The organism is Mycobacterium sp. M23085, assembly GCF_045343915.1.
Lineage (GTDB): Bacteria > Actinomycetota > Actinomycetes > Mycobacteriales > Mycobacteriaceae > Mycobacterium.
Genome location: NZ_CP174280.1, coordinates 3986434 through 4096736, shown reverse-complemented (window position 1 = coordinate 4096736; position 110303 = coordinate 3986434). Strand labels below are relative to the sequence as shown.

The 110303-nt window shown below is 66.1% G+C and carries 119 protein-coding genes and 1 riboswitch (2 of these 120 only partly in view); of the genes, 53 read left to right on the top strand and 66 right to left on the bottom strand.

Annotated features, from left to right (window positions below):
* A protein-coding gene (locus tag ACIUM1_RS19355; RefSeq protein WP_406814213.1) for a DUF2771 domain-containing protein crosses the window boundary here: on the top strand, positions 1-428 show its 3' portion. 73 nt of this gene lie to the left of the window's left edge; the window shows 428 of its 501 coding nt (coding positions 74-501); its start codon lies beyond the left edge, outside the window; its stop codon occupies positions 426-428.
* Between the two features lie 81 nt (positions 429-509).
* On the opposite strand, the gene ACIUM1_RS19350 is transcribed toward ACIUM1_RS19355, so the two are convergent.
* From ACIUM1_RS19350 to ACIUM1_RS19340, 3 genes are all read right to left on the bottom strand, one after another.
* The gene (locus tag ACIUM1_RS19350) at positions 510-1514 is read right to left on the bottom strand and encodes a glutathione S-transferase family protein (RefSeq protein ID WP_406814212.1); all 1005 of its coding nucleotides are present in this window, start codon (positions 1512-1514) and stop codon (positions 510-512) included.
* Between the two features lie 86 nt (positions 1515-1600).
* Positions 1601-3529 (bottom strand): acyl-CoA dehydrogenase family protein, encoded by a 1929-nt coding sequence (locus ACIUM1_RS19345; RefSeq protein ID WP_406814211.1) that lies wholly within the window; start codon positions 3527-3529, stop codon positions 1601-1603.
* A 137-nt stretch (positions 3530-3666) separates the two neighbouring features.
* The gene (locus tag ACIUM1_RS19340; protein ID WP_406814210.1) at positions 3667-4074 is read right to left on the bottom strand and encodes a cold-shock protein; all 408 of its coding nucleotides are present in this window, start codon (positions 4072-4074) and stop codon (positions 3667-3669) included.
* A gap of 165 nt (positions 4075-4239) precedes the next feature.
* Here ACIUM1_RS19340 and ACIUM1_RS19335 point away from each other — a divergent pair, with 165 nt between their 5' ends.
* From ACIUM1_RS19335 to ACIUM1_RS19320, 4 genes are all read left to right on the top strand, one after another.
* A complete protein-coding gene (locus ACIUM1_RS19335; protein ID WP_406814209.1) occupies positions 4240-4647 on the top strand; it encodes a YccF domain-containing protein in 408 nt (135 codons plus the stop codon).
* Positions 4644-5726: a GTP 3',8-cyclase MoaA gene (gene moaA, locus ACIUM1_RS19330; RefSeq protein WP_406814208.1), complete on the top strand. Its 1083-nt coding sequence runs from the start codon at positions 4644-4646 to the stop codon at positions 5724-5726. Before ACIUM1_RS19335 ends, moaA begins: the two co-directional genes overlap by 4 nt.
* Positions 5719-6009: a MoaD/ThiS family protein gene (locus ACIUM1_RS19325; RefSeq protein ID WP_406814207.1), complete on the top strand. Its 291-nt coding sequence runs from the start codon at positions 5719-5721 to the stop codon at positions 6007-6009. Before moaA ends, ACIUM1_RS19325 begins: the two co-directional genes overlap by 8 nt.
* Positions 6010-6216: 207 nt before the next feature.
* Positions 6217-6427: riboswitch (cyclic di-AMP (ydaO/yuaA leader) on the top strand.
* 13 nt (positions 6428-6440) lie between these two features.
* Complete coding sequence (locus ACIUM1_RS19320) at positions 6441-7295, top strand: transglycosylase family protein (protein WP_406814206.1); 855 nt, start codon at positions 6441-6443, stop codon at positions 7293-7295.
* A 93-nt stretch (positions 7296-7388) separates the two neighbouring features.
* Here the strand turns inward: ACIUM1_RS19320 and ACIUM1_RS19315 are convergent, their stop codons facing one another.
* Genes ACIUM1_RS19315 through ACIUM1_RS19300 form a run of 4 tightly spaced genes read right to left on the bottom strand, consistent with a single transcriptional unit; the run spans position 7389 to position 9033 of the window.
* Positions 7389-7814 carry a molybdenum cofactor biosynthesis protein MoaE gene (locus ACIUM1_RS19315; RefSeq protein ID WP_406814205.1) on the bottom strand — a complete coding sequence of 142 codons (426 nt, stop codon included), beginning with the start codon at positions 7812-7814 and terminating at the stop codon, positions 7389-7391.
* Positions 7811-8293: a molybdenum cofactor biosynthesis protein B gene (locus ACIUM1_RS19310; RefSeq protein ID WP_406814204.1), complete on the bottom strand. Its 483-nt coding sequence runs from the start codon at positions 8291-8293 to the stop codon at positions 7811-7813. Before ACIUM1_RS19310 ends, ACIUM1_RS19315 begins: the two co-directional genes overlap by 4 nt.
* Complete coding sequence (gene moaC / locus ACIUM1_RS19305) at positions 8290-8820, bottom strand: cyclic pyranopterin monophosphate synthase MoaC (RefSeq protein ID WP_406814203.1); 531 nt, start codon at positions 8818-8820, stop codon at positions 8290-8292. The genes ACIUM1_RS19310 and moaC overlap by 4 nt, the downstream gene beginning before the upstream one ends.
* A 12-nt stretch (positions 8821-8832) precedes the next feature.
* On the bottom strand, positions 8833-9033 hold the full coding sequence (locus ACIUM1_RS19300; RefSeq protein WP_197520447.1) for a hypothetical protein: 201 nt from the start codon (positions 9031-9033) through the stop codon (positions 8833-8835).
* A gap of 152 nt (positions 9034-9185) precedes the next feature.
* On the opposite strand from ACIUM1_RS19300, the gene ACIUM1_RS19295 reads away from it, so the two are divergent.
* Together ACIUM1_RS19295 and ACIUM1_RS19290 are read left to right on the top strand one after the other, a co-directional pair.
* Positions 9186-11444 carry a helicase-associated domain-containing protein gene (locus tag ACIUM1_RS19295; RefSeq protein ID WP_406814202.1) on the top strand — a complete coding sequence of 753 codons (2259 nt, stop codon included), beginning with the start codon at positions 9186-9188 and terminating at the stop codon, positions 11442-11444.
* A 52-nt stretch (positions 11445-11496) separates the two neighbouring features.
* Positions 11497-13146, top strand: a complete 1650-nt coding sequence (locus tag ACIUM1_RS19290) for a DNA repair helicase XPB (protein WP_406814201.1) — start codon at positions 11497-11499, stop codon at positions 13144-13146.
* A 16-nt stretch (positions 13147-13162) separates the two neighbouring features.
* On the opposite strand, the gene ACIUM1_RS19285 is transcribed toward ACIUM1_RS19290, so the two are convergent.
* Entirely contained in the window at positions 13163-14308 is a 1146-nt protein-coding gene (locus ACIUM1_RS19285) for a thiolase family protein (RefSeq protein ID WP_406814200.1), read from the bottom strand.
* 74 nt (positions 14309-14382) lie between these two features.
* Positions 14383-14796, bottom strand: coding sequence for a Zn-ribbon domain-containing OB-fold protein (locus tag ACIUM1_RS19280; RefSeq protein WP_406814199.1), 414 nt, complete (start codon positions 14794-14796; stop codon positions 14383-14385).
* A gap of 141 nt (positions 14797-14937) precedes the next feature.
* Between ACIUM1_RS19280 and ACIUM1_RS19275 the strand changes: the two genes are divergently transcribed.
* The gene (locus tag ACIUM1_RS19275) at positions 14938-15231 is read left to right on the top strand and encodes a putative quinol monooxygenase (RefSeq protein ID WP_406814198.1); all 294 of its coding nucleotides are present in this window, start codon (positions 14938-14940) and stop codon (positions 15229-15231) included.
* A gap of 73 nt (positions 15232-15304) precedes the next feature.
* On the opposite strand, the gene ACIUM1_RS19270 is transcribed toward ACIUM1_RS19275, so the two are convergent.
* Entirely contained in the window at positions 15305-16294 is a 990-nt protein-coding gene (locus ACIUM1_RS19270; protein ID WP_406814197.1) for an LLM class F420-dependent oxidoreductase, read from the bottom strand.
* Between the two features lie 182 nt (positions 16295-16476).
* Between ACIUM1_RS19270 and ACIUM1_RS19265 the strand changes: the two genes are divergently transcribed.
* From ACIUM1_RS19265 to ACIUM1_RS19255, 3 genes are read left to right on the top strand one after another with little or no spacing between them, the layout of a single operon-like run.
* A complete protein-coding gene (locus ACIUM1_RS19265; RefSeq protein ID WP_406814196.1) occupies positions 16477-17685 on the top strand; it encodes an FAD-dependent monooxygenase in 1209 nt (402 codons plus the stop codon).
* 58 nt (positions 17686-17743) lie between these two features.
* Complete coding sequence (locus ACIUM1_RS19260) at positions 17744-18610, top strand: LLM class F420-dependent oxidoreductase (RefSeq protein ID WP_406814195.1); 867 nt, start codon at positions 17744-17746, stop codon at positions 18608-18610.
* A 31-nt stretch (positions 18611-18641) separates the two neighbouring features.
* Positions 18642-19247, top strand: coding sequence for a class I SAM-dependent methyltransferase (locus ACIUM1_RS19255; protein ID WP_406814194.1), 606 nt, complete (start codon positions 18642-18644; stop codon positions 19245-19247).
* 73 nt (positions 19248-19320) lie between these two features.
* Here ACIUM1_RS19255 and ACIUM1_RS19250 read toward each other — a convergent pair whose 3' ends face one another.
* Both ACIUM1_RS19250 and ACIUM1_RS19245 read right to left on the bottom strand, forming a co-directional pair.
* A complete protein-coding gene (locus ACIUM1_RS19250) occupies positions 19321-21465 on the bottom strand; it encodes a 3-hydroxyacyl-CoA dehydrogenase NAD-binding domain-containing protein (protein ID WP_406814193.1) in 2145 nt (714 codons plus the stop codon).
* A 4-nt stretch (positions 21466-21469) separates the two neighbouring features.
* Positions 21470-22681 carry an acetyl-CoA C-acetyltransferase gene (locus tag ACIUM1_RS19245; RefSeq protein ID WP_406814192.1) on the bottom strand — a complete coding sequence of 404 codons (1212 nt, stop codon included), beginning with the start codon at positions 22679-22681 and terminating at the stop codon, positions 21470-21472.
* Between the two features lie 300 nt (positions 22682-22981).
* On the opposite strand from ACIUM1_RS19245, the gene ACIUM1_RS19240 reads away from it, so the two are divergent.
* Positions 22982-24178 (top strand): pyridoxal phosphate-dependent aminotransferase, encoded by a 1197-nt coding sequence (locus ACIUM1_RS19240; protein WP_406814191.1) that lies wholly within the window; start codon positions 22982-22984, stop codon positions 24176-24178.
* On the opposite strand, the gene ACIUM1_RS19235 is transcribed toward ACIUM1_RS19240, so the two are convergent.
* The 4 genes from ACIUM1_RS19235 to ACIUM1_RS19220 are packed head-to-tail and all read right to left on the bottom strand — an operon-like array spanning position 24175 to position 26714.
* Positions 24175-24615: an SRPBCC family protein gene (locus ACIUM1_RS19235; RefSeq protein ID WP_406814190.1), complete on the bottom strand. Its 441-nt coding sequence runs from the start codon at positions 24613-24615 to the stop codon at positions 24175-24177. The two genes, ACIUM1_RS19240 and ACIUM1_RS19235, sit on opposite strands and share 4 nt — an antisense overlap.
* 50 nt (positions 24616-24665) lie before the next feature.
* Positions 24666-25121, bottom strand: a complete 456-nt coding sequence (locus ACIUM1_RS19230) for an SRPBCC family protein (RefSeq protein WP_406814189.1) — start codon at positions 25119-25121, stop codon at positions 24666-24668.
* A gap of 58 nt (positions 25122-25179) precedes the next feature.
* Positions 25180-26265 (bottom strand): CaiB/BaiF CoA transferase family protein, encoded by a 1086-nt coding sequence (locus ACIUM1_RS19225; RefSeq protein ID WP_406814188.1) that lies wholly within the window; start codon positions 26263-26265, stop codon positions 25180-25182.
* A 5-nt stretch (positions 26266-26270) separates the two neighbouring features.
* Entirely contained in the window at positions 26271-26714 is a 444-nt protein-coding gene (locus ACIUM1_RS19220; RefSeq protein WP_406814187.1) for an SRPBCC family protein, read from the bottom strand.
* A gap of 65 nt (positions 26715-26779) precedes the next feature.
* Between ACIUM1_RS19220 and ACIUM1_RS19215 the strand changes: the two genes are divergently transcribed.
* Positions 26780-28465, top strand: coding sequence for an alpha-keto acid decarboxylase family protein (locus ACIUM1_RS19215; protein WP_406817755.1), 1686 nt, complete (start codon positions 26780-26782; stop codon positions 28463-28465).
* Positions 28466-28469: 4 nt separating this feature from the next.
* On the opposite strand, the gene ACIUM1_RS19210 is transcribed toward ACIUM1_RS19215, so the two are convergent.
* From ACIUM1_RS19210 to ACIUM1_RS19190, 5 genes are all read right to left on the bottom strand, one after another.
* A complete protein-coding gene (locus ACIUM1_RS19210; RefSeq protein WP_406814186.1) occupies positions 28470-28655 on the bottom strand; it encodes a bacterioferritin-associated ferredoxin in 186 nt (61 codons plus the stop codon).
* Between the two features lie 10 nt (positions 28656-28665).
* Positions 28666-29292 carry a fatty-acid--CoA ligase gene (locus ACIUM1_RS19205; RefSeq protein ID WP_406814185.1) on the bottom strand — a complete coding sequence of 209 codons (627 nt, stop codon included), beginning with the start codon at positions 29290-29292 and terminating at the stop codon, positions 28666-28668.
* Positions 29289-30692 carry a FadD3 family acyl-CoA ligase gene (locus tag ACIUM1_RS19200; RefSeq protein ID WP_406817754.1) on the bottom strand — a complete coding sequence of 468 codons (1404 nt, stop codon included), beginning with the start codon at positions 30690-30692 and terminating at the stop codon, positions 29289-29291. The genes ACIUM1_RS19205 and ACIUM1_RS19200 overlap by 4 nt, the downstream gene beginning before the upstream one ends.
* 38 nt (positions 30693-30730) lie before the next feature.
* Positions 30731-31921: an amidohydrolase family protein gene (locus ACIUM1_RS19195; protein ID WP_406814184.1), complete on the bottom strand. Its 1191-nt coding sequence runs from the start codon at positions 31919-31921 to the stop codon at positions 30731-30733.
* 88 nt (positions 31922-32009) lie between these two features.
* Complete coding sequence (locus ACIUM1_RS19190) at positions 32010-32429, bottom strand: lipoprotein LpqH (RefSeq protein ID WP_406817753.1); 420 nt, start codon at positions 32427-32429, stop codon at positions 32010-32012.
* Between the two features lie 108 nt (positions 32430-32537).
* Here ACIUM1_RS19190 and ACIUM1_RS19185 point away from each other — a divergent pair, with 108 nt between their 5' ends.
* On the top strand, positions 32538-33293 hold the full coding sequence (locus tag ACIUM1_RS19185; protein WP_406814183.1) for an enoyl-CoA hydratase/isomerase family protein: 756 nt from the start codon (positions 32538-32540) through the stop codon (positions 33291-33293).
* A 68-nt stretch (positions 33294-33361) separates the two neighbouring features.
* Positions 33362-33724, top strand: coding sequence for a hypothetical protein (locus tag ACIUM1_RS19180; protein ID WP_406817752.1), 363 nt, complete (start codon positions 33362-33364; stop codon positions 33722-33724).
* Here ACIUM1_RS19180 and ACIUM1_RS19175 read toward each other — a convergent pair.
* Positions 33640-34359, bottom strand: a complete 720-nt coding sequence (locus tag ACIUM1_RS19175; protein ID WP_406817751.1) for a TetR/AcrR family transcriptional regulator — start codon at positions 34357-34359, stop codon at positions 33640-33642. The genes ACIUM1_RS19180 and ACIUM1_RS19175 overlap by 85 nt on opposite strands.
* Before the next feature lie 193 nt (positions 34360-34552).
* Between ACIUM1_RS19175 and ACIUM1_RS19170 the strand changes: the two genes are divergently transcribed.
* Positions 34553-35848 carry a cytochrome P450 gene (locus tag ACIUM1_RS19170; RefSeq protein WP_406814182.1) on the top strand — a complete coding sequence of 432 codons (1296 nt, stop codon included), beginning with the start codon at positions 34553-34555 and terminating at the stop codon, positions 35846-35848.
* Between the two features lie 19 nt (positions 35849-35867).
* Here ACIUM1_RS19170 and ACIUM1_RS19165 read toward each other — a convergent pair whose 3' ends face one another.
* Genes ACIUM1_RS19165 through ACIUM1_RS19150 form a run of 4 tightly spaced genes read right to left on the bottom strand, consistent with a single transcriptional unit; the run spans position 35868 to position 38327 of the window.
* Positions 35868-36155, bottom strand: coding sequence for a cytochrome C oxidase subunit IV family protein (locus tag ACIUM1_RS19165; protein WP_406817750.1), 288 nt, complete (start codon positions 36153-36155; stop codon positions 35868-35870).
* Complete coding sequence (locus ACIUM1_RS19160) at positions 36155-36733, bottom strand: cytochrome c oxidase subunit 3 family protein (RefSeq protein ID WP_406814181.1); 579 nt, start codon at positions 36731-36733, stop codon at positions 36155-36157. Before ACIUM1_RS19160 ends, ACIUM1_RS19165 begins: the two co-directional genes overlap by 1 nt.
* On the bottom strand, positions 36730-37545 hold the full coding sequence (locus ACIUM1_RS19155) for a hypothetical protein (RefSeq protein ID WP_406814180.1): 816 nt from the start codon (positions 37543-37545) through the stop codon (positions 36730-36732). Before ACIUM1_RS19155 ends, ACIUM1_RS19160 begins: the two co-directional genes overlap by 4 nt.
* Positions 37542-38327 carry a hypothetical protein gene (locus ACIUM1_RS19150; RefSeq protein WP_406814179.1) on the bottom strand — a complete coding sequence of 262 codons (786 nt, stop codon included), beginning with the start codon at positions 38325-38327 and terminating at the stop codon, positions 37542-37544. The genes ACIUM1_RS19155 and ACIUM1_RS19150 overlap by 4 nt, the downstream gene beginning before the upstream one ends.
* A gap of 101 nt (positions 38328-38428) precedes the next feature.
* Between ACIUM1_RS19150 and ACIUM1_RS19145 the strand changes: the two genes are divergently transcribed.
* Positions 38429-39031, top strand: coding sequence for a TetR/AcrR family transcriptional regulator (locus ACIUM1_RS19145; protein ID WP_406814178.1), 603 nt, complete (start codon positions 38429-38431; stop codon positions 39029-39031).
* 11 nt (positions 39032-39042) lie between these two features.
* On the opposite strand, the gene ACIUM1_RS19140 is transcribed toward ACIUM1_RS19145, so the two are convergent.
* A complete protein-coding gene (locus tag ACIUM1_RS19140; RefSeq protein ID WP_406814177.1) occupies positions 39043-39462 on the bottom strand; it encodes a hypothetical protein in 420 nt (139 codons plus the stop codon).
* Between the two features lie 180 nt (positions 39463-39642).
* On the opposite strand from ACIUM1_RS19140, the gene ACIUM1_RS19135 reads away from it, so the two are divergent.
* The 3 genes from ACIUM1_RS19135 to ACIUM1_RS19125 all read left to right on the top strand — a co-directional run bounded on the left by ACIUM1_RS19135 (position 39643) and on the right by ACIUM1_RS19125 (position 41716).
* Entirely contained in the window at positions 39643-40425 is a 783-nt protein-coding gene (locus ACIUM1_RS19135) for a hypothetical protein (protein ID WP_406814176.1), read from the top strand.
* Positions 40422-41063 carry a hypothetical protein gene (locus ACIUM1_RS19130; protein WP_406814175.1) on the top strand — a complete coding sequence of 214 codons (642 nt, stop codon included), beginning with the start codon at positions 40422-40424 and terminating at the stop codon, positions 41061-41063. Before ACIUM1_RS19135 ends, ACIUM1_RS19130 begins: the two co-directional genes overlap by 4 nt.
* Positions 41064-41194: 131 nt before the next feature.
* Entirely contained in the window at positions 41195-41716 is a 522-nt protein-coding gene (locus ACIUM1_RS19125; protein WP_406814174.1) for a hypothetical protein, read from the top strand.
* A gap of 57 nt (positions 41717-41773) precedes the next feature.
* Here ACIUM1_RS19125 and ACIUM1_RS19120 read toward each other — a convergent pair whose 3' ends face one another.
* The 10 genes from ACIUM1_RS19120 to ACIUM1_RS19075 form a co-directional block, all read right to left on the bottom strand.
* Positions 41774-43546, bottom strand: a complete 1773-nt coding sequence (locus ACIUM1_RS19120; protein WP_406814173.1) for an MCE family protein — start codon at positions 43544-43546, stop codon at positions 41774-41776.
* Positions 43547-44935: an MCE family protein gene (locus ACIUM1_RS19115; RefSeq protein ID WP_406814172.1), complete on the bottom strand. Its 1389-nt coding sequence runs from the start codon at positions 44933-44935 to the stop codon at positions 43547-43549.
* Positions 44932-46338 (bottom strand): MCE family protein, encoded by a 1407-nt coding sequence (locus tag ACIUM1_RS19110; RefSeq protein WP_406817749.1) that lies wholly within the window; start codon positions 46336-46338, stop codon positions 44932-44934. Before ACIUM1_RS19110 ends, ACIUM1_RS19115 begins: the two co-directional genes overlap by 4 nt.
* 17 nt (positions 46339-46355) lie before the next feature.
* The gene (locus tag ACIUM1_RS19105) at positions 46356-47474 is read right to left on the bottom strand and encodes an MCE family protein (RefSeq protein ID WP_406814171.1); all 1119 of its coding nucleotides are present in this window, start codon (positions 47472-47474) and stop codon (positions 46356-46358) included.
* Positions 47474-48496, bottom strand: coding sequence for an MCE family protein (locus tag ACIUM1_RS19100; protein ID WP_406814170.1), 1023 nt, complete (start codon positions 48494-48496; stop codon positions 47474-47476). Before ACIUM1_RS19100 ends, ACIUM1_RS19105 begins: the two co-directional genes overlap by 1 nt.
* Entirely contained in the window at positions 48493-49755 is a 1263-nt protein-coding gene (locus ACIUM1_RS19095) for an MCE family protein (protein ID WP_406814169.1), read from the bottom strand. The genes ACIUM1_RS19100 and ACIUM1_RS19095 overlap by 4 nt, the downstream gene beginning before the upstream one ends.
* Positions 49756-49774: 19 nt before the next feature.
* Complete coding sequence (locus ACIUM1_RS19090) at positions 49775-50620, bottom strand: ABC transporter permease (protein ID WP_406814168.1); 846 nt, start codon at positions 50618-50620, stop codon at positions 49775-49777.
* A 7-nt stretch (positions 50621-50627) separates the two neighbouring features.
* Positions 50628-51446, bottom strand: a complete 819-nt coding sequence (locus ACIUM1_RS19085) for an MlaE family ABC transporter permease (protein ID WP_406814167.1) — start codon at positions 51444-51446, stop codon at positions 50628-50630.
* Between the two features lie 374 nt (positions 51447-51820).
* Positions 51821-53026 carry a CaiB/BaiF CoA transferase family protein gene (locus tag ACIUM1_RS19080; RefSeq protein WP_406814166.1) on the bottom strand — a complete coding sequence of 402 codons (1206 nt, stop codon included), beginning with the start codon at positions 53024-53026 and terminating at the stop codon, positions 51821-51823.
* Entirely contained in the window at positions 53023-54558 is a 1536-nt protein-coding gene (locus ACIUM1_RS19075) for an aldehyde dehydrogenase family protein (protein ID WP_406814165.1), read from the bottom strand. Before ACIUM1_RS19075 ends, ACIUM1_RS19080 begins: the two co-directional genes overlap by 4 nt.
* Before the next feature lie 281 nt (positions 54559-54839).
* On the opposite strand from ACIUM1_RS19075, the gene ACIUM1_RS19070 reads away from it, so the two are divergent.
* From ACIUM1_RS19070 to ACIUM1_RS19045, 6 genes are all read left to right on the top strand, one after another.
* Positions 54840-55541, top strand: coding sequence for an SDR family NAD(P)-dependent oxidoreductase (locus ACIUM1_RS19070; RefSeq protein WP_406814164.1), 702 nt, complete (start codon positions 54840-54842; stop codon positions 55539-55541).
* Between the two features lie 53 nt (positions 55542-55594).
* Entirely contained in the window at positions 55595-55795 is a 201-nt protein-coding gene (locus ACIUM1_RS19065) for a ferredoxin (RefSeq protein WP_008253744.1), read from the top strand.
* Between the two features lie 35 nt (positions 55796-55830).
* Positions 55831-57195, top strand: coding sequence for a cytochrome P450 (locus ACIUM1_RS19060; RefSeq protein ID WP_406814163.1), 1365 nt, complete (start codon positions 55831-55833; stop codon positions 57193-57195).
* 143 nt (positions 57196-57338) lie between these two features.
* On the top strand, positions 57339-57734 hold the full coding sequence (locus ACIUM1_RS19055; RefSeq protein WP_406817748.1) for a hypothetical protein: 396 nt from the start codon (positions 57339-57341) through the stop codon (positions 57732-57734).
* 32 nt (positions 57735-57766) lie between these two features.
* The gene (locus ACIUM1_RS19050; protein ID WP_406814162.1) at positions 57767-58651 is read left to right on the top strand and encodes a hypothetical protein; all 885 of its coding nucleotides are present in this window, start codon (positions 57767-57769) and stop codon (positions 58649-58651) included.
* Complete coding sequence (locus ACIUM1_RS19045; protein ID WP_406814161.1) at positions 58648-59220, top strand: hypothetical protein; 573 nt, start codon at positions 58648-58650, stop codon at positions 59218-59220. Before ACIUM1_RS19050 ends, ACIUM1_RS19045 begins: the two co-directional genes overlap by 4 nt.
* A gap of 79 nt (positions 59221-59299) precedes the next feature.
* Here ACIUM1_RS19045 and ACIUM1_RS19040 read toward each other — a convergent pair whose 3' ends face one another.
* The gene (locus ACIUM1_RS19040) at positions 59300-60628 is read right to left on the bottom strand and encodes an IS30 family transposase (RefSeq protein ID WP_406817747.1); all 1329 of its coding nucleotides are present in this window, start codon (positions 60626-60628) and stop codon (positions 59300-59302) included.
* Between the two features lie 115 nt (positions 60629-60743).
* On the opposite strand from ACIUM1_RS19040, the gene ACIUM1_RS19035 reads away from it, so the two are divergent.
* Positions 60744-62138 carry an alpha/beta hydrolase gene (locus ACIUM1_RS19035; protein WP_406814160.1) on the top strand — a complete coding sequence of 465 codons (1395 nt, stop codon included), beginning with the start codon at positions 60744-60746 and terminating at the stop codon, positions 62136-62138.
* Positions 62139-62143: 5 nt separating this feature from the next.
* Here the strand turns inward: ACIUM1_RS19035 and ACIUM1_RS19030 are convergent, their stop codons facing one another.
* The 3 genes from ACIUM1_RS19030 to ACIUM1_RS19020 all read right to left on the bottom strand — a co-directional run bounded on the left by ACIUM1_RS19030 (position 62144) and on the right by ACIUM1_RS19020 (position 65074).
* Entirely contained in the window at positions 62144-63319 is a 1176-nt protein-coding gene (locus tag ACIUM1_RS19030; RefSeq protein ID WP_406814159.1) for an acyl-CoA dehydrogenase family protein, read from the bottom strand.
* Positions 63303-64301, bottom strand: coding sequence for an acyl-CoA dehydrogenase family protein (locus ACIUM1_RS19025; protein WP_406814158.1), 999 nt, complete (start codon positions 64299-64301; stop codon positions 63303-63305). The genes ACIUM1_RS19030 and ACIUM1_RS19025 overlap by 17 nt, the downstream gene beginning before the upstream one ends.
* 143 nt (positions 64302-64444) lie before the next feature.
* Positions 64445-65074 (bottom strand): nitroreductase family protein, encoded by a 630-nt coding sequence (locus tag ACIUM1_RS19020; RefSeq protein WP_406817746.1) that lies wholly within the window; start codon positions 65072-65074, stop codon positions 64445-64447.
* 279 nt (positions 65075-65353) lie between these two features.
* On the opposite strand from ACIUM1_RS19020, the gene ACIUM1_RS19015 reads away from it, so the two are divergent.
* The 6 genes from ACIUM1_RS19015 (at position 65354) to ACIUM1_RS18990 (ending at position 69618) form a co-directional block, all read left to right on the top strand.
* The gene (locus tag ACIUM1_RS19015) at positions 65354-65734 is read left to right on the top strand and encodes a carboxymuconolactone decarboxylase family protein (RefSeq protein WP_406814157.1); all 381 of its coding nucleotides are present in this window, start codon (positions 65354-65356) and stop codon (positions 65732-65734) included.
* 8 nt (positions 65735-65742) lie between these two features.
* Positions 65743-65847 (top strand): NAD(P)-binding domain-containing protein, encoded by a 105-nt coding sequence (locus tag ACIUM1_RS19010; RefSeq protein ID WP_406814156.1) that lies wholly within the window; start codon positions 65743-65745, stop codon positions 65845-65847.
* 223 nt (positions 65848-66070) lie between these two features.
* A complete protein-coding gene (locus ACIUM1_RS19005) occupies positions 66071-67162 on the top strand; it encodes an amidohydrolase family protein (protein WP_406814155.1) in 1092 nt (363 codons plus the stop codon).
* A 29-nt stretch (positions 67163-67191) separates the two neighbouring features.
* Positions 67192-68337, top strand: a complete 1146-nt coding sequence (locus ACIUM1_RS19000) for an amidohydrolase family protein (protein WP_406814154.1) — start codon at positions 67192-67194, stop codon at positions 68335-68337.
* Position 68338: 1 nt separating this feature from the next.
* Positions 68339-68737, top strand: a complete 399-nt coding sequence (locus tag ACIUM1_RS18995) for a Rieske (2Fe-2S) protein (protein ID WP_064882584.1) — start codon at positions 68339-68341, stop codon at positions 68735-68737.
* 14 nt (positions 68738-68751) lie between these two features.
* Complete coding sequence (locus ACIUM1_RS18990) at positions 68752-69618, top strand: alpha/beta fold hydrolase (protein ID WP_406814153.1); 867 nt, start codon at positions 68752-68754, stop codon at positions 69616-69618.
* A gap of 22 nt (positions 69619-69640) precedes the next feature.
* On the opposite strand, the gene ACIUM1_RS18985 is transcribed toward ACIUM1_RS18990, so the two are convergent.
* Entirely contained in the window at positions 69641-70114 is a 474-nt protein-coding gene (locus ACIUM1_RS18985; protein WP_406814152.1) for a hypothetical protein, read from the bottom strand.
* 36 nt (positions 70115-70150) lie between these two features.
* Between ACIUM1_RS18985 and ACIUM1_RS18980 the strand changes: the two genes are divergently transcribed.
* From ACIUM1_RS18980 to ACIUM1_RS18970, 3 genes are read left to right on the top strand one after another with little or no spacing between them, the layout of a single operon-like run.
* Complete coding sequence (locus ACIUM1_RS18980; RefSeq protein ID WP_406814151.1) at positions 70151-71455, top strand: NADH-ubiquinone oxidoreductase-F iron-sulfur binding region domain-containing protein; 1305 nt, start codon at positions 70151-70153, stop codon at positions 71453-71455.
* Positions 71452-71748, top strand: coding sequence for a ferredoxin (locus ACIUM1_RS18975; protein WP_406814150.1), 297 nt, complete (start codon positions 71452-71454; stop codon positions 71746-71748). The genes ACIUM1_RS18980 and ACIUM1_RS18975 overlap by 4 nt, the downstream gene beginning before the upstream one ends.
* A gap of 27 nt (positions 71749-71775) precedes the next feature.
* The gene (locus ACIUM1_RS18970) at positions 71776-72951 is read left to right on the top strand and encodes an acyl-CoA dehydrogenase family protein (RefSeq protein ID WP_406814149.1); all 1176 of its coding nucleotides are present in this window, start codon (positions 71776-71778) and stop codon (positions 72949-72951) included.
* A 15-nt stretch (positions 72952-72966) separates the two neighbouring features.
* Here ACIUM1_RS18970 and ACIUM1_RS18965 read toward each other — a convergent pair whose 3' ends face one another.
* The 3 genes from ACIUM1_RS18965 to ACIUM1_RS18955 are packed head-to-tail and all read right to left on the bottom strand — an operon-like array spanning position 72967 to position 75617.
* Entirely contained in the window at positions 72967-73923 is a 957-nt protein-coding gene (locus ACIUM1_RS18965; protein ID WP_406814148.1) for an LLM class F420-dependent oxidoreductase, read from the bottom strand.
* Positions 73924-73935: 12 nt separating this feature from the next.
* Entirely contained in the window at positions 73936-74682 is a 747-nt protein-coding gene (locus ACIUM1_RS18960) for a hypothetical protein (RefSeq protein WP_406814147.1), read from the bottom strand.
* 11 nt (positions 74683-74693) lie between these two features.
* Positions 74694-75617 carry an NAD-dependent epimerase/dehydratase family protein gene (locus tag ACIUM1_RS18955; RefSeq protein WP_406817745.1) on the bottom strand — a complete coding sequence of 308 codons (924 nt, stop codon included), beginning with the start codon at positions 75615-75617 and terminating at the stop codon, positions 74694-74696.
* A 182-nt stretch (positions 75618-75799) separates the two neighbouring features.
* On the opposite strand from ACIUM1_RS18955, the gene ACIUM1_RS18950 reads away from it, so the two are divergent.
* From ACIUM1_RS18950 to ACIUM1_RS18925, 6 genes are all read left to right on the top strand, one after another.
* On the top strand, positions 75800-76123 hold the full coding sequence (locus ACIUM1_RS18950) for a hypothetical protein (RefSeq protein WP_406814146.1): 324 nt from the start codon (positions 75800-75802) through the stop codon (positions 76121-76123).
* A 136-nt stretch (positions 76124-76259) separates the two neighbouring features.
* Entirely contained in the window at positions 76260-77915 is a 1656-nt protein-coding gene (locus ACIUM1_RS18945; RefSeq protein ID WP_406814145.1) for a thiolase C-terminal domain-containing protein, read from the top strand.
* On the top strand, positions 77912-78862 hold the full coding sequence (locus tag ACIUM1_RS18940) for an alpha/beta hydrolase (protein ID WP_406814144.1): 951 nt from the start codon (positions 77912-77914) through the stop codon (positions 78860-78862). The genes ACIUM1_RS18945 and ACIUM1_RS18940 overlap by 4 nt, the downstream gene beginning before the upstream one ends.
* On the top strand, positions 78862-79677 hold the full coding sequence (locus tag ACIUM1_RS18935) for an NAD(P)-dependent oxidoreductase (RefSeq protein ID WP_406814143.1): 816 nt from the start codon (positions 78862-78864) through the stop codon (positions 79675-79677). Before ACIUM1_RS18940 ends, ACIUM1_RS18935 begins: the two co-directional genes overlap by 1 nt.
* Positions 79678-79927: 250 nt before the next feature.
* Positions 79928-81133 carry a cytochrome P450 gene (locus tag ACIUM1_RS18930; protein WP_406814142.1) on the top strand — a complete coding sequence of 402 codons (1206 nt, stop codon included), beginning with the start codon at positions 79928-79930 and terminating at the stop codon, positions 81131-81133.
* 10 nt (positions 81134-81143) lie between these two features.
* Positions 81144-81344 carry a ferredoxin gene (locus ACIUM1_RS18925; RefSeq protein ID WP_406814141.1) on the top strand — a complete coding sequence of 67 codons (201 nt, stop codon included), beginning with the start codon at positions 81144-81146 and terminating at the stop codon, positions 81342-81344.
* A gap of 3 nt (positions 81345-81347) precedes the next feature.
* Here the strand turns inward: ACIUM1_RS18925 and ACIUM1_RS18920 are convergent, their stop codons facing one another.
* From ACIUM1_RS18920 to ACIUM1_RS18880, 9 genes are all read right to left on the bottom strand, one after another.
* Positions 81348-81632 carry a DUF1330 domain-containing protein gene (locus ACIUM1_RS18920; protein WP_067358497.1) on the bottom strand — a complete coding sequence of 95 codons (285 nt, stop codon included), beginning with the start codon at positions 81630-81632 and terminating at the stop codon, positions 81348-81350.
* 31 nt (positions 81633-81663) lie between these two features.
* Positions 81664-81852, bottom strand: coding sequence for a ferredoxin (locus ACIUM1_RS18915; RefSeq protein ID WP_406814140.1), 189 nt, complete (start codon positions 81850-81852; stop codon positions 81664-81666).
* Positions 81849-83123, bottom strand: coding sequence for a cytochrome P450 (locus tag ACIUM1_RS18910; RefSeq protein WP_406814139.1), 1275 nt, complete (start codon positions 83121-83123; stop codon positions 81849-81851). The genes ACIUM1_RS18915 and ACIUM1_RS18910 overlap by 4 nt, the downstream gene beginning before the upstream one ends.
* 160 nt (positions 83124-83283) lie before the next feature.
* On the bottom strand, positions 83284-83790 hold the full coding sequence (locus ACIUM1_RS18905) for a hypothetical protein (RefSeq protein WP_406814138.1): 507 nt from the start codon (positions 83788-83790) through the stop codon (positions 83284-83286).
* Complete coding sequence (locus ACIUM1_RS18900; RefSeq protein ID WP_406814137.1) at positions 83787-84401, bottom strand: TetR/AcrR family transcriptional regulator; 615 nt, start codon at positions 84399-84401, stop codon at positions 83787-83789. Before ACIUM1_RS18900 ends, ACIUM1_RS18905 begins: the two co-directional genes overlap by 4 nt.
* A gap of 141 nt (positions 84402-84542) precedes the next feature.
* The gene (locus ACIUM1_RS18895) at positions 84543-85697 is read right to left on the bottom strand and encodes a thiolase family protein (RefSeq protein ID WP_406814136.1); all 1155 of its coding nucleotides are present in this window, start codon (positions 85695-85697) and stop codon (positions 84543-84545) included.
* 4 nt (positions 85698-85701) lie between these two features.
* Positions 85702-86529: an enoyl-CoA hydratase/isomerase family protein gene (locus ACIUM1_RS18890; protein WP_406814135.1), complete on the bottom strand. Its 828-nt coding sequence runs from the start codon at positions 86527-86529 to the stop codon at positions 85702-85704.
* A 52-nt stretch (positions 86530-86581) separates the two neighbouring features.
* On the bottom strand, positions 86582-87748 hold the full coding sequence (locus ACIUM1_RS18885) for an acyl-CoA dehydrogenase family protein (RefSeq protein WP_406817744.1): 1167 nt from the start codon (positions 87746-87748) through the stop codon (positions 86582-86584).
* Positions 87749-87819: 71 nt separating this feature from the next.
* Positions 87820-89118 (bottom strand): amidohydrolase family protein, encoded by a 1299-nt coding sequence (locus ACIUM1_RS18880; RefSeq protein WP_406814134.1) that lies wholly within the window; start codon positions 89116-89118, stop codon positions 87820-87822.
* Positions 89119-89492: 374 nt separating this feature from the next.
* Here ACIUM1_RS18880 and ACIUM1_RS18875 point away from each other — a divergent pair, with 374 nt between their 5' ends.
* The 8 genes from ACIUM1_RS18875 (at position 89493) to ACIUM1_RS18840 (ending at position 95641) form a co-directional block, all read left to right on the top strand.
* Positions 89493-90011 (top strand): carboxymuconolactone decarboxylase family protein, encoded by a 519-nt coding sequence (locus tag ACIUM1_RS18875; protein WP_406814133.1) that lies wholly within the window; start codon positions 89493-89495, stop codon positions 90009-90011.
* A gap of 16 nt (positions 90012-90027) precedes the next feature.
* A complete protein-coding gene (locus tag ACIUM1_RS18870; protein ID WP_406814132.1) occupies positions 90028-91314 on the top strand; it encodes an aromatic ring-hydroxylating dioxygenase subunit alpha in 1287 nt (428 codons plus the stop codon).
* Entirely contained in the window at positions 91298-91621 is a 324-nt protein-coding gene (locus ACIUM1_RS18865; protein ID WP_406814131.1) for a hypothetical protein, read from the top strand. Before ACIUM1_RS18870 ends, ACIUM1_RS18865 begins: the two co-directional genes overlap by 17 nt.
* A 3-nt stretch (positions 91622-91624) precedes the next feature.
* On the top strand, positions 91625-92839 hold the full coding sequence (locus tag ACIUM1_RS18860; protein WP_406814130.1) for an amidohydrolase family protein: 1215 nt from the start codon (positions 91625-91627) through the stop codon (positions 92837-92839).
* On the top strand, positions 92823-93266 hold the full coding sequence (locus tag ACIUM1_RS18855) for a nuclear transport factor 2 family protein (protein WP_406814129.1): 444 nt from the start codon (positions 92823-92825) through the stop codon (positions 93264-93266). Before ACIUM1_RS18860 ends, ACIUM1_RS18855 begins: the two co-directional genes overlap by 17 nt.
* A 17-nt stretch (positions 93267-93283) precedes the next feature.
* Positions 93284-94381: an acyl-CoA dehydrogenase family protein gene (locus ACIUM1_RS18850; protein ID WP_406814128.1), complete on the top strand. Its 1098-nt coding sequence runs from the start codon at positions 93284-93286 to the stop codon at positions 94379-94381.
* A 3-nt stretch (positions 94382-94384) separates the two neighbouring features.
* The gene (locus tag ACIUM1_RS18845; protein ID WP_406814127.1) at positions 94385-95215 is read left to right on the top strand and encodes an acyl-CoA dehydrogenase family protein; all 831 of its coding nucleotides are present in this window, start codon (positions 94385-94387) and stop codon (positions 95213-95215) included.
* A gap of 156 nt (positions 95216-95371) precedes the next feature.
* Entirely contained in the window at positions 95372-95641 is a 270-nt protein-coding gene (locus ACIUM1_RS18840) for a DUF4190 domain-containing protein (protein ID WP_406814126.1), read from the top strand.
* A gap of 8 nt (positions 95642-95649) precedes the next feature.
* Here ACIUM1_RS18840 and ACIUM1_RS18835 read toward each other — a convergent pair whose 3' ends face one another.
* Complete coding sequence (locus ACIUM1_RS18835) at positions 95650-96825, bottom strand: acyl-CoA dehydrogenase family protein (RefSeq protein WP_406814125.1); 1176 nt, start codon at positions 96823-96825, stop codon at positions 95650-95652.
* Between the two features lie 242 nt (positions 96826-97067).
* Here ACIUM1_RS18835 and ACIUM1_RS18830 point away from each other — a divergent pair, with 242 nt between their 5' ends.
* Both ACIUM1_RS18830 and ACIUM1_RS18825 read left to right on the top strand, forming a co-directional pair.
* A complete protein-coding gene (locus ACIUM1_RS18830) occupies positions 97068-97718 on the top strand; it encodes a TetR/AcrR family transcriptional regulator (RefSeq protein WP_406814124.1) in 651 nt (216 codons plus the stop codon).
* A gap of 234 nt (positions 97719-97952) precedes the next feature.
* Positions 97953-98801: a mycofactocin-coupled SDR family oxidoreductase gene (locus ACIUM1_RS18825; RefSeq protein WP_406814123.1), complete on the top strand. Its 849-nt coding sequence runs from the start codon at positions 97953-97955 to the stop codon at positions 98799-98801.
* A 3-nt stretch (positions 98802-98804) separates the two neighbouring features.
* On the opposite strand, the gene ACIUM1_RS18820 is transcribed toward ACIUM1_RS18825, so the two are convergent.
* Together ACIUM1_RS18820 and ACIUM1_RS18815 are read right to left on the bottom strand one after the other, a co-directional pair.
* Positions 98805-99221, bottom strand: a complete 417-nt coding sequence (locus ACIUM1_RS18820; protein ID WP_406814122.1) for a DUF5313 domain-containing protein — start codon at positions 99219-99221, stop codon at positions 98805-98807.
* Positions 99222-99241: 20 nt separating this feature from the next.
* The gene (locus ACIUM1_RS18815; protein WP_406814121.1) at positions 99242-99733 is read right to left on the bottom strand and encodes a MarR family winged helix-turn-helix transcriptional regulator; all 492 of its coding nucleotides are present in this window, start codon (positions 99731-99733) and stop codon (positions 99242-99244) included.
* 86 nt (positions 99734-99819) lie between these two features.
* Between ACIUM1_RS18815 and ACIUM1_RS18810 the strand changes: the two genes are divergently transcribed.
* Complete coding sequence (locus tag ACIUM1_RS18810; protein ID WP_406814120.1) at positions 99820-100659, top strand: SDR family NAD(P)-dependent oxidoreductase; 840 nt, start codon at positions 99820-99822, stop codon at positions 100657-100659.
* On the opposite strand, the gene ACIUM1_RS18805 is transcribed toward ACIUM1_RS18810, so the two are convergent.
* From ACIUM1_RS18805 to ACIUM1_RS18765, 9 genes are all read right to left on the bottom strand, one after another.
* Positions 100656-101465: an SDR family NAD(P)-dependent oxidoreductase gene (locus ACIUM1_RS18805; RefSeq protein ID WP_406814119.1), complete on the bottom strand. Its 810-nt coding sequence runs from the start codon at positions 101463-101465 to the stop codon at positions 100656-100658. The genes ACIUM1_RS18810 and ACIUM1_RS18805 overlap by 4 nt on opposite strands.
* A 6-nt stretch (positions 101466-101471) precedes the next feature.
* A complete protein-coding gene (locus ACIUM1_RS18800) occupies positions 101472-103901 on the bottom strand; it encodes a CaiB/BaiF CoA transferase family protein (RefSeq protein WP_406814118.1) in 2430 nt (809 codons plus the stop codon).
* Positions 103898-104896, bottom strand: a complete 999-nt coding sequence (locus tag ACIUM1_RS18795) for an enoyl-CoA hydratase/isomerase family protein (RefSeq protein WP_406814117.1) — start codon at positions 104894-104896, stop codon at positions 103898-103900. The genes ACIUM1_RS18800 and ACIUM1_RS18795 overlap by 4 nt, the downstream gene beginning before the upstream one ends.
* A 2-nt stretch (positions 104897-104898) precedes the next feature.
* Positions 104899-106026, bottom strand: a complete 1128-nt coding sequence (locus tag ACIUM1_RS18790; protein ID WP_406814116.1) for a M24 family metallopeptidase — start codon at positions 106024-106026, stop codon at positions 104899-104901.
* Positions 106016-107269 (bottom strand): M24 family metallopeptidase, encoded by a 1254-nt coding sequence (locus tag ACIUM1_RS18785; RefSeq protein ID WP_406814115.1) that lies wholly within the window; start codon positions 107267-107269, stop codon positions 106016-106018. The genes ACIUM1_RS18790 and ACIUM1_RS18785 overlap by 11 nt, the downstream gene beginning before the upstream one ends.
* Positions 107266-108330 carry an amidohydrolase family protein gene (locus ACIUM1_RS18780; protein WP_406817743.1) on the bottom strand — a complete coding sequence of 355 codons (1065 nt, stop codon included), beginning with the start codon at positions 108328-108330 and terminating at the stop codon, positions 107266-107268. Before ACIUM1_RS18780 ends, ACIUM1_RS18785 begins: the two co-directional genes overlap by 4 nt.
* 153 nt (positions 108331-108483) lie before the next feature.
* Positions 108484-109728, bottom strand: coding sequence for a cytochrome P450 (locus ACIUM1_RS18775; RefSeq protein ID WP_406814114.1), 1245 nt, complete (start codon positions 109726-109728; stop codon positions 108484-108486).
* 4 nt (positions 109729-109732) lie between these two features.
* A complete protein-coding gene (locus ACIUM1_RS18770; protein ID WP_406814113.1) occupies positions 109733-109927 on the bottom strand; it encodes a ferredoxin in 195 nt (64 codons plus the stop codon).
* Positions 109928-109938: 11 nt separating this feature from the next.
* Positions 109939-110303, bottom strand: partial view of a TetR/AcrR family transcriptional regulator gene (locus ACIUM1_RS18765; protein ID WP_406814112.1) — the 3' portion only. It continues 301 nt past the right edge of the window; only the last 365 of its 666 coding nucleotides appear in the window; the start codon falls outside the window, past its right edge; the stop codon is at positions 109939-109941.

The following is a 110303-nucleotide window of genomic DNA, read 5'->3' as shown; positions in this document are numbered from 1 at the left end:
GCGTCGGCACCTGGCTGCTGGTGGGCCGCTCCGGACCGCAGCACCCCGAAATCAGCGCGTATTCGCACGGCCACCTCACCCGGGTGGGGCCCTACCTGTACTGCAATGTGCTCAACCTCGAGGACTGCGAGACGCCGCACAACCAGGGCGAGCTGAAGGTCAGTGAGCGTTATCCGATTCAGCTCTCGGTGCCCGATGCCATTTACCGGGCACCCTGGCGGCTGTTGCAGGTTTACGACGACCCCACCAACACCACCGGCACTATCTTCCGGCCGGGCACCCGGTTCGCCGTGACGATCCCCTCGGTCGACCCGCACCGCGGGCGCTTGGCCGGAATCGTCGTGCAGCTGCTGACGTTGGCGGTGGATCCTGCGGGCGAACTCCGCGACGTGCCGCACGCGGAATGGTCGGTGCGGCTGGTGTACTAGCCCCCGCGCTGCGCCCAGCGTCGACTTGTTGCGTCCAAACGTCCAGAATTCGCGCAATAACTCGACGTTCGCCGCCAAAAACTAGGCTCCGTGGCCGGCGGGCACGCGTTCGCCTTCGACCGGCGGACCGGGAGGTGTCCCCGTCCCGAAGGGCTTGCCCCCCAGGCTTTCTCGTCCGTGCGGGGATAGCCAATTGGCCAGGTCCGGCCCCTTGGGCACGATCCGGGTGGGGTTGATGTCGGCGTGCACGATGTAGTAGTGCTGCTTGATCTGGACGAAGTCGACGGTGTCACCGAACCCCGGTGTTTGGAACAGATCGCGCGCGTAGGCCCACAGCACCGGCATTTCGCTCAATTTGCTGCGATTGCATTTGAAATGCCCGTGGTACACCGGGTCGAAGCGGGCCAGGGTGGTGAACAACCGCACGTCGGCCTCGGTGATGGTGTCACCCACCAGAAATCGCTGCGCGCTCAGCCGTTCACTCACCCAATCCAGCGCGGTGAACAACCGGTCGTAGGCCGCTTCATAGGCTTGCTGCGAACCGGCGAACCCGCAGCGGTACACGCCGTTGTTGATCTCGGTGTAGACCCTCTCGCTCACCTCGTCGATCTCCGCGCGCAGCTGCTCGGGATACAGCTCGGGTGCCCCCTCGCGGTGATATGCCGACCACTCCGTCGACAGATCCAGCGTCATCTGCGCGAAGTCGTTGGTGACCACCGCTCCGGTTCCGACGTCGACGATCGCCGGGACCGTGATGCCTTTGGGGTAGTCGGGGAATCGCTTGAAGTAGGCGTCTTGTAGCCGCGGAATTTTCAGCACCGGGTCGACGCCACCCGGATCGAGATCGAACGTCCAACTGCGCTCGTCGTGGGTGGGGCCGCAAAAGCCAATGGAGAGAACGCTTTCCAGACCCAGCAAGCGGCGCACGATGATCGCGCGGTTCGCCCAGGGGCACGCGCGGGCGACGATCAGCCGATACCGCCCGGGCTCGACCGGATAGCCGTCACGCCCGTCGGCAGTGATCCGGGTGGTGATGTAGTCGGTGTCGCGGGTGAACTCGCCCGCCGGAGCAACATAGGAAGCCATATCCTCCATAGTTGCTCAACGACCGACTCGCTGCCGAGCGATCGTCGGGATCCGCCGTGAACGAGTCGGAGTTTTCGACCGCCGGCTCAGGTCGAGAGAAACCGTCGGGCCAAATTGGCCTCCGTCGAGGCGCCCTCTTCCCAATGAGCGATCCACGGCCCAGTGCCCTCGGACTGGTCGATGATGCCGTCCTCCAGCCACAGGTATCGCCCCTGCAGCAAGTTGCGGGTGAGCTGAACGTCGCTGCCGTCGGTGTTTTCCCACAAGGCGTGGAAGAGCGCCTGCACCCGCAACGCCGCCTGCCGGCAGAACGTTTCGGCCAACTGGTAAGCCTGCTGGCCGACCGCCGGATCGGCGGAACGTTGAGCCTCCGCCCGCACGCAGGCCGCCGACATCGCGAACAACTCGGCGCCGAGGTCGACGACGCGCCCGAGGAAACCCTGCCGTTGCTCCAACTTGGCCTGCCAACGCGCCATCCCGTAGAAGGTGTTGCGGGCCAGCTTGCGGCTAGAGCGCTCGATGAACCGTAGGTGCGACGCCAACGTACCGAACTCGTGGTAAGCGCGCGGCCGCTGACCTTGCCCGAAAGCTAACTGCGGCAACCACTTAGCGTAGAACCCGCTTGCACCGACCGCCGCGGCGGCCTTCTGCCGCAAACCGGCGTCAGGCTTGGCAAGGTCGCCGGCCGCGGCGAGGTGCGCATCGACCGCCTCCCGAGCGATGAGCAGCCTCATGATCTCGCTGGAACCTTCGAAGATGCGGTTGATCCGTAGGTCACGCAGCGTCTGCTCCACGGGTACGGCGCGTTCGCCGCGAGCGGCCAGCGACTCGGCCGTCTCATAGCCCCGCCCGCCCCGAATCTGCATGACTTCATCGGCGATGAGGCAGGCCATCTCGCTGGACCACAGCTTGGCCAGCGCCGCTTCGATCCGGATGTCGTTGCGGCCTTCGTCGGCCATCTGGGCGGACAGCTCGAGCACCGCGTCGAGCGCGTACACGGTCGCGGCGATGAACGACAGCTTGCCGGCCACCGCTTCGTGCTCGGCCAGCGGTTTGCCCCACTGCACCCGCTCGCCGGACCATTCGCGCGCAATCTTCAACGCCCACTTGGACGATCCGGTGGCGCTGGCAGGTATGGACAGCCGCCCGGCATTGAGCGTTGTGAGCGCGATCTTCAGCCCGTCGCCTTCGGAGCCGATCAGGTTTTCGCGCGGGACACGAACCTTGTGCAGCCGGGTCACGCCGTTCTCGATGCCGCGCAGTCCCATGAATTTGTTGCGCCGCTCCACGGTAATTCCGGGTGAATCGGCCTCAACGACGAAGGCGCTGATTCCGCCGCGGTGCCCTTGGCTTTTCGGCACCCGGGCCATGACCACCAGCAGTTCGGCGACCACGCCGTTGGTGGTCCACAACTTCACGCCGTCGAGTTCGTAAGCCTGTCCGTCGTCGACCGGGGTGGCCGTCGAGGCCAGCCGGGCGGGATCGGATCCCACATCGGGTTCGGTGAGCAAGAACGCCGATATGGCCCCGGCAGCGCAGCGGGGCAAGAACTTCTGCTTCTGCTCCGGGGTCCCGGCGAGTTTGAGCGGCTCGGGGACCCCGATCGACTGGTGGGCCGACAGCAGTGCACCGAGGCTGGGATGAACGCTCGAAACCATCATCAGCGCGCGGTTGTACGCAACTTGCGACATGCCCAGGCCGCCGTATTCGGACGGGATCTTCATCCCGAAGCAGCCCAGGTCGGCAAGGCCTTTCACGTATTCGTCGGGAATTTGCGCGTCGCGTTCGATGACGCTGCCATCGATGGTGTCCAGAAACTGCCGCAGCCGGTCGAGGAACGTCCGGGTGCGGGCCTCGTCGGCGTCAGAGGGTGTGGGGAACGGGTGGATCAACTCCAGCGGGAACCGGCCGAGAAATAGCTCTTTCGCGAAGGACGGCTTGTCCCAACCGCTTTCGCGTGACTCCTCGGCGAGAGCTCTCGCCTGCTCTTCGGTGACCTGGGCTTGCTGCGCCATTGCAGCCTCCTTGCTAGACGGCCGTAATGGGGTGTGAGTACCCGCCATCCACGGCTCGCCACCACCGAATCGCCCAACGGAAGTGAGCCCGGGCAGGCACGACCGACGCCCCGCGTCGCCGTCAGCCGAAGGCAGGGTCAGGCGTCGAGTTCCCGGGCCACCGCCTTGACCACTTCGGAAACCCGGCGGGCGGTCTTGCGGTCCGGGTAGCGTCCCTTGCGCAACTCGGGCTGCACGGTGCTTTCCAGCAGCGTGATCATGTCCTCGACCATGCCGTGCAGCTCATCGGGGCTGTGCTTATGCTCGGCGGGCGCGTCGCGACGTGCCTTGGTCAGGCTGGGCGGCGGCTCAATCAGCTTGAGGCTCAACGCTTGCGGGCCGCGCCGTCCGGAGGCGATGCCGAACTCCACACGCTGGCCCGCCTTGAGTCCCTCGACCCCGGCGGGCAACGCCGAGGAGCGGACGTACACGTCTTCGCCGTCCTCTTGCGACAGGAAGCCGAACCCCTTGTCAGCGTCGTACCACTTCACCTTGCCCGTCGGCACTGGTCTCACCTGCTTGTCTAGCGAATCAATCGAAATAGGAAACACAATAAGCGTCCCGCCTGCGCAGGACGCCGTGTTAGGAGTTTGATCCTACTCGGATGCCGGGGTAACGAGCACCCCCGTCATCGGGTACTCGGTACGCTTGGTAGTACCCGCGGAGGAGATATGCGCACCATCCTGAACGTTATCTGGCTGGTCTTCGGCGGCCTGTGGATGGCCGTCGGGTATCTGGCTGCGGCGCTCATCAGCTTCCTGCTCATCATCACCATTCCGTTTGGCTTCGCGTCGCTGCGCATCGCCTCCTACGCGCTGTGGCCGTTCGGCCGCACCATCGTGGACAAGCCGACCGCGGGGTCCGGCGCCCTGATCGGGAACGTCATCTGGGTGGTGCTGTTCGGGGTGTGGCTGGCGATCGGCCATCTGGTGAGCGCCGCGGCGATGGCGCTCACGATCGTCGGCATTCCGCTGGCGTTGGCCAATCTCAAACTGATTCCGGTGTCATTGATGCCGCTGGGCAAGCAGATCGTTCCGGTCAGCTCGCCGCCCCACTACGCCTCGCCGGTGGCCGCATGACCGTGACGACGCTGGGCCTCCCGTCGGTCCGGAGCCGCGATGACGGCCCGGCCGTTGCCACCGCTGCGCCGGCCACCGGCCCGCTGGTGGACACCTACGGGCGGATCGCCACCGACCTGCGGGTCTCGCTGACCGACCGCTGCAATCTGCGGTGCAGTTATTGCATGCCGGCGGAGGGCCTGAACTGGCTGCCGGGCGAGCAGCTGCTCACTGCCGGCGAGCTGGCCAGGCTGATGCGCATCGCGGTCACCCGGCTGGGGGTGACCAGCGTGCGGTTCACCGGCGGCGAACCGCTGCTGGCGCGCCACCTCGAGGAGGTGGTCGCCGCGGCCGCCGCGCTGCGGCCGCGCCCCGAGATCTCGCTGACCACCAACGGTGTCGGGCTGGCGCGGCGCGCCGCCGGGCTCGCCGCGGCGGGCCTGAACCGTGTCAACGTGTCGCTGGACAGCGTGGATCGGCACAACTTCGCGGCCATCACCCGCCGTGACCGGCTCGCCGACGTGCTGGCCGGCCTGGCCGGCGCCCAGCAGGCCGGCCTGACGCCGGTGAAGGTGAACGCCGTCCTCGACCCCGCTACCGGCCGCGAGGACGTGGTCGGCCTGTTGCGGTTCTGCCTCGAGCACGGCTACCAGCTGCGCGTCATCGAGCAGATGCCACTGGACGCCGGACACCAATGGCGGCGGGACGCGGCGCTGAGCGCCGACGATGTGCTGGCGGCGCTGCGCCCGCACTTCCGGCTGCGGCCCGACCCGGCGCCGCGCGGATCGGCCCCCGCCGAACTTTGGCTGGTCGACACCGGCCCGGGCACACCGAGCGGCAAGTTAGGCGTCATCGCATCGGTGTCGCACGCCTTCTGCGGCGCGTGTGACCGCACCCGGCTGACCGCCGACGGCCAGATCCGCAGCTGCCTGTTCGCCGAACAGGAGACCGACCTGCGCGTGCTGCTGCGCAACGGCGCGCCCGACGAAGCGATCGAGGCGGCGTGGCGCGCCGCGATGTGGGGCAAGCCCGCCGGCCACGGCATCAACGACCCGAACTTCATCCAGCCTGTCCGGCCGATGAGCGCGATCGGTGGCTAGCCCCACGGGACAGACCCCTGTCCAAGCCGGCGGAATCCAGGTGACGGTGCGCTATTTCGCGGCCGCGCGCGCGGCCGCGGGTGTCGAGTCGGAGACGGTGATGCTGCGCTCCGGGACCACGGTCGGCGAACTGGTGGAGCGGCTGGCCGCACAGGGGTCTCACCTGGCCGCCGTGCTGACCCGGTGCTCGTACCTGCGCGACGGGATCGCCGTCCGCGACGAGACCGCGCCGTTGCAGTCCGGTGACACGATCGATGTGTTGCCGCCGTTTTCTGGCGGCTGAAACTGTGAGTTATCTCACGTAACGGATTCATAACGGCGCGGTCACGCTCCGATATCACCTCCCATGACCTGCGCAAACACCATGTGTTCCTGCGGTTTTCGCGGATGGCCGAGAGGGAAACGCCGGGTTTCGCAAGACGTGACGAGACCAACAGCATCCGTTACCGTCTCCGAAGGCTCGCCAGCCATCCCGATTGGCGGACCTCCCCTCCCTATCGCGCCGAGCTCCATCCAATAGGCGGGGGGCCACCGAACCACATGGATGGAGACGGGGGACCCACCGGTCCACTGTGATCGGACTGGGGCCGCTCGCGGCTCCTAGGGGTGAAGCCGACGTCGTCGTGACGACAACGTCGGCCGGGTGGCCTCTCCAACCCGAACCCGACAGCTGACCTCGCAGGCGCGTGACGAGAGAGGAATACCTCGGCGCGTATGACTGGACGTCACCGTAAGCCCAGCAGTTCAAACATCAGCGTCGCCAAGATCGCCGTCACCGGCGCGGTCCTTGGTGGCGGCAGCATCGCCCTCGCCGGCCAAGCGGCCGCGGCCACCGATGGCGAATGGGATCAGGTAGCCCATTGCGAATCGGGTGGCAACTGGGCCATCAACACCGGCAACGGCTACCACGGCGGTGTGCAGTTCAGCGCCAGCACCTGGGCCTCGCACGGTGGTGGCCAGTACGCCCCGTCGGCCGAGCTCGCCACCAGGGAGCAGCAGATCGCCGTCGCCGAGCGGGTGCTCGCCACCCAGGGGCGCGGCGCCTGGCCGGTGTGCGGTGGCCCGCTGTCCGGTCCCACCCAGCGCGACGTTCCCGCGCCGGCAGCCCTGGACGGACCCGGCGTCAACGGCGCCCCGGCGCCGCTCGCCCCGCCGGCGGACGCGCCCCCGCCGGACGCTCCCCCTCCGCCCCCGCCGCCCGCGGACCCGCCCGCGCCGGTGCAACTGGCCTCGTTCGACCAGCCGGCACCACCGGACGCTCCCCCGCCACCACCGGCGGACCTGCCGCCCGCTCCCCCGGCCGACGCCGTCCCGCCCGCACCACCCGCGGACCTGCCTCCGGCGCCCCCGGCCGACGTGCCGCCGCCCGCCGACGCGATGCCGCCCGCACCCCCGGCGGACACACCGCCGGTTGTGGACACGGACTTTCACGGTTTCGTCCCGGCGAGCATGCCGCAGCACGCCGCCGACGCGGGCTACACCCAGCAGCTGTGGGACGCCATCCGGGCCCAGGACGTTCAGGGCAACGACGCGCTGGACGCGCTCGCTCAGCCGTCGCCTAACGCCTGACCGCCGCCACACCCCCCGCACGCCCCGAAAACCCTCCTGTTCGGGGCGTGTCGGGCACGGCGCGCCATTCGGCAGCTGACCACGATCCAAGTGTCAGGCCGAGCCCACCCACTCTTCGGTTCCGTCGGCAAAGAATTGGTGTTTCCACACCGGTAGCCGCGCCTTGATGGTGTCGACCAGGTGCGCGCAGGTGGCGAATGCCGCCTGCCGGTGGTCGGCGGCGACGGCCGCGACCAGCGCCGCCTCTCCGATGCACAGGGCGCCGATCCGGTGGCTGGCGGCGACGGCGCGCAGCCCGCTGGCCTGCTCGGCCACCTCGGCCACCACCTCGGCGATGACCTGGTCGGCCGACGGGTGCGCGGAGTACTCCAGTCGGACCACCCGACGTCCGCCGTCATGGTCGCGGATCATGCCGACGAACCCGACGATGGCCCCGGCCGACTGATGGCCCACCAACTCTTCGTGCTCAGCCAGTGAAATCGGGTGCTCGGTCATCGCGGCGCGCACGACGAGCGTCATCGCTGGTGATCTTCGCCGGCGAGCTGATCGAGCGCATGGTCCAGCACATCGGCGAGCACGCCGAGGCCGTCGCGCACCCCGCCGGGTGAACCCGGCAGGTTGACGATCAGCGTCTGGCCGGCCACACCGCACACCCCCCGCGACAGCACCGACGTCGGCACCTTCGGCAGGCCCGACTGCCGGATCGCTTCCGCCAGCCCAGGAATCATGTAGTCGACGACGGCCACGGTCTGGTCCGGTGTGCTGTCGCTGGGCGAGATGCCGGTGCCTCCGGAGGTGATGATGACGTCGACATCCGCGTCGATCGCGGCGCGCAGCGCGTCACCGACCGGCCGCCCGTCGGCGACCACCTCGGGCTGCACGGCCGAAAAGCCGCGCTCTGCCAGCCATTCCGCGATGATCGGGCCGCACCGGTCGTCGTACACCCCCGACGACGCGCGGGTCGAGGCGACGATGACGCGGGCTGAACGGGTGCTCATGGGCGCGCCCACCTTCCGGTTTTGCCGCCTTCCTTGCGCAGCACTCGAATGTTGTCGATCCGTGCGGCCGGGTCTACCGCCTTGATCATGTCGTAGAGCGTCAGGCCCGCGACGCTGACGGCCGTCAGCGCTTCCATCTCCACCCCCGTGCGGTCGGTGCTTCGCACCGTTGCGATGATCTCGATCTCAGACTCGCCCACGGCGAAGTCGATGTCGACCCCCGTGAGGGCAAGTTGATGACAAAGCGGGATGAGGTCGCTGGTGCGCTTCGCGGCCTGAATGCCGGCGATCCGCGCGGTGGCCAGCGCATCGCCCTTGGGCAGGCCGCCGGTCGAGATCAGTCCCACCACTTGCGCCGACGTGTGCAGGACGCCCGCGGCGACCGCGGTCCGCTTGGTCGCCACCTTCGCACTGACGTCGACCATGTGCGCCGCCCCGTGATCGTCCAGGTGCGATAAGGCGACGGAGCCGGAGTCTCCCGACGCCGCGCTCGCCGTGGCTTTCGGGGGCTCAGCGGCCCTGGCCATCTGGCGGCCTACCTACCGATTGACGACGGTGACCGGATGCACGTAGGGCAGATCGGTGGGGGGCAGCGGGAACACCAGCTCGCCGAAGGGGGACAGTGCGCCCGTGCGATCGGTCACGAGTTCACTGACCGCATGGTCGTCGGGGTCCGTCGTCGGCCAGCCGTTGTCGACGTACTTGGTCTTGCGGGCTTTGCCCTCAGCAGTGTCAGCCACGAGGTCCATTCTTACAGGTGGCCCCACCGCAGGTGCTGCAAGACCGGGGTTGGCAGCGGCGTGGCCGACACCGCCGCTGGTGACCGTCCCGGCGCAGGGCGGGGTCGTCGACGTCTGCTGGGTACCCGCGACCTGCTTTACGCTGGTCAGCAATGACCGACAACACCCCGGATATCCCGCTGGGGTCGTGGCTGGCCGAGTTATCCGATGAGCGGCTGATCCGACTGTTGGAATTGCGGCCGGACCTCGCCCAGCCCCCGCCCGGCAGCATCGCCGCACTGGCCGCGCGCGCCCAGGCCCGCCAGTCGATCAAGGCCGGCACCGACGACCTGGACTTCCTGCGGCTGGCCGTGCTGGACGCGCTGCTGGTGCTGCAGGCTGACGCGGAACCGGTGCCGACCGCGAAGCTGCTGGCACTGATCGATGACCGCGCCCCCGAAAGCGACGTCCTCGACGCCGTGGACGACCTCCGGCAACGCGCCCTGGTCTGGGGCGAGACCGCGCTGCGGGTGGCCGCCGACGCCGCGACGGGCATGCCGTGGCACCCGGGACAGGTCATCCTCGAGGACACCGCACGCGGCGCCGAGGAGATCGCCGCCCTGATCGACGACCTCAACCCGGCGCAGCTCGACGTGTTGGAAAAACTTCTCGAAGGCTCCCCGATGGGCCGCACGCGTGACGCCGCCCCCGGCGCGCCCGCCGACCGGCCGGTGCCCCAGCTGCTGGCCATGGGACTGCTGCGGCGCATCGACGCCGAGACGGTGATCCTGCCCCGCCATGTTGGGCAGGTGCTGCGTGGCGAGCAGCCCGGCCCCATGCAGCTGACCGCACCCGACCCGGTGGTGTCGACCACCACGCCCGATGACGCCGACGCGGCGGCCGCCGGCGCCGTCATCGATTTGCTGCACGAGGTCGACGTTCTACTGGAAACCCTGTCCACCGCACCGGTTTCAGAGCTGCGCAGCGGGGGGCTGGGCATCCGTGACGTCAAGCGCCTGAGCAAGGTGACCGGCATCGAGGAGCCGCGGCTGGGTTTGATCCTGGAAGTCGCGGCCGCGGCCGGATTGATCGCCAGCGGCATGCCCGACCCCGAGCCGATCACCGGCGAGGCGCCGTACTGGGCACCGACCGTCGCCACCGACCGGTACGCCGCGATGTCGGCCGCCGAGCGCTGGCAGCTGCTGGCGAGCAGCTGGCTCGACCTTCCGGGTCGGCCGGCGCTGATCGGCGGCCGCGGCCCCGACGGCAAGCCCTATGGGGCCCTCACCGACGGGCTGTACTCCACGGCCGCACCGCTGGATCGCCGGCTGCTGCTCGGCATGCTGTCCGAACTTCCCCCCGGCGCCGGCGTCAACGCGGAGACAGCCTCCACGGCGCTGATCTGGCGGCGACCGCGCTGGGCCAAGCGGTTGCAGCCGGGGCCCGTCGGGGATCTGCTCGCCGAAAGCACCGCCCTGGGCATGGTGGGCCGTGGCGCGATCAGCACACCCGGCCGCGTACTACTGGACGACGACGGCGATCCGCAGGCCGCGATCGAGGCGATGAACCGGGCACTGCCCAAACCGGTCGACCATTTCCTGGTGCAGGCCGACCTGACCGTCGTCGTGCCCGGGCCGTTGGAACGCGACCTGGCCGACCAGCTCGCCGTCGTTGCCACCGTGGAATCGGCCGGCACCGCGATGGTGTACCGCGTCAGCGAACAGTCCATCCGGCATGCGCTCGACGTCGGCAAGACCCGCGACTGGATGCATTCCCTGTTCGCCAACCACTCGAAAACCCCGGTGCCGCAAGGGCTTACCTATCTGATTGATGACGTTGCGCGCCGGCACGGTCAGCTGCGGATCGGTATGGCCGCATCGTTCGTGCGCTGCGAGGACCCCGCACTGCTGGCCCAGGCCGTGGCCGCACCGGCGACCGAAGAAGTGCAGTTGCGGGCGCTGGCGCCGACGGTCGCCGTGTCGCCGGCACCCATCGCCGAGGTGCTCGTCGCGTTGCGGGCCGCGGGTTTCGCCCCGGCGGCCGAGGATTCCTCCGGCGCCATTGTCGACGTGCGTCCGCGCGGCGCCCGGGTGGCCACGCCGCAGCAACGCCGGCCGTATCGCCCGGTCCGGCGTCCCAACAGCGAAAGCCTGCACGCGGTGGTGGCGGTGCTGCGCAAGGTGACGGCCGCACCGTTCGGCAATATCCGCGTCGACCCCGCGGTCACCATGTCGCAGCTGCAGCGCGCCGCCAAGGAACAAGACTCCCTGGTGATCGGTTATCTGGATGCGGCGGGTGTGGCCACCCAGCGGGTGGTGTCGCCCATCACCGTCAAGGGCGGTCAGCTGGTCGCCTTCGACTCCGCGTCGGGGCGGCTGCGTGACTTCGCCATCCACCGCATCACGTCGGTCGTGTCGGCCACCGACCGATAATGGTTGGCATGCCCGCCGGCGTGAACACAGCTGAGGAGGAGTAGCGCTGACTATGTCTGACGGACCGTTGATCGTGCAGTCGGATAAGACGGTGCTGCTCGAGGTGGACCACGACCAGGCCGGCGCGGCGCGTGCCGCCATCGCGCCATTCGCCGAGCTGGAGCGCGCACCGGAACACGTGCACACCTACCGCATCACGCCGCTGGCGCTGTGGAACGCCCGCGCCGCCGGTCACGACGCCGAACAGGTGGTCGACGCCCTGGTCAGTTTCTCGCGCTACGCGGTGCCCCAGCCGCTGCTGGTCGACATCGTCGACACCATGGCCCGTTACGGCCGCCTGCAACTGGTGAAGAACCCCGCGCACGGCCTGACACTGGTGAGCCTGGATCGCGCGGTGCTCGAAGAGGTGTTGCGCAACAAGAAGATCGCCCCGATGCTCGGCGCCCGCATCGACGACGACACCGTCATCGTCCACCCCAGCGAGCGCGGCCGTGTCAAGCAGATGCTGCTCAAGATCGGTTGGCCCGCCGAGGATCTCGCCGGTTACGTGGACGGTGAAGCGCATCCCATCAGCCTGGCCCAGGACGGCTGGCACCTGCGCGACTATCAGCAGATGGCCACCGACTCGTTCTGGTCCGGCGGCTCCGGCGTGGTGGTGCTTCCGTGCGGCGCCGGTAAGACGCTGGTGGGCGCGGCCGCCATGGCCAAAGCCGGTGCGACAACGCTGATTCTGGTCACCAACATCGTCGCGGCGCGGCAATGGAAGCGCGAGCTGATCGCACGCACGTCGCTCACCGAGGACGAGATCGGCGAGTACTCCGGCGAGCGCAAGGAGATCCGGCCGGTGACCATCTCGACGTATCAGATGATCACTCGCCGCACCAAGGGCGAGTATCGGCACCTGGAGCTCTTCGACAGCCGGGACTGGGGGTTGATCATCTACGACGAGGTGCACCTGTTGCCGGCGCCGGTGTTCCGGATGACCGCCGATCTGCAGTCCAAGCGGCGGCTGGGCCTGACCGCCACCCTGGTCCGCGAGGACGGGCGCGAGGGCGACGTGTTCTCGCTGATCGGTCCGAAGCGCTATGACGCGCCGTGGAAGGACATCGAGGCGCAGGGGTGGATCGCGCCGGCCGAGTGCGTCGAGGTGCGGGTCACCATGACCGACAACGAGCGGATGCTCTACGCCACCGCCGAACCCGAAGACCGCTACAAGCTGTGCTCGACGGTGCACACCAAAATCGCTGTGGTCAAATCGATCTTGGCGAAGCATCCCGGTGAGCAGACCCTGGTGATCGGCGCCTACCTCGATCAGCTCGACGAGCTCGGGGCCGAGCTGAACGCCCCGGTGATCCAGGGGTCCACCCGGACCAAGGAACGCGAAGAGCTCTTCGACGCGTTCCGGCGCGGCGAGTTGTCCACCCTGGTGGTGTCCAAAGTCGCGAACTTCTCCATCGACCTGCCGGAAGCCTCTGTGGCGGTGCAGGTTTCAGGAACGTTCGGATCACGCCAAGAGGAGGCGCAACGGCTGGGCCGGCTGCTGCGGCCCAAGCACGACGGCGGGGGCGCCATCTTTTATTCCGTGGTGGCACGCGACAGCCTGGACGCCGAGTACGCCGCGCACCGGCAGCGCTTCTTGGCCGAGCAGGGCTACGGGTACATCATCCGCGACGCGGACGACCTGTTGGGTCCAGCAATTTAGCCTGCGGCTCAGGCGATTAGAGCGACAGGATGGTCGCCGACGCGGTGCCGGGCGCGCCGTACACCTGGGCCAGCCCGACGCGCGGATTGCCGGGCACCTGACGCTCCCCTGCCTCGCCGCGCAGCTGCCGCACCAGTTCGTGCATCTGCCGCAACCCCGACGCGCCGATCGGCTCGCCGTTGGCGATCAACCCGCCGTCGGTGTTGACCGGCATCGAGCCGTGAATCTCGGTGGCGCCGTCGGCCAGCAGCTTCTCCTGCTCGCCGTCCGCGCACAACCCGGTCTCGGCCATGTGGATCACCTCGGCGCCGGCGTCGGTGTCCTGCAGCTGGGCGACGTCGACGTCCTCCGGGCCGATACCGGCCGCCTCGTACGCCGCCTTGGCGGCATACACCGTCGGTGACGCATCCTCGTCCAGGGGCGCCGAGGTGGCGTGCACCTCGTAGGCGCCGAAGCGCCGGGTCCGAATCTCACAGGCGCGCACGTAGACCGGCTTGTTGGTGAATTTCTCGGCCATGTCGGCGCGACACATGATGACCGCGGCGGCGCCCTCGTCGGGCGCACAGAACATGTACTGGGTCAACGGGTAGTTGAGCGCGGGCGAGGCGAGGATCTCCTCGACGGAGATCTCCTTGCGCCGGAAGGCATTCGGGTTCAGCGCACCGTTGCGGAAGTTCTTGTTGGCCACCCGCGCCAGCGTATCCTGCGAGATGTTGTGGTCGTGGATGTACTTGTTGGCCTTCATCCCGAAGAACTTGGTGGTGACGAATTGGCCGTTGTTGGCGTACCACTGGGGCAGCGCCAGCTTGGCGGGGTCATCGGTGAACGCGCCGCGCGGGTGCTTGTCGAGCCCGATGGCGATGCCGATGTCGTACTTGCCCAGCCGGATGGTGTCGGCGGTCTGCTGAATGGCGCTGGCCGCGGTGGCGCAGGCGTTGAACACGTTGGTGAACGTGATGCCGGTCAGCCCGACCAGCCGCGTGACCGCGTCGGGGTTGGAGACCTCGTAACTGCCACCGAAGCCGAACTGGATGTCCTTCCACTCCACGCCCGCGTCTTTGAGTGCGAGCTGGACGGCCTCGGCGCCCATCTGCATCGCGGTCTTCTCGAACCGGCCGAACGGGTGCAGGCCCACGCCGATGATGGCGACGTCGTTGGTCATCTCGAATCCTCCTGGATAGATGGTGGCGACCCGCTCAGCCGGGCTGCGCCGCCGTCGCGTTCGCCACGGGTCGCTCAGACCGGCTGGAATGCGAAAGTCATGATCTCGGCGCCCTCGTCGTCGGTGTTGAGCGGCACCATGGTGAGTTCAACTTCCTGACCGAACTGCAGCTTGGCCGGGTCGTTCTCGGTCAACCGCCCCTCGACGCGGATGACGTCACCGAGCTGAACCAGGCCCACACCGAACGGCACGAAGTCCTTGCCGGTCGGGCCGGCATAGGGGGCTCCGGGCGGGAAGCCCTGGGTGGTCCACGCCACCAGCGTCCCGCGGCGCGGCAACAGCACCTCGGACATCTCGCCGGCGCTGCAGCGCGGGCACCACTGCTGCACCGGGAAGGTGGTGGCCGCACAACTGCCGCATCGGCTGCCGATCAGCTGCGGGTCGTCATCGGGCCAGGTAGAGATCTCGGGCGCAAGTGCTTTCTGCATCGAGGGATCCTCCAGGACGTCCACAATCCGCCATCAGAATATTGCTCACTGAACCGTATAACAGCTTTCCGAAAAGTGGAAATCCCATTCTCATCAGCCGCAGGGCCCAGCGGGCTGCGCGCAAGGAGATAGGTTGGCGCAATGACGGTCACGGTGATACTGGAGCTCAGGTTTAAGCCCGACGAGGTCGCCGCGGGGCGCGAGTTGATGGGCCGGGCACTGCAGGACACCCGGGCATTCGACGGCAATCTGCGCACCGACGTGCTTGTCGACGAGGACGACGAAGCGCACTGGCTCATCTACGAACTGTGGGAGACGGTCGAACACGACGAGGCCTATCGGGCGTTTCGCGCCGGCGAAGGCAAGCTGACGCAGCTCCCTCCGCTGCTCGCCGCGCCTCCGGCCAAGACGAGGTACGTCACGTCCGATATCTGACCCTCGTGGGCCAGGTGGTTCCTGTTCGGGGATCGCTCGCTGCAACGGTCCCACCGGCCCCGGCGGAGGCCGCTCAGCTCAGCGCGGGAATGACCTCGCGCTCAAACAGTTCGATCCCGGAACGGTCGTAGGCGGCCTCGGGGAAATAGCAGATGGCGTATTCGCATCCGAGGTCACGGATCCTGGTGAGCCGCTCGATGACTTGCTCGGGTGTGCCCGTCGCGGAGTCGGGACCGCTGGTGCCGGCGATCATCGCATCCGCGGAAGCCTCACCCACATAGCCGACCATCCGGTCGCGGACGCGTTGCAACCGGTCTTTGACGTCGGCCTCCGACGCGCCGACGATCGCATTGACGTTGACCGAACGCACGATGGCATCGAAGTCGGTGCCCACGTCCCGGCAGTGCTCGGCCAGCACCTCCGACTTGTGGGCGAAGGCCGCCGCCTCGGGCGTGAAGTTGGTGTAGTTCGCGTATTTGGCGGCGATACGCAGGGTAACCTTCTCACCGCCACCGGCGATCCAGAGTGGAATCCCGTTGTCCTGCAGCGGCTTAGGAGACACAATCGCTCCGTCGGCCTGGTAGTGCTTACCGTCGAAGCTCACCTTGCCGTCGCGCCAGGCGTCGCGCATGATCTGCACGCCTTCGTCGAGCCGGCCCAATCGCACGCCCGCCGACGGGAATCCGTAACCGTAAGCGCGCCATTCGTGTTCGTACCAGCCGCCGCCGATGCCCATCTGAATCCGGCCGCCGGAGATGATGTCGGCCGTCGCGGCGACCTTGGCGAGGTAGACCGGATTGCGGTAGCTCATCGCCGTGCACATCTGGCCGAGTTTGATCCGCGACGTGGTGGCCGCGTAGGCGGCCATCAGCGACCACGCCTCGTGGGTGGCTTCGGCGGTCGGCACCGGGACGGTGTGGAAATGGTCGTAGACCCACAGCGAGTCCCAGCTGCCTTTGTCGGCGTAGTCAGCCAGGTCACGCATCACCGCCCAGTGCTTCTCGGGTTCGATGCCGACCAGATCCATTCGCCAGCCTTGCGGAATGAAGAGACCAAAGCGCATAGCAAAGGACTTTAGCCCGGCAGCGATATCGTCAGCCAGGCCGAGGGCCGCGGCACCGCCGGACGCGGCCACGTCCTGGCGGAAGTTACCGGCTCAGATACCCAGCGCGTCGAGCGCGGCCGCGACCGACTTCTCGCGCAGCTCATATGCTTACCGAACGCTGAGTAAGTCGGGAGGCGATCATGCGGATACTCATTTCCGGCGCCAGCATCGCGGGCCCGGTCCTGGCGTACTGGCTGACCCGGTACGGCTTCGAGGTCACCGTCGTGGAGCGCGCCCCGACGCTGCGCAAAACCGGTGGCCACGCCGTCGACTTGTTCCGTCCCGCAATGGAAATCTCGTCGAAGATGGGTGTCCTGCCGCGCATCGAGGCGCTGGCCACCGGGACGGACCGGCTGACGATGTACCGAGAAGGCCGGGCCAAAGCCACTCGGATCGACCTCACCAAGATCTACGCCGCAACCTCCGACCGGCACGTGGAAATCATGCGCGACGACCTGAGCGAGATCTACTACGACGCCGCCCGCGACGACGTGGAGTACCTGTTCGGCGACTCGATCACCGCGATCGAGCACGACGGCACCGTGACGTTCGAGCACAACCCGGCGCGCACCTACGACGTCATCGTGGGCGCCGACGGGCTGCACTCTCATGTGCGGCGCCTGACATTCGGCGAGGACGCCGAGTTGACCCGCTTTCTCGGGGGGTACCTGTCGGTGGTGTCGGCACCCAAGGCACTGATCGAGTCCGGCGAGATGGTGGCCCACGTAGGCACCGGCCGTTTCGCCGGGATCTACACGGCGGATCACCTGGACGACGCCCGCGCGGTGTTCATGTTTCGCAGCAAAACGGAGTTGGACTACGACCATCGCGATACGTTGCGGCAGAAGGAATTACTGAACGAAGCGTTCGCCGGGATGCACGATCAGGTGGACGCCTGGCTCGACGAACTTGAACGCACGCCCACCTTTTACTTCGACTCGATCACCCAACTGCGCACCGATCGGTGGTCGCGACGCCGGGTCACCCTGGTCGGCGACGCCGGTTACTGCCCGGGACCCGCGGTGGGCGGTAGCACCAGCCTCGCCGTGCTCGGCGCCTACGTGCTGGCCGGAGAACTCGCCGAGGCGGGCGGCGACCACCTGCGCGCCTTCGCCGCCTACGAACTGCGGATGCACGAACCGGTGCGTCGCAGCCGCACTTTCGCCCGCGGTGCCGCTAAAAGCATCATCCCCGATTCACGCATTGGAGTGTGGGCGTTAACCCGTGGAGCCCAGCTGGTTTCGGTGATGCCGGGGTCCCTGTCCCGAGCGCTGGCGAAGCTCAACACCAAGGGCGTCCGGATGCACGATTCGATGCCGGTGCCCGAATACACCGGAACAGACGTCTGACAGCATGTCCTGTAGAGCCGCGGCCCGAGCACCGCGCGCCACAACGGGAAGGCTGCACATGGAACTGACCGGTGTCGGAATCTGGAGCAGCCAGCTGCGCTACGGTGACCCGGCCGAATCTGCCGAAGCCGCAGCCGAACTCGACGAACTGGGCTTTCCGGCGCTGTGGATACCCGACGTCGGCGGCCCGGTGTTCGACGCGGTCGGTCATCTACTCGGCGCAACCAAGCGGACCGTGGTCGCCACGGGAATCCTGAACCTGTGGATGCATTCGCCCGGCGACGTGGCCGATTCCTACGCGACCCTGACCGCCGAGCACGGCGACCGCTTCTTGCTCGGAATCGGCGTCAGCCACGCCCCCTTGATCGATGCCGGCCACCCGGGGCGATACCGCAAGCCCCTGGCCGCGACGGCGGCTTTCCTGGACGGCTTGGATGCCGCGCCGCGGCCGGTTCCCGCCGAGCGCCGGGTGCTTGCGGCGCTCGGCCCGAAGATGCTGGCGCTGGCCGCGAGCCGTGCCGGCGGTGCGCACCCGTACCTTGTCACACCCGAGCACACGGCTTCCGCGCGTTCGACTCTGGGTCGAGGGCCGCTGCTGCTGCCGGAACAGACGGTGATCCTGACCGAGGACGCAGACGAGGCACGCCAGATCGGAACCGATTGGCTTCGCGCGTATCTGGCGCTGCCCAACTACGCCAACAACCTGCTGCGCAGTGGCTTCTCCGAAGACGACCTGTCACAGGTGAGCGATCGGCTGTTCAACGCGATCATCGCGTGGGGTGACGAAGAGGCCGTCATCCGTCGCGTCGCCGAGCATCGTTCCGCGGGCGCCGACCACGTCTGCGTCCAGGTGCTGCTCGCCGATCCCCGCGCCTTCCCGCGGGAGGAATGGCGCCGCATCGCGGCCGCCACCACACAGGGGTGACCTGCCGGGGCGCTCGGGCCTAGGGTGGGCTATGGCTTCCAAACAGACGCTGTTTCGGATCTTTTACCGCATCGGTTTCACCCCGTGGGATGGCCATCCGCTCGCGCAGAGCGTGCGCGATCTGGTCGAGGGAACCCGCGACGCCGCCGCCCTGCCGGCGGGATCGGCCCTGGAAGTCGGGTGCGGTACCGGAGATTGCTCCATCTATCTGGCCCAACACGGCTGGAAAGTCACCGCGGTCGACTTTGTGGCCAAGCCGCTGGAGCGTGCGCGGGCCAAGGCCGGCGCGGCCGGCGCCGCGGTCGACTTCGTCCAGGCCGACGTCACGCAGCTGAGCCGGGCCGGCATCGGCGCCAACTTCGAACTGATCGTCGACAACGGCTGCCTGCACAACATGAGCGACGCGGATCGCGATGACTACGTCCGGGAGATCAGCGCCCTGGCGGCGCCCGACGCGCGGCTGCTGATCGTCGCGTTCGTGCCGGGCGGCCGGGTCGGGGTACGCGGAGTCGATCGCGCCGAGATGGAACGCCGCTTCGCGCAGAGCTGGACGCTGTTGTCGGCCGGTGCCGAACGCGAGCTGGACCGGGCCGAGAAGACACCGGCCTGGTACTACCTGTTCCAAAGGCGCCGTTAGACTTTGGCGACAAAACGCTTCAGCCCCCGAAACCTCGTTGTTTCGGGGGCTTTCGCGCCCGCGTGTTGCAGGGTCAGCTCAGCGAGGCCGGCGGTAGGAAGCGGTCGCCGTACTTGGCGGCCAGTTCCTTGGCCCGGGCCACGAAGGCTTCCTTGCCGATACCACCCGCACCCTGGTAACCGACGATGAACTGCGCGCTACCGCCGGTGTACGGCGGGAAGCCGATGCCCATGATGGACCCGATGTTGGCGTCGGCGGTCGACGTCAGCACGCCCTCGTCCAGGCACTTCTGCGTTTCCAGCGCCTCGGCGAACAACATGCGATCGATCATGTCCTGCAACGGGATTTCCGCGCTACCGGACTTGAACGTCTCGCGCAGACCCGGCCACAGCCGGGTCCGCTTGCCGTCGACGTACTCGTAGAAACCGGCGCCCTTGAGCCGCGACGGCCGGCCGAGCTCGATCATCTTCTCGACGACGGCCTCGGCCGGGTGCGGCTCGTAGGTGCCGCCCGCGTCCTCGACGCCCTTGCGGGTGGCCGTCGCGATCTTGTGCATCAGCTCCAGGTTGAGCTCGTCGGACAGCTGCAGCGGCGGCGCCGGGTAGCCGGCCTGCGAACCGGCGTGCTCGATGCTGGCCGGCTCCACGCCCTCACCGAGCATCGCCAACGCCTCGTTGACGAAGGTGCCGATGACCCGGCTGGTGAAGAAGCCGCGGCTGTCGTTGACCACGATCGGGGTCTTGCCGATGGCCAGGGTGTAGTCGAACACGCGGGCCAGCGCCTCGTCAGAAGTCTTCTCGCCCTTGATGATTTCCACCAGCGGCATCTTGTCGACCGGCGAGAAGAAGTGGATCCCGATGAAGTCCTCTTGGCGCTTCACGCCGGTCGCCAGACCGGTGATCGGCAGCGTCGAGGTGTTGGACCCGAGCAGCGCGTTGGGCTCGACGATGTCCTCGATCTCCTGGAACACCTTGTGCTTGAGTTCCTGGTTCTCAAAGACCGCCTCGATCACGAAGTCGACGCCCTTGAAGGCCTCGGGGTCGGCGGCCGGTGTGATGCGGTCGAGTAGTGCCTTGCTCTTCTCCTCGGTGGTCTTGCCACGCTGAAGCGCTTTGGCCTCAAGCTTTTCCGAGTAACCCTTGCCCTTCTCGGCGGCCTCCAGGCTGACGTCCTTGAGCACCACCTCGAAACCGGCCTTGGCCGACACGTAGGCGATACCGGCGCCCATCATCCCCGCGCCCAGCACACCGATCTTGTTGATCTTGACCGGCTCGATGCCGTCGGGCCGCGACCCGCCGCCGTTGATGTGCTGCAGGTCGAAGAAGAACGCCTGGATCATGTTCTTGGCGACCTGGCCGGTGACCAGCTGGGTGAAGTAGCGGCTCTCGATGCGGCTGGCCGTGTCGAAGTCCACCTGCGCGCCCTCGACGGCCGCGTCCAGGATGGCGCGCGGCGCGGGCATGGGTGCGCCCTTGAGCTGCTTCTTCAGCAGCGCCGGGAACGACGGCAGGATGCCGGCCAGCGCGGGGCTGGACGGGGTGCCGCCCGGCATCTTGTAACCCTTTTTGTCCCAGGGCTGTTCGTGCGAATCGGGATTGGCCTTGATCCACGCCTTGGCGGCGGGGACCAGCTCCTCGACCGAGCCGACGAGCTCGTCGACCAGGCCGATCTCCTTGGCCTTGTCAGCCTTGAACCGGGTGCCCTGCGACAGGATGTTCATGAAGGCGTTCTGAATGCCGAACATCCGCACGGTGCGGGTAACACCGCCCCCGCCGGGCAGCAGGCCCAGCGTCACCTCGGGCAGGCCGACGACGAGGCCCTTGACGTCCGCGGCTATGCGGTGGTGACACGCCAGCGCGATCTCCAGGCCGCCGCCGAGCGCGGCGCCGTTGATGGCGGCCACCACCGGCTTGCCCAGGGTCTCCAGCGCGCGCAGGTCACGCTTGACGCTCTCGACGGTGTCGAACGCCTCGCCGGCGTTCTCCGGGCCGAGGTTGATCATGGCCTTGAGGTCACCGCCGGCGAAGAAGGTCTTCTTCGCGCTGGTGATGACCACGCCGGTGATCGAATCCTTCTCAGCCACAAGGCGTTCCACAGCGTTGTGCATGGACTCGCTGTAGTGCTCGTTCATCACATTGGCCGACCCGGTGGGGTCGTCCAAGGTCAGGGTGACGATGCCGTCGGCATCTTTATCCCACTGAATGGTGTTCTCTGCCATGGCCTTAAACCCTCTCGATGATGGTGGCGACACCCATGCCGCCGCCGATGCACAGCGTGATCAGGGCGCGACGCGCGTTGCGGCGCTCCAGCTCGTCGACCATGGTGCCGGTGATCATGGCGCCGGTGGCGCCCAGCGGGTGGCCCATCGCGATGGCGCCACCGTTGACGTTGAGCTTCTCGTCCGGGATGTGCAGATCCTTTTGGAACTTCAGCACCACCGACGCGAACGCCTCGTTGAGCTCGAACAGGTCGATGTCGTCGATCGTCATGCCGGCGCGGTCGAGCACCTTCTGCGTCGCCGGGGTCGGGCCGGTCAGCATGATGACCGGGTCCGAGCCACTGGTGGCGGTCGCCACAATGCGGGCCCGGGGGGTCAGGCCCTGCGACTTGCCCGCGGCTTCCGAGCCGACCAGCACCAGCGCGGCGCCGTCGACGATGCCCGAGCTGTTGCCGCCGGTGTGGACGTGGTTGATCTTCTCGACGTAGTGGTACTTGGTCAGCGCCACGTCGTCGAAGCCGCCCATCTCGCCGATGCCGTCAAACGCGGTCTTCAGCTTGCCGAGGCCCTCCAGCGTGGTGTCGGGCCGCATGTGCTCGTCGTGGTCGAGGATGACCAGGCCGTTCTGGTCGCGCACCGGCACGACCGACTTGGCGAAGTAGCCGCCCGACCATGCCGCCGCCGCCTTCTCCTGCGAGCGCAGCGCGTAGCGATCGACGTCCTCGCGGGAGAAGCCCTCGATCGTCGCGATCAGGTCGGCGCCGATGCCCTGCGGGACGAAGCCGATCTGGTAATTGGTCTCGGGGTCGGTCGCCCAGGCGCCGCCGTCGGAGCCCATCGGGACGCGGCTCATCGACTCGACACCGCCGGCCAGCACCAGGTCGTCCCAGCCGGACCGGACCTTCTGCGCGGCGGTGTTGACGGCCTCGAGGCCCGAGGCGCAGAACCGGTTGAGCTGCACGCCGCCGGTGGTCTCGGGCAGGCCGGCCGCCAGCACCGCGGTGCGGGCGATGTCACCGCCCTGGTCACCGACCGGGGACACGACGCCCAGGATCATGTCGCTGATCAGGTTCTCGTCCAGGTCGGGGAACCGCCGGCGGAGCTCGTCAACCAGGCCGACGACCAGGTTGAGCGGCTTCACCTCGTTCAGCGAACCGTTGCGCTGCTTGCCCCGCGGGGTGCGGATGGCCTCGTAGATAAAAGCTTCTTCGGACATGACGACTTCCTGCTCTCCGAATAGGGTTCAAACCGTCTTCAAGACTAGGTTCCGCACCACCCTAACAGGGCCCCCGGCCAACCTGTTGGTTGACCAAGACGGCCCAGCTCAGGGGCGCCTGGTGACGGCCATCACGCGGCGCTTGGGGCATGGCCGCAGCCCCTGCGGACGGGGCATGGCCGCCAACCGCCCCCGAACGTGCACCTATCTTGCTGCTCGACGTCGGGCGTGAAGATGACTTCACCCTCGCCGCTAATGCATTGTGCCGGGTCGGACTGCCCCCGCCTAAGCTCGACCACCATGACGGTGTCGCGACTGCGCCCCTACGCGACCACGGTGTTCGCCGAGATGTCGGCGCTGGCCGCGCGGATCGGAGCGGTCAACCTCGGCCAGGGGTTCCCGGACGAGGACGGACCCCCGGCGATGCTGAAGGCCGCCCAGGAGGCCATCGCCGGGGGCGTCAACCAATACCCACCGGGCATCGGCATCGCCCCGCTGCGGCACGCCATCGCCGCCCAGCGGCAGCGCCGTTACGGCATCGCCTATGACCCCGACACCGAGGTGCTGGTGACGGTCGGCGCGACGGAGGCCATCGCCTCGGCGGTGATCGGGCTCGTCGAACCCGGCTCCGAGGTTCTGCTCATCGAGCCCTTCTACGACTCCTACTCGCCGGTGGTGGCGATGGCCTCCGCGCAGCGGGTGGCCGTGCCGCTGGTCCCCGATGGCCGCGGTTTCGCCCTGGACGCCGAGGCCCTGCGCCGGGCGGTGACGCCACGGACCCGCGCGCTGATCGTCAACTCGCCGCACAACCCGACCGGCATGGTGCTCAGTGCCGACGAGTTGGCCGCAATCGCCGAGGTCGCGATCGCGGCCGACCTGTTGGTGATCACCGATGAGGTGTACGAGCACCTGGTGTACTCCGCCCCTGCCGGCAGGCGGCATCTGCCGCTGGCCGGTTTCGACGGCATGGCCGAACGGACGATCACCATCTCGAGCGCCGCCAAGATGTTCAACTGCACCGGCTGGAAGATCGGATGGGCTTGCGGCCCGGCGCATCTCATCGCCGGAGTGCGCGCGGCCAAACAGTATCTGAGCTATGTCGGCGGCGCGCCGTTTCAGCCGGCGGTGGCCTTGGCACTGGAGACCGAGGACGCGTGGGTGGCCGGCCTGCGCGCCACTTTGCAGGCCCGACGCGATCGACTGGCCGCCGGGCTGATCGACGTCGGGTTCGAGGTGCACGACAGCGCGGGCACCTACTTCCTGTGCGCCGATCCGCGCCCGCTGGGTTACGACGACAGCGGCGCGTTCTGCGCGGCTTTACCGGAAAAGGCTGGCGTGGCCGCGATCCCGATGTCGGCCTTCTGCGACCCTGCCGCTACGCAGGGACCGGCCGACGTGTGGAATCACTTGGTGCGCTTCACCTTCTGCAAACGTGACGACACCCTCGACGAAGCGATCAAGCGACTGGCCGCCCTGAAGAACGGGCCGGCCGGTTAGCCGACGGCCCCCATCACCCGCTTGCGCAGGCCCTCCAGCGCGGCGTGCAGGATTTTGTTTCCGGCCGAGCGCACCCAGAACCCGGGCAGCGGCGCTCTGAGCTCGATCGTGAGGGTGAACCGCACCCGGGTCTTGTCGTCGCCCTCACGCTCCAGGTTGTATTCGCCATGCTGAGCGTGCTGCTGGGCGGTCTTCTGCGCATCCCAGACCATCCAGTCCGGACCCCAGTGGTATTCGACCATCTCGGTATCCGCGATGCCGCTCACCCTGATCGTCATCTTCACGTGGTGCGGCAGGCCGTCGGGATATCTGTCGACGACTTCGACCCGCTTGTGCAACGGAGACCACGAGGGCACGGCGTCCATGTCGGCCAGCGCCTCCATGATCACATCCGGGGGCGCCTCAATGACAATCTCAGACGATGCGCGTATGGCCACCAGCTACCAAATTAGCAATCGCGCTGCCCCGGCGAGCCGAAAAACCGGGATTACGTTGCCTTGTCCGGATTGCCTCCACCCTGGATCAGGGCGCACAGCCCCTTCATCGACGAGTCGAGGACGCTCTCGGCCGCCCGCCGCACGATGAACGCGGGCACGGGCCGGCCGGGCTCGACGGTGACGTCGAAGCGCACCCGAGTCTGGTCAACCCCTTCGGGTTTGAGGGTGTACTCGACGTGCTGCCCATGCTGCTGGGAGGTTCCCTTGGCGTCGTAGACGACCCAATCGGGGCCCCAGTGGTATTCCAGGACCTCTTTGTCGACCAGCCCGAGAATCTTGATGGTGGTTTTGACGTGGTGCGGCCGGCCGTCGGGATACCGGTCCATCACTTCGATGTGTTTGTGCAGCGGCGACCACGATGACAGGACGCCGACATCTGTCAGCGCTTCCATGACCACTTCAGGCGGCGCGTTGACGACGAATTCCCGTGATGCTTTGACGGCCACTGGTGATCAACTTAGCAACCCCGCCACCGACGCGGACCGGATCGCCGTAAACAGTTATCTACCAGTCGATTTCGTCGAGCGGCGTGGTCGCGGCCGGTGGCCGTCCGACAGGCCCGGGCGGAGTCCGCGAAAAACGCGGGGCGGGCGCGGCCTGGTCGGCGCCGTGGGCGGTGATCACCGTGGACCGCGCCCGCAGGTGCTCATCGACGGCGGCCTCGCTCCAGGTCAGTACCGGGGTGACGCAGGCATCGGTGCCGGCGAAGGTCTGCGCCCATTCGTCGCGGGTCCGGCTGGCGAATCGACGGGCGAAGACCTCCCGCATCCGCGGATAGGAAGTCTTGTCGTGTTGGGCGGGCAGGTCGCCGCTCGACAGGCCCAGCCCATCGAGCAGCGCCGCGAAAAACTGTGGCTCGATGGCGCCGACGGCGACGTATTTTCCGTCGGCGGTCTCATAGCAGCCGTAGAAGGGGGCGCCGCCGTCGAGCAGAAACGATTCGCGTCGGTCCCGCAGTGCGCCAGTGGACTTCATCGTCCACATCATTTGGGCCAGCAGGCTGACCCCGTCGACCATCGCCGCGTCGATCACCTGCCCCAGGCCCGAACGTTCCCGTTCGTAGAGGGCGGCCGCGATGCCGATCACCACCAGCATCGAGCCGCCACCGAAGTCGGCGACCAGGTTCAGCGGCGGCATCGGTGGCCGGTCAGCGTAGCCCAACGCCGACAGCGCACCGGTCTGCGACAGGTAATTGATGTCGTGACCGGCGCTCAGCGCCAGTGGCCCGTCCTGTCCCCAGCCGGTCATCCGCGCGTAGATCAGCCGCGGATTGACCGCCGCACAGTCGTCCGGTCCGATGCCGAGGCGCTCGCAGGTGCCGGGTCGAAAGCAGTCCAGCAGCACATCGGCCTTGCCGGCCAGCTCCAGCAGCACATTGCGCTGCGTCTTGACGTCCAGGTCGACGATTCGCTTGCCCCGGTGCAGCAGGTCGCGGTCCTCGGCCGGCATGGCCAAGCCGCCTGTTTGGTGGCCGGGGCGGCGCACCCGCACCACGTCCGCACCCAGATCGGCGAGCAACATTCCCGCGTGCGGCCCCGGTCCGATGCCGCCGAGTTCGACGACTCGCACCCCGGCAAGCGGCCCGCTCACGGCCGCTACTTACCCTTCTTCACCTTGAGCACCCGGTCGCGCAGCGCCTTGGTCGCCGAATCGATCGTTCCCTTCACGGCACGCTTGAGCACGAATCCGGGCAGCGGCACGTTCGGGTCCGCGAGAAGCTCGAACTTGACCAGGGTCTCGTTGCCTTGCGGCACCAGCGTGTACTTCCCGTCCTGCGCCTTCTGCTGCGAAGAGCTGACCAGCTTCCAGCTCACCAGGTTGTCGCCCCACGTGTAGGCGACCACCTGTTCGTCGGTGATTCCGGCGACCTTGACCTTCATCTTCACTTGGCGGGGCCGTCCGTCATCACCGGTGTCGAGGATCTGCGCACTTTGATGCGGCTCCGACCATTCGGGCATCGCTTCGAAGTCGGCGATGACGTCCAGGATTTCCTCCGGACTCGCTTCGATGACGATCTCGCGGGATTCTTTGAGTGCCATGGCCCGCACGATACTGGCCTGGCGTCTCACCCGGAACGGATTCGACCGAGCGTACCGTCGTGGCTGTGACTGATGCCGCGACCGATCCCGCATATACCGTCGGTGACTACTTGTTGGACCGTCTGGCCGAGCTCGGCGTCTCGGAGATCTTCGGCGTTCCCGGCGATTACAACCTGGAATTCCTCGACCACATCGTCGCCCACCCCAGCATCCGCTGGGTCGGCAGTGCCAACGAGCTGAACGCCGGTTATGCCGCCGACGGGTACGGGCGGTTGCGCGGAATGTCAGCGTTGGTAACGACTTTCGGCGTCGGCGAGCTCTCCGCGGCCAACGCCGTCGCGGGCAGTTACGCCGAGCAGGTACCCGTCGTGCACATTGTCGGCGGACCGTCCAAGGACGCCCAGGGCACCCGCCGGGCCCTGCACCATTCGCTCGGCGACGGGGACTTCGAGCACTTCCTCCGGATAAGCCGCGAAATCACCTGCGCCCAAGCCAATCTCATGCCCGCGACGGCCCGCCGCGAGATCGACCGGGTGCTGTCCGAGGTGCGCGAGCAGAAACGCCCCGGATACATTCTGCTGTCCACCGACGTGGCCCGCTTCCCGACCGAGCCGCCGGGAGCGCCGCTGCCCCGCTACACCGGCGGCACCAGTCCCCGCGCGCTGGCGATGTTCGTCGAGGCCGCGACCGCACTGATCGGGGACCACCAGCTCACCGTGCTCGCCGACCTGCTGGTGCACCGGCTGCAGGCGATCAAGGAGCTCGAGGCGCTGCTGTCCGCCGACGTGGTGCCGCACGCCACCTTGATGTGGGGGAAGAGCCTGCTCGACGAGAGTTCGCCCAACTTCCTGGGCATCTACGCCGGATCGGCCAGCGCGCCGGCGGTGCGCGCCGCGATCGAAGAGGCGCCGGTCTTGGTCACCGCCGGAGTGGTGTTCACCGACATGGTCAGCGGCTTCTTCAGCCAGCGCATCGACCCGGCCCGCACCATCGATGTCGGCCAATATCAGAGCAGTGTGGCCGGAGAAGTCTTCGCGCCGTTGGAAATGGGCGCCGCGCTCGAGGCGCTGGCCACGATCCTGGCCGGGCGCAGAACCTCCTCGCCGCCGGTGGTGTCGCCGCCGGCGCAGCCCCTACCGCCGCCACCACCGCGTGACCAACCGCTCACCCAGAAGATGTTGTGGGACCGCCTATGTGTGGCCCTGACACCGGGCAACGTGGTGCTTGCAGACCAGGGCACCTCCTTCTACGGCATGGCCGACCACCGGCTGCCACAGGGCGTGACCTTCATCGGTCAACCACTATGGGGCTCAATCGGTTACACGTTGCCCGCCGCGGTTGGGGCGGCGGTGGCACATCCGGACCGCAGGACGGTGTTGCTCATCGGGGACGGCGCCGCGCAATTGACCGTGCAGGAGCTGGGCACCTTCTCACGCGAGGGCCTGTCGCCCGTCATCGTGGTGGTCAACAACGACGGCTACACCATCGAACGGGCGATCCACGGCGAGACCGCGCCGTACAACGACATCGTCAGTTGGAAGTGGACCGACGTGCCCCGCGCACTCGGGGTCACCGACCACCTGGCGTTCCGGGTCCAGACCTACGGCGAACTCGACGATGCCCTGACCGCCGCCGCGGAGCACCAGGACCGCATGGTGTTCGTGGAGGTGATGTTGCCGCGGCTCGAAATCCCCAACCTGCTCGTCGACCTCGTCCAACCGACCTCACCGGACGGCAGCCCGCGCCGCTGAAGCTCTAGCGCGAGTTCGGCGTTCGCTCCGGACTGGCGGATCGCAGGATGGCCTGCACCGTCCGCCGACAACGTCCGCAGTCGGCGCCGGCTCCGCACGCCTGGGCGACTTGTTTCGTGGTCGACGCCCCGCATTGCACCGCCTCGGTCACGGTTTGACTGGTGACTCCGTTACACAGGCACACGAACACCGGCGAGTCCTCAGTCCGCCTCGATGCGCATCATGTTGGTGAAGCGGCCGACGAATATCGGGGGGTAGGCCCCCACTCCGGCACCGGACAGCCATTCAGCCGCTGCGTCGGGATGGTCAATCCATCGCCGCGCGCTTGCTTCGTCCGGCAGCTCCGACATGATCAGCACCTCATGATCGTCGTCGAAAGCCCGGAATACCCAAGTCTTTTGAACACCGGCCGCAGCGAATCTGTCCATGGCCGAAGACACTTGGCTGGTCAAGGTTGAAACGTCGTTGACCGAGGCGACGGCGGCCACCACGACGCCGGGTGCGGCCGGGGTCTTCGGTGGCTGCGCGATGAACCTGTCGACGATTTCGCCGGCGAAGACCGCGGGGATGTCTTCCACGCCGGCCTCGTCGAACCAATCGAAGAAGACGCGGGACCGCAACAGCTCCACGATCGGCTCACGGCTGTGGACGCCGATCATCACCAGTACCCGGCCGTGGTCGTGGGTGGAGGTGTAGACCAGCACGTGGTGCGCGCCGATATCGGCCAGGGCGGCCCTATTCCGTTCCAGCAGCGGCCATACCCGGGTGGGATCGGGGACGCGGTAGTCCGACGCGATCACCATCGAGTGGATATCACCGTTGTTCATCGGAGTTGGTCTTTCATCACTTTCCCCGTCGCGTTGAGTGGAAGTGAATTGAGGAACTCTACCGTGCGCGGCACCTTGAATCCGGCCATGCGTTCGCGACACCAGCCGATCAATTCGTCGGCGCTGACGTCGCCTTTGCGGACCACGAAGGCTTTGCCGACCTGGCCCATCCGGTCGTCGGGGACGCCGATGACGGCCGCCTGCGCGACGGCAGGGTGGTTGAGCAGGAACCCTTCGATCTCGGCCGGGTAGGCGTTGAAGCCGCCGACGATGAACATGTCCTTTTTGCGGCCGACGATGCGTAGCCGTCCGGCCTCGGTGAAGTTCCCCAGATCTCCGGTGTGCAGCCAGCGGTCGTCATCGATCGCTTGTGCGGTGGCCTCCGGTTCGTCCAGATACCCCTTCATGACTCCGTAGCCGCGGACCAGTACCTCGCCGTCATCGGCGATGCGCACCTCGACCCCCGCGCACGGCACGCCCGCGGTGGTGGCGACATCCTCGAAGGAATCGCCCGGCAGCGAAAGCGTGACGTTGCCGGCCTCGGTGAGCCCGTAACCCGTCATCAACGTTTGGAACGGCAGTTCGTCATGGATGCGACGGACCAGTTCGACGGGGATGTCCGCGGCGCCGGTGACACCCGCACGCAGTGACGACAGCCGGGACTTGTCCTGCACCGTCAGCAACGAGTGATACAGCGTCGGGGGGCCGGGGAGCATCGTGATGCGTTCGCGTTCAATGAGATCCACCACCGTGTCGACGTCGAACACCGGGACCGGCAGCATGGTGGCACCGCGCAGGAATGACGTAATCAGACCCGCCTTCAGGCCGAACGTGTGAAAGTACGGGTTGATCTGCAAATAGCGATCGCCCTCGCGCAGGTCCGCAAGCGTCGCCCACTCCTCATACATGCGCAGCGTTTGGCCGTGACTCAGCATCGCCCCCTTGGGGCGCCCGGTCGTGCCGGAGGTGAAGATGATGTCGGAGGTGTCGGTGCCGCTCACCGACCGCTCGAACGGTGAACCGCTGGACAGGAAGTCGGACTTCAGGTCGATGACGGGCACTCCCGCCGGCGCGGTGTAATCCTGGTCCAGGAAGCCCTTTTGGACCAGGACGGCCTTCACCCTGCTGCGGACGATGATGTCGCCGGCTTCTTGGGTTTTGAACCGGGTGTTGACCGGGATGAGCACACCACCGGCGGTGAGCAACCCGAACGCGGCGACGATCCACTCGGCCGAATTGGGTGCCCAGATCGCGACCCGGTCACCCTTTTCGACGCCGAGTTCAGCGAAAGCGCCTGCGGCGCAGCGGATTCGCTCGACCACCTGCTTGAAAGTCAAGCGCAGCGGACCGTCGACGACCGCTTCCGCGTCGCCGAACCGGTCCGCCGCGCTCAAGACCATCTCGGGGATGGTCTGCCATGCCGGTACTGGCCGGTGCGTCACACCGTGACGAGTCGACCGAGGTTGCCGCCCATGATCTTTGCCTGGTCCTCAACGGACAGGTGCGACAGCGCGTTGACGTAGAACGTCGGCTCCGCCAGTCCCTCCGGGTGCGGCCAGTCCGAGCCGTACAGCACCTGGTCCACGCCGACGAGGTTGACCAGATCGTCGATTCCGTCCTCGAAGAACGGGCTGACGTGGATCCGGTTCTTGACCATCTCGACGGGGTCGCTCGGAAAAACTTCCGGCGCCTTCCGGAAGACCTCGGCCAGGCCGTCCAGCAACGGGGTCATCCACTTCGAACCGGCCTCGACGATCGCGACCTTCAGCTTCGGGTGGCGGTACAGCGCGCCGTGAATCACCCAGGAGCCCACCGCGTCCTGGATCGGCCGCCATTCGTTGAGGATGCCCATCGCATTGGTTTGGAAGGGCAGCATCTCTTGTTCGGCGCCGTCCCACTCGGAGGTGTACCGCGAATAGCCACTGTCGCTGGAGTGCATGCCGACCAGTACGTCGTGCTCGACGACCCGCTCCCAGAACGGGTCGAATTCGGGCACCGCGAACGACCGCGGACCGCGGAACCCGGGGACCGGCGCGGGGCGGACCAGGATGGCGCGGGCGCCGCGCTTGACGGCCCACTCCAGTTCCTCAATCGCCTTCTCGACGATCGGCAGGGTGATGACCGGGGTGGTGAAGATCCGGTTCTGGTAGTTGAACCCCCAGACCTCGTCCAGCCACTCGTTCAGCGCGTGGATCAGCACGTGGACGGCGACCGGGTCGTCGCGCAGCCGTTCCTCGAGGAGGCTGGCCAGTGTCGGGAACATCAGCGTGCGGTCCAGACCCAGCTCGTTCATCTTCTCCAGGCGCGGGCCGGGCTCGAAGAACGCCGGGATCGCGCGCATCGGCTCGCCGAACAGTTCGCGCTTGCTCTTCCCGTCCGGGTTGCCGTACTTGAAGTACTCCTCCCAGGCACCCGGCCGGGCGACGACCTCGAAAGTCGGGTTGGGGATGTAGTTGCTGATGTGGCCGCGGATGGCGATCTTCGTCCGCCCGTTGATCTGCACGTACTGGATGAAGTCCTTGTACTCCTTGGGCAGGAACTTGGTCAGCGCCTCCGGCGGCTCGTACAGGTGATTGTCGGCGTCAAAGATCGGAAACGGGACGTCTTCCCGATGCGACAACTGGCCCATGAAATCCTCCTTCTTGATTTGTGAGAATACTATTCTCTACAGCCGCCAAATCGCAACGCGGTTCCGTCGAACCACCGGTTCGACGGGATCAGCACGACACGAAGATCTTGTAGGTGGCGTCGGCCGGTTCACCAGGCTTGTCGGTTCGGTAACCGTTGGCGGTGCCGGAGACGGTGAACTTGTCGCCCGTCATGCTCATGTCTGCGCTGCCGCCATCACCCCGCGAGTACATGCCGGTGAAGCCACCCAGGTTTTGGATACGCACCGACTCGACCGTCGCGGGTTGCGCGCTCTCGTCGACGATGAGCTTGGCGCCGGCAAAATCGCCGCCGATCTCGATCGTCCGAGTCCAGTCCCGCTGGCCGCACTTCACGATGTGGAAATTCCGGTTGTTGCCGTTCACGGTGACCGATGCCGTGCTGGCGATTTGGGCTGGCGGGCGCGACGTGCATGCGCTGACCAAAGCAATGGCCAGGACTGCGGTAGCGGCCACGATCCGATTCCGCATCGGGTCACCTCCATCCTCGTTGACGAAAGTTCTTGGGCCTGCAGCGATGATGTTATTCTCGCCAAAAGAGAATGCCAATATCGGGTTGTTGTCGAGGAGCGATAACAGATGGTGGACCTGGAGATCGACGACGGCTTGGCGGTGGTCACCATCGACCGTCCGCACGCGCGCAACGCCATCGGTCTGGACACCATGGACCAGCTGGAGAAGGCGCTCGATGCGGCGGCGGATGCGCGGGCGCTGGTGATCAAGGGCGCCGGGGACAAGGCTTTCGTCTCCGGTGGTGACCTCAAAGAATTGAGCGCGCTGCGGACCGAGGAGGCCGCCGCGGCCATGGCCCGGCGGATGCGGTCCATCTGCGATCAGCTGGCGGACTTCCCCGCCCCGGTCATCGCCGCGCTCAACGGCCACGCGTTCGGCGGCGGCGCCGAAGTCGCGGTCGCCGCCGACATCCGAGTGGCCGCCGACGATGTCAAGATCGCCTTCAACCAGGTGCAGCTGGAGATCATGCCGGCCTGGGGCGGAGCCGAGCGGCTCGCCACGCTGGTCGGAAAGAGCAGGGCGCTGCTGTTGGCCGGCTCGGGAACCGCCCTCACCGCGGCCGATGCCGAACGCATCGGCTTGGTGGATCAAGTAGTGCCCCGCGGCGTGTTCGACTCGCCTGACCAGGGGTGGCGAGCCGTCGCACGGTCGCTGGCACGCCAGCCCGCGGCCGCGATAAAGCGGGTAATCCGCGGAGTTTCCGCCGAGGAGGCGATAGCATCCTTCGCACGGTTATGGGTTGCCGACCCGCACTGGCAGGCCGCAGAACGGGTGATGAACCGCAACGCCAAGCCGCGCCCGGCAGCCGGAGGAGCGTCATGACCACGATGAAGACAATGATGGGCGTCGGCTCCGTCGTGTCGTTGGCTTCGCTGTTGGCGACAGCGGGTCTGCTGGTGGGAAACGGGCCGGCGCATGCCGACCCGGTCATGCATCACGTCAGATACACCGTCAGCGCGCAGAATCCGATTTACACCAGCATCTATTACCTGGACCATCAGCCCGAAAAGTTCTCCGACTACAGCCACAACCCCTACTCGTTCACACCACACGTCGACGTCGACCTGGCCCCGGGCAAGCCGTGGGGCTTCGATCTGGACATGTCGGACCCCGACCATTACGCGATGGTGGTGGCGAGCACGGGCACCGAGCCCGGCACGCCGGGACTTCACTGTGATCTGGCGGTCGACGGCGCCGTCGTCGTATCCAAGGACGGCCCTAAAGGCGTGCTCTGTTCCCTGCGGAACTGGTGAACCAGCCAGGTCTCCGGCACGCCCTCGATCGGCTGCGGTTCGCCTTCCAGGCGGCGCAAATAGTTTTCGACCAACTCCACCGTCTCGGCATGACCGGCGGACATACCGATTGCCTGCTCGAGCACCAGAAAGCGCGACAGGCTGCTCATCAGCACCGTCCACACCACCGGAGGAATGTCGATGTCCTGGCCCTCGTCTTGAATTCTGGAGCCGTAGCGCTCCAGCGCCGTCGCCACCGCTTGGCGCTGCTCTTCGCGGAAACGCTCGGCGTAATAAGCGATTTCGGCCCGCATGTCCTTGCGATGATTGGCCAGTGCCATGAATTCCATGGAGATTCGCGTGAACGCTGGATCGGTGCCGAATCGCCACAGCGCCCACAGCGGCTGTGGCGACTTCAGCATTTGCGCGTGCGCCTCGAGCGCCTCTTCGGCCCGGCGCCGAAAGACTTCCAGGAAAAGCTCTTCCATGGTGCGGAAGTAGTAGTGCACCAGTTGAGGCTTCAGCCCGGCCTTGTTCGCCAGTCGCCGCGACGTCACCGCGGCGTAGCCCTCTTCGAGCATCAACTGTTCGGCGGCATCGAGCAACAAGACGCGGTTTTTCGCGTCCGGCGCCCCGATTCTGCGGGCCGATGTCATGTGCCTGCTCCGTACTCTGTGCCATCCCGTGCCGACCACACGGATCGTATCGTGGCGCGGCGCGCCGACCTTGACCCTGACATTACCGCCATGCTAAGCAGGTGCTCAGCATATTTTCGGTTCTCGAGATCGGGCGGCGCTACCGATTGCCGCCGACTACACCGGTCAACCCAGCCCAGGGAGACGTAATCCGATGAGCACCTTCGACTCGATCGACTTCTTCACCGATCCGTCACTGGTCCCAGACCCGCACCCTTACTTCGACCACCTGCGCAGCCAGAACCCGGTGCTGCGCCTGCCGCACTACGGCGTGGTCGCGGTTACCGGCTACGACGAAGCCTGCGAGGTCTATAAGGACCCGGACACCTTCTCCAACATCGTCGCCCTGGGCGGACCCTTCCCACCGCTCCCGTTCACGCCCGAAGGCGACGACATCAGCCCGCAGATCGATGCGCACCGCAGCTCCTTCCCGATGAACGAGCACATGGTCACCATGGATCCGCCGGAACACACCAAGGCCCGATCGGTGCTCGCCAAACTGCTGACCCCCAGCCGGCTGAAGCAGAACGAGGAGTTCATGTGGCGCCTGGCCGATCGTCAGCTCGACGAGTTCCTCGGCACCGGTGAGTGCGAGTTCATCGCCGAATATTCCAAGCCGTTCGCCACCCTGGTGATCGCCGACCTGCTCGGCGTGCCGGAAGAGGATCACAAGGAGTTCCGTAAGGTCCTGGGTGCCGATCGCCCCGAGGCGCGGGTGGGCGCCCTGGACCACGAGTCGGTGGGCATCAACCCCCTCGAGTGGCTCGACGACAAGTTCTGTACCTACATCGAGGATCGGCGGCGCGAGCCGCGCGCCGACGTGCTGACCTTCCTGGCGGAAGCCAAGTACCCGGACGGATCGACGCCCCCGGTGATCGAGGTGGTCCGCTCGGCGACATTCCTCTTCGCCGCGGGTCAGGAGACCACGGCGAAACTGCTCAGCGCCGCGCTGCAGGTAATCGGTGACCGGCCAGACATCCAGCAACAGTTGCGTGAGGACCGCAGCCTGATCCCCGGGTTCATCGAGGAATCACTTCGGATGGACAGCCCTGTCAAGAGCGACTCCCGGCTGGCCCGCAAGGCAACCACCATCGGCGGGGTGGACATCCCCGCCGGCACCGTCGTGATGATCCTGCCGGGTGCGGCCAACCGCGACCCACGCCGATTCGAGAACCCGCACGAGTTCGACCTGCGCCGCAAGAATGTGCGCGAACACATGGCGTTCGCCCGTGGCGTGCACTCCTGCCCCGGCGGCCCGCTCGCCCGGGTCGAGGGCCGCGTATCGATCGAGCGGATCCTGGACCGGATGCCACACATCGAGATCAACGAAGCCCATCACGGGCCCGCCGCGGAGCGCCGCTACACCTACGAGCCGACGTATATCCTCCGCGGCCTGAGCGAACTGCACCTGAGATTCACCACCGCGGACGCGGTCGCGCCGGTGGCGTAGGGATTTTCACTGGCGAGCGCTACCGCACCTGCATCCCGGCGAAGTAACAGCCGAGCAAGACCACGGCGATCAACACCACCCACGCGTCGGTCAGTCGGCAGAGCAGGACGGGGGCGTCTCGCACCTCCATGAATTCGCGAAAGATGATGCGCACCTTGACCAGTGCGATGACGATGACGCTCGACGTGACCACGGCGCTGGCTTTCAGCGCCCCGTCGGCGGCGTGGTCTATCCACAGATAGGCCAGCGTCAACGCGGCCAAGATAGTCCAGACGAACAGCAATCTCTTGTTGAATCTGATTCCGATCACCTCACCACGTAGAGCAGCGCAAAAATGAGCACCCAGAGGAAATCAACGGTGTGCCAATACGTTGCGCAGGTCTCGATGATTTCCTGGGAGCGCCGCGCCGGACTCCGGAGTTGGTAGACGACGACGCCGAGGACGACGAAGCCGATCAGCAGGTGGACGAAGTGGATCCCGGTGAGGAAGAAATAGAACATGAAGAAGTCGTTGCGCTCTATGCCATTTCCGGCTTGGACCAGCCGGACCCACTCGAACACCTTGAAGAACAGGAACACCATGGCGAATGCCGCCGTGATGAAGACATCCCGCAGGGCCGCTCGGTAGGCGCCGGCACGAGCCGATTGAACACACCGCGCCACCGACCATGAGCTGAGCAGCAGCACCAAGGTGTTGAAGACCCCGACGCGCAGGTCGAGGTGAGCCTGCGAGTGCAGGAAAAGCTCGGGATTGCGGCCCCGGGAAAACAGGTAGAAGCCGAAATAGCCGGTGAACACCAGGGTTTCGAACAGTACGAAGGCCCACATGTCGGGCTGGCCCGGCACGGCCCTGACGCGTCCGCGCCTGTCGGCTACGTCGGTCACCGCGCCACCGCCTTCTTCCGCGGCAGGTCCGGCAGCTCCCCGGTCCCGAAGTCTTCGCGGCGGATCATCTGAAACAGCATGACGATGAACGTGACCTGGTAGATGCCGAACACGACCATGTCCAGCCACCAGGCGATTTCGCCGTCCCACGCGAACACGCCGCGCCGGAAGATCCAGCAGGGCGCCACGACCACCTCGGTCAGGGCATTGCACAGGTTGAGATAGCCGAACCACTTGGGGAATACCCGATTCTTGTCGAGCAGGATAGCCACCATCCAGATCAGTGAACCAATCAGGAACACTCCCATGGTGCCGTCGAATGACAGGAAGGCGAAGTCATACAGCCATCCGATCAGCTGGGGGTCGCGGTCGGGTCGCAGCGTGCCGACGATCAGGGCGATGTTGAGCAGCAGCATGCCGGGAACTGCGGCGAGCGAGTAGATGACGAGATACGAGTAGCCGAACGCGCGGCTGACCGACATGCGCCGCATGGAATACGCGATGAGGGCATTGTTGACCGTGGTCATGCCGCTGATGGCGAAGATGACCCCGAAGCCGATGGGTATGCCGAGGTGGCGTTCGGCGAACCAGTGGCCCTGCGTCGCGAGGTCCCAGGTGGGCTCCGGTGGGGGCTGGACTTGGGCCACGATGAAGAACATCGGGAAGAACAGGCCGTAGAACACCATGAGCACCGTCCACGCCAGCCACAGTTCTCGCTTGGGGTCGCGCTTCAGATGCCAACCGATTCGGCTATGCAGCGGACCGGTGGGCGGCGTTGCCAAGGACGTCGGCGGGGTGCTCACCGCACTCACGCGGTAGCCAATTCCGCTGGGCTTTCGAGGTTCTCGGCACGCTCGCGATACACGGCTTGCCCCAAGACGACGCCCATCACGACGATCCAGATGGCGATGGCGACATTTTTCACCCAGAACGACAGCAGGCCGTCCCAGGCCAGCGGACCGGTCAACGAGACGCCGACGAATGACGCCGGCACCAGCGCAGCCCCCACCAGAAGATTGAAGTAGGCGACCCAACGGTTGAACACCGGGCGCGACGCGTCATCGAAAAAGATTGCCAGGGCCAAGATTACGCACTGCCCGATGAGAAATGGAACCAGGATGGTGAAGGTGATCCAGGCCAGGTCATTGAGCAGCTGAGTCAGCTCGGGGCTGCGCTCCGGCCGGAAGGCGGCCAGCAGCCAGCAGACATCGGCGACGAGAAACAGTGTCGGACCGCCGGCCGCGCAGCCGAGCATAGCGTAGGAGAAGATCGGCGTTCGATGCGCCATGCGGCGGATCTGCAGCACGATCAGGGCCAGGATCGGCACGAGGCATACCCCGAACCAGTTGAACAGGATCATGCTGGAACGGATTTCCGGGATATGCGCCGGATCGCGGTAGAAGGCAGCCACCTGCTCCGCCGGCATGGTGGGTGACATCGGCGGGTTGAATCCCGGGAACAGGAGGAAAGCGGCGATCCACAGGATCAGCGCCACCGGCAACGTCCAGAGCAGAATCAGCTCGCCATCGGTCCGCCGAGACGCGGTTCGCGCCGATTGGCTACCGCCTGCATCGTTGCCGCCGCCGTCGGACATCAGAACTCCTTCGCCGCACGAGATCGCTGCCGAAATGTGGCTAGTGAGCGAAGCTAGCCGATCGGCTAGCCACGGTCAAGAGCGTCGTCTAGTCTCGGTGCGTGGGAACAGCACGGCAGCCGGACACCGACGAGCAATTCTGGCTCGTCGAGCACAGTCCGGCCCGGACACGGGTACTCGATGCCGCGTTGGAGTTGATCGCCACCCACGGCGTCAGCGGTACGTCGCTGCAGATGATCGCCGACGCCGTCGGTATCACGAAAGCTGCTGTCTACCACCAATTTCGGACCAAAGAGCAGATCGTCATCGCCGTGACCGAGCGCGAACTGGGCCGGCTCGAGCCGGCCCTCGAGGAGGCCGAGGCATACGACGACGGGCCGCAAGCACGAGATGCCTTGTTGGTGCGTGTGGTTGAGATGGCCGTTCGCGATCGCCGGTTGGTGCGCACGTTGCAATTCGATCCCGTCGTGGTCCGGCTGCTGGCCGAGCACAAGCCGTTTCAGCTTTTCATGGACCGGCTGTACCGGGTGCTGTTGAGCGATGCGGGACTGGACGGGCGGATCGAGGCGGCCATGTTCTCCGGCGCGCTCAGCACCGCGGTCATGCATCCACTGGTGGCCGACATCGACGACGAGACCCTGCTCGATCGGGTTACCGACTTGAGCCGGCGCCTGCTCGGACTGCCTCGAAAATCCCGCGACTGAAAGCGATGCGGCTACGTGTCGGCGCGAACCCAGCTCGATATGCCGTCGTGAGCAATACAGATCAGGAACAGACCATCAGGCGCCTGCGCGACGTAGTTCAGATAGTTCTGGCAATCGGAGTTTTCGTCCTTGACCCCGGCCATCGGCGGTGAGCGGAACCACCGAGGCTGGTATCGCCTCGGCGAGCCGCAGAACATCAGCCGGCCGGGCTCCGAGGCGAATGAAACGTAACCGTCGGCGACGCCGAAGGCGTAGTAGGTGGTGTTGTCACAGGGCGCACCGAGAACCTGATGCGGCATGATGCCCGGGGTGCACGCGGGGTAGTCGCAGACGGTCGGTCCGGCCGATGCTGGCGGCGCCGCCACCACACCGGCGCCGAGCAACGCGGCAACCAGGGCCACGATGGATCGCACCCGATTACTCTGCCACATCGGAAAGGAAAATTCTCCTGGTTGGAGAAGATCACCTGAACCGAATGGCGGTCGGCGCCGGGCCATCCGAACACCACTCCGCCCCGCTTCCCGGGGGCGGGCATTTCCGCATGTAAAGGCCACCACAGCCGCCGTCCTCTGCGGAGTTGAGCCCAGGTCAAAGTGATAAGCTGCTTCTCCGTGCACGATCCGGAGAGGCCTGACGCCGACCCATCTGATGATGCGGCGGCCGTGGCCGGTCCCGTCCAACCGGGGGTCGAGTCGAAGGCCGTAGCGCCCCTCCCGGAAGCCGACCCAGAAGATGAAGTTGCCCAGGCCGAAGCGCGCGCCGAGGCGGCTCGGGCACGCCTGTCAAAGCTGCGCCGGGCCGCCGAAAGCGGGGGCGCGGATGACGACTCCGAAGATGTCGAGCAGCGCCCGGCAAAGGCCCGGAAACGGCTGCGGCTCCGGCGTCCGGGACGGCCACGGTGGCTGCGGCGTCCAAAGCGGAAAACAGTAGCGGCCGGCGTCGGCTCCGTGCTCTTCTCGGCCTCTGTCGCCGCGACCGGTTACATGCTGTGGCAGCACCATGTCGCGGTGCACAATCGCCAACTCGCCGCGGAGTTCAGTGCAGCTGCCCGGCAAGGGATCACGGCTTTCATGTCGATTGATCCCGATCATGCCAAGGAAGACGTTCAGCGCACCATCGATGCCTCCACGGGCGACCAGAAGGACCAGCTATCGGTGCTGTCGATCCTGATGGTCAAGAAGGCCGAGGAGACCAAGGTCGGCACCAAGGTCACCATCGAAGCGGTCGCCGTCCAGTCGTTGAGCGACAATGCGGGAGTCGTGCTGGTGGCGGCGAAAACCGATCCCATTGGGCCGGATAACGCCAAACCGCCACCGGCCTTGTTTCGGCTGAGCGTCAACATGAACCGCGACGGCGGCCGGCTCAAGATGTCGAAAGTTGATTTCCTGCGATGACTGTCGAACATGGCTCGTCGCTGGACGGCACCGAAATGGCGACCGACGGCGCCCAGACTTCACCCGACGACGAGAATGGGCGGCCACCCGCCAGCGGGGAGCCGACCCGGTTGCGCCGGCTGGCAGCGATTCGGCGGCGGGCCCAACCGTATTTGGCAAGGTGGCGTTCGATCGTCGCGACAACGTTGGTTATTGCCGCCGTGGGGGTCGCTGCCGGCGTGTACTTCACCCTGTACCGGCCGGATCAGCAGGTCGGCGACGCGGCGGCGCGCCGGGCAATTCAGGCGGCGTCAGATGGTGCCGTGGCCGTGTTGTCGTATTCCTATGACCATTTGAACCGCGATTTCGACAACGCGAGATCGCATCTCACCGGCGACATGCTGGCCTACTACAGCAAATTCAGCGACGAGGTCGTCGCGCCGGTGGCACAGAAGGGCCGACTGACGGCGACGGCCAAAGTGATTCGAGCCGCGGTCTCGGAATTGCATCCCGATTCCGCCGTCGTGCTGGTTTTCGTCGACCAGACCACCAAAAGCGTGCAAAAGAAAGATCCCGAGAATACGCAGAGCAGCGTCTTGGTCACGCTGACAAAAGTCAACGGTTCCTGGCTGATCGCAAAATTCGACCCGTCCGGATGAGCGCGGCAGATCTTGTCTTAACCATTACCAGGCGACCCGCAGCAGTGTAACGTCATCGCTCGGGAAAGCCGCAACCGACGGCGAAAAGGTGCCGTAGGCACTGTCGGATTTCGCGCTTCGAGGAGCACCTGATGCGTTCAGTCAAAACACTCACCACCGCAACGCTATTGGCCGCCACCGCATTCGTCGGTTTGAGCACTGCATCCCCAGCCCAGGCGATAACCAAGGAAGACGTCGCCATCAACGGGACTTTCCGCGCCACGTCCATTGGCGATTGGGCCCAAAGAAATGATCAGTACTTCGGCGAACCGACGGTTTACCAAACATGGACCATCAGTTCGACGTGCGACACGACCCTGGCCTGCCACGGCTCGGTGACGAGCGACCAGGGCTGGACCGCGGCCCTGTACATGAACGACGGGGAGATGTGGAAGGTGAGGCGCGAAGTGCCGAACTGGGAGCGGTGCCAGGACGGCACCGCGTTCCCCGGCCAGCAGACCTTCTTCTTCTACCCGGTGAACGACAACGGTGGGTTCCAGATCGGATCGCAGGTCTTCTCGGGCAAGGACAAGACGGTCGGCCCAAGCGGTGCCTGCGGGCAAAACCAGTGGCTTGATATCACGATGCCGTTGCGCCTCGACCAGCTCTCCTGACCGGACAGTCGTAGCTGCATTGACCGGCCTCTCGGGCCGCTTCGGCTGACGGCGAAGTCAGGTGGGAAGCATGTCCTTCCACGTCTTAGGCGCTTTCGGAGCAACGAGATCCGACTGCTGGTACAGCTTCCCGTCCGGACCGACATACCGGCCGGTGCGCGGATCGTACTTTGCCACCACGACCGAGGGCTCGGGCTTGGATGCGTTGGCTCCGAACGAACTTGGCGCAGCCTGAGGACCTTGGCCGCCGGCCGGTTTGTCGGCGGGGGCGGGGTCGGCCGGCGCGGAATCGGGAGGAACTAGCGGGGCTAACGGCAGTGCCGGCGGCGCGGCGGGCGGCGGCGGAAGTTCTCCCGCCACGGGGACGTCGAGTGGCGCAATGGGCGGCAGGTCCGCCGACATTCTCGACATCGGTAGCGACGGGCCCGACGACGGCAACGGCGGAACGGCGGCTCCGACCGTGCCCGGTGGCGGATTTTCTCCGCGCGGGCCCGCAGGGGCGCCGCGCGGCACCGCGCCCGGCGGCAGCGGCGTTCCCTCGACCGGGCCGAAAATCCTGTCGTTGGTAGTGATCCGGTCATCGGGCGGGACACCCTGGGCTATCAGATTCGGGTCCAGCGGATAGGGACCGAGGGTGTGCTGGCGCATCGCCAGCGGCATGTACGGCTTGTCGCTGTTGCAGATTTCGACGGTCGGCGCGCGCTTACCCGGGTGACCCATGCACGGATAGTTGCGGGCACCGCGAACCCCGATGGGTGAATCCTGCGGAAGTTTGCAATACAACCCGTCCGGTGTGTCGATGTCGGTGAGGTCGTCCGGGGATCGCCAGGTGTTGGGCGGCATGAAGCCGACCGTGCAAATAGGCGGATCGTCGACGGTGGCGGCGAAGTCGCCGTAAGCCCTACCGTCGGGATGGTTTTCACCCTGAGCGGCCTCCTCGATCGCAACCCCCGACGGCAACAACACGAGTAACTGCTCGATCGACGGATGGTAGGTGACGCCGATCTGCCCGATGGTGGTCAGGTTGGCAAGCAACACCGGCAGCGTCGGTTTGATTTGTTCCAGAAGCCGGGATGCTTCGTTCGCCGCGTCAGGGCCCGTCTGCAGGATGGTGCGGAAGTGAGAATCGTTGTTCACCAACGTATCCGAGATGCCGGCGAAGCTGCGCGCCCATGTTCTGATCGAATCCGTGGTGCGCGCCTGGGTGTCCAGCAGCGGCCCGGTGTCTTCGGTGAGGGCTCGGGTGCGATCGACGACACCGTTGGCGTCGCGGGACAGCGTCTTCGAGGAATCGAGCAGTGACCCCAAGTCGTAACCGGAACCGTTGAAGCCCTGAAAGGACTCGTCGAGCAATTGGCCGAGCTTGGTCTTGGGGATGCTCTGGACCAAGGCATTGACCTGCTCGAGCATCGGGCCGACCGGCTGCGGAATCGTCGTGTCCCGCACCGTGATAACCGAGCCGTCATGCAGATAGGGCGGCGAGTCGGTTTTGGGCCGCAGGTCCACGTACTGTTCACCCACCGCGGAGACACTGAGCACCGACGCTGTCAGGTCCGCGGGCACCTTGGGTGAAGTGCTCAGCGACAGCGTCGCTTTCGCGCCGGTCGGCGTCAAACCCACGGCGGTGACCTTGCCGAGCTGAACCCCCCGATAGGTCACGTTGGAAAACCGGTACAGGCCGCCGGTGGCCGGCAGCTCCAGTGTCACCGTCATCCGGCCGATGCCCAGCAACGTCGGCGCTTGGATGTAGAAGAGGACCATTGCGATTACCCCAATGGTTCCGGCGATCGCGAAAACCGCGAGCTGGATACGAACGAAGCGCGTCAGCATCTATCCACCGGCTCCCGTTCCAGGTGCGTCTGCGGGCGCCGGCGCCTGACCGAGACCCGCGTCGGGCACCGGGGCCGCGCCAGGCGGCGGCCCAGGCAACGGTGCCGCATTCGGCGGCGGCCCAGGCAACGGTGCCGCATTCGGCGGCGGCCCGGGCAACGGGGCCGCATTCGGCGGGGGGCCCGGCGGGGGTCCATAATTCCCCGGTGGCGAACCCTGGCCCGGCACTGCACCCGCCGGTGGTGGGGGCAGCGGCAACGCGTTGGGGTCGACCCACGGCGGCCTCAGCGGATTATGCAGCGGATCAAGTGTGTAATTCATCCGATACGGGTCCCCGGGCACCGGTGGCACGGGCATATCCAGCTGCCCCCAGTGGGTGCCTAAGAACAAGCCCTTCTTGAGCCGTGGAATCGTGATGTCGAAATCGAAATGCAGGTTGAAGAAATCGCCTCGGACCGCTCGGTCGACGAAGTTCTGAGTGAACGGGAACACGAACGACGCCGCGATGGCCGCGCCGAAGTCGGGCCCGACGTCGGCGAGCGCTTTGATGGTCGGCTCCAGGTTTTTAAGGTTCGTGACCAGGTCGGCCTGGGAGTCGTTGACCAGCCGGGTGGCGGTGTTGCTGAACACACGAAGGTGATCCAGGGCGGCCGTCAGACGCGGCCGCTCCTTGATCAACACCTCCAGCGCGGGCGGAATCTTGTTGATCGCCTGGGTGATTACGTCGCGTTGGTCGGCGAACGTGGCCGACAGCCGATTCAGCGCCTGGATCGAGGCAACGATGTTGTCCCGCTGGTCGTCCAGAGTTCCCACGAACGTGTCCAGCCGGGTAATCAGATCACGCACCGCGCCCTCGTGCCCGGACAGGGCAGCCGAGAAATTGTGAATGACCTCCCCGATCTGTCCCAATCCACCGCCATTGACCACCGCGCCCAGCGACGACAGCGTCTGCTCGGTCGACGGGTAGGCCGATGACCGGCTGAGCGGAATGGTGGCGCCCGGCTGCAGCCGCCCGATTCCCTGCTGGCCCAGCGGCGTATTGAGCTCCACATGCATCGAGCCCAGCAGGCTGGTCTGACCAACGGTCGCCACCACGTTGGCCGGGACCACCACATCACGCTTGACCGAGATCTCGACGTCGGCGTGCCAGCCCTGCACCCGCATCGCACCCACACTGCCGACGACGACGTCGTCGACCATCACCGGTGAATTCGACTCCATCGTACCGACATTCGGGAGTTCGACGTGGTAGATGTTGGCCCCCGGGCCGCGCCCGACCGCACCGGGCAGCGGTAGTGAATTCAGGCCGTGGAAGGCGCATCCCGTCGCCGTCACCACCACACAACAGCCGACGGCGAACACCCGCTTAGCGGCAACCCGGGCAATCATTGTTGTGGCCCTTCGTCTGGCAGCAGCATGCCGGACACGGTCGGCGCCGGCGGTGGGGGCGCCGGTGTCGACGGTGGCGGTGGCAGCGGCATCGCCGCGCCCGGTATCCGCTCCGGCGGCACCGCCCCCGGCGGTCCCACCGGATCACCCGGCAGGCCGGTGTAGGCCGACACGGCGGGCGGGGTCTCCGGCGGGCCGGGTTTCGGGCCCTCGCCGCCGGGCGCCAGGCGGGGTTCGGTGTAGAGAACCTTGGACGGGTCAACCGACTTCTGTATGAACGGGTTTAGGGGAATTGGCGAGTTGTTCCAGCTGGTCTGCCGCAATCCGGGTCCGAGGAACAGGGAGCACAGCTTGCCCGATTCGACCGCGGTGATGTTCTCGATGGCGCCGATCTGCGTGCAACCCGGCACCGACAGCAGAACCTGACCTCCCCACGTGGGATTCGCCATATTCATCAGTCCGAACCCCCCCACGATGGTTCCGGTGTCGGCGTTGTAGTCGTTGAAGAAGTTGCCGAACGCGTTCGGCGAGGTGTGCAGAATGTTTTCCAGGGCCATGTGGTGATCGACCAGGTTCTGTGTGACATCGGCCAATCGGGCGATCTGCTCGCTGGTCTGGTTGCGAGTTCCGGCGATGAACCGCCGTACCTCCCCGACCGCCGTCGACAGATCGGTCAGCGCCGCGTCCAGGTCGGATTTGCTGTCGTTGACCACGCTGGTGAGCGTGGCCAGGCGACCGTTGAACTGCTCGATCTGGACGTTACTGTCGCGCAGCGCGCCGACGAAGGTCTGCAGGTTTTTGATGATGTCGACGATGTTGCCGCTGCCGTTGGCGAGGATCCGCCCAACGCCTGACAGTTGGCCGAGTGTTTGGCGAAGCTTGTCGCCATTGCCGTCCAGCGCGTTGGCGGCGCTGTCGATGAACCGGCCCACCGATGTGCCCGATACCCCACTCTTGGGTCCCAAATCCGTTGCCAGCCGCATCAACTGGGTTTTGACCTCGTCCCACTCGACCGGCACTGCGGTGCGTTCGACTGGTATGACCGCCCCGTCGCGCATGACCGGCCCGCTGTCGCGATAGGCCGGCGTGAGTTGGACGTACCGGGACGCCACCAGATTCGGGGCGACGATAACCGCCTTCGCGTCCGCCGGAATGGGCACCCCATGGTCGACCGAGAGGACTATCTTGGCCTGGGTGCCCTGCGGCTGAATGGATTTGATGTTGCCGACCTTGACACCCGAAACCCGCACCTCGTCATGGGGGTAGATCGCGGTGGCGGTGGTGAAATAGGCGGTAATCGTTCGTGGGCCGAAGAACGTGTTACGGACGACCACGGCGGTGCCGGCAACGATCAGCCCGACCAAGGCAACCGCCGTCACGGCCGCCAGCCGCTTGCGCGGCATCCGGGAGATCCGAGAGGTCACTGTGATCCTCCGATCCGTCCACCCAACGTGCAGCCAGGGCATTGTGGAATGGAGTTGTACGGCCAGGGGGTCAGCGCCCGGGGTACCGGCGACGGGAAGCCCGGACCCTTAGACGTGTCGAAGGTGCGGAAGCCCCAGAGGTAGTCGATCAACTCCTGGAAGAGTTGCGGGATAAGGAAGTTCGGGGCGAACGCCTGATAGGCGTACATGCCGGAGATGGCCTCACCGACCGTGATCTCGAATTTGGCGAGACCCGGCAGCGCTTTGCCGATGTTGTCGCGGTTTTTCTCCAGGACCCCCAGGACCCTGTTCAGCCGCTCCAGCGTTGGCGCCAAAGTGCTTTCGTTGTCGTGCACCAACGCGGTCAGCTGCTTGGCCACCGCGGACGTGTTGGCCAGCAGGTCCACGATCTCTTGCCGGCGTGCGACCAGCACTTGCAGTAGGGAGTCGGAGTTGAGGATGAGCTTGTTGACCTGCATGCTCCGTTCGGAGAGTATGCCGGTGACGTCGCCGGCACTCTTGAACAACTCGCCCAGGTTCTTGTTGCGACTGTTGAGGGTTCGCGATAGGCGGGTGAGCGCGTCGAAGGCCGGCCCCATTTGGGGTGCAATCTGGTCGAGCGTTGCCGCCAGCGTGTCCAACGACTGATTCAGCGCCGTGGTGTTGGTGCCGGCCGTGTCAGATGTCAGGTCGCTGACCGCTTCGGTGAGCGAGTACGGCGAGGAGGTTCGCGATACCGGGATCAGCGCCATCGGGTGCATCGTGCCGCTGCCCGCGGACTCCACGGTCAGCATCCGCTCGCCCAGCAGCGTGCCGGTGCGGATGTGCGCAGATGTCTCCGACCCGAGCAGGATGTTGCCCTTCATCGCGAACGTCACCAGCGCATCGCCGTGGCGCAGCTTCACATCCGACACCGAGCCGACCTTTATCCCGGACACAATCACGGGGTTGCCCGTCGCCAGACCGCCTGCCTCGGTAAACAGCGCCTGGTAGCGGACCATCGTCGCCCACTGGATGAATCGGTCGGGCGACAGGCCGACCAGGATGACCATCACCGCCAGAACGACGCCGATGAGTCCGGGCTTGACGAGCTGAGCTCCGCGGTACTTGAGCATCAGGGTTCCGTGCACCTTCCTGCATCTGACCGATAGATGTTGGCGCGCACGGTCTTACCCGAAAGGTCTGTGCCGCGGATGCCGAACTGGCAGAGGTAATACGGGATGGTGGCGCCATTCACGCCGAGCCGGACCAGCTTGCGATAGTTCTGCGGTGCCTTTTGCAGGGCGGCGTCGAGGCGGTCCTTATCGCCATCGAGTATCGGCGCCAGCCGATTCAACTGAGCTATGGTGCCGGACAGCGGCGGGCGGGCCTCGGCCAGCAGATCCGCGAGCGAGGCGGTTCCCTTGTCCAGGGCGTCAATGGCGGATCCGATGGTGTCGCGGTCACCCGACAGGCCGCTGACAAGCTGCTCGAGGCGGTCGATGGCGCCGGAGAACTGTTTACCGTCCTTGGCGATCGTGCCGATCACGATGTTGAGGTTGTCGATCAGTTGCTGCACGGTTTGATCGTTGTCGGCCAAGGCATTTGAAAACGACGTCGTCTTGGCGAACAGCGACTCGAGCGTCCCGCCCTGACCCTGGAAGACCTGCAACAACCCGGACGTCAGGGCGTTGACGTCGCGCGCATTCAAGCCCTGGGTGACGGGTTTGAGTCCGCCGAGCAGCAGATCGAGGTCAAGCGCCGGCGCGGTGCGGCTGACCGGAATCTGACCGCCGGCCGGCAGCCGCTTGGGCGAGCCCGGACCATCGACGAGTTCGAGGTAGCGATCGCCCACCAGGTTGAGGTAGCGGACCGCCGCCCTGCTGCCCTCGGTGAGGACGACGTTGCGGTCGGCGTCGAATGTCACCACAACTTTCTTGTCCGGCTGCAGCGAAACACCATTGACCGTGCCCACCCGGATGCCGGCGACCCGCACCGACTGGCCCGGCTTGAGACGCGACACGTCGGTGAACACCGCCGAATAGCTGGTCGTCGCACCGGTCCGGTACTGGCCGAAGATGAAGAACAGGAAGGCGGTCAGCATCGCCATCACGACCGCGAAGATCGTGAACTTGACCAACGTGGCGCGCGTCCTCATCCGGGTTCTCCGATCTGCGCGGAGTTACGTGGCGGTCCCGCGATCGGCCCGTACAACAGCTGTTTGAGGAGATCGGAGTTGATCAGCAGCTGCGGGTTTCCGTAGCTCACCGGGTCGGCGCCGATATCGGTAATCAATTGCGGCGGGGCCGTATTGAACGGCAGTTTCGGCAGACCCACACACTGCGGGCCGCCCGTCGCCGCAACCTTGGGCAGGTTCGTCGGGTACCGGTAACGCTCCGCGCCCCAGGTGAGGCTCGCCGAGATGTTGATGCTCGGTTCCGACAACGGCGCCCCGTGCGATATCTGGACGAGTCCGGCGAAAGCGCAGTTGAGCGCCGGGGCGTACTCATTGGTCAGATCGGTCGTCGGCACCAGCAGATGCAACACGTTCGTCAGCGGTTGACGGTTCGTCGACAAGACGTCGTTGCCGATGTCGGCCAAGCCGATCGCGCTGATCAGTAACGCATCCAGGTTGTGCTGCTCATCGACAAGTGTCTTGCTGATCCGGGTCGCGTTGGCGGCGGTCTTGATCAGGTCCGGAGCCGCGTCGGCGTAGGCGTTGGACACCGCCGGTAACACCGTCAGGTCATGACGAAATGCGGGAAGGCTCGGCTCCAGCCTGGCCAGGAACGAATCCAGGTCGCTCAGCGACTGACCAAGTTGCGGTCCCCGCCCACTGAACGCCTGTGCCAGTGCGCCCAACGACTCGTTGAGCTTCGGCGGGTCGATGTGTGACAGCACCGACACGAGTTGCTGGAACACCGTGTTGATTTCGACCATGACGTGCTGGCCCTGCAGCGTCTGGCCGCTGTGCAGCCGCTGGGCGGAGGGATGATCAGGTTCTACCAGCTCGACGGACTTCGCGCCGAAGACCGTCGATGAGGCGATATTGACGAGCACGTTGCCAGGAATGAAGTGCAACTGCGATGGGTCCATCGCCAAGTGAATGGCCGCCTCGCCGTTGGGCAGCGATTGGATGGAGGCGACCTTGCCGACCTGCACGCCGCGCAACTTGACCTTGGCGTCGGGGTTCATGACCAAGCCGGCTCGTTGCGAGATCACGGTCACCGGCACGGTTTCGGTGAAGGAGCCCTGAAACAGCCCCACCGCCACGGCGAAAATCACGCCGATGATGACGACGGTGGCCAGTCCGAGCAGCGGCGGCAGGTAATTCCGTTCGGCCGGCGCCCGGCCGTGGCCGGCGCGCGCAGGCCGGCCTGCGACGGCGCCGCGGCCCGCTGGCACATTCTGGGTCATTGCTGTTTCACCTCCTCTGCTAACCGGACAGGTTGAAGTTGCCGTTCGTGCCGTAAATAGAAAGCGAGACCAACAGCGTCACGGACACCACGACGATGAGCGAGGTGCGCACCGCGTTGCCGGTCGCGTTGCCCACACCGGCCGGCCCGCCCGAGGCGAAATAGCCGTAGTAGGTGTGGATCAGCAGGATGGTCAGCGCCATCAGGATGGCCTGCAGGAACGACCACAACAGGTCGATCGGATTCAGGAACGTGTTGAAGTAGTGCTGGTACAGACCCTGGGACTGCCCGAGCAGGAATGTCGTGGTGAACTGACTGGCCACGAACGACAGGATCACGGCGATGCTGTACAGCGGCGTGATGGCCATCATTCCCGCCAGGATTCGGGTGCTCACCAGATAGGCGACCGGCCGAATGGCCATGCTCTCCAACGCGTCGACTTCTTCGTTGATCCGCATGGCACCCAGCTGGGCGGTCACACCGGCGCCGAAGGTGGCCGCCAGGCCGATCCCGGCGACCACCGGCGCGGCGATCCGCACGTTGATGAACGCGGACAGAAAGCCCGTCAGCGCCTCGATGCCGATGTTGCCCAGCGAGGTGTAACCCTGAATAGCCAGGGTTCCGCCCGCCGCCAGCGTCAGGAAGCCGACGATCACAACCGTTCCGCCGATCATCGCCAAAGTGCCGGCGCCCATGCTGATCTCGGCGATCAATCGAACGACTTCGCGCGTGTAATGCTTGGCCGCGAATGGCACCCCGGCGAGCGCCTTGCCGTAGAACTGGGTGTGGTCACCGATCCGCCCCAGCAGGGCGACCGGCCGCTCGAGTTGGCGGGTCAACCGCGGGTATGTAGCCCGTAGCGCCATAGTTGCCCTACTTCGCCGTCATCTTGATGCCGATGGCGGTGACGACCACGTTGACGACGAACAGCGACATGAAGGCATAGACCACGGTTTCGTTCACCGCGTTGCCGACAGCCTTGGCGCCACCGCCGGTGATCGACAGGCCCCGATAGCACGCGACCAAGCCGGCAATGAGGCCGAAAAGTGCTGCCTTGATGCACGAAATGATCACCTCGGGCACGCCGGTGAGCAAGGTGATACCCGCGGCAAACGCGCCGGGATTGACGTCTTGCACGAACACCGAAAAGACGTAACCGCCAAGGACGCCGATGATGACCACCAGGCTGTTGAGCAGAAAGGCGACCAATCCGGACGCCAGCATGCGCGGCGTGACCAACCGTTGCACCGGGTTGATGCCCAGCACCTCCATCGCGTCGATTTCCTCGCGGATCGTTCGCGCCCCCAAGTCCGCGCACATCGCCGTGGCCCCCGCGCCCGCCACGATCAAAACCGTGACCAGCGGTCCGAGCTGGGTAACCGCACCGAACGCGGCACCGGCACCGGATAGATCCGCCGCGCCCAGTTCACGCAGCAGGATGTTGAGCGTGAAGCTGACCAGGACGGTGAACGGGATCGCCACCAACAAGGTGGGAGCCAGCGACACCCGCGCGACAAACCAGGATTGCTCCAGGAACTCCCGCCACTGGAACGGCCGGCGGAACAGGTACCTGACCGCATCGGCCGACATCGCGAACAAGGCTCCGACGGCCTGCATCGGCCCCGAGAGGTCGAACTTGAGCCTGAGCGCGGGCAATCCCGTCGACCAGTGGTCAGCTCCCTTGGTTGCCATCGGCGGCAGCCCCTTCCCAAGCTACGAGACCGACAGTCTTGTTGTGACGCAACGAGTGCGGTACATTCGTCAGAATTGACGGCTGTGAAGGCGCGCTGACGGGGGCGAAATGCTCAACGTGCAGCCATGTTCCGGCGTCCGTCTGCGATGCGACAGCTGCGAGTCCGCTCACCACAGACCTCCGTTCCGTCGCGTGAGATGGCGCCGCAAAACGAGGGACTCCATGTCTTGAAGCGTCCGGCGATTATGACTCATGCCGAGTCCAGGTGGAGCAAAAAACGCAGAACCGTTATCGGACAGCCGGTAACCACAGAACGGACACAGGCAGCGTCACTTCTGTTGGTGGACTGAAGCATTGCAGGCGGCTCCGGGTTCTAGGTGACGGCGCCGGCCGTCTTGAGTTCGATGATCCGGTCCCAGTCGAGGCCCAGCTCCATCAGGATCTCGTCGGTCTGCTCGGCGAATCCGGGGGCCGGCCCGGTCTGTGGCGCTGCGACGTCGAACTGTACCGGGTTGGCCACCAGCTCGAGTTCGCCCGCCTTGACCATGTACTCGTTCGAGCGGATCTGCGCGTCGTCGGCCGCCTGCAGGGTGTCCTGCACGGGCGCCCAGGGCCCGGAGAGCGTGGCGAAACGCGCGCTCCACTCGGCCAGCGTGCGGGTGGCGATGGCCTTGGTCAGCAGCTCCACCGCATCCGCCGTGTTGGCGGCGATGTCCTCCACGGTGGCAAACCGCGGGTCTTCGGCCAACTCCGGCAGGTCGACGTGCCTGCATACGTCGGCCCAGAACTTGGTGGGCTGCATCATCACAAAGGAGATGTAGCGGCCGTCGGATGTCGTATACAGGCCGACCAGTGGGTTGTTGGGTGCGCCGTGCACGCCTGGCGGCGGCGCTTCCATTCGTTGGCCCAAATGCTTTGTCAACGCGACCGTGTGCCCCATCGACCACAGCCCGCTACCCAGCAGCGACACGTCGACGACGGACGGCTCGCCGGTGCGTTCCCGCTTGAGCAGAGCCGCCGCGATGCCTCCGGCGAGGTTGGTGCCCGAGATGGTGTCGCCGTACGCCGGTCCGGGCGGCGCGATCATGCCCGGCATGCCGGCGGGGGTGATGGTGGCGGCGGTTCCGGCCCGACACCAGAAGGCGGTCATGTCGTAGCCGCCCTTGGTCGACTCTTCGCCGCGCGGGCCGAGCGCGCTCCCCCGCGCGTAGACGATCTTCGGGTTCACCGCCCGGATGTCGTCGACGTCGATGCCGAACTTCCGCCGGTGGTCGGGCAGGAAGCTGGTCAGGAAGACATCAGCGCGACGGGCCAGCTCGTAGAGCACTTCCTTGCCCTCGGGCACCGACATGTCCAGCCCGATGCTGCGCTTGCCGCGGTTGGCGTGCTCGATGTTGGGGTTGGGATCGCCCTCGACGCGCAGCATCCCGGTCTGCCGCAGCCCGCGCTGGGGATCGCCGGTCACCGCGTGCTCGACCTTGATCACGTCGGCGCCCCATTCGGCAAGCACCGCACCCGCCGACGGAACGAACCCGTACATGGCGACTTCCAGGACGCGGATGCCTTCGAGCGGCCTCATGCGCCGGCCCCTTTCACTGAGACGGCTGGCACGGCAAAGGTCTTGCTCTCCAAAAACTCTTCGAGCCCGGCCGCGCCCATCTCGCGGCCCACGCCGGACTGCTTGAAACCGCCGAACGGAGTATCGGCGCCGAAGTAATTGCCGCCGTTGATGGAGAAGGATCCGGCCCTGATGCGGCGCGCCACGGCGAGCGCCCGGTCCTGGTCGCGACTGAACACCGCACCGGCCAGGCCATAAATGGAGTTGTTGGCGATGCGCACGGCATCGTCGTCATCGTCGAACGCGATCACCACGAGCACCGGCCCGAAGACCTCGTCCTGCGCGATCTCGCTGTCGGGGTCGACGTTGGTCAGCAGCGTCGGCGCATAAAAGTAGCCGGGATCCAATCGCTTGCCGCCGGTGACCAGGGTGGTGCCGGCTGCCACTGCGCGCTGCACCATGCCGTCGACCTTTTCCCGCTGCCGCTCGTTGATCAACGGCCCCATATAAGTTGTCGGGTCGGCAGGATCGCCGTGTCGCACCTTGGCGAAGTTCTGCGCGATCAGGTCGACGATTTCGTCGTGGTGCGACCTGGGCACCAACAGCCGGGACGTGAGCGCACAACCCTGCCCGGCGTGGGTGACCATGCTGAAGGCCGCGAACAGCGCCGCGTTGGCGAAGTCGGCGTCGTCGAGCATGATCGCCGCCGACTTGCCGCCCAGCTCCAGGAAGACGCGCTTGACGGTGTCGCTCGCGGCGGCCATGATCTTGCGTCCGACCGCGGTCGATCCGGTGAAGGTGATGACGTCGACGTCCGGGCTGGTTGTCAGCGCGACTCCCGACGCGGGGTCCGACGAACTGAGCACGTTCACCACGCCGGCGGGGATGTCGGTGTGGTTGGCGATCAGCTCGCCGAGCGCCAGCGTGACCAGCGGCGTGTCCGGTGCGCCCTTGAGCACGACGGTGCAGCCGGCGGCCAGCGCAGGGGCAAGCTTCGCCAGTGCGAGCTGGTTGGGGTAGTTGTAGGCGATGATGGCGCCGACCACGCCGGCGGCTTCCTTCTCCACCCAGCGGTGGTGGCGCATGCCCCGCGCTTCTCGTACGCCGAGGTCTTCGGAGAACTCATAGGTGCGCAGCAGATCCGCATAGAAGCGCACGATGCCGATCGGCTCGTCGAGCTGAGCGCCCTGGGTCAGCGCGCGGGTGGCGCCGACTTCGGCGATGGTGAGTTCACGCAACTCGTCCGCGTGCTCGAGGAGCGCCTGGTGCAACTGGTCGAGGCAGCGGATCCGCAACTCGACATCGGTGGGCCAGCTGGTGGTGTCGAACGCACGCCGGGCCGCCTCGATCGCGGTTTGCGCCTCGGCGCCGCCGGCGTCGGGCGCGTACCCGATGACCGCACCCGTCGCGGGATTGACCGAGGGGAATGTCTTATCGGCGCTGACCAGCCGGCCATCGATCAGAAGATGGTGGTCAACGTGGGACTCAGACGCGGCATCCACGGTGGTCACTGCGGATCCGGTGGCGGACTCTGCCGTGTCCTGGGCAGGCATTCCGTACTCCCTAGTGTGGTGGCGGTCACGATAATTTCATTCTCTTCCCCGGCGAATCTTACATTCGAGTTTCGATAATTCAAGAAAGTCTCAGGAATGCGATCGGCCAGCTGACCAGGCACGCATCAGGCCGTAACCTGTCGGCCAGGGTCTTTCCGCGCAGGCCGGAGGCGGTGTTAGGCGCATGTTGCACGGCGCTCCGCGCGGAGAGTAAGGTTCTCATAATTGTAAGGGAGATTCTTTGTGACTGAAACGGCCCCCTTCGGAGCAGAGGCCTCAACATGAAGACTGCGGTAGTCACCGGTGGCGGATCCGGCATCGGCCTCGCCGTCGTGCAACGCCTGCGCGCCGACGGTTTGAACGTCGCCTCTATTGATCTGCGTCCCTCGGATGGCGACTTCGCTTTCACCGCCGACGTGACCGACCGGTCGCAGCTGGATGCGGCGCTTCTGGATATCCGCGCCCAGCTCGGACCGGTGACGGTTCTGGTCAACGCCGCCGGGCTCGACGGGTTCAAGAAGTTCAACAACATCAGCTTCGAGGACTGGCAGCGGGTGATCGACGTCAACCTCAACGGCGTCTTCCATACCGTCCAGGCGGTACTGCCCGACATGGTCGAGGCTGGGTGGGGCCGCATCGTCAACATCTCGTCGTCGAGCACGCATTCGGGCGCTCCTTATATGAGTCACTACGTCGCGGCCAAGTCGGCGGTCAACGGACTGACGAAGTCGCTCGCACTTGAGTACGGGCCCAAGGGCATCACGGTGAACGCGGTGCCGCCGGGCTTCATCGACACCCCGATGTTGCGCGCGGCCGAGAAGAACGGCTACCTCGGCGACATCGAGGAGACCATCGCACGGACCCCGGTGCGCCGGATGGGCACGCCCGAGGACATCGCGGCGGCATGCGCGTTTCTGGTGTCCGAGGAAGCCGGGTACATCACCGGTCAGATCTTGGGCGTCAACGGCGGTCGAAACACCTGAGCGGTGGCGATTCGTCAGCGGTGCCCGGCAACCAGTGTGAGAGGAGACAGCCCATGAAGGTCTGGGTGGATTCAGAACGGTGCCAGGGCCACACCCTGTGCGCGATGATCGCTCCGGAATCGTTTCAGCTCAGCGACATCGACGGCAGTTCGTCGGCGATCGACGAGGTGGTGCCCGCGGATCGTGAGGACCAGGTGCGTGAAGCCGCGCAGTCCTGCCCCGAGCAGGCCATCATGATCACCGACGACGCCTGAGCCTTAGCCAGCGAAACACGTAGGGAGACATAGCGTTGAGCGTCGACGACGTCGTCAATGACAGCGACCGCAAGAAGAACCGGTACCACTTCGACCGGCATTCCGCGGAGTACCGGTCGAAGTTCAAGGCGATCACCGAAGAGATGCACGCCAAGTGCCCGATGGCCTGGACGGACACCTACGGCGGGCACTGGGTCGCTGCCGGCAGCCACGAGGTCTTCGAGCTGGCCCGCTGCCCCGCCGTGTCCAACGATCACGACATCCATGGGGAACGCCGCGGCTACAAAGGCATTTCGATCCCCACCGCCAGCCGGGTCAGCGCGGTGCGCGGCGGCATCCTGGAGATGGACGACCCCGAACACCGCACGTACCGGACGGTGCTCAACCCGTACCTGTCACCGGCGGCGATCAAGCGCTGGGAACCGTTCATCGACGACGTGACGCGCGCCTGCCTCGACGAGAAGATCGAATCCGGTCACATCGACTTCGTCGATGACCTGGCCAACATCGTGCCCGCCGTCTTCACGTTGGCGATGCTGGGCATCCCGCTGAAGAAGTGGAACATTTACAGCGAGCCGGTGCACGCCGCCGTGTACACGCCCGAGCACTCTCCCGACATCGAGCGCGTCACCGCGATGCACCGCGAGATGGGGCTCGACATGGTCAACAACATGCTCGAGATTCGCGAAAACCCGCGGCCCGGCATCGTGAATGCGCTGCTGCAGATGCGGATCGACGGCGAGCCCGCCCCTGATCTGGAGATCCTCGGCAATCTGGGCTTGGTCATCGGCGGCGGCTTCGACACCACGACCGCCCTGACCGCCCACTCGCTGGAATGGCTTTCGGAGCACCCCGATCAACGACAGTTGCTCAGCAACGAGCGCAAGACGTTGCTCGATCCCGCGACCGAAGAGTTCCTGCGCTACTTCACCCCGGCGCCCGGCGATGGCCGGACGTTCTCCGACGATGTCGAACTCGATGGCACGCAGTTCAAAGAGGGTGAGCGGCTGTGGATTTCGTGGGCGATGGCCAACCGCGACCCATCGGTCTTCCACGACCCGGACCAGATCATCCTCGACCGTAAAGGCAACCGGCACTTCAGCTTCGGGTTGGGCGTCCACCGCTGCATCGGATCGAACGTGGCGCGCACCGTATTCAAATCGATGCTGACCGCGGTCCTCGACCGGATGCCCGACTACAAGTGCGACCCGGAGGGCACCGTCCACTACGAGACCATCGGCGTCATCCAGGGCATGCGTAAGTTACCGGCCACCTTCACGCCCGGTCGCAAGGTCGGAGCGGGCTTGGATGAGACGCTGGAGAAGCTGCAACGCATCTGCGATGAGCAAGAACTCGCGAGGCCGATCACCGAACGCAAGGAAGCCGCCGTCATCGACTAGGACGGCTGGACAAACCCGTCGTTGACTGCCGCAATTTTTCCGAGTAGGCCTGTTCAGCGTGGCAGCGCCTTATATTCAGGCCAGCACGTGCGCAGGAGGGAGACGCATCGGTGAAGACTTTCGCAGCGAGCCTTGCGTTCGCCATGGCCGCGCTGACTGTCGCGCCAAGTGCCCACGCGGACATGCTGTACTCCAACTACCGGGTGGACACGAACCGGGATCCCGGCCACAGCTGGATATGGTCGATCAATCCGTGCACCCAGCCAGCGCCGGGATGCTTGCAGGTGTACGCAACTCCGCAGCCCAACGGGCAAGCGGCGCCCTGGCGGGCAGACGCACATCTGTCCAATGGCCGCTACACCTTGGCCGTTGATGATCCCTTCGGTGTTCGCTGCGTGGTCCAGTTCTTTCCCTCGCACGACGTCTACTCGTGGGATGCGGTGACGCTGGGGGGTCAGGTCGACTCGACGTTCGACACGGGCTGCGGTGGTGGACCCGGGGCCAGCAACAGTTACCCGTTCTCGCTCGTGCGATGGTAGCCGCGTGAGACGTACAGGAGTCAGTAAGCACGATGGCTGAGGCCAAGAAAGCGCCGCAAGGTTCGGCCACTTCGAAAGCCGAGGCGGAGGCATTGCTCGAGGAAGCCGAGGCCGAGGCCGCCGAAGCCGAGGCGCTGGCCGCCGCGGCGCGCGCCCGCGCCCGTGCCGCCCGGCTCCGGCGTGAGGCGCTGGCCCAGGCTGAGGCGGAGGCCACGACCGAGGCCGCCGAAGAAGCCTCGGACGCCGACGAGGACGCCACCGTCACCGGCGAGCCGGAGACCGACGAGGCGGGAGGCACCGAGCCGGAGAGCGCCGACCCGGAGACCGACACCGTTGTCGACGAGGATGCGACAGAGGAAGAAGTCTCCGACGGAACCCCCGAAGACGCAGAATCGGAATCCAAGCCGGCCCGTTCTCGGCGACGCCTGCGGTTGCCCTCGTGGTCCGTGGCATGGAAAGCCGCCGTCATCCTCCTCATCTGTGCCTTCGTCGCGGCCAGCGGATACATGATGTGGAACCGTCACGAAACCGTCGAGCGCAACCAGCGCGCCGCGAACTTCATCGCCGGAGCCAGACAAGGTGTCGTCAACCTGATCTCCATGGACTTCAATAAGGCCAAGGAAGACGTCCAACGGGTGATCGACAGCTCGACGGGTCAGTTCCGGGACGACTTCCAGGCGCGTTCAAAAGATTTCACGACCGTTGTGGAGCAGTCCAAAGTGGTCACCCAAGGAACCGTGAATGCGGCGGCCGTGCAATCCATAAACGGCGATTACGCGTTGGTGCTCGTCGCGGCCACATCGCACGTCACCAACGCCGCCGGCGCCAAAGACGCACCACGCAACTGGCGGCTCAAGGTGACCGTCAAAGACGACGGCGGGCAATACAAGATGTCCAACGTGGAGTTCATTCCGTGAGCGGCGACAGCCCCAGCATCGACACCGCCGACGACTCCGCCGGACAAACCGACCGCCACGAACGCGGCGCTGCACGTGCCCGGCGCAAGGTGAAAGTCTTTCCCTTGGTTCTGATCGTGCTGCTGCTGCTTTCCGCCGGCGCGGCGACGTGGCTGTACTTCAAGCAGTACCGGCCGGATAAACAGACCGACGCAAGCGTCGCAAGCGCGGTCGCCAATGCGGCGTCCGACGGAACGGTCGCGTTGCTGTCCTATTCGCCCGAGTCGCTCGACAAAGATTTCGCCGCCGCCAAGACTCACCTGTCCGGCGACTTCTTGTCGTACTACAACCAGTTCACCGAACAGATCGTGGCTCCGGCAGCCAAAGAGAAGTCGTTGAAGACCAACGCCCGGGTGCTGGGGGCCGCGGTACAGGAATTGCATCCGAATTCGGCCGTCGTGCTGGTGCTGGTCGACCAGAGCACCACGAGCAAGGACAACCCGGACCCCGCGATGGCCTCCAGCAGCGTGCTGGTGAGCTTGACCCGGGTCAACGGGGCCTGGTTGATCACGAAATTCGACCCGGTCTAGGTCGTCTCAGCTGTTCGACCGTCGAGTGTGACGCCCGGGCTTTGATTGTGCGCTGAGGTCGACGACACGCCGGGCGACTTCAAGCGGTCGTTGCAACAGGTGGATTTTTTGACAGTAGTTCGTTGAGTGCTTCGGCTGGTGTTTTCCAGTCCAATGTTTGGCGGGGTCGGCCGTTGAGTTCGGCGGCGACGTTGTCGAGGATGCCCGGGCCGTGCAGGGACAGGTCGGTGCCTTTGGGGAAGTACTGGCGCAGCAGGCCGTTGGTGTTTTCGTTGCTGCCGCGTTGCCAGGGAGAGTGCGGGTCGCAGAAGTAGATGTCGGTGGCTTTGGCGATGGCGATGTGGTTGGCCATTTCGCTGCCCTGATCCCAGGTCAACGAGCGGCGCAGGTGCTCGGGCAGTTCCGTCATCTTTTCGACTATGGCGTTCTGCACGGCCAGGGCGCCGTGGTTGTCGGGCAGATACAGCAGCATCACAAACCGGGTGGAACGTTCCACGAGAGTGCCGATCGCCGAGCCGGATTCGGTGCTGCCCAGGATCAAGTCGCCTTCCCAGTGCCCGGGCACGGCGCGGTCGGCGACCTCGGGTGGGCGCTGGCTGATGTTGACCATGCCTGGGATGCGGCCACGGCGAGTGCCGGGCTGATGTTGGGGGCGGCGCAGTGCGCGTTTGGTGCGCAGGCACTGGTGTAACTCGCGGCGCAGCGCACCCCGCCCCTGTACGTAGATGGCCTGATAGATCGCCTCGTGTGACACCCACATCTCCGGATCGTCGGGAAAGTCACACCGCAACCGCCGCGCGATCTGCTGGGGGCTGTGGCGCAACCGCAATCGAGTCTGCACCTCCCGGCGCAACCGGACATCTGTACCGAGCTTGCCGGGTTTGGGCCGACGCGCCCGCTGCCCGGCCAACCGCTCAGCGGCCAGCGCGTCGTAGTGCACCGTGGCCGTGGTGCCGCTTTGGCGGGCCCCGAAGCGCTGCTTGCGCCGATACCCCGACTTGCGACCGTCATAGCGGTTGCGCACGGTACGGTCCAGCTCCCGCTTGATCGTCGACGCCGCCCGACCCAACCGCCGGCCGATCGAACGCAACGACTCGTTGCGGCCCACGCCGACCTGGATCTCCACTCGCTCACGCTGGGTTAGCCGTGGCCTGGGCCCCGCGGTGACTCGTTTGCTCAATCGTGGCTTCACACCTCCACGTTGAGCGACCCAACACCGCCCGGCATGCTCCGACACGCCCACGACCGCAGCGGCTTCAGCAACACTGACACCAGCGCGAACCCGATCCCAAAACGCAGAAACCGTCGACGGCGGATACAAACGAGATCCCACAACACTCCTCACACAGACGATGTGTTGCATCGATCCCTGGAAACCGCCCCGACGCCCGCCGCCGTGGCTGTACATCCGACGTTGCGGCCCTCCCCCGCGCACCCAAGAATCCACCAAGGATTCGCCGAGGTCGGCATTCGATCCTTTTTTCACGCAGCTGGATCGCTGGCAGCTGAGAGGAGGAATCGCTATGTCGCTTATGGGCAATCACATATCTCTGGTGCACGGTTGGGTGCCGATCACGGCCCAGATCGTCACGCCGATCGCGCTGGGGCTCGCCGCCGGATGGCGCTCGCGTCGTTGGCGCCTGTTGGCGTTGCCGGTGGCCGCCGTCGCCGGAGTCATGACGGCCCTCGGCGCGTACGCCCTCATCGCCGACGGCGCCTCCAAATCGGCACCGCAGGCGCTGTACGTGTGGATCGCGTTGGTCGGCACGGCCATCGCTGTGCTGATCCTGGGCTGGCGCGACGCGCGTTGGTGGCGACGTGGACTATCGGTCCTGGCCGTGCCGCTATGCCTGCTCTGCTCGCTGCTGGTGCTCAACCAATGGGTCGGCTACTTCCAGACCGTGCAGAGCGCCTGGGACCAGATCACCTCCACTCGACTGCCCGGCCAGACCGACAAGGCCGCCGTGATCGCGCTGGCGGCGAAGGGCGCCAAGCCGCCGCGCGGCAGCCTGGTCTCGGTACAGACTCCCGACGACGCGTCGCATTTCACGCACCGCGAAGAACTCGTCTACCTGCCGCCGGCATGGTTTGCGAGCTACCCGCCGCCGCAGCTGCCGACGGTGATGATGATCGGCGGCATGGTCAACACACCCGCCGACTGGGTGCGCGCCGGCAGCGCGGTGGACAGCGTCGACGCCTTCGCGGCCGCCCACGACGGCAACGCACCGGTGCTGGTATTCGTGGACCCGAGCGGGGCGTTCGACAACGACACCGAAGGCGTCAACGGAAGCCGTGGCAACGCCGCCGACCACCTGACTAAAGACGTTGTGCCCTACATGATTTCGAACTTCGGCGTCAGCCCCGACCCGTCTCGCTGGGGCGTCGTCGGCTGGTCGATGGGCGGGACGACCGCAGTGGACCTGACCGTCATGCACCCCGACATGTTCAGCTCGTTCGTCGACATCGAGGGCGACCTGACCCCCAACACCGGAACCAAGGCGCAAACCATCGCCACCCTGTTCGGCGGCGACGCCGACGCGTGGGCGAAATTCGACCCGACCACAGTGATCAAGCGGCATGGCCGCTACACCGGAGTGTCCGGTTGGTTCGCGATCACCTCCGGCGGTTCGCCGACGCCGCGGCGCGATATCAAGATTGTCGACAGCGCCGCGCTGTCTGCCGCAAGCCGCGGTGCGGACTCCGACCCGGGCAACCAGGCCGCAGCCGCCGCCTCCCTGTGCCAGCTCGGCCGGGCGAACGGCATCGACTGCGCGGTGGTCGCTCAGCCCGGAAAGCACGACTGGCCGACCGCCGGCACGGTCTTCGCCACCGCGCTGCCGTGGCTGGCCGGACAGCTGGGCACTCCCGGTGTGAACCGGATTACCTTGCCCAGCAGCGTGTCTGCGCAAGCCCTCTGACCGCGCTAGCCGCGCGGAAGGCCGAGCACCCGCTGGGCGATGATGTTGCGCTGGATCTCGGAGGTGCCACCGGCGATGGTCCCGGAGAAGCTGCGGGCGTAGCGCTCGAACCAGCTGGCGAAGTAGTGGTCCAGGTTCATGTGCGCGTACGGTCCGGTTTGTCCCGGGTGGATGAGCCCGGCGGATCCCGCGGACGTCAAAGCCAGTTCCATGCCACGCAACTCCGCCTCGGATCCCAGCAGCTTGAGTACCGAGATCGCGGCCACGTCATCCTCGCCGCGGGCGGCGCGGGCCAGGGCCGCCGAACCCAGTAGGCGCAGCGCCTGTCTGTCCATGATCGTGCTGGCGTATTGGTCGCGCTCCACCTCGGTAGTGGGATGGAAGTCATCGATCATGTTCTCCAGGCGATCGGCGAAACCCAGCCACATCATGGTGCGTTCGTGTCCCAGCGATCCGTTGGCCACCCGCCAACCCTGGTCGAGCTCGCCGACCAGGTTATCGGCCGGCACCCGCACGTCGGTAAAGAACACCTCGTTGAAATCCAGATCATCGACACCGCAGATCGACGGGAACGGTCGGCGCACCAGGCCTGGAGTATCGGTGGGGATGATGAGCGCGCTAATCCCCTTGTGCTTCGGCGCATCTGGGTTGGTGCGGACGAACGTCAATAAGACGTCGGCATCGTGGGCGCCCGAGGTCCACACCTTTTGGCCGTTGACCATGAAGTGATCACCGTCGAGTACCGCGCGGGTGCGTAGCGAGGCCAGGTCGGAGCCCGCGCTAGGTTCGCTCATCCCGAGCGACGCGGTGATCTCGGCCCGCAGGATCGGCACCGCCCAGCGCCGCTTCTGCTCGTCGCTGCCGAACGACAACAGCGACGCCGCAACGATGTTCACGCCCTGCGGGTTGAAGCTGTGGTAGATCCGGCGGCGGCTGAGTTCCTCGAGGTAGACGAACTGCTGAATGACCGTCGCGTTGCGGCCCCCGAATTCCGGCGGCTGGCTGGGCAGCAACCAGCCGTTGTCGAACAACAGCCGCTGCCAGTCGCGCGCCCACTGCGGCATGTGCGAGACCGACCGGGGACGCTCAAGGGTTTCGCTTGTGGGAGGGAGGTTTTCGTTGAGAAACGCCGAGAACTCGGCGCGGAACTGCTCGACGTCGGGATCAAAAGTCAGCTGCACGGTATTCCTCCGCGATCCGCGCCCGGTGCTCGGCCGCGCCGCCGAGCATCAGCTCACCCGCCTTGGCCCGTTTCAGCGCGAACTGCAGGTCGTTCTCCCACGTGAATCCCATTGCGCCGTGCAGCTGTAGACCGTGCCGGAACACCAGCGACTGGCACTCCCCCGCCGATGCCTTGGCCATCGCGGCCGCCAGCCGGCGGCGGGGATCGTCGGCCGCGATCGTCAACGCGGCGAAATACGCCAGCGCGCGCGCCCGTTGCACGGCGACATGCATGTCGGCGGCCTTGTGCTGCACGGCCTGGAACGAACCGATCGCCACGCCGAACTGCTGGCGGCTGCTGACGTGCTCGAGCACCAGGTCGAGAATGCGTTGGCAGGCGCCGACCATGGTGATCGCCATCCCGGTCAGCGCGAAATGGTGGGCGCGCTCAGCGTCGACGCTCAGCCGCTCGCTGTCGGGCACCCGAACCTCCGCGAACGACAGGTCGGCGACGTGCAGCACCGGGTCGAACACCGCCGTACGTCGGGCCGACACCTGACCGGGCTCGACGAGGAATACCCCCGCGTCGGTCACCACGGCCAACCGGTCCGCGCGATCGCCGTCAAGCACGTGGCGCGCCGTGCCGTCCAGCACCCAGCCCTCGGCGTCGCGGTGCGCGATCACCCCGCCATAGACCGCGGTGCCTGATTGGTGCGGGTCGAAGCGGTCCGCGGCGAGCGGTGCGAACTGGCTCATCGTCGCCAGGAATGGGGTGGGATCGGTGGCGCGGCCGAGCTCTTCGAGCACGATGGCCAGCTCGACGGCGCTGTCCGCATCGCTGAGTTCGGTCCAGCCCTGGTCTACGTACGACTTCCACAGCGGACTGGGGTCGACGCCCCCTTCGGCCACGCTGCGCACGAGCGACGGCGGGCACTGCTTCGCGACGGCGTCGCGCACGGTGTCCTGCCACAGTCGCTGATCAGCATCGAACTCCAACAGCATCCGCGCCGCCTCTCGTCGTGACTGTCAGGCGAGAATAACATTCTCGGTTCCGGAAGTAATAATCTCTGAATTCGGGCATGGGATATCAAACTCCCACCCCGCCGAGCGCCCGGTTCCCCGGGCCAAACGCTTCGAGCGCCCTGCTAGGCGGGGGCTCGAGCACCGTCGACCAGGCCGCCGGCGGGGTTGTCCCAGCGGTCGAGGTTGACGAACTCGGCGAGCGGGCGGCGGCGCAGCGGCCCGTGATTGCCCTTGGGCCACCCGACCACCACGTGGCCGGCGATCATCCAGCCCTCAGGTACGCCGACGGCGTCCCTGAGCAACTGTTCACCGCCGTACGAGGCCCAGCTGGTCAGGCAGGCGCCCAGCCCCTGGGCGCGGGCGGCGAGCAGAAAGTTCTGCATGGCGGGAAAGATCGAACCGCCGAGCAGCAGTTCCGACGCGGTCGGGTAGTGCACCTGGGCGAACAGCACCGAGGTGAATTCACCGGCGCGGTCGTGCAACTCGTACGTCGCACGGTAGGTGCGGGCGCGGCGGCTGTTGTCGTCGGCGGCGGGACGGCTCATGCCGTAGACCGGCTCGATCACCTGCAGCGCGTGGGCGGCGGCCTTGGCCACCACGGCCCGCTGCTCGGGCGACCGCAATACCACGAAACGCCAGCCCTGCGCGTTGGCTCCGGAGGGTGCCCACCTGGCCGCCTCGAGGCAGCGCGCCAGGGTCACATCGTCGACCGGCTCGTCGGTGAAGCGCCGGATGGTGCGGGCCGTCGACATCACTTCCCAGATGTCCGCGCTTGCTCCGGTCACTGCTTCTCCTAAACGTCCGGGCCGCCGCGCATGCGCCTCCAGCTCCTATAGCCAACCGCTGCAGGCGAATTGGGCGACAGTTATGTTGCGGTGGCATGCCCAACGGGAACGAGGACACCGCCGGGCAGGCCCATGTGAATGTCGACTGTAGACCCCCGCGGTGCGGCCACGGTGCAAGACTGCGCTCAGGCAAGCCGAACCGCGGCGGCGCCAGCGAGGGCCGCTGTTCGAACCGAGGAGGAAACATTGGATCGCGAAACCTATCAGCGGGGGCTGCAAATCCGCTCCGAGGTGTTGGGCGAGGAATACGTCAACCGCGCATTGGCCGGGGCGGACGACTTCACCGGGCCCCTGCAGGATCTCGTCACCGAGTACTGCTGGGGTGCCGTGTGGGGCCGCGAGGAGCTGCCGCGCAAGACCCGCAGCATGCTCAACCTGGCGATGATCTCGGTGCTCAACCGGCCCAACGAATTGCGCACGCACGTCAAGGCGGCGCTGACCAATGGTGTCACCCGCGAGGAGATCCGCGAGGTCTTCCTGCAGGTGGCCGTCTACGCCGGCGTGCCTGCCGCCGTCGACAGCTTCCGGATCGCGAATGAGGCGTTCACCGAGTTGGACCGGGGCTAGGGCACGCCGTGCGGGTCGGGTTCATCGGGCTGGGAAACATGGGCTTTCCGATGGCCTGCCGCCTGGCGGGCGGGTCTTCGGACCAACCCATCCGGGACCGGCCGTCGCGGTAACGCACGGCGCGGATCGTATTCGTCGGCAACCGGAGAATGGTATTATCCGCAAAGAAGAACCCGACTTGCCTGGAAGGCCGCAAAACGTCCCGTTACCAGGGACGATGATTAAACGAAATGCTTACCGGAAACCCATTGATGGACCGTTGAACAAAATGTTAGATTGGCTATCAGATGACCTCGCACGGCCGGCTTCGGCGGCCGGAGCCGAAGGGTGGCTCTCGTGATCACGCACGCTGACGGAACCAGCACACCGTTGATCGACGCGAGCGTGCACATCTTCTTCCCGTCCAACAAAGCGCTGCGGAAGACGCTGCGCGAGCCGTTCAAGAGCCGCGGCTTCCCCGACTACGAGATGGACTGGTACGGCGCGCCCGGCGGTGAGTACGCGCCCAACACCGAGGGCCCCGACCGCCAGTACCCGGGGTCGGATCCGGATTTCGTTGCCAATGAACTGTTTTCGAAACGCGGCGTCGATGTGGCCGTCCTGCATCCGATGGCGCGCGGGATCATGCCGGACCGACACCTGGGCAGCGCGCTGCACGCCGCGCACAACGAGATGATGGTGTCGAACTGGCTGGAGTCCAGCCAGTTCGGCGACCGGTTCCGCGGCACCATCCGGGTCAACCCCGATGACATCCCCGGCGCGCTGCGCGAGATCGAGAAGTGGCGGGCGCATCCGCGGGTGGTTCAAATCGGCGTCCCGCTGCAATCCCGCGAACTCTATGGCAAGCCGCAGTTCTGGCCCATCTGGGAGGCCGCCGTCGACGCCGGGCTTCCCGTCGCCGCGCACATCGAAGTCGGCTCGGGCATCGCGTTTCCGCCGACGCCGAACGGGAACACCCGGACCTACGAGCAGTACGTCAGCTTCATGGCGCTGAACTACGTGTATCACCTGATGAACATGATCGCCGAGGGAGTGTTCGAGCGGTTCGACGGCCTCAAGTTCGTATGGGGCGACGGCGCCGCCGATTTCATCACGCCGTTCATCTGGCGGATGGACACGTTCGGCCGGCCCCACCTCGAGCAGACGCCGTGGGCGCCGCGAATTCCCAGCGATTACCTGCCCGGTCACGTGTTCTTCGTTCAGGGCAGTCTCGACGGCCCCGGCGACGTCGAATTCGCCGGCGAATGGTTCGGCTTCACCGGCAAAGACGACATGGTGATGTTCGGTTCGAGCTATCCCCACTGGCAGTGCGGCGATGTCACGAAGCTGCCCAGCGCGTTGTCCGCCGAGCAGCGCGACAAGCTGTGCTGGCGCAACGCGGCGCAGCTCTACGGCATAGACATTCCCGCCGGGGTGGGCGCACAGTAGAAGCATCGCGAAAGACTGAGGAGAGTCAGATGACGTTGACCCATTCGCAGGAGCGGGTTCCCGCTACCGAGCGCATAGCCGTCCGCTGCGTCGACTCGGATGTCCACCCGGCCCCCAAGCGCGGAGAGCTACTGCCGTACATCCCCGAGCCGTGGCGCAGCAAGTACTTCCTCACCCGCTCCGTGGGTGAGCAGATCTACTACGACGCGCCGGACTACGCACACTCCTACGCGATGCGGGTGGACTCGTTCCCCGCCAACGGCGAGTTCCCCTGCAGCGACCCGGATTTGGCGTTCCGCCAGCTCATCATGGAAGCAGGCTCCGACATCGCGATCCTGGAGCCGGCGGCCTACCCGGCGCGCATTTCCGAAGCGCAGCATGCGATGTCGGCCGCGTTGAACGACTGGCAGGCCAATCACTGGCTGGACGGCCACAACAACTGGCACGAGCGGTGGCGCGGTTCGATCTGCATCGCCATCGAGGAGCCGGAAGAGTCGGTACGCGAGATCGAGCGCTGGGCCGGTCATCCCTACATGGCGCAGATTCTGATCAAGGCCGAGCCGCGCCCGTCCTGGGGCCACCCGAAGTACGACCCGATCTGGGCGGCCGCCACCAAGCACGACATCACCGTGAGCTGCCACCTGTCGCGCAGCCAGTTCGATGAGCTGCCGATCCCGCCGGTGGGATTCCCCAGCTACAACCACGACTTCATGGTGACCTACTCCCTGCTGGCGGCCAATCAGGTGATGAGCCTGATCTTCGACGGTGTCTTCGACCGGTTCCCGACGCTGCGGATCGTGTTCGTAGAGCACGCGTTCAGCTGGATCCTGCCGCTGATGTGGCGCATGGACGCGATCTACGACGCGCGCAAATTGTGGGTCGACATCAAACGCAAGCCGTCCGAGTACGTCAAGGACCACATCAAGTTCACCACTCAGCCGCTGGACTACCCGGAAGACAAGACCGAACTGACCCGAGCGCTGGAATGGATGGAGTGCGAAAAGATCCTGTTGTTCTCCTCGGACTACCCGCACTGGACGTTCGACGACCCCCGCTGGCTGGTCAAGCACCTGCCCAAGCACGCCCGCGACGCCGTCATGTACAAGAACGGCATCGCCACCTATCACCTGCCCGAGACCGTTCCGGTCCTCGAGGGTCAGACCCGGGTGCTCTGAGTTGACGGAAGAAACCAAACGGCCCGAGCCACGTCTTGCCCAGGGCCGCGAGCATGTCGTCGCAACCGTGGACGAAATCCCGCCGGGCACACATAAATTGGTACCGATCGGACGGCACGGCGTCGGCGTCTACAACGTCAACGGCACGTTCTACGCCATCGCGAACTACTGTCCCCACCAAGGCGGCCCGCTGTGTTCGGGACGAGCACGGGGCCGCACCATCGTCGACGAGACCGCACCGGGTGACTCCGTCATGGTGCGCGACCTGGAATACATCTACTGCCCCTGGCACCAATGGGGTTTCGAGCTGGCGACCGGCACCACCGCGGTCAAGCCCGAATGGAGTATCCGCACCTACCCGGTGCGCGTCGTCGGCAACGACGTGTTGGTTCAGGCCTAGCTACAGGAGAATCGGTGCCTTCTATCGAGATCAACGGGGGAAACGTTGTCTACGAAATCCTCAGTGACTCCGGCGATCTCATCGCCCTGACGCCGGGCGGCAGGTTCAGCAAGGAGATCCCCGGCCTGCGCCCGCTGGCCGACGCCCTGGCCGCGGGTGGCTATCGCGTGTTGCTGTGGGACCGGCCCAACTGTGGAGCCTCCGATGTGCAGTTCTACGGGCAGAGCGAGTCGCACATGCGCGCCGAGACACTGCACAAGCTGGTGACCGGCCTGGGCTTCGAGCGCTGCATCCTGGCCGGAGGTTCCGGCGGGGCAAGGGATTCCATGCTGACCACGATGCTCTACCCCGAAATGGTCACCAAGCTCGTGGTGTGGAACATCGTCGGCGGCATCTACGGCACCTTCGTGCTCGGCTCCTTCTACATCATTCCCAGCATCCTCGCGGTGCGCGGCACCGGCATGGACGGCGTGATGAAGGTGGCCGAGTGGCGTGAGCGCATCGAGGAGAATCCGAACAACAAGCAGCGGTTCCTCGATTTCGACTCCGACGAGTTCCTCAAGGTGATGCTGCGCTGGCTGAACGCCTTCGTCTCCAAGCCGGGACAGACGATTCCGGGCGTCGAGGACGAGATGTTCGACCGAATCAAGGTCCCCACCTTAATCATTCGCGGCGGCGAGAACGACATGGACCACCCGAAGCGGACGTCGCTGGAAGTAAGCTGCCTGATCAAGGGATCGAAGCTGATCGATCCGCCGTGGCCCGAGGACGCGTGGGAACGCGCGTCCGAAGACCGCGCCGCGGGCCGGGTGCAACACTTCAACATGTTCGACACCTGGGTGCAGGCGGCACCCGCGATTCTTGAATTCCTGGGCACGTAATGGCGCTCCGTCGTTCAGATTCCTACCTGGTGCGAATGCGGACCTCACAATTGAGCGAGGCCTCCAGCGCCGTGTGCACGCGGCTTTCCGGAACCCGTTCGAGGTCGGACTCGCGCAGCGTCACGAGGACGATGTCGAATCCGTCGTCGCCGGGCGTGCGCTCGATCTCACCGGTCAGCCCGAACGCAGACAACACTCCCTGCGCATCGTCGTCGGTCCCCCGGCTGACAAACGTGATCACACCCGGAACGGGTGCGGCGCCGAACGCTCTGGCGCACAGGCCGATTGCGGTGTCCTTGGCCGTCTCGCCGTCCTCGGCCGCGATGAGCAGCGCAACCTCGCGGCGGCCGGCGGGCATGGAGGCAAGGTCGTTCTCGACCACCTCGGCGCCGGACTCGGCCACCGACTCCAGGAGAGCCGCCATGCCCTCACGTAGCTGTGCGGGCGTAAGCGCGCCGTCCGGGTCGACGTTGACACGCACCACCGCGGTTCGCATGTGCGCAAGCCTAACTAAGACGATCGCGGGCCAGCTGTGAGCACCACGGAGTCCACAACCATCACCACGGCGGCCTTCCCCGGGTGCCCACCGCGGCTGCTGACTGAGCAAACCGGCAGCGCCCGGGAAGACCTGGCGGCCTATCGGAAGCTCGGCGGTTACCGCCCGCTTGCCGACGCCGACGAATTCCTCAGCGAAATCGAATCCAGCGGCCTGGTCGGGCGCGGCGGCGCGGCGTTTCCCCTTGCGGTGAAGCTGCGGACGGTGCGTGACAACGGACGTCTGCTGGGCGCCCCCGTCGTCGTCGCGAATGGCGAAGAGGGAGAACCGGCTTCGGTGAAGGACCGCTGGCTGCTGCGCCATCGCCCGCACCTGGTCGTGGACGGACTGCGGCTCGCCGCCACCATCGTTGCCGCTGAGCGCGCATACATCTACCTGTCCGACCCGGAATCGGCGCACAGCATCGAAGCCGCACTGGACGAGCTGGATCCCCACGCGCTCGGCGTCACGATCGAGCTGCTCGCGGTGCGGCCGGGCTACGTCGCGGGGGAGGAGACCGCCGCGGTTCGGGCGATCAACGGCGGCCCTGCCAAGCCCACGGACAAACCGCCGCGGCCCTTCGAGGCGGGAGTCGACGACCGGCCCACGTTGGTGAGCAATGTCGAGACGTTGGCGAACCTGCCGTACCTGCAGGGCCACGGCTCGGCGGAGTTCCGGTCGCAGGGCACCGCGGTGTCGCCGGGAACCTTCCTGGCCACCATCACCGGGGCCGGTAAGCCGCCGGCCCTCTACGAACTCCCCCACGGCTTGGCGTTCACCGAAATGCTTGCCTTGCATGGTGTTTCGGCCGATAGCGTGCGGGGAGCGTTGATGGGCGGCTACTTCGCCGGCCTGCTCAACCGCTCGGTGCTGGAGACGACCCTGGACCACGAGACGATGCGCCGCGTCGGCAGCGGTCTGGGCTGCGGTGCCATTTCGGTCATCACCGACGACTGTCCCGTGGCGGTGGCGGCGTCGGTGCTCGCATACTTCGACCGCGAAAACGCGGGGCAATGCGGGTCCTGCTTCAACGGGACGGCGGCGATGGCCGCGGCCGCCGGAGCGCTGCGCGACGGAGCCGCGACGACAGAAGATGTCGAGCGGTTGCGCCGCTGGTCGGTGCTGCTGCGCGGGCGCGGTGCGTGCGCGACGCTGGATGCCGCCACCAACGTCGCCGCCAGCCTGCTCGATCAGTTCCCGGACGAAGTCGGTGCGCATCTCGGCGGCAGCTGCCCGGACTGCGCGCGCGCCGTGTTCCGCGCCGACCGTCCCTACCAGGCGGAACCTGTGAGGCAAGCATGAAAATCCGTCTGGACCGCACCATCTGCGACGGCTTCGGCATCTGCGCCAAGCACGCGCCGGGATACTTCTCGCTGGACGACTGGGGGTACGCGTCGCTCATCGGGGACGGCACGGTGGCGGAGCAGGATCGCGACGCGGTGATGCGGGCGCTGCTCGACTGCCCGGTGCACGCCATCACCGAAATCGGTCAGCGCGCTTCCCGCGCTTCTCAGCCGCCACTCGCCGACACCGATGATCCGGCCGAGCATCTGAAAACCGAAGAGAACGAGGCGGAGTGGGGCTTCACGCGCTGAGCCGCGCTCACCCGGAAAAGTAGTGCCGTGCAGCTGACCTTCGATGACGAGGTAGAAGCGTTCCGCGCCGAGTTCGTCAGCTTTCTCACCGAGCATCTCCCGACGCACGCTCAGGCCGCGGAGCGCCCCACGTCCACCTCGCACGTACCCGAATGGTCGCGCCGCTGGCAGCGGCTTCAGTTCGACCACGGCTGGTTACTGCCGGGCAACCCACCGGAATTCGGCGGCCGCAACGCAAACATCCTGCAGCAGTTCGTCCATCGCGAGGAGCTGTCGCGGCGCCGGATCTATCACTGCTTCAATCCACAGGGCGTGGGCATCATCGCGGCCTCGCTGCTGTCCTTCGGCACCGAGGAGCAGAAGCGGCGTTGGGCCGTCCCGATCCTGCGAGCCGAAAAGACCGCCTCGCTGGGCATGAGTGAACCCGGAGCCGGTTCCGATCTGGCCGGCCTGCGGACGAGGGCAGAGTTGGCCGGCAATGAGTTCGTGGTCAACGGCCAGAAGGTATGGACTTCCGGCGCCCACGACGCGGACGTCATCCTGACTTTCGTTCGCACGGACCCAAACGCTGCACGACACAAGGGAATCAGCGCGCTACTGATCCCGACCGACACCCCCGGGGTGGTGCGTCGTCCGTTCCCCTCGGTCTACGACCGCGACGAGCTGGACTTCAACGAGGTGCTCTTCAACGATGTCCGGGTGCCCGCGGACAATCTGGTCGGCCCGCTGCACGGCGGATGGCAGGTCGCCAACGGCTCGCTCGGCCACGAGCGCACCCTGATGTGGATGGCCTTCGCCAACCGGCTCGAGCAACTGCTCGAGGACTACCGGCCGGCGGACGAGGTGAACGCGGACCACTACGCCACCATCGTGATGGACTATTACGCGCTGCGGCTGCTCGGATCGGCTGCGCTGGGACGAGCGGCCCGCGGTGAAGTAGACGTGGCAGCGTTGTCCGTGCTGAAGGTTTTCGGTTCCGAGGCCGAACAGAGCGCGCTGCGGCACGCGCTGGACGCGGCCGGAGTCGACGGATTACCCGACAAAACGCTCACGGCTCCGTACAACCCTTACGCCCCCGATCTTTTCACCGCCAGCTGGTTCGCGCGTTACATCAGCAGCTATGCGGGCACAATCGCGGGCGGCACGTCGGAGATTCAGCGCAACATCATCGCCCAGCGTGTCCTCGGCCTGCCACCGCGCTGACCTGAAGGCGGGCGCTCACAACGTTGGACACAGGGACGACAGGAACTGCTGAGTTCGACGTCGCGATTCGGTCCGCTCGCCGATGTCTTCGCCCCACGGCACGACGCGCACCGCCAAGTCGGTGACGCCCGCGTCACGGTATCGGTTCAGCCGATCCAGGACGGCTGTCTCGTCGCCGGCCGCCATGGTGTCGCCGACGTCTTCGGCGTCGCCGTGCTGAAGCAGCCGCACATAGTTCGGCGAGAATTCCGCGTGCCCGAGCACCTCATTGGCGTAGCCGCGAGCATCGTCTACCTCGCTGTTCGAGCAGAGCGCCACGGGAACACCGGCGACGATCCTCGGCGCGCGCCGCCCGGCCCGCTCGGCGGCCGCGGTGATACGCGGAACGACGTGGTCGCCGATTGCCCGCTCGTCCGCCATCCACAGCACGGTCCCACCGGCCCGCTCACCCGCGAGTCGCAGCATCGCCGGACCGAGCGCTGACAGCAGTACCGGAACTTCGAACACGTCCGTCACATCTACCGGCGAATGGACGCAATAGTTTTCGTTGTCGACGTCGACGGTCCCCGGCCCCGCGAAGGCCGCACCGAGCACGTCGAGGTAGTCAGCCATCAAGCGCGCCGGGCGATCGTAGGGCAAACCCAGTTGCGAGTTGACGATCCAGTGATGCGAGGGCCCGATGCCCAGCGTGAACCGCCCGCCGCACACCACCTGGGTGGTCAATGCCTGTTGCGCCATGATCATCGGATGGCGGGTCTGAATCGGAACGACCGCTGTTCCGATCTCGATGCCGTCGGTGGCCCGCCCGATCAGGGCCACCGAGGTCATCGCGTCGAGGTAGCCGGGGACCTGCGGCATCCAAAACGCGGTGAAGCCGTCGCTTTCGGCCGCAACGGCATCGTGGATCAACCCGGCAAGCCGATCGGCGCGCGAGCGCTCCTTATCGGAACCAACCATCAAGCCGATGCGCACCCGACCCCTTTCCTATGGCACATAGCGATCCCACTCGTACGGAACGACCGCGAAAAATGGTGCGGCGAACACGGGTTCGATATCCGACTCGGCCCAACGTGCCTCGAGCGCCGGTTGCAGGCGCTGCGCGGTGGCGATCGGATCCTCGTCGAGGAAGCAGTAGGTGATCGTCTGGTTCTCCCGAGCACTGGCCAGGCCGGCGTCGACCCGGCGCGACAACGCCGACCACACACCGGCGACACCATCGACCTCCGCCAGCGGGTCCGGCGAGGCCCGGGGTCCCCGCTCGACGATGACGAACGCGCCACGCACCGGCACCCAGGGCAGCACGTCCGACCCGACCCTGACCCGCGGCGCCGCCGCCTTGCGTAGCACCTCGTACACGCCGCGTTCCACCGGCGGCAGCAGCGGGAGTTTGCGCCCGGCGTTCCCCAATGCCGTTGACAGTTCGTTGAAAGCCTTGAGTCCGGCCGTGTCGGTGAAGAAGTAGGTCATCACGTGGTCGACCGCGTCCAACGGCCCGTCGCTCAGCGCGCGTGCTGAGCGGCAGGCCGGCGTGGATACCAGGCGCAGTGACGCGCGCACGGCGCCCAGCCGGTGTTGCTCCGGGCGGTGATCCAGGCTGTGCCAGCGCAGGTAGTCGGCGTCCTTCCCGTCGGGGTGCCGGATCGCCATGGAGACGAACAGGGTGGTGATCTCGCCATTGCCGGTGGCGAGAACATCCGCCACCTCATCCGATGGCGTGCCGGGAAGGTGCATAATGTTGGCCCTCAAGCTCTCGTCGAATCGTGCTCGGACAGCGTGATTTCGGGATGGCGGGCCGCGACCATACGCCGGAAGCCCTCCCGCCAAGGCACTTCAGTGCGGCCGAGCACATCGTGCATGTGGGTGACGTCCGGCCACAACGGGGTGTGCGCCTGGGGCGTGTACTCGAAAATCGGCTCGACACCGACCAACTCACCCATGAACGCGCAGTACTCCTCGACGCTGACGGTCTCGCTGCCGGCCCAGTTCACCACGACGGGCGGCACCGCGGCGACTTCCATCGCGCGGATGCCCAGCGCCACGTAGTCGTCTTCGTAGATCGGGTTGTAGTTGTTCGGCTTGTCCGGATGAAGCCGAATCGGCTTGCCCGCCAACATCGCATCGAGGCGGTCGGCGGGCGTCCCGCCCTCGGGGCCGTAGGTCGAACAGATGCGGATGATCGTGAGCGGAACCTGGCAGTGCTTGGCGATCCAGGTACACACCGCTTCGGCGGCGACCTTGGAGAAGCTGTAGTTCGCCCGTAACGGCGCTCCCGGCGGATCGGTTTCGACCAGCGGTCGCCGGCCCTGGTACGCGTAGATCGAGCCGGTAGAACAGAAGACGAAACCCCTTGCGGCGCGGCAATGATAGAGCAATTCGCCGGATGCCTGTGCGTTTGTTTCAAGGCAACGGCTCCAGTCGTCCGTGCCGGGGTCCACGGCCGCATGGAAGACGTGGGTGAAATCGTCCGGCAGACCGGAGAAGTCGCCGGCACTGACATCCAGCGCCACGGGTCTGATTCCGGCGTCCACAAGTTTTTGCCGGTCCGCGGGATCTTTCAGGCGGGCGGCGCCCCATACCTCGTTTCCCGCCGCCGCCAGGGCGCGCGCGATGGGAAACGCGATCTTGCCCGTCGCGCCGGTGATCAATATCTTCGCTGCGTCGAGCACCGGCCCTCCGAATGTTAAGTACTTGATACCGCGCTCGCGAGCATAACTCCCGACCGAGAGGAAATGCGACGAAGCGCCGAGATCGGGTTGCCTCGCTGCCAATGTTTCATCTGGTCGTGGCGGTGGCAAAGACATAAGCTGGCACCAGCCAAAGCAGGGATGGCCCCAACGGGAGGCCCACCATGAAGTGGTTTATTCGTCGCCTGACCGCCGTCGTAGCGGTCGCGTTCGTAGCGACGGCACTCGCGGTGATCGCGACGCCGGGAATCAGCTCGGCGGACTGCGACCCCAACATGTCGTTCAATCCGACGACCATGGAGTGCAAACCGCCGCCGGCGATTCCGGATTGGTACACACCTCCGCCGCCATACGCACCGCCATTCGTCGCACAGGATGTGCCGCCGCCACCACCGCCGCGGCCATGGTGGTCACCGAACGAACCGATGTGGAATGCCGGCTTTCACCAATGGGGTACCTATTTCGACGGCACCTGGGTGCCGTACTGACGACCGGCGCCCCCTCGTCTGAGAGCCGTCATGAGCGCTCCCGACGCGTCTGGATCGAGTCTACGTCAGGTGATAACGTAATTCTCCAATTTGCATAACGGCCCTACCAGCCGGCCGCACGATCCCCGGAGGTGACGTGTCAGCAGCACCGGGCCGCCCATTGCCCCAGGTCACGCCGGAGAACGAATTCTTCTGGACCTCGGGCGCCGACGGGAAGCTGCGATTGCAGGAATGCCAGGCCTGTGAATCGCTGATCCATCCGCCCGCTCCGGTCTGCCGCTACTGCCGCTCGCGCGATGTGGGCGTGCGGGTTGTCTCGGGGAAGGCGACGCTCGCCGGGTTCACCATCAATGAGCGATTCAGTCTGCCCGGGTTGCCGGCACCCTACGTGATCGCGCAGGTGGCTGTCGCCGAGGATTCCCGGGTTCGGCTGACCACCAATATCGTCGAGTGCGAACCCGATCAGCTCGAACTCGGCCAGCAGGTCGAGGTCGTCTTCGAGCACGTCGAGGACGTGTGGTTTCCGCTGTTTCGGCCGAGCGCCGACGGGCAGCCCGCTCCCCTGCCGGCCGACGAGATCGCGCCGGAGCGGTTCGGCGAGCACGTCCGACCCATGCTCACCGCCGAGAAGTTCGAGGACAAGGTCGCGCTGACCGGGATCGGCGCATCGCCGATCGGCCGCCGGCTGATGCGGCCGCCGCTGGCGCTGACGGTGCAGGCCTGCGAGGCGGCCATCGCTGACGCCGGCCTGACCTATGCCGACATCGACGGGCTGTCCACCTACCCCGGCGCTCTCAACGTGGCGGGAATGGGCGAGGGGGGCACCTCCGCCCTGGAGGCCGCATTGGGCATCCGGCCCACGTGGCACAACGGCGCGATGGAAACGTTCGGCCCGGGTGGCTCCGTGATCGCCGCGATGCTGGCGATCGCCGGCGGGCTCGCGCGGCACGTGCTGTGCTTCCGGACGGTGTGGGAAGCCACCCACGGCGAGCTGATGAAGCAGGGCAAGATCACCCCGTCGATGGGCCGAATGTCGGGCTGGCAGATGCCATTCGGCGCAACGTCGGCGGCACACACGTTGGCCATGAACGCGCAGCGGCACTTCCACCGCTACGGCACCACCAAGGAAACGCTGGGCTGGATCGCGTTGAACCAGCGCGCCAACGCCGAACTCAACCCGACCGCCATCTACCGGACGCCGATGACGATGGACGACTACCTGAACGCGCGGCCCATCACCACGCCGTTCGGGCTGTACGACTGCGACGTGCCGTGCGACGGCGCCATCGCCGTCATCGTCTCGGCCGTCGACGCCGCCCGCGACCTGGCCAAGCCGCCGGTGCTGGTGGAAGCGGTGGGCACGCAGATCATCGAGCGACTCGACTGGGACCAGAGCACCCTCACCCACGAGCCACAGGTGCTGGGCCAGGCGGCGCACGTGTGGACGCGCACCTCGCTGCGGCCCGCCGACGTCGACGTCGCCCAGCTCTACGACGGCTTCTCCTTCAACTGCCTGTCCTGGATCGAGGCGCTGGGTTTCTGCGGGATCGGCGAGGCCAAGGAATTCCTGGACGGCGGCAAGAACATTGCGCGCGACGGCCTGTTGCCGCTCAACACCCACGGCGGCCAACTTTCGCACGGCCGCACGCACGGCATGGGCCTGCTGCACGAGGCGATCACCCAGCTGCGCGGTGAGGCCGGTGACCGTCAGGTCGCCGACGCCCGCGTCGGTGTGGTCAGCAGTGGCGGCCTCACTCCCAGTGGCGTGCTCCTGCTGCGGGCCGACGGATGAGCACGCCGCGTCCCAGGCTGGTAATCGTCGACGGGGTACCGATGTCGGCATTGGTCACCGAAGCCGAAGACCCCAAGGCGGTGATCGTGGCGATTCACGGCGGCGGAACCACCGCAATCTATTTCGACTGCCCCGGTCATCCGTCGTATTCGCTCGCCCGGACCGGCGCGTCAGCCGGATTCACCGTGGTGGCCCTCGACCGACCCGGCTACGGCAGCTCGGCCCCCTATCCCGACGCGATGGTCTCCGGTGAGCAGCGCGTCAACCTGGCTTACGGTGCCGTCGATCGCATTCTCGGCGAACGCCCCCGTGGCGCAGGCATATTCGTGTGGGCCCATTCGGGCGGCTGCGAATTGACAATGCGGATGGCCGCCGACGCGCGAGGTGCCGACCTGCTCGGCATCGAGCTCGCGGGCACCGGCCGGCACTACCATCCGGCGGCCAGGGAAATACTGAAAACGGCTACCCGCGAACGCCGCCCGGCGGGCATGCGCGAATTGCTGTGGAGCCCAGAGGAGCTCTACCCGCCCGAGGTCCTCGGCGGCGCCACGGTGTCGCCATCTGCCCCGTCTTACGAGGACCAGATGGTCTCGGAGTGGGCGCGAAAGACCTTCCCGGAACTCGCGCCCGCCGTGCGCGTCCCGGTGCACTTCAGCATCGCCGAGCACGAAAAGGTCTGGCAGACCGACGATGCGGCGCTGGCCGAGATCAGCGCGCTGTTCGCTGCGGCACCACGATTCGTCGTGCATCGGCAACCGGACGCCGGCCACAACATCAGCCTCGGACACGCCGCGCCCGACTACCATTCGAAAGTCCTCGAGTTCGTACAGGAATGCGTGGCTGAGTCGGCCTCACGCCCAGACGGCTACTCGAGTGTGACGCCCCAGTCACTTTCGACCCCGCACGTGACTGCAGCGTCACGCTCGGCGGACGAGGAGGCCGGCTGATGCACGTGGGATTCATCGGTTTGGGCAGCCAGGGCGGTCCCATGGCGCGGCGGATCGCCGAGGGTGGCTACCCCACCACGCTGTGGGCGCGCAGGCCGGAGGCACTCGAGGCGTTCTCCGACACTCCGGCGAAAATCGCCGACTCTCCGGCCGAACTCGCCGCCGCCAGTGATCTGGTCTGCCTCTGCGTGGTGGGCGATGCCGACATCGACGAACTCGCCGGCGGCGACAACGGACTGCTGTCGGCGATGAAGCCCGGCGGCATCATCGCCGTGCACAGCACGGTGCACCCGAATACCTGCCGAGACCTCGCGCAAAAGGCCGCCCGGCACGGTGTTTCCGTCATCGACGCACCGGTGAGCGGAGGCGGAGGCGCGGCGGCCGAGCGTCGCCTGTTGGTGATGGTCGGCGGCGACACCGACGCTGTGGAGCGCTGCCGCCCGGTCTTCGAAACCTTCGCCGATCCGGTCGTTCACCTCGGCGAACTGGGTTCCGGACAGACCACCAAACTGCTCAACAACTTGTTGTTCACCGCCAACCTGGCCACGGCGGCCACCGCCCTGTCGCTGGCCCAGACGCTCGGCGTCGAGCCGGACCGGCTCACCGAGGTGGTCTCCCGCAGCAGCGGAAACAGTTTCGCCCTCACTGCCCTCGGCGGCATAGGCGGGCTGGATCGGCTGGCCGGTGTTGCGGGCGGGCTGCTGCAGAAGGATGTCCGGCTGGTGGTCGACCTCGCCGACCAGGTCGGGGCAGCCGGCGGCGCCGTGCTCGACGCGGCCGACGCGGCGCTGACCCTGATGGAACACCCCCGGTGAGAGTCGGATTCACCGGCGTGGGACGGATGGGCCGCCCCATGCTGGGCCGTCTGATAGCGGCCGGTCACGGCGTCCAGGCCTACTGGATGGCGTCTTCGAGGCCTTCACATCCGAGACGGCCGCCGCCAGGAAGGTTTGAAATGCCAGCGTTTTGGTCTTTCCGGTTCGTCACGAAGGTATTACCGTTACCGTTACAGTCAGGGACTCCGCTGTAAAGGTTCAGCCCGACCTCGCCGCTGAGGAGGATTCAGTGACCAAACCGAAGGTTGTCTTCGACCCCTACTCCGAGGACTACTTCAACAATCCGTTCGACATCTATCGGCGGATGCGCGAGGACGCGCCCCTGTATTACGACGAAAAAGAGGACTTCTACGCGCTGACCCGCCATGAAGACGTGTCGGCCGCGTTCAAGGACTTCGAGACGTATTCGTCGGCGCGCGGCTGTGACCTGGCGATGGTGCGCCGGGGCGTCGCCCCCGAGCAGAAGTCCATCATCTTCATGGATCCGCCCGAACACCGCCACATGCGCAGCCTGCTCAACAAGGCGTTCACTCCCCGGGCCATTCAATCCCAGCGCGAGACGATCGTCGAAGTGATCGACAAGTACCTGGGCGCCGCTGACCCCGACAACTTCGACGTCGTGCAGGACTTCTCCGGACCGTTCCCGGTGGAAGTCATCACCCGGATGGCCGGGGTGCCGGAGGAGTACCGCCAGCAGGTTCGCCACTGGATTGACACCAGCCTGCATCACGAGCCGGGGCAGATCGAGATCAGCGAAGCGGGCATGCAGGCCAACATCGACACGGCGATGTACTACTTCAGCCTCGTCCAGGAGCGGCGCCAGGAGCCGCAGGACGACATGATCAGCCGGCTGATCGCGGCCGAGATCCCCGGCGAAAACGGCGAGTTGCGCAAGCTCGACGACATCGAGATCTGCGGGTTCGCAACGCTTCTGGGCGGTGCGGGCGCCGAGACCGTCACCAAACTGATGGGCAACGCGGCGGTCATCTTCGCCAAGCACCCCGACCAGTGGCAGAAGCTGCAGGAGGACCGCGACAAGATCCCCGGGGCGGTCGAAGAGTTACTGCGCTACGAGGGACCGGTGCAGTACAACGTCCGCTACACGCTGAAAGAGGCTCACGTCAGCGGTGGCGTGATCCCGGCGGGCAAACCGGTATTCCTCTGCGGCGCCGCGGCGAACCGCGACCCGGAGGCCTTCACCGACGCCGACACCTTCGACATCGAACGTGACCAGACCGAGGCGCAGCACCTGGGGCTCGGATACGGGATTCACAGCTGCCTGGGCGCCGCGCTGGCCCGCCTGGAAAGCCGAATCGCGCTGGAGAGGCTGCTCGACTTCATGCCGCGCTACGAAGTGGACTGGGCGGGGTGCAAACGGGTCAGCATGCAAAACGTCGCGGGCTGGAAGAACGTGCCCGTCAAGGTGCTTCGGTAAGGGGGTCACGGTGACCAAGAAGATCGAAGTCGATTGGGGACTGTGCGAGAGCAACGGCGTCTGCATGGGCATCAATCCCGACATTTTCGAGCTCGGCGACGACGACATGCTGACCGTCCACCAGCAAGAAGTCACCCCGGAGAACGAGGCCGACGTGCGCGAGGCCGTCCGTCAATGTCCCCGGCAGGCGATCTCCATCGTCGGGGAGTAGCGATCAGAATCCGGACAGGATGACCGCGTTGCAGTCGGCCGCGGCCTGGCGCAGCTTCGCCGCTTTTTGGTAGCCCTCGGACTCATACCACGCCCGCGCCGCATCGACCGACTCGAATTCCAGTACCACGGTCTGGTCGCCGTGCCAGTCGCCTTCAATGACTTTGGGTGCGGTGTCCACCGCAAGGATGGTGGCACCGCTCATCGCCGATCCGGCGGCCTGGGCGTACGCCTTCATGCCTTCCGGATCCTTGATCGCCTCGGTCAGGATGACATAGCCCTTAGCCACTGAAAATCTCCCTACTCGCCCGTGTAGTTGGTTACTTCTCGCTGATCGCCTGCTCGGGACAGCATTGGATCGCCTCCTGAGCTGCCGCCTCCAATTCCGTTGGTACGTCGGAATCTATGGCCTCGGCGTAACCGTCGTCGGTCAGGCTGAACACGTCCGGGCACAACGTCAGACACACGCCGTGACCGCGACAACGCTGGTCGTCTACCCATACCTTCATGCCAGCGTGAACTCCAGGTGCAATTCGGTCAGGCCACGCAGGATGTACGTCGGAACGTATTGGTAGCGGCGGTCATTCGCCGGGCCGTGCACGTTCTCGTCGATCCTGATGTCCGTCGTGCGGTCGAGCAGCCGTTCGATAGCCACCCGCGTTTCGGCGCGCGCCAGCGGCGCGCCCGGGCAGCTGTGGATACCGCGCCCGAACGCGATGTGCTGGCGCGCGTTCTTGCGGGCGGGATCGAAGGTGGCGGGTTCTTCGAACCGGCGCGGGTCACGGTTGGCGGCGGCCTGCACGATCATCACGGTGCTGCCGGCGGGCAGGTCGACGCCACCGACGTTGGCGGGCACTCGGTTCATCCGGAAGTCACCCTTGACCGGGCTCTCGTGGCGCAGCGACTCTTCGATGAAGTTGGGGATGAGGCTGCGGTCCTTGCGCAATTGTGCCTGGATGTCGGGCCGCTCTGCCAGCGTCTGCAGGGCAGCGCCGAGCAGCCGGACGGTGGTCTCCTGGCCCGCGGAGAAGACGTTGCTGGCGACGCGCGCCACGTCCTCGACTTCGGGGACCGAGCCGTCGGGGTAGGTGGCGGTGGCCAGCCCGGTCAGCACGTCATCGCGAGGCTCGCGGCGGCGGTCGATGACGTAGTCGGAGAACAGGCCGTAGAGGAACTCGAGCGGGCTGTGCGCCAGGGCTTCCTTCCCGGTCCCCCCGACGCCGCCACCCGAGTGCTCGCGGATGCCCTTCACGAATTTGTCGCGGTCTTCCATCGGCACGCCCAGCAGATCCGCGATGACCAGTAGTGTGAACGGGCTGGCGAAGCCCTTGATGAAGTCGCCGCGCCCGGGCGCCAGGAAGGTGTCGAGGGCCTGGTCGGCCAGCACCCACATGGCGTCCTCGTTCTCCTTGAGGCGCTTCGGGGTGATCAGCCGCATCAGCAACGAGCGGTGGTTGGTGTGGGTGGGCGGGTCGAGAGTGGGCAGCTGATCGCTGAAGGGCAGCTCGTGGCGATGCTTTTCAATCAGATCGGTGACGTCGTCGCCCTCGAGTGGGACCGGAAAGCCGGGAAACGGGCCGGTCACCGAGATGCACGACGACCACGTCTCGGCGTCGTTGAGCACCGCGCACGCCTCGTCCCAGCCGGTGATCATTGTGACGTTGTGATGGCTCTCCCGCGTCACGGGGCAGCGCTCGCGCAGCGCCTCGTAATACGGGTACGGGTCCTCGATGAGCTCGCTGCCGCGGAAGAAGTCCAACTCGGAGAATTCGTTCGGCATCTCCTGCTCCTTCAATCTCGATTAGTGAGAACGTGCCTCTCGCGGATGAGTATTACATTTTCATACGCGGTGGTGGTCGTCAACGACGGTCCCCGCCCAGACACTAAAAACGCGCGACGGCCAGGCCGGCGGCACCGGCCGCTGCCGCCCGACGCGCCGGCTAACTGGCGGGGACCAGGTCAGCGGCGACCGACGGCCACGCCAGCAGCCCGCTCCGGAAGGTCTCCGCGTGGCCGATCGAGACGCCCGGCGCAGCCGCGGCGGCCAGGGCTTGGGCCTTGAACGTCTGCGCGGCCCGGCTCAGCTGGTGTTGCACCAGGCCGACGCTGTCGTCGAGTTCGGACGGCCAGCTCTCCCCCCACAGCGTCACCTCGGTGACGCCGTGATCGAGGGCCTGCAGCACGCCTTGGCGCACCCGCGCATCGCAGCCAAAAAGGTCCGCTGCGGCGGCCAACGCCTGCGGGCGGGGCCGCGAGTGCACCGACGCCAGCGCATCCTCGAGGTCGAGCACCTGGGCGCCGATGATCTGCAGCGGCCGATCGTCGGGGTGGTCGGCCACGAGGACGGTGACGTCCCAACCCGCCATCGCCCGGTCGAAGATCCAGCCGCCGGCGAACCTCACCACGTCGATGACGGTGGCCGTGACCACGTCGAGCCGGTACCTCATGCCACCTCCGGCTTCGTCGGGGGCGCGAAATCCCGCGCCAGTGTCTCGGCGTACTGCTTGAATGCCTCGGCTAGCGGTATCGAAGGGTCGAGTAACCATGTCGTTTCCATTCCGTGGACGAAGGCGAGGATTTCTATTGCCTTGACGGCGGGGTCTATGTCATCGCGATACCGACCGTCGGCCTGACCGCGGCGGATCAGATCGGCGACGATGTCGGTCGCGGCCCGGTGCCGGGCCAGCATGCGGTCGTGCAACGGAGCCTCGGGAAGGATGTTCTCCACCAGCAGCACGGTGAACGTGCCCACCAGTTCGGGGGCCCGGTGAAAGCGGTCCGCGACCGCGGCGATCTGGTCGAACAGGTCGCCGGTCCGGTCGGCGTGGGTGTCGTCGTCGAGGTCGCGGGCATCGAGCACGGCGTGCAGCAGCTGGTCTTTCGATTCGAAGTGGTGCAGCAGCCCCGCGGGGGTGACGCCGGCTTCCCCGGCGATCTGGGCGAGTGTCGTGCTGCGCCAGCCGTTGCGGGTGAGCAGCCGTTGCGCGACGTCGAGAATCCGCTGCTTGCGGTCCTCCCCCTTGGCGAGAAGGGTGTCGTATCGCCGCGCGACGGACACTAAACCTCCTCAACCATGGGACGGACGTCGGAAAAACCAACCTAGTGAACACACAGTAGGTTAGTTCGGCCGCTGTGACAAGGGTCACGTCGCCGGGATTTCTGTGCGGCGCTGATCCGCGCCCGGGCAGTCAGGCCGACGTCAGTCCACCAGTTCCACCAGCGTGGCGTTGGCGGTGCCGCCACCCTCACACATGGTCTGCAGCCCATAACGAATGCCGTTGGCGCGCATGTGGTGCGCCATGCGTGTCATCAGCACCGCACCGGAGGCGCCCAGCGGGTGTCCCAGCGCGATGGCGCCGCCCAACGGATTCATCCGGGCCGGGTCCGCGCCGGTCTCCGCCAGCCACGCCAGCGGCACCGGCGCGAAGGCCTCGTTGACCTCGAAGACACCCACATCCGACAGCGCGACGCCGGCCTTCTTGAGCACCTTCTCGGTCGCCGGGATGGGACCGGTGAGCATCAGCACCGGATCCGCCCCGGTCACCGCGCCCGCCAGGTACCGCACGATCGGTGTCAAGCCCAACTCGACAGCCATCTCGGCGGTCATCACCAGCAGCGCGGCGGCGCCGTCGGAAATCTGTGAGGAGTTACCCGCGTGGATCACGCCGTCTTCGGCGAAGGCCGGCTTGAGCGTTCCGAGCTTTTCCACACTGCTGCCGCGCCGCACGCCCTCGTCGGCGGTGACGACGTTGTTGTCGGCCCCCTCGACGAACACCGGCACGAGCTGGTCGGTGAACGCGCCGCCGTCCTGGGCCGCGGCGGCACGCTCGTGGGATTCGACGGAGAATTCGTCGAGTCGGGTGCGAGAGAAGCCCCACTTCTTGGCGATCATCTCCGCCGACAGGCCCTGATTGAAGGAAAAATCGTCATAGCGGGCAAGGACTTTCGGGCCGTAGGGCATGCCGGTGGCCCGGGCCGAACCGAGCGGAACGCGGCTCATCACCTCGACGCCGCCGGCCACGACGACATCCTGCTGGCCGGACATCACCGCCTGCACGGCGAAGTCCAGCGCCTGCTGGCTGGACCCGCAGGCGCGGTTGACGGTGGTCCCGGGAATGGTCTCGGGCCAACCGGCGGCCAGGACCGCGTAGCGACCGATGTTGCTGGACTGGTCGCCCACCTGCGACACGCAGCCCCAGACCACATCGTCGATGATCTCGGGACCGATGCCGGTGCGTTCGACGAGTTCGGTCAGCACGACGGCGGATAGGTCGGCGGCATGCATGTCGGACAGCGCACCGTTGCGTTTCCCCACCGGTGTACGCACGGCCTCGACAATGACTGTTTCACGCATATTTCTACTCCGACTGCTTCTCGCCCGAATTCACTTCAGATTTTGACAGGGCCCACCGACCCGTAAACGATGGCTCCCGCCGCTGCGCGAAAGCGGCATAGGTCGCGGCGGTGTCGGCTGTTGCGAAGTTGACTCCCTGCGCGCGGGCCTCGTTGGCCAGCGCGTCACGCAGGGTGCGGTCGGCGCCCTCGTTAAGCAACGCCTTGGTGTGGGCCAGCGCGATCGGCGGACCGGCCGCCAACCGGTTGGCGAGATCCATGACGAAGGCGTCGATTTCCGCGGCCGACACCACCCAGGTCACCAGGTTGAGGGCGCACGCCTCCTCGGCATCTATCGTGTCCGCCAGCAGCGCCAGTCGCTTGGCTTGTTGCAGGCCAACAATTTTAGGCAACAGCCAGGAGCCGCCGAGGTCGATCGACAGGCCACGCTTCGAAAAGATCTGGCAGAACGTCGATTCCGGCGTGGCCACCACCAGGTCGCAGCCCAACGCCAGGTTCCAGCCCGCGCCGACGGCCACGCCGGTCACCTTGGCGATCGTGGGGACCGACAGCTCATGCAGGGCCAGCGCCACGTCGGTCAACCGCTGTAGCTTGTACTTCGGATGAATATCCTCGGGAGCCGAGATGTCCGCGCCGGAGCAGAAACTCCCCCCGGAGCCGGTGATCACCAGGGCGCGCACGCCCGGATCGTGGCCCGCGGCGTCGAGCGCGTCGCGCAGGGCGAGCCACAGCTCCGGATTGATCGCATTCTTGCGGCGGGGCCGGTTGAGCGTGAGGGTGCGCACCCCGTCGCGGTCTTCCGAGAGCAGCACGGGCCCATCGGTTGTGGTCATCGGCGCCGAACGAGCATCAGATCGCAAAGCCGCCACCCATCGGCAGTGGCCATCAGTAGCTTCTCGGCAACTTCAGCACGTTGGCTCCCAGGAAGTTCAGAATCATCTCCTGGCTGACCGGGGCGATCTTCATCAGCCGGGCCTCGCGGAAGTACCGCGTGATGTGGTATTCCTCGGCGTAGCCCATGCCGCCGTGCGTTTGCAGCGCCCGATCCGCGGCGGTGAAGCCGGCGTCGGCGCACAGATACTTGGCCGTATTCGCCTCGCGGCCACAGGGTTTGCCGTTGTCGTAAAGCCAGGTGGCCTTGCGCAACATGAGTTCGGCCGCATCCAGGCGCGCCAGTGAATCGGCCAGCGGAAACTGCAATCCCTGGTTCATGCCGATGGGCCGGCCGAAGACCTCACGCTCGTTGCCGTACTTCACCGCCTTGTCCAGCGCCACCCGGCCGATGCCCAGCGCCTCGGCCGCGATCAGCATCCGCTCCGGGTTGAGACCGTCGAGGATGTACTGAAAACCCTTGCCCTCTTCGCCGATTCGGTCCTCGACCGGCACCTCGAGATTGTCGATGAATAATTCGTTGGAGCTGACGGCGTTGCGGCCCATCTTGCGGATCGGGCGGATATCGACGCGGCTTCGATCGAGGTCGGTGAGGAACAGCGTCATCCCGTCGGTCTTCTTGGTGACCTCGTCGTAGCTCTGCGTCCTGGTGAGCAACAGGATCTTGTCGGATTCCATCGCCTTGGAGATCCAGACCTTCCGACCGTTGACGATGTAGCGATCGCCGTCCCGCTTGGCGAACGTGGTGATGCGCGAAGTGTCAAGCCCGGCACCGGGTTCCGTGACCCCGAAGCAGACGTGTACCTCACCGGTCGCGACGGCGGGCAACGTGCGGGCTTTGAGTTCATCGGAACCGTGCACCACGACCGGCTGCATGCCGAAGATGGACAGGTGGATCGAGCTGGCGGCGTTCATGGCGCCGCCGGACTTGGCGACCTCCTCGAGCAGAATGGTCGCTTCGGTGATGCCGAGACCGTGACCGCCGTATTGAGTCGGGATGGTCATTCCCAGCCAGCCGCCATCGGCGATGGCGCGGTAGAACTCGGTCGGGAACTCGTGCGCCTGGTCCTTTTCCATCCAGTACTGGTCGTCGAATTTCCGCGCCAGCTCCGCGACGGACCGACGGATCAGTTCCTGGTCATCGGTCAGCTCAAAGTTCATTCCAGCGCCGGGCACTGCTCGATCTCCTTAGCTCGTTCGTGCACCGGCGCGCAAAGCGATGCGGTGCTGTCTCAGTCCTTGTTGCCGGTAAGGGCTTTCGCATTGGCCGCGAAGTCCGCAAAGGACGAGCCGCCTCGACTGTCCTTGTCGTGGCCCTGCGCTTTAATGGACACGTCGTGCCCTTCGGCGGCCTTGCGCAGCGCACCGACGGTCGCCTGCTCGCGCGAGATGTGCGTGAACGGGTCGAACGAGTACCACCGCATGGCGTTCTCGTAAGTCATCTTGTTGGTCTCGTCGTCGGGAACATTGTTGAGGCACAATACGTCCCACAGCTCTTCGGGCGCACCCGGCCACATCGAGTCGCTGTGCGGGTAGTCGGCTTCCCAGCAGATGTTGTCGATGCCGATCATGTTGCGCAGCGCCACGCCGACCTTGTCGCTGATGAAGCAGGTCAGGAAGTGCTCGCGGAAAACCTCGCTGGGCAGCTTGCCCTTGAAGTCCTGGTGCGTCCAGGCGGAGTGCATCTCGAAGGTGCGGTCGGCGCGCTCCAGGAAGTAGGGAATCCAGCCGGTTCCGCCCTCGGAGAGCGCGATCTTGAGGTCCGGGTACTCCTTGATGGGCCGCGACCAGAGCAGGTCCGCGGCCGCCTGCACGATGTTCATCGGCTGCAGCGTGATCATCACGTCCATCGGCGCATCCGGCGCGGTGATGGCCAACCGCCCGGACGAACCGATATGCACGTTCATCACGGTGTCGGTGTCCACCAAGGCTTTCCACAGCGGGTTCCAGTACTCGTCGTGGAAGCTGGGATAGCCCATCGCGGCGGGGTTTTCGGTGAAGGTCAGCGCGTGCACACCCTTCTTCGACACCCGGCGCACTTCGGCCGCGCAGGCCTCGGCATCCCAGATCACCGGGATCGCCATCGGGATGAACCGCGCCGGGTAGGCGCCGCACCACTCCTCGATGTGCCAATCGTTGTAGGCCTGCACCAGCGCGATCGAGAAGTCGTTGTCGTCGGTGGCGAACAGCCGCCCGGCGAAGCCGGGGAAAGACGGGAAACAGATCGAGGCCAGGATGCCGCCGGCGTTCATGTCCTTGACGCGCTCGTCGACGTTGTAACAACCAGGCCGGATCTCGTCGAGCCCCGTCGGCTCGATGCCGTACTCCTCCTTGGGCCGGCCGGCCACCGCGTTGAGGGCGACGTTGGGGATGACCGTGTCGCGGAACTTCCACATGTCCGAGCCATCGGCGTTGTGCACCAGCCGCGGCGCATCGTCCTGATACTTCTTCGACAGGTGGTTTTTGAACATGTCCGGCGGCTCGACGGTGTGGTCGTCAACGCTGATCAGGATCATGTCTTCTTTGTTCATGGCCGTCCCTTCCATCGGATCCACCGGATCGGTCAGAGCCTCGGCGAATCGCTGTCCCGTGCCAAGATCACTGAAATGAAAACTATCTTCTCGCCAGACGAGAATCAACATCCATCGGTTGCCGGGTGCGGCTACGGCCGTGTGACCAGCGCCGGGATGACCGGCGAATTTCCCGGCCCCAAGGGGCAATGCCGTAGGTAGAACGCGGCGTGACGCATCGCCCTGCGGACCCGGCGGAGTTTTGGGCCGGCGCGGGGCCGGGTACGCGGGCCGGCGGCCCGGGGGGACCCCGGCATTGACCCGACGCGCGTTTCGTGCCAGTCTGTTAGTTGCAAATGAGAATATGATTCTCTTTCACCGAGAGGGTACTGCTAATGCGCTTGCAGCCGCTCCCCGCGGACCAATGGGACGAGGCGACCCGGCAAGCTCTCTCGGCGATGCGCGGAGCGGACACCAACAACGCGCTTTCCACGCTGGCTCACCATCCGGCGCTGGCCAAGGCGTTCCTTCGGTTCAACGTCCACCTGTTGATGTCGTCCACCCTGCCGCCGCGCATCCGCGAGCTGGCCATCCTGCGGGTGGCGCATCGGCGGCAATGCGCCTACGAGTGGTCGCATCACGTGCGCATGGCCAAGGACGAGGGCATCACCGACGACCAGATCGCCGCGGTGCGGCGTGGTGCGGCCACCGACACGTTGGACCAAGCGGTGATCACCGGGGTCGACGAGCTCGACGAGAAGTCCGAGCTGTCCGACCAGACGTGGGCGGCGCTGGGCGAGCGCCTCAACGACCAGCAACGCATGGATTTCGTCTTCACGGTCGGCTGTTACGCCCTGCTGGCCATGGCCTTCAACACTTTCGGCATCGAGCCCGAACACGCCGAACAGCACTGACAAGAGGAGCAAGAAATTGCCGCACTTCCCCAAGCCAGCCGTCGGCAGCTGGACAGAAAATTACGAATTGGGCACCGCGCCGGTCGATTACACCGACTCGATCGACCCGGCGTTCTTCGAGGCCGAGCGCGAGGCGGTCTTCAAGAGGACTTGGCTGAACGTTGGGCGGGTTGAGCGACTCCCCCGCACCGGCAGCTACTTCACCAGGGAACTGCCCGCGGCCGGCAAGGGCACGTCGGTGATCATCACCAAGACCAGGGACGGATCCGTCAAGGCGTACCACAACGTCTGCCGGCATCGCGGAAACAAGCTGGTGTGGAACGACTTTCCCAACCAGGAGACGTCCGGCACCTGCCGGCAGTTCACCTGCAAGTACCACGCCTGGCGCTACAGCCTCGACGGTGACCTGACCTTCGTCCAGCAGGAAGAGGAATTCTTCCACCTGGACAAGAGCAACTTCGGCCTGGCGGCCGTCCGTTGCGAGGTGTGGGAGGGCTTCATCTTCATCAACTTCGACGACAACGCGGCGCCGCTCACCGATTACCTCGGGCCGCTGGCCAAGAGCATCGAGGGCTACCCCTTCGGCGAGATGACCGAGACCTACTCCTACCGGGCCGAGGTCGGCAGCAACTGGAAGCTGTTCATCGACGCGTTCGTCGAGTTCTACCACGCGCCGATCCTGCACCAGGGCCAATACACCAAGGAAGAAGCCGCCAAGATCCAGAAATTCGGCTACGAGGCCCTGCACTACGAGCTGGCCGGCCCGCACAACCTGCAGTCGACCTGGGGTGGCCAGGCACCGCCCCCGGACATGAGCATGGTCAAGCCGATGGACCAGGTGCTGCGCAGCGGGTTGTTCGGCCCGTGGGACAAACCGGAGATCATTCAGAATCTCGAGCTGCCGCCGGGTGTCAACGTGAAGCGGGTGCCGCAGTGGGGCATCGACTCGTGGCTCTTCTACCCGAACTTCATGCTGCTGATCTGGGAGCCGGGCTGGTACCTGACCTACCACTACTGGCCGACCGCGGTGGACAAGCACATCTTCGAATCGTCGCTGTATTTCGTGCCGCCGCGCAACGCGCGGGAGCGCCTGGCCCAGGAGTTGGCCGCGGTGACGTTCAAGGAGTACGCGCTGCAGGACGCCAACACCCTGGAGGCGACGCAGACCATGATCGGCACCCGGGCGGTCAAGGAGTTCTTGCTGTGCGACCAGGAAGTCTTGATCCGTCATCTGCACAAGACCACGAGCGACTACGTCGCGAAATGGGAGAAGGAGCACCAGCGCAATGCCGTTACCGTCTGAATTCGCAGCTCTGGAGCCGTTTTTGGATTGGGATCTGGCCACCGAGCCCGAGCGCTATGCCAAGCGGCTGGCCTCGACGATGGCCGAGATGCAGGCGTTCTACGACGTCGCCTTCCCCAAGCTGAACGATGTCATCGCATACTGCGATAAGTTCCCGTTGGACGACCTGCCGGATGACGCCAAGACGTTGATGCACATGATGCAGTCACTGGTCATGGTGTCCTTCCCGATCGAGGCGTGGAAACAACCGCGGGTGCCGGACAGCGGCGCGGCGTGGGTGGAAGTAATCCGGGAACCGGTGATTTGACCGGTGCTGACCCTCAAGGCCGCGGGGCTGCTCGACATCGACGCCGGTGAGATCCTTCGCCCCGGCATCCTGAAGGTCGAGGACGATCGGATCGTCGGCGTCGGGGGCGACCCCGAAGGCGACATCATCGATCTCGGCGACCAGATTCTGTTGCCGGGCCTGATGGACATGGAGGTCAACCTCCTGATGGGCGGCCGCGGGGAGACGCCCGGGCTGTCCCAGGTGCAGGATGACCCGCCGACGCGGGTGCTGCGCGCGGTCGGCAACGCCCGGCGCACACTGCGCGCCGGTTTCACCACCGTGCGCAACCTGGGCCTGTTCGTCAAGACGGGCGGCTACCTGCTCGACGTCGCCCTTGCCAAAGCCATCGATGCGGGGTGGATCGAGGGGCCCCGAATCGTCCCGGCCGGCCACGCCATCACGCCCACCGGCGGCCACCTGGACCCGACGATGTTCGCCGCCTTCATGCCAGGCGCACTCGAGCTCACGGTCGAAGAGGGCATCGCCAACGGAATCGACGAGATCCGCAAAGCGGTGCGATACCAGATCAAGCACGGCGCCGAGTTGATCAAGGTGTGTGTTTCCGGCGGCGTCATGTCGTTGACCGGTGAGGCTGGGGCGCAACATTATTCGGACGAAGAACTGCGCGCGATCGTCGACGAGGCGCACCGGCGCGGGCTGCGTGTCGCCGCACATACGCACGGCGCGGAAGCGGTCAAGCACGCGGTCGCATGCGGGATCGACTGCATCGAGCACGGCTTCCTGATGGACGACGAGGCCATCCAGATGCTGGTCGACAACGACCGGTTCCTGGTGACCACGCGCAGGCTCGCCCAGGCGATGGACGTGTCTCGTGCCCCTAAGGCTTTGCAGGACAAGGCCGCCGAGATGTTTCCGAGGGCGGAAACATCGATCAAGGCCGCCTACGAGGCCGGGGTGAAGATTGCGGTCGGCACGGATGCGCCGGCGATACCGCATGGCCGCAACGCCGACGAGCTCGTCACCCTGGTCGAGTGGGGGATGCCACCGCTGGCGGTGCTACGGGCGGCGACCATCACCGCGGCCGAGCTCATCGACTCGACCGACCGGGGGCGCCTCGCGACGGGCCAGCTCGCCGACATCATCGCGGTACCCGGAAACCCGTTGGACGACATCACCGTTACCCAACACGTCAGCTTCGTGATGAAAGGCGGCAAGGTCTATGCCAACAAGAACTGACGACCTGGTCGAGATCCAGCAGCTGCTCGCGCGCTACGCGGTGACCATCACGCAAGAAGACATCGAGGGCCTGGTCGCCGTCTTCACGCCCGACGGCACCTACAGCGCCTTCGGCGAAACCTACAGCCTGAGCCGATTCCCGGAATTGGTGGCCGCGGCCCCAAAGGGCTTGTTTCTCACCGGAACCGCGGTGGTCGAGTTGGACGGGAATGCGGCCAGCGGTACCCAGCCGCTGTGCTTCATCGACCACGCCACCCACGACATGCGGATCGGTTACTACCGCGACACCTACGTGCGAACCGGCGATGGGTGGCGGCTGAAGACCCGCGCCATGACCTTCATCCGCCGCAGCGGTGTGCACGATTCCGGACGCCCGCACGCCATCGGGCGTCCCGCCGGTGACTCTGCGGCCCAGGCAGCGACCTAAGGAGCCGACCAATCGAAGTGAATGTCGAGCAGTTCCGGGCCGACCTGCGCGCGTGGCTCGACGACAACGATCTGACCCCGGGTCCCGATCACTCGCTGCAGGGACACATGCGGCAGTTCGCCCGGGTCAGCCGTGCGCTCTACGACGCCGACTGGATGCGGTTCGGCTGGCCGGTCGAGGTGGGCGGACTGGGCGGCCCCGCGGTGCTCCGCGCGATCGTCGGCGAAGAGGTGGTGGGCCGCCGCCTGGCCGAACCCGGGCCTTATTCGATGCTCGAGGTGCTCGCGCCCACGATGATCGACTACGCGCCGGCAGAGCTGGCCAAAGAAATGGTGCCGCGCCTGCTCAGCGGCGAAGAGCAATGGTGTCAAGGCTTTTCCGAGCCGGGGTCGGGCAGCGATCTGGCATCGCTGACGACCCGGGCGGTCCAGGACGGCGATAACTGGATCGTCAACGGGCAAAAGGTGTGGACCAGTTTCGCGCAGTTCTCCACCCGGTGCGTTCTGCTCACCCGCACCGCTCCCGGACACGACGGGATCACCGCGTTCTTCGTCGACCTCGACACGCCGGGCATCACCATCCGTCCGCTGCGGACGATGCACGGCGTGGACGAATTCTGCGAGGTGTACTACGACGACGTGGTGGTGCCGGCCAGCCGGATGCTGGGGAAGCCCGGTGATGGTTGGCGACTGGCGATGGACCTGCTGCCCTTTGAGCGTTCCGCCTGCTTCTGGCAGCGAATCGCCTACCTCTATTCACGTTTCGACGATCTGATCAGCACGGCAACCGAAGCCGGCCACCCCGACGAAACCGCGCTCGGCGCAGCTTATCTCGCGCTGCATACGCTGCGCTGCCGGTCGCGTGCCACTCAGCACCGGATGCGCGACGGGGAGCGACTGGGACCTGACACCTCCATCGACAAGGTGCTGCTGGCCTCCGCGGAACAGCGGCTCTACGACACGGTCCGCGATGTGTTGCCCGGGACGCTCGAGCTCGAAGACACACCGTGGCGTTCGGAATACCTGTACTCACGCGCCGCGACCATCTACGGCGGCACCGCAGAGATTCAGCGCAACATCATCGCCCGCCGGCTACTCGACCTCGGGAAGGAGTGAACCGTGGCGCCTTCGGCAGACACCGAGTCAGACGCTGGATCGCTGCGCCTGCTGGCGGAATCGCTGCGGACGACGATGAGCGCCGCCTCCGGGGCCAAGCTGGACGCGGCGCTGACCGACCTCGGCTGGCGCGACATGCTCGACGAAATGCCCGATTTCGCAATCCCTCTGGTGTTCAAGCTGCTCGGTGAGACCGGCGCGCACGCGCCAGTGCTCAACGACGTGGTGCGGTGCGCGGCGGGTGACGCGGCCGGCGGCACGCGTGCGCTGCCCTTCACCGGCGGCTCCTGGGTGCTGTGGGAGCGCCACGACCATGCCGACTCGGCGATCGACGAACTGCTGCCGATACATTCTGTGCCGCACGATGATCCCTTGCCATCAGCCGCCCTGCACGCGGGGTGGCGAGCCCTGGGGTGGTGGCTGGTCGGCACCAGCCGCGCCATGCTGTCACTGGCCCGTCAGCACGCCGTGGACCGCGTTCAGTTCGGCCGTCACATCAGCTCGTTTCAGGCGATCCGGCACCGGCTGGCCGAGACGCTCGTCGCGATCGAGGGCGCCGAGGCCGCACTGCAGGCCGCGATGGAATGCGACGACCCGCAGGGACTGGCTTCCCTGCTGGCCAAGGCCGCGGCCGGTCAGGCCGCGCTGACCTCGGCTCGGCACTGCCAGCAGGTGCTCGGCGGCATCGGCTTCACCGCCGAGCATCCGCTGCACCACCACATCAAGCGGTCGCTGATTCTCGACGGTTTGCTGGGCAGCTCCCGAGAGCTGACCCGTCAAGCCGGAAAAGCCGTGGTGGCGGCCGGATCTGCGCCACGGCTCGCGCAGCTGTAGCGGTCGGGCCCCGCGCGGGCAGCACCCTGGATCGTGAAACGCTCCGCCACTGCGACAGCCGTACGCCCTATTCCTTGTCCCGTGGCCGCAGCTCGGAGCAGACTGGGCGCGGCGGCCAACCGGCGCCGGCCGTCAGCCCCAGGAGGTTGGGACGCAATGAGTCACCCCGACGCACCCCAGAACCAGTTCGGCGTGGCCTCGGTACTGCTGGGCCTGGTCGGACTCCTCACCTGCTGGTTGCTGCTCGGCGTGCCCTTTGGCATCGCGGCCGTGGTGACCGGCGACGTCGCCCGGCGACGGGTTGCCCGCGGGGAGGCGAACAATCCCCGCGCCGCGGCGGCCGGAATGGTCTTAGGCGCCATCGCGATAGCGGCGGGTCTCGTCGCCATCGGCTACTACGCGCAGCTGGACGCCCGGAACCACTGAGGCCCAGATCAATTGCGCGGCAGCCCGAGAACGCGTTCAGCGATGATGTTGCGCTGGATCTCCGAGGTACCGCCGGCGATGGTGGCGGCGAAGGTCCGGGTGTAGCGGTCGAACCAGCTGCCGTAGTGGCTGTCCAGGTTGAGCGGTGCGAACGGCGCCGTGAGCGCACGCAATGCCAGTCCGTCGCCGTCTTTGGCGTTGAGGGCGTCCTCACTGGCGCGTTGCATCGCCTCCGAGCCGAGCAGCTTGAGCACCGACTGAGCGGGGACGTCCTCCTCGCCGCGCGCGGCTTTGGCCAGCGTCGCCGACCCCAGCAGCCGCATCGCAAAGAAGTCCATCACCAGCGTCGCGTAGCGGTCCCGCTGCACCGGCCCGGAAGGGCGGGACTCGACGCTCAACGCGTGCAACATGTCCGCGTAATCCAGCCACAGCATCGCGCGTTCGTGGCCCAGCGAACCCGTCGCGACGCGCCAGCCCGCGTTGACCTCGCCCACCAAGTTCTCCGCCGGCACCCGTGCGTCGGTGAAGAAGACCTCGTTGAAGTCGACGTCTTCGATGTCGCCCACCGAGGCGAACGGGCGGCGGACCACACCGGGGGTGTCGGTCGGAATCAGTAAAGCACTGATGCCCTTGTGTTTTGGCGCGTCTGGGTCGGTGCGCACGAACGTGAGCAACACATCGGCGTGATGGGCGCCCGACGTCCACACCTTCTGCCCGTTGACGACGAAGTGGTCGCCGTCAAGCACTGCGCGCGTCTTCAGCGACGCAAGGTCCGAGCCCGCGCCGGGCTCGCTCATCCCCAGCGACGCGGTGATCTCCGCGCGCAGGATCGGTATCGCCCAGCGCTGCTTTTGTTCGGGCGTGCCGAACGACAGCAATGACGCGGCGATGATGCCGACACCCTGCGGGTTGAAACTCTGATAGATGCGCCGTCGCGACAGCTCCTCTTGGTACACGTATTGCTGCAACAGGGTGGCGTTGCGCCCGCCGAACTCCGGCGGGTTGCCCGGCTGCAGCCATCCGCTGTCAAACAGCAGGCGCTGCCATCGGCGGGCCCACTCCGGGATGTCCGAACTCGACCGGGGCCGCACCAACGCCTCCGCCTCGGAAGGCAGGTGCGCGTCCAGGAAAGCCACGAATTCGGCTCGAAATGCCTCCACGTCGGCGTCAAACGTCAGTTGCACAGCACTTCCCGGGGTGGTCCTGAGCACCCCGGGCCGCCGGTAGATCGAGGTTTCCGCCGACGACGGGGTTCGCTCTTGCGATTATGCTTCCATACACACGTCTAAGAGAATAGTATTCTCGCGGTAAGAAAGTTACAATCTCCGACACGTGATCCGTGAGGGGGTCGAGCGCAGCGATGTCACGGCGTTCTCCGGTAGAGTCCAACCATGTTCTCCCCTCGCGGCAATCGCCTGAGCCGGCCGTGACCAATCCGAGCGAAGAGCCGGCCTGGAAGCAGCGTGCCGTCGAGCGGTCCATCAAGACGGCGAAACTGCGCGCGGCTCAGCGTGTTCAGCGCTTCCTCGACGCGGCCCAGGCCATCATCATCGAAAAGGGCAGCACGGACTTTACCGTGCAGGAGGTCGTGGACCGCTCCCGCCAGTCGCTGCGCAGCTTCTACCTGCAGTTCGACGGCAAGCACGAGTTGTTGCTGGCGCTCTTCGAGGACGCCCTGAGCCGATCGGCCGACCAGATCCGCGCGGCCACCGAGAGCCACACCGATCCGCTGGAACGGCTACAGGTCGCCGTTCAGCTTCTGTACGAAGCGTCGCGCCCGGATCCGACGGCCAAGCGTCCGCTGTTCACCGACTTTGCTCCCAGGTTGCTGGTGACGCATCCGGCCGAGGTCAAAGTCGCCCATGCACCGCTGCTTGCCTTGCTGACGGAACTAATGGAAGCGGCCCACGACGCCGGCGTGTTGCGCAGCACCATCAATCCCAAGCGGGTGGCCGCCATGACCATGCAAACGGTCATGTTCATCGCGCAATCCAGCGGCGGGCCCGACGAGGCGACCACCCATCCCATCACCGCCGAAGAGGTGTGGGATTTCTGCTCACGCGGATTCGTCGCCTAGCCACCGAGCCCGCCTCGCTCCACCCCATCTCACGACGAGCCATAGCGAACGCCGTTTGCCGATGAGAATGCGATTCTCTAATAACTAGAACCACAAATAGCCAAAACGGATTCGTCATTGACACCCGTGACGGCGCAATGACAGAGTTTAGGGGCGGCAAGGTCCGCAGACCGCGAACGCGGTTGCTCTGCGCTGCGGCATGCCGATCAGATCAAGTCAGGAGTTGAGGTAGCCATGACCGGACGTGTTGAGGGCAAAGTCGCTTTCGTCACCGGAGCGGCACGCGGTCAGGGCCGCAGCCATGCGGTGCGGTTGGCCCAGGAGGGTGCCGACATCATCGCTGTCGACATCTGCAAGCCGATTCGCGAGGGCGTGCTGGACACCGCGATCCCGGCGTCGACACCCGAAGACCTCGCGGAGACGGCCGACCTGGTCAAGGGGCACAACCGCCGGATCTTCACGGCCGAAGTCGATGTGCGCGACTTTGACGCACTCAAGGCGGCGGTGGACAACGGCGTCGAGCAACTCGGCCGGCTCGACATCATCGTGGCCAACGCCGGAATCGGCAACGGCGGCGAAACTTTGGACAAAACCAGTGAAGAAGACTGGACCGAGATGATCGACATCAACCTGGCCGGGGTATGGAAAACCGTCAAAGCCGGTGTGCCGCATCTGATCGCCGGCGGTAACGGCGGTTCGATCATCCTGACCAGCTCGGTGGGCGGGCTCAAGGCCTATCCCCACACCGGCCACTACGTCGCGGCCAAGCACGGCGTCGTCGGGCTGATGCGCGCCTTCGGAGTCGAACTGGGACAGCACATGATTCGCGTCAACTCGGTGCACCCGACCCACGTCAAGACGCCGATGCTGCACAACGAAGGCACCTTCAAGATGTTCCGCCCGGACCTGGAAAACCCGGGCCCCGACGACATGGCGCCGATCTGCCAGCTGTTCCACACGCTGCCGATCCCGTGGGTGGAGCCCATCGACATCAGCAACGCGGTGCTGTTCTTCGCCTCGGACGAAGCCCGCTACATCACCGGCGTTACCCTGCCCATCGATGCGGGCAGCTGCCTGAAGTAGCCCCTAGAAGGGGCTGCTGTTGGACTGCCATTCGGCAGATTCGGGTCGCGGCCCGTAGCGGCGGGCATAGTCCTCGTGCATCCGTGCCTGTTTGCGGCGGGCGATCACGTCGACCAGGTTCGGGTCCAGTCCGTGGACCGCCAGCCGGTGGCGGCGCCAGACCTTGTTCAGGGCAAGGGTTATCAGCAGCGCCCAGATGTAGAGCGGCGCCGTCATCTCGGTGTGCACGTACAGCGAGGCGGGCAACAGCCAGAACGGCGCAAGGACCAGCAGGGGCGGTATCGCCCACCTGATCATGTGCCGGCGGACGGCTCCCTCCCCGGCAAGATCGCGCGCCACCCAGGTGCGCATCGAGTCGGGCAGTCGCCGACCGTAGGAATAGCCGATCCGCTGCCAGAGATTGGGTTTCGCGTCGGTCATGGTGGGTCCTCCGGGTGATGTCAGGATTGCAATGCGCCGGCCGCCACGGCGGCGGCATTGATGCGGGTGAGGACCTGATGCAGGTTCTCGAGTTCGGCCAGCTCGACCCCCAGGCGGGCCACGACGGCGGGCGGTATTCCAACTGCCCGCTCCCGCAGAGCGATTCCGCGTTCGGTGAGCATCACGTCGGTGGTGCGCTCATCGGCCGCATTCTTGGCACGGGTGATCAGCCCCTGCCCCTCCAACCGCTTGAGCATGGGCGACAGCGTGGCGGAATCCATTTGCAACGCGGTGGCGATCTGCTTGACCGACAACGGGAACTGTTCGGCCGCAGGGGTCTTGCGGTGATCCCACAGTGCCAGCATCACCAGGTATTGCGGATGAGTCAGGCCGAGCGGCTCCAACAGGGGCCGGTACACCGCCAAGACCGCCCGATTGGTCGTCGCCAGCGCGAAGCACACCTGGTGTTCGAGGGCGAGGGGGTCGATCTCGCGTGCGGTCGGCGCGGCCATACTTACATAGTGCCCTAATAATTAGCGCGCTACCGACATGATGTCTCTCACACGGTCCGTCGCGTGGGGTAATACCCTCGGAATCCATGGACGGATTCCAAGGTCGCGGCGCAGTCATCACCGGCGGGGCGAGCGGCATCGGGTTGGCCACCGCCACCGAGTTCGGCCGCCGCGGCGCCCGCCTGGTGCTGGCCGACGTCGATGAGTCCGCGCTGCGGCGCGCCGTGGCGCACCTGCAAGCCCAGGGGTTCGACGCGCACGGGGTCACATGCGACGTGCGGCACCTCGACCAGATGGTTCACCTCGCCGATGAGGCGTTTCGCCTACTCGGTCAGGTCGACATCGTGTTCAGCAACGCCGGCATTGTTGTCGCCGGTCCGCTCGCGGCGATGACCCACGAGGACTGGCGCTGGGTGATCGACATCGACCTGTGGGGTTCGATCCATGCCGTCGAGTCGTTCGTGCCGAGGTTGATCGAGCAGGACAAGGGCGGCCACATCGCCTTCACCGCCTCCTTTGCCGGGCTGGTGCCCAACGCCGGTCTCGGGGCATACGGCGTTGCCAAGTATGGCGTCGTCGGACTGGCTGAGACGCTGGCTCGCGAGCTCAAGGACAACGGCATCGGCGTCTCGGTGCTCTGCCCGATGGTCATCGAGACGGGATTGGTGGCGAACTCGGAACGAATTCGCGGTGCGGATGACGGGCTCGCCGCGGCGCCGGACCTGACGAGTGGATTCGGAGCGCTCCCTCCGACGCAGGACGACACCGTGTCGGTAGAGGACGTGGCGCGGCTCACCGCTGACGCGATTGTGGCCAACCGCTTGTACATCCTGCCGCACGAGGCGGCCCGGGCCTCGGTCAGGCGCAGGTTTGAGCGCATCGATCGCACCTTCGACGACCAGGCCGCCGAAGGGTGGAAACACTAACCGGACGGGCCCAGCCGATAGGCCCCGGTCTGCGGGTCGTGATACCAGCCGCCCGCGGCGTGGGTGCCGCCGTCGACATGTAGCGTCTGACCGGTGAGATAGAGCGACATGTCGGAAGCCAGAAAGACTGCGGTGCCGGCGATTTCGTCGACGTGGCCGGGACGTCCCAGCGGCACGATATTGCCCATGGCTGTCGTTGCGGCGTCGCCGTTGAGCGCGGCCAGTCCTTCGGTGAGGGTGATGTCGGGCGCTATCGCGTTGACCCGGATGCCGTAAGACGCCAACTCCAGCGCCGCGGTTTTGGTGTAGTTGATGACGCCGGCCTTGGCCGCCGCGTAGGCCGCGTAGCCGGGCGCGGCGCGCACTCCCTCGATGGACGTCACCGAGATGATGCTGCCGCCGACGCCGGCGGTTGCCAACTGCCGGGCCACCCGCTGGGTGCAGAGCAGCACGTGCCGCAGGTTCGCCTTATACAATGCGTCCCAACCGTTTTCGCTGGTCTCCAGCAGCGGTGACGAGAACACACCGCCGGCATTGTTGACCAGGATGGTGGGCATGCCGAGTTCGGTGGTGGTCCGCTGCTGCGCGGCATCGACCTGCTCGCTGTCCCGGACGTCGGTGACAATCCCCAGAGCGCCGATGGATTCGGCTGCCTGCACGCAGGTCTGCGGGTCGCGCTCCCAGATCGCCACCCGGGCACCGAATGCCGCCAGCCCGGCCGCGATGCCGCGCCCGATGCCCGCTCCCCCACCGGTCACCACCGCGACGCGGTCGGTGAGCAGAATATTCGAGGGATCGATGGCCATGGCCGATCAGCCCCTCGCGCGCATGGCCGGCGCGCTGCCGATCACGCCGTCGGCTTCCAGGCCGGCGATCTGCGATTCGGACAAGCCCAGCCCCGAGAGCAGTTCACGGTTGTGCTGGCCCAGCAGCGGCGCATGCTCGGTGTGGAATTTGTGCGGTCCGGCGGAGAACCTTATCGGCACGGTGCTGAGCCTAGCCGGACCATTAACCGGATGATCGACTGTTTCGAAGAAATCCCGGAACGCCAACTGTTCCAGCTCGGGCTGACGGTGCGGCTGCATGACTTTGGCCACCGGCACGCCGGCGTCCCACAGGATCGCGACGATTTCGTCGCGGCTGCGCTGCTGGCACCAGGCAGCGAGCCGCTCATCGATGGCATCCTGGTGCGTGCGCCGGCCGGCCTCGGTCGAGAGCTCGGGATCGGTTGCCCAGGAGGGCGATCCGAGGGCACGGCCCAGCCTGTCCCACTGGTCGTCGGTGGCCACCGCGATGGCCACCCAGCTGTCGAGCCGGCCGAATTCGTCGATGTCGGCGCTGAGGTAGAGGTTCTGCGGCGCGGCGGTCGGCCCGCGGTTGCCGGCGCGCTGAAGCAGGGACCCGTAGGCCGTGTACTCGATCACCTGCTCGGCGGCGATGCTCAGCGCGGCGTCGACCATTGCCGCCTCGACGAACACGCCTTCGCCGGTGCGGCGCCGGTGCTCGAGCGCGAGCAGTATCGCGTTGAGTGCGTGCACACCCGCATTGGGATCGCCGATCGAGTAGGGGTCATACGGCGTGCGATCCGGGTAGCCGGTGAGCCAACTCACGCCAGACGCGGCTTCGATGACGTAGGCGAACGCCGGGTTGTCGCGCCACGGGCCTTCGAGGCCGAAGCCGGGCATCCGCACCAGCACGGTGTCGGTCCGGATGGATTGCACGGTAGCGAAATCCAGGCCGATCTGGTCCAGCACTCGTGGCGTGAAGTTCTCCACGATCACATCGCACGTCGCAATGAGCTCACGCAGCAATTCCCGGCCGCGCGGACTCTGCAGGTCCAGGGTCAGGCCCTTCTTGTTGGTGTTGAGCGCCTCGAAAATCGGCGACTTCTCCCACCACTGGTCCTCGGTGATCGGTATGCCGGCGATCATCCGAGTGCCATCCGGGCGGCGGTTGGATTCAACATGGATGACCTCGGCCCCGAGCAAGGCCAGCGCGTGGGTACAGCATGGGCCCGCCCAGAACGTCGTCATGTCCAGCACTCGAATACCCTTGAGCGGCAACCCTTTCGCCACCCCCGTTGGCGCCGGCCGCGCCGGCAGGTCCGCCGCGCGGTAGTGCTCGGTGTGTTCGCCGAGCCGCGGCGCCGGCTGCGGCGGGCGTAATTGTGCGGGCCGCATCCGATACGGATGACTCGGCTGCTGGAAGCCGTCGCGCGGATTGCGCACAAATGAATCGCGCTTTACGAACTGATCGAAAGACGTCACGTTGGCGCCGTTGGCGACCGGCGCGTTGGGGATGCGGAAAGCCGAGGCGAGTTCCCGGATTTCGTCGACCGGGGTGCCGGCCACCCACGCGAAGATCTCCTCGGCGTGGATGTTGGCCTGCTCGGTGATGGACAGCGGTGATTCCTCGTCGATCCACTCTGGGTGGCCCACCATCGCGCATAGGTCGAACCACTGCTGCGCGGTCCCGCAGCCGAGATCCACCAGGCCGTCCTTGGCCTGCGCCACCCCGGGAATCGTCGGCCGCCGCATGTCCCGCCACGGCCGTCCGAGCACCTCGAAGTAGGAGACCGGGTGATAGGTGAGGCACAGAATCTGGGTCTCGAGCATCGACAGGTCCAGCAGTTCGCCCGCGCCGCCGTCGATTCGGCGCCAGCGGGAGGCCAAGGTGGCCACACTGGCGTAGACGCCGGCCAGGTACTCGCCGACCTGACCGCCGACGAAAACGGGCGGGCGTTCCTGCTCGCCGCGGCCGAGCCCGACGATCCCGCCCGACCAAGCCTGCAGGGTGAACTCGGTCGCCGCCCGGTCTCGCCAGGGACCGTCCAACCCGAACGGCGTGATCGAGGTGACGGTGAGATGCGGGTGGCGGCCGTGGATGGCGTGCGGCGTGAAGTCCGGGTGCTCGGCCAAATTCGATCCGGCCGACCACACCACCGCGTCCGCGGCTGCCAGCAGCCGGTTCACCAGCTCGATGTCGGCGTCGCTGTTGGGATCGGCGACGACGCTGTGTTTCGCCCCGGCCAGGAAGCTGAACAGGGCGCCGTCAGCGCCGGCCGAGAGGGCGGCGCCCGATGCCGACCACCGGCGCAGCGGATCACCCTGCGGTGGTTCGACTTTCACGACGTCGGCGCCGCCGTCGGCCAGCAACTTGCTGCAGTAGGCCCCGCCGAGGCCGGTGGAGAGGTCGATGACCCTATAGCCGCCCAGTGGCGGTTCGACGCGCGGCTGCGTCACTGTTTCTTTCTCTTCGCTTTGCCGCCCTTGCCGGCGGGCGCCTTCTTCCGGGCTTTCTTGCTCAGCCGCCATTCGGCGGGAAACTTGTCATCGTTGTCCTTGACCGCATCACCCAGACCCCGCTTCATCGCGTCATCGAGCATCAGCTCGTCACCGACATCCGGGCGGACGTGGGAGCCCATCGACTCGAAGACGCCGCTGAGCATGCTGCCCAGGTATTCACCCTGGAACTGCTTCATGATCTCGAAGAAGATCTTCTGCATGAACACCGTGTCGGTGGGGCGGTTACTGGCGCAGGCCAGCGCGTATTTCTCCACCTCCGCCTCGAGTTCGCCCCGCGGTACCACGCTGTTGAGGAAGTTGCAGTCATACATCTCGGCGGCGGTGAAAGCCCTTCCGGTGAACACCATTTCCTGAAACTTGCGGATGCCCATGGTCTGTGCCCACCACCACATGCGGGGACCCCAGCCGTAGTAGCGGAACGACGGATGCCCAAACAGGGCGTCGTCGCTGGAGATGACCAGATCGGCGTCCGCGGCCTGGTAGAAATGCCAGCCGTAGCAGTAGCCCTTGGCCTCGAGAATGCTGATCTTCTTGAAGTCCTGCAGGCCGCGAATGCCCGAGTTCGGGTTGGCGTACCACTGCCCCAGGGCGGCGCCGTTGCGAAACGAACCCTGCGGCGGATATCGAACCTCGTCGGCGCCGATCCGGTACTCGGCGAGCCGCGGGCCCTGGTCCGCCGCGTCACGTACCCGCATCACCTCGGTCAGGTCCGCGCCCGAACCAACGTCGTCGCCGGCGCCGCGGACCACCAGAACCTTGACGTCGTCGTCAACGCCGGCTTGGTGCAACAGGTCCGCATAGCGCAGGCGTGCGGCGATCGTCGGCGCGTTGAGATAGTCCGGCCGGTCGAACGTGATCGTTGCGATCCGCGTCCTGGCGTCTTTGTGGTACCGGATGATCTCTTCGGCCGCCGGTTCGGAGGGACCCGGCATGGCTAGGGCTGCCAGAACGGGCTCGCGGTAAGCACCTCGGCGCCGTCCGCGGTGATCAGCACCGCTTCTCGCCCGAATACCGCGCCGACTCCTTCTTGCCACACGTATCCCGTGACGGCCAGCACCATTCCCGGCTCGAGACGTTCGTCGGTCGCGGTCGCGGGCAGGTGTTTGGAGACGACGGGTGGGTCAAACCCCATGCCCAGACCGCGGGCCACCGGCATCGGCGGGTCGGGCTCGCCCGCGGCCCGGTAGGCGCTGAGCAGTTCGCTCGCGCCCGCGCCGGGCCGGCAGGCGGCGATCAGCTTGTCCCACAGACGTTCCCAGCGCCCGTGCAGGGCAGCCGCGCCGCCGGCCGCGTGCCGGTCATCGGCGGGCCAGGTCCGGCCCACCTCGCCGACGTAGCCTCCCGCCAACACTCCGGCGGAGAACGCCACCAGATCGCCGTCCTGAATACGGCCATCACCGTCGGCGCGCCGCCAGGGGTGCGTGCGCGAAGTCACCCATGCGACATCTTGATTCGACGGGGTGCTCACCCCACCAGCCGCCGATGCCTCCAGCAACACGCCGGCCAGCGCCTGCTCGGTGACCCCCGGCCGCAATTCGGAGATCGCGGCCGCCAGCGCCGACTCGGCCACCGCAACGGCCTCCCGCAGCGCGGCGATCTCCTCGTCCGTCTTGATGCGGCGCGCGGCCCGCATGGCAAGCTCGCCGTCGACCAGCTCCGCATTCGGGAAGGCTGTCGGCAGGAGTTGTGCGAAAACCGGTGAAAGCGCGTCGGTTCCGACGCGTCGCGCGGTCGCCGCCCCGTCGATACGCTGCAGGGCGGACATCGTGTTCATCGGGTTCCACGAGATGCCGTAGAGGTTCTCGTGGGGGATGTCCTCGGGAACACCCTCGTCCCAGGTGCTCAGGAGGTACACGGCGCCGGTCTCGCGCACCAGCACGCAGGTCGGGCCGAACGGTCGGGTGCCCGCGACCCATAGTTGCGGTGCCCCGGTGACGTAACGGACATTGGCTTGCCGGCCCAGGACCAGGATGTCGAGATCGTGTGCCGCCATCTGGGCCAGCGCTCGCTCGCGGCGACCCGAACGCAGCGTGCGTTCGTCAGGGCAAACGTCAACTGACATGGGAGCCATACGGGTCGTAGGGGTAGTCGGTCAAGCGGATCCAGCCTTCCTCGGTAATCACCAGGACCTCTTCGCTGCGGTAGCCGCCGGTGCCGTCCTCCCACACCACGGGTTCCAACACCAGCACCATCCCTGCTTGAAGGACGAAGTTCTCATCGAACTCTTGCCCGAGATCGGTTCCGATCATTGGCATTTCGGCGGCGTTGACACCGATGCCGTGGCCGAGGTAGAAGTGCGGCAGCCACGGCCGGGTGCCGCCGTTGGCCTTGATGGCAGCCCGGCCCAGATCCGCCGCCGTGGCTCCGGCCTTGGCGACACCCAGAACTGCGCTCATGATCTCGAACCATTTGTCGAACTGTGCCTGTTGCCGCGGCGACGGGTCCCGTCCGACGATCCAGGTGCGCCCGAAGTCGGAGCAGTAGCCCTGATAGGTGATGCTGGCGTCGGTCCACAGCACATCACCCTCGGCCAATTCGCGCTCGGTGGTCAGCAGCGGCAACGCCAGATCGCCGTGCGTGGTCCACACTCCCTCCGCCTTGCTCGGCGGCATCACCTGCCAGATCGGCTCGAGCATGCTGGCCGTGGCACCGAGCTCGAAGGCGCGGCGCAAAAAGATTGCCGACAAATCGATCTGACGTACGCCGGGGGCCAGGCGCTTCTGCACCTCGACCATCGCCTCGTCGGTGATGCGGATCGCGGTGCGCATGCAGGACAGCTCGTCCGGCGTCTTCACCGACTTAGCGGCGCCGACGATGGCCGCGGCGTCAACGGGCGCACCGCCCGGGAACAGCAGCTTCGCGGCGCGCGACATGGCGCCGGTGAGCTCGTCAACCGCCACTACCGCTTTGGCCGGAATCAGGTCGGCCAGCAGCCGCGCGAAATGCCCTACGCCCTCGTCGAATTCGAGATAGACGGGTCCGTGCAAGTGATCGGCGGGCAGGTCCGACTCGTGCGAGGCGCCCTCACGGAAGGGCAGGAACAGGTGCGGCCACTCGTCGTCGGCGAGCACCACGGCGACCGGCCGTTCCACGTAGGACAATCCGGCGTCACCGAGTGGCCAGCTGGCGCCGGTGGCATAGACCACCGCGTTGTTGCCCAGCAGGATCATCGCGTCGACACCGCGTTCGCTCATTGCCGAGCGCAGCCGGGTGCCGGTCTCGCGGCGCAGGCGGCCCAGGTCGGCTGTTTCGGGGATCACCAGCCGGTTACCGGTGTTGGTGCCCGGTTGCGCGAACGTCGTCACTGCAGACCCAGGAATTTCGTGATGTTGTCACTGACGATCTTCACCCCGTTCTCCGGGCCCACCGCGTCGACAACGGCTTTCAGGGACTTCTCCGAGTAGCCGTAGGTGCTTTCGTTGTGCGGATAGTCGCTGGACCACATCACCTTGTCCACCCCGATCTGGTCGATCAGCTGCAGGCCCAGCGGGTCGACCATGAACGACGCGCTCATGTGGGTGTCCCAGTAATAGCGCGGTTCGTGCTCGAGGGCCCGGTTGAACATGTGCTGGTATGACCCCATCAGGTGCTCGGCGTCCTGCAACGCCCAAGGTACCCAGGCGATCCCGCCTTCGAACCAGCCGATTCGCAGCCCGGGATGATCATCGAGAATTCCGGTGAAGAGGTACTTGGCGAACTGCTCGCGGAAGCCGTCGATGTTGATCATCATGCCGACCACCACGCTGTTGAACTGGCATGGGGTCTTCGGCGGCGTCTCCCCGATGTGGTGGGTCACCGGAAGACCGGCGGCCTCGATCTCATCCCAGACCGGCTTCATTGCGGTGCTGCCGTAGTCGATGATGTTGCCGTCGTCATCCTTGCCGGGGTTGAGCGGCAGCAGGAAGGTCTTGAGCCCCAACGACTTCAATTCGTCCAAAGTCTTCCTGGTGCCCTGCGGGTCCCACCAGTTGATCAGCCCGGCGCCGTAGAAGTGGCCGTTCGAGCGCTCCTGCAACTCGGCGATGTATTCGTTGTAGATGCGGAACGCCAGCTCGCGCAGCTGTTTGTCCGGATAGTGAAACAGCGCCAGCACCGCGTTGGGAAACGCCAGCTCCTTATCGACGCCGTCGTCGTGCAGTTCCTGGATCCGGGCCTCGATGTTGGTGCTCGCGGCGCCGGGCAGGTCGTCGTACTGCATCAACACGGCGCTGAAGTCACCCGGCAGGAACGACTGTCCCTTGCGTCCGACTTGGTAGGCACCGTCCTCATACCAGATCCGCGGCGCCTTATCCTTCAGGTCGTCCGGAAAGCGTTGATAGAAGATGTCGTCCGCGAGCGAGATGTGGTTGTCCGCCGAGAAGACCACGGTCCCCGGCGGCAAACCGACGTCGCTGCCCGCGGCGTGGCCACGCCGATCCTTGGGAGCGCCATAACCTCCGGGCGGGTAAAGCGTGCTTGTTTGAGTCGTCATCATTGACCCTCCGTTCGGATCCGCAGTTTTGCTAACTAGCGAGCTGGGCTACCAGGTCACCGGCAGCTCGTAGACGCCGTAGGCGAGTCGGTCGTCCTTGAACGGAACCTCCTCGATCGGAATGGCAAGCGCTAGCGTGGGAATGCGCCGGGCCAGGGTGTGGAAGACGATCTGCAGCTCGGCGCGGGCGAGCTGCTGTCCTACGCACTGATGACGCCCGTAGCCGAAGGCGACGTTGCGGTCGGCGCCCGAGCGATGCAGGTACAGCCGGTCCGGTTCGGCGAACGCGTCCGAATCCCAGTTGGCCGGGGCCAGATCGATGATGATGCCCTCCCCGGCACGGATCGTCTCACCGGCGATGTGAATGTCTTCGAGCGCGACGCGGCGCTGGCCGTTTTGAATGATGCTGAGATAGCGCAACAGCTCCTCCACCGCGCTGGCGATGACTTTTGGATCTTCGGCATCGCGGATGACGGCCAGCTGGTCGGGGTGTTCCAGCAGGGCGAGCACGCCGAGCCCGATCATGTTGGAGGTGGTCTCGTGCCCGGCGATCAGCAGGCCGGTGCCCAGCTGGGCGGCCTCTTTCACGCTGAGCTCGCCGGCCTTGACCCGTTCGGCGAGGTCGGAAACCGCGTCCTCGGCCGGATTCTCCATCTTGGCTTCGACCAGCTGGGCGAGGTATTTGTTCAGGCTCATCGCGCCTTTGACGGTGTCTGCACCGGTGGCGTATCGCGCGAGGCCGACGTTGGCGTGGTGCTGGAACATGTCGGCGTCTTCGTAGGGAACGCCGAGCAGCTGGCTGATCACCAGCGAGGGCACCGGCAATGCCAGCGCGGTGACGAGGTCGGCGGGCTGCGGTCCGGCGAGTATCGCGTCGATGTGTTCGTCGGTGATCCGCTGGATGGTCGGGCGCAGATTTTCGACGCGCTTGAACGTGAAGGGTTTCGACAACATGCGCCGGAATCGGGTGTGCTCCTCACCGTCGGCGGTGAAGACCGACCGCGGGCGCTTGTGCACCGTGGACAGCATGCCTTCGTTCCAGTGCGGGAATCCGGGCTGCCGGTCGTCGACGCTGACCCGTGAGTCCGAAAAGAGCTCGCGCACTTGCTCGTAGCCGGTGATGAGCCACGGTGTGCTGCCGTCCCAGATCCGGACCCGAGACAGCGGCCTGGCTTCGGCCAGTGCCATGACGTCCGGTGGTGGGGCGAACGGGCAGCGCGGTTCCCTGGCCATCGGATAGTCCGGGATATCGGAGGTCTGCGCCGGTGCGGTGCCCGTCAGTGTGTCTGACATGTTGTCATTCCTCGATGTGGATGGCGAGGGCCGGGCAGGCCGCCGCCGCCCGCCGAGCGCCATCGGCCTGCTCGGGCGATGGGTTGGGGTTGAGGAGGACGACGACGCCGTCGTCGTCGCGCTGGTCGAACACTTCGGGCGCATTCATCACGCAGTTTCCCGAAGAGGCGCAAAGATTCTGGTCGACAGTCACTTTCATCTGCGAACCCTTCACTCGTACGCCGTCACGGGCGCCAGCCACAGGCCCACGATCGCATCGATGAGCCCGGATGCCGCGGCCCGCCAGGAACGATGAGACGTCACCGCGCCTGCGGCAAGCGCGCGTTCACGATCAGCGCAGGTGTGCATCAACAGGTTTCGGGCCATGATGTTGCGTTCGAAGTGCACTTCGGGCGGCAGCTCGGGCAGGCAGCGGTTGATGCCCTCGACGACCTGGACCAGCGACCGGGAGCTGAGTGCGCCCCTGACGATGATGTTGTAGTAGGCGGGGTCGGTCATCGCCTGGGCCGCGAAACGCGCGTACCAGGTCGGGTTTCCGAGCTCCTCCAGGTGATCGGTGAGCGGGCGCACCAAAC

What these genes read in the sequence shown, in the direction of transcription:
- ACIUM1_RS19350 (WP_406814212.1), bottom strand. Translation starts at nt 1,514, where the DNA reads ATGGCTTCCTATGTTGCTCCGGCGGGCGAGTTCACCCGCGACACCGAC.
- ACIUM1_RS19345 (WP_406814211.1), bottom strand. Translation starts at nt 3,529, where the DNA reads ATGGCGCAGCAAGCCCAGGTCACCGAAGAGCAGGCGAGAGCTCTCGCC.
- ACIUM1_RS19335 (WP_406814209.1), top strand. Translation starts at nt 4,240, where the DNA reads ATGCGCACCATCCTGAACGTTATCTGGCTGGTCTTCGGCGGCCTGTGG.
- moaA (WP_406814208.1), top strand. Translation starts at nt 4,644, where the DNA reads ATGACCGTGACGACGCTGGGCCTCCCGTCGGTCCGGAGCCGCGATGAC.
- ACIUM1_RS19320 (WP_406814206.1), top strand. Translation starts at nt 6,441, where the DNA reads ATGACTGGACGTCACCGTAAGCCCAGCAGTTCAAACATCAGCGTCGCC.
- ACIUM1_RS19315 (WP_406814205.1), bottom strand. Translation starts at nt 7,814, where the DNA reads ATGACGCTCGTCGTGCGCGCCGCGATGACCGAGCACCCGATTTCACTG.
- ACIUM1_RS19310 (WP_406814204.1), bottom strand. Translation starts at nt 8,293, where the DNA reads ATGAGCACCCGTTCAGCCCGCGTCATCGTCGCCTCGACCCGCGCGTCG.
- moaC (WP_406814203.1), bottom strand. Translation starts at nt 8,820, where the DNA reads ATGGCCAGGGCCGCTGAGCCCCCGAAAGCCACGGCGAGCGCGGCGTCG.
- ACIUM1_RS19295 (WP_406814202.1), top strand. Translation starts at nt 9,186, where the DNA reads ATGACCGACAACACCCCGGATATCCCGCTGGGGTCGTGGCTGGCCGAG.
- ACIUM1_RS19290 (WP_406814201.1), top strand. Translation starts at nt 11,497, where the DNA reads ATGTCTGACGGACCGTTGATCGTGCAGTCGGATAAGACGGTGCTGCTC.
- ACIUM1_RS19285 (WP_406814200.1), bottom strand. Translation starts at nt 14,308, where the DNA reads ATGACCAACGACGTCGCCATCATCGGCGTGGGCCTGCACCCGTTCGGC.
- ACIUM1_RS19280 (WP_406814199.1), bottom strand. Translation starts at nt 14,796, where the DNA reads ATGCAGAAAGCACTTGCGCCCGAGATCTCTACCTGGCCCGATGACGAC.
- ACIUM1_RS19275 (WP_406814198.1), top strand. Translation starts at nt 14,938, where the DNA reads ATGACGGTCACGGTGATACTGGAGCTCAGGTTTAAGCCCGACGAGGTC.
- ACIUM1_RS19270 (WP_406814197.1), bottom strand. Translation starts at nt 16,294, where the DNA reads ATGCGCTTTGGTCTCTTCATTCCGCAAGGCTGGCGAATGGATCTGGTC.
- ACIUM1_RS19265 (WP_406814196.1), top strand. Translation starts at nt 16,477, where the DNA reads ATGCGGATACTCATTTCCGGCGCCAGCATCGCGGGCCCGGTCCTGGCG.
- ACIUM1_RS19260 (WP_406814195.1), top strand. Translation starts at nt 17,744, where the DNA reads ATGGAACTGACCGGTGTCGGAATCTGGAGCAGCCAGCTGCGCTACGGT.
- ACIUM1_RS19255 (WP_406814194.1), top strand. Translation starts at nt 18,642, where the DNA reads ATGGCTTCCAAACAGACGCTGTTTCGGATCTTTTACCGCATCGGTTTC.
- ACIUM1_RS19250 (WP_406814193.1), bottom strand. Translation starts at nt 21,465, where the DNA reads ATGGCAGAGAACACCATTCAGTGGGATAAAGATGCCGACGGCATCGTC.
- ACIUM1_RS19245 (WP_406814192.1), bottom strand. Translation starts at nt 22,681, where the DNA reads ATGTCCGAAGAAGCTTTTATCTACGAGGCCATCCGCACCCCGCGGGGC.
- ACIUM1_RS19240 (WP_406814191.1), top strand. Translation starts at nt 22,982, where the DNA reads ATGACGGTGTCGCGACTGCGCCCCTACGCGACCACGGTGTTCGCCGAG.
- ACIUM1_RS19220 (WP_406814187.1), bottom strand. Translation starts at nt 26,714, where the DNA reads ATGGCACTCAAAGAATCCCGCGAGATCGTCATCGAAGCGAGTCCGGAG.
- ACIUM1_RS19205 (WP_406814185.1), bottom strand. Translation starts at nt 29,292, where the DNA reads ATGAACAACGGTGATATCCACTCGATGGTGATCGCGTCGGACTACCGC.
- ACIUM1_RS19200 (WP_406817754.1), bottom strand. Translation starts at nt 30,692, where the DNA reads ATGGTCTTGAGCGCGGCGGACCGGTTCGGCGACGCGGAAGCGGTCGTC.
- ACIUM1_RS19195 (WP_406814184.1), bottom strand. Translation starts at nt 31,921, where the DNA reads ATGGGCCAGTTGTCGCATCGGGAAGACGTCCCGTTTCCGATCTTTGAC.
- ACIUM1_RS19190 (WP_406817753.1), bottom strand. Translation starts at nt 32,429, where the DNA reads ATGCGGAATCGGATCGTGGCCGCTACCGCAGTCCTGGCCATTGCTTTG.
- ACIUM1_RS19185 (WP_406814183.1), top strand. Translation starts at nt 32,538, where the DNA reads ATGGTGGACCTGGAGATCGACGACGGCTTGGCGGTGGTCACCATCGAC.
- ACIUM1_RS19175 (WP_406817751.1), bottom strand. Translation starts at nt 34,359, where the DNA reads ATGACATCGGCCCGCAGAATCGGGGCGCCGGACGCGAAAAACCGCGTC.
- ACIUM1_RS19170 (WP_406814182.1), top strand. Translation starts at nt 34,553, where the DNA reads ATGAGCACCTTCGACTCGATCGACTTCTTCACCGATCCGTCACTGGTC.
- ACIUM1_RS19150 (WP_406814179.1), bottom strand. Translation starts at nt 38,327, where the DNA reads ATGTCCGACGGCGGCGGCAACGATGCAGGCGGTAGCCAATCGGCGCGA.
- ACIUM1_RS19140 (WP_406814177.1), bottom strand. Translation starts at nt 39,462, where the DNA reads ATGTGGCAGAGTAATCGGGTGCGATCCATCGTGGCCCTGGTTGCCGCG.
- ACIUM1_RS19130 (WP_406814175.1), top strand. Translation starts at nt 40,422, where the DNA reads ATGACTGTCGAACATGGCTCGTCGCTGGACGGCACCGAAATGGCGACC.
- ACIUM1_RS19125 (WP_406814174.1), top strand. Translation starts at nt 41,195, where the DNA reads ATGCGTTCAGTCAAAACACTCACCACCGCAACGCTATTGGCCGCCACC.
- ACIUM1_RS19120 (WP_406814173.1), bottom strand. Translation starts at nt 43,546, where the DNA reads ATGCTGACGCGCTTCGTTCGTATCCAGCTCGCGGTTTTCGCGATCGCC.
- ACIUM1_RS19115 (WP_406814172.1), bottom strand. Translation starts at nt 44,935, where the DNA reads ATGATTGCCCGGGTTGCCGCTAAGCGGGTGTTCGCCGTCGGCTGTTGT.
- ACIUM1_RS19110 (WP_406817749.1), bottom strand. Translation starts at nt 46,338, where the DNA reads ATGCCGCGCAAGCGGCTGGCGGCCGTGACGGCGGTTGCCTTGGTCGGG.
- ACIUM1_RS19105 (WP_406814171.1), bottom strand. Translation starts at nt 47,474, where the DNA reads ATGCTCAAGTACCGCGGAGCTCAGCTCGTCAAGCCCGGACTCATCGGC.
- ACIUM1_RS19100 (WP_406814170.1), bottom strand. Translation starts at nt 48,496, where the DNA reads ATGAGGACGCGCGCCACGTTGGTCAAGTTCACGATCTTCGCGGTCGTG.
- ACIUM1_RS19095 (WP_406814169.1), bottom strand. Translation starts at nt 49,755, where the DNA reads ATGACCCAGAATGTGCCAGCGGGCCGCGGCGCCGTCGCAGGCCGGCCT.
- ACIUM1_RS19090 (WP_406814168.1), bottom strand. Translation starts at nt 50,620, where the DNA reads ATGGCGCTACGGGCTACATACCCGCGGTTGACCCGCCAACTCGAGCGG.
- ACIUM1_RS19085 (WP_406814167.1), bottom strand. Translation starts at nt 51,446, where the DNA reads ATGGCAACCAAGGGAGCTGACCACTGGTCGACGGGATTGCCCGCGCTC.
- ACIUM1_RS19080 (WP_406814166.1), bottom strand. Translation starts at nt 53,026, where the DNA reads ATGAGGCCGCTCGAAGGCATCCGCGTCCTGGAAGTCGCCATGTACGGG.
- ACIUM1_RS19075 (WP_406814165.1), bottom strand. Translation starts at nt 54,558, where the DNA reads ATGCCTGCCCAGGACACGGCAGAGTCCGCCACCGGATCCGCAGTGACC.
- ACIUM1_RS19070 (WP_406814164.1), top strand. Translation starts at nt 54,840, where the DNA reads ATGAAGACTGCGGTAGTCACCGGTGGCGGATCCGGCATCGGCCTCGCC.
- ACIUM1_RS19065 (WP_008253744.1), top strand. Translation starts at nt 55,595, where the DNA reads ATGAAGGTCTGGGTGGATTCAGAACGGTGCCAGGGCCACACCCTGTGC.
- ACIUM1_RS19055 (WP_406817748.1), top strand. Translation starts at nt 57,339, where the DNA reads ATGGCCGCGCTGACTGTCGCGCCAAGTGCCCACGCGGACATGCTGTAC.
- ACIUM1_RS19050 (WP_406814162.1), top strand. Translation starts at nt 57,767, where the DNA reads ATGGCTGAGGCCAAGAAAGCGCCGCAAGGTTCGGCCACTTCGAAAGCC.
- ACIUM1_RS19040 (WP_406817747.1), bottom strand. Translation starts at nt 60,628, where the DNA reads ATGTACAGCCACGGCGGCGGGCGTCGGGGCGGTTTCCAGGGATCGATG.
- ACIUM1_RS19035 (WP_406814160.1), top strand. Translation starts at nt 60,744, where the DNA reads ATGTCGCTTATGGGCAATCACATATCTCTGGTGCACGGTTGGGTGCCG.
- ACIUM1_RS19025 (WP_406814158.1), bottom strand. Translation starts at nt 64,301, where the DNA reads ATGCTGTTGGAGTTCGATGCTGATCAGCGACTGTGGCAGGACACCGTG.
- ACIUM1_RS19020 (WP_406817746.1), bottom strand. Translation starts at nt 65,074, where the DNA reads ATGTCGACGGCCCGCACCATCCGGCGCTTCACCGACGAGCCGGTCGAC.
- ACIUM1_RS19000 (WP_406814154.1), top strand. Translation starts at nt 67,192, where the DNA reads ATGACGTTGACCCATTCGCAGGAGCGGGTTCCCGCTACCGAGCGCATA.
- ACIUM1_RS18985 (WP_406814152.1), bottom strand. Translation starts at nt 70,114, where the DNA reads ATGCGAACCGCGGTGGTGCGTGTCAACGTCGACCCGGACGGCGCGCTT.
- ACIUM1_RS18975 (WP_406814150.1), top strand. Translation starts at nt 71,452, where the DNA reads ATGAAAATCCGTCTGGACCGCACCATCTGCGACGGCTTCGGCATCTGC.
- ACIUM1_RS18960 (WP_406814147.1), bottom strand. Translation starts at nt 74,682, where the DNA reads ATGCACCTTCCCGGCACGCCATCGGATGAGGTGGCGGATGTTCTCGCC.
- ACIUM1_RS18950 (WP_406814146.1), top strand. Translation starts at nt 75,800, where the DNA reads ATGAAGTGGTTTATTCGTCGCCTGACCGCCGTCGTAGCGGTCGCGTTC.
- ACIUM1_RS18940 (WP_406814144.1), top strand. Translation starts at nt 77,912, where the DNA reads ATGAGCACGCCGCGTCCCAGGCTGGTAATCGTCGACGGGGTACCGATG.
- ACIUM1_RS18935 (WP_406814143.1), top strand. Translation starts at nt 78,862, where the DNA reads ATGCACGTGGGATTCATCGGTTTGGGCAGCCAGGGCGGTCCCATGGCG.
- ACIUM1_RS18915 (WP_406814140.1), bottom strand. Translation starts at nt 81,852, where the DNA reads ATGAAGGTATGGGTAGACGACCAGCGTTGTCGCGGTCACGGCGTGTGT.
- ACIUM1_RS18910 (WP_406814139.1), bottom strand. Translation starts at nt 83,123, where the DNA reads ATGCCGAACGAATTCTCCGAGTTGGACTTCTTCCGCGGCAGCGAGCTC.
- ACIUM1_RS18905 (WP_406814138.1), bottom strand. Translation starts at nt 83,790, where the DNA reads ATGAGGTACCGGCTCGACGTGGTCACGGCCACCGTCATCGACGTGGTG.
- ACIUM1_RS18895 (WP_406814136.1), bottom strand. Translation starts at nt 85,697, where the DNA reads ATGCGTGAAACAGTCATTGTCGAGGCCGTGCGTACACCGGTGGGGAAA.
- ACIUM1_RS18890 (WP_406814135.1), bottom strand. Translation starts at nt 86,529, where the DNA reads ATGACCACAACCGATGGGCCCGTGCTGCTCTCGGAAGACCGCGACGGG.
- ACIUM1_RS18885 (WP_406817744.1), bottom strand. Translation starts at nt 87,748, where the DNA reads ATGAACTTTGAGCTGACCGATGACCAGGAACTGATCCGTCGGTCCGTC.
- ACIUM1_RS18880 (WP_406814134.1), bottom strand. Translation starts at nt 89,118, where the DNA reads ATGAACAAAGAAGACATGATCCTGATCAGCGTTGACGACCACACCGTC.
- ACIUM1_RS18875 (WP_406814133.1), top strand. Translation starts at nt 89,493, where the DNA reads ATGCGCTTGCAGCCGCTCCCCGCGGACCAATGGGACGAGGCGACCCGG.
- ACIUM1_RS18865 (WP_406814131.1), top strand. Translation starts at nt 91,298, where the DNA reads ATGCCGTTACCGTCTGAATTCGCAGCTCTGGAGCCGTTTTTGGATTGG.
- ACIUM1_RS18855 (WP_406814129.1), top strand. Translation starts at nt 92,823, where the DNA reads ATGCCAACAAGAACTGACGACCTGGTCGAGATCCAGCAGCTGCTCGCG.
- ACIUM1_RS18840 (WP_406814126.1), top strand. Translation starts at nt 95,372, where the DNA reads ATGAGTCACCCCGACGCACCCCAGAACCAGTTCGGCGTGGCCTCGGTA.
- ACIUM1_RS18825 (WP_406814123.1), top strand. Translation starts at nt 97,953, where the DNA reads ATGACCGGACGTGTTGAGGGCAAAGTCGCTTTCGTCACCGGAGCGGCA.
- ACIUM1_RS18820 (WP_406814122.1), bottom strand. Translation starts at nt 99,221, where the DNA reads ATGACCGACGCGAAACCCAATCTCTGGCAGCGGATCGGCTATTCCTAC.
- ACIUM1_RS18815 (WP_406814121.1), bottom strand. Translation starts at nt 99,733, where the DNA reads ATGGCCGCGCCGACCGCACGCGAGATCGACCCCCTCGCCCTCGAACAC.
- ACIUM1_RS18810 (WP_406814120.1), top strand. Translation starts at nt 99,820, where the DNA reads ATGGACGGATTCCAAGGTCGCGGCGCAGTCATCACCGGCGGGGCGAGC.
- ACIUM1_RS18805 (WP_406814119.1), bottom strand. Translation starts at nt 101,465, where the DNA reads ATGGCCATCGATCCCTCGAATATTCTGCTCACCGACCGCGTCGCGGTG.
- ACIUM1_RS18795 (WP_406814117.1), bottom strand. Translation starts at nt 104,896, where the DNA reads ATGCCGGGTCCCTCCGAACCGGCGGCCGAAGAGATCATCCGGTACCAC.
- ACIUM1_RS18790 (WP_406814116.1), bottom strand. Translation starts at nt 106,026, where the DNA reads ATGTCAGTTGACGTTTGCCCTGACGAACGCACGCTGCGTTCGGGTCGC.
- ACIUM1_RS18775 (WP_406814114.1), bottom strand. Translation starts at nt 109,728, where the DNA reads ATGTCAGACACACTGACGGGCACCGCACCGGCGCAGACCTCCGATATC.
- ACIUM1_RS18770 (WP_406814113.1), bottom strand. Translation starts at nt 109,927, where the DNA reads ATGAAAGTGACTGTCGACCAGAATCTTTGCGCCTCTTCGGGAAACTGC.